Source organism: Azotosporobacter soli (assembly GCF_030542965.1).
Taxonomy (GTDB): domain Bacteria; phylum Bacillota; class Negativicutes; order SG130; family SG130; genus Azotosporobacter; species Azotosporobacter soli.
Map to the genome: position 1 here is coordinate 287,800 of NZ_JAUAOA010000002.1, position 115,343 is coordinate 403,142.

The following is a 115,343-nucleotide window of genomic DNA, read 5'->3' on the forward strand; positions in this document are numbered from 1 at the left end:
TTCCAAGTACGCCTTGTTTACGTCAGTAATTTCCAATTCGCCTCTTACCGAAGGTTTCAATTCTTTTGCAATATTAACAACACTATTATCATAAAAATACAACCCCGTTACCGCATAGTTCGATTTGGGCTGCACTGGTTTTTCTTCCAGTGACACGACTTGTCCAAGTTTATCAAACTCCACGACACCATACCGTTCCGGATCTTTCACCCAATATCCGAACACTGTTGCACCTTCTTTTCTTGCTGCCGCCCTGCGAATTGCTTCCACCAAGTTGTGCCCGTAAAAAATGTTGTCACCAAGTACCAGTGCACAACCATCGTTGCCGATAAACTCCCGGCCAATCACAAAAGCCTGCGCCAAGCCATCCGGACTCGGTTGCACCGCATAGGAAAACTGCACGCCCCATTGGCTGCCATCCCCAAGCAAATGCTGAAATAATGGCATATCATGCAGGGTGGTAATAATCAGAATATCACGAATTCCGGCCAGCAACAGCGTCGACAAAGGATAATAAATCATCGGTTTGTCATAGATCGGCATCAGTTGCTTGCTTATAGCCTTTGTCAGTGGATGCAGGCGGGTGCCGGAACCGCCAGCAAGAATGATTCCTTTTTTTATCATCCGATTCAACCTCTCATTCATTTTAAAATGCTGGGTCGACTTTTAATTCACTTTTCACTTCAAATACCCATTAAGACAATATTATTTGAGATTCTCCTTCGGAAAGAACACTGCTACTTAGATTCCACGGCCTGACAAGCAATACCCCCATTAAGAACAAAAAAATGCGTTGATACAAAACATATCGTGAAAAAATCCTACTATAAGCATACAAGATATTACTAATACAACGCCCATTTTCTTTTCTGCAAAAATGATCTCCCTGCACTTCGTTATTCCAAGCCGCACGAAACATTAACCGCATTAAGTATAAAAGCAATTAAGCAACACTTGTTGCATTCCTTGCGTCTCGATTTTTTGGCGTACTTGGCGCATAACCGCATAGACCACGCCGCCCAGTACACCGGCCACAATGATTGCGGTAAGCGCATCAATATACACCAGCATCAGCCAAATGACAACCACTGTTGATATCTCAACAATTAGTAAAAACAAACTAACCAATACACATAAGTAACTGATGTTGAAATATTGCGTAGCAATTCAGCACTGTTTTTTTCAACATGATACAAATATGGTTTTGATAAATATAGTCGCAACATCTCACAGGCAAACTTCTCCTGCAACTTCAATGAAAAGGTCACCTGACGACGTGTGGCCCAAACCATGTACCAATTTTCAAACGTAAACAACCAAATAAACAGCAATAATAAAGCTCGCATGCGATGTTATTTCTACCACCATCATCCGCGGTTGTATTACGGTTTCCCACATAGCAGCATCACTCATCAACGGAAAACTTGCGCTAATACCAACAGCCTCCAAAGCCGCTGCCAGCAACCTTAAATTCATTTAAATAATACACTGTACTTTCTCTTCGCTAGTAAACATTCGAAAAAACTTTTTGATCGCCTGCCTATGCCCTCACTCTATTAAATCTTTATTTCATTCTTTGTACACACACGTTCTAGAGTTCGATGTTGCAATAAACTCTCGCAACTTTTTCTCATCAATATATCGTCCAATAACATGGTCTTGCGATAACGCTACTGATAATTTGGCATAACACGTTTCGCTACCATGAATTCCATCAATGGTTTCTTTATCGTTTGACCCATAGGCCGTTATATCGCTAAAATCATAAAAAGAAATATTTTCTTCTGCGCACATCTCTAAAAGGGCAGTTTGGAATGATTTGTAAAACCCATCGTGTTTAGGAGATGTTTTTATCTCAGAATAAATTTTATTTGATAACGGCGGTATCACAACAACAACATCTATATTGCTCTGTTTCATTTCAGAAATCAGCCTTTTAAGCTGATTCAACCGCTCACTGTTAACCTGCTCCGACGCTGCAAAAATTGATTCACACTCTTTAATTTGCTTCAGCGTATCTGCAAAGTCTTCGTCTATATTTTTCCGATTCCGAATAACTCCACCATATTGATAACTTCCATCTTCACGAAACCCATCTCCATGAACGGCAGCAGACAAACCAATTGCCACTCGACCTTCATACGGATCACTTATTCTATGATAGTTCGAAAGTCTAAATAAATCTACGCCGCCACGAGTAATTGTACCATTCAACAGACTTTTTGCCAGTGATCCATATAAATAAAATCGATTGCTAATAAAATTACTAACTACGTCACCTTTTATCAGTTCGCGGCGAATTCCTAAGCTATCATTATATGTATAATTATCATTCAGCCACCAAAAATCAATACCCAAGATTACCCTTTCCGGTTGATTGTCTTTCATTGAAAACAAAAACTCTCGCCCCATATCTAAATTAGACATGCAACCACCCGCATTATAAAACTTTGCTTCATCTGTGAAAAACTCTTTGCGAAATTGCATTACTCTTGAGGAACCTACCGCCATGGTTTTAGGTTTCTGTTTACGAGCCATCTCCCATTTATATAATGCATTTTGCCCAATCAGAACGCGTCCATATAGCCCATTCTTACTTAATTGTTCTTCTATCGAATGCTTGATATCAAGGTCTTCATTTAAATTCCATAATAGAACTTCCGCTCCCGCAACTAAAAACATCATCAGTCCAATATAAAAAGCGCCAAACCATAAAACCCATTTTTTCCATATCATAATTTACTCCTAAAATTGAAAGTATAAGAATTCTGAAACTGTATTCATCTTTAGCAGGCACATTATTAAAGTAATCACCATCAATGTCGCTAACCTCAGTCTTGGCTGTTGTTTTTGAACGATCGTTTGTACACTAGGTGCTTTTAACACAACCCAAATAAGTACGGCAATCACACTTAGTTGAACTAATAAATTATCTACTTGCAACGGCTTAAAAGATATCCCGCTCCCGATTTTTACAGCATACTCATTGGGCAAATATAAACCATTTCCGCCAAACATTGCATTGATATATATCATCCCAACAGTTGCATCTGCAGCTCGAAAAAAAACCCAAGCAATAGTAACTGCAATAAAAGTTATACCCCAAGACACCACCCCTGGAATTTCCATATTTGTTTTTCGCCATATATGATTAGTTACTAAATATACCCCATGCAAAGCCCCCCATATAATAAAGTTCCAGCCTGCTCCGTGCCAAAATCCTCCTAAAAGCATTGTCAAAAAGAGGTTTCGTATTTTCACAAATTCACCTCTACGATTCCCCCCTATTGGGATATAAAGGTAGTTCTTGAGAAATTCTGATAACGTAATATGCCATCTTCGCCAAAAATCAATAATCGAGCGCGCCTTATATGGTGAACTAAAATTTATAGGTAAATAAATATTTAACATAAGACCAAGTCCAATTGCCATCTCCGAATATCCCGAAAAGTCAAAGTATATTTGCATCGTATATGCCAGCGCACCCAACCATGCATCAATAATAGTCAAACTTTCCACATTATCAAATGCCATTTTCACCCATGGCGACAGCGAATCTGCAATATACACTTTTTTAAAAAGACCCACCACAAAAAAAATAATCCCCTTCGCCATATTTTCGTACGAAAATCTCGTTTCACCAATTTTGTTAAGTTGTGGGATTATGTCTTTATGATACAAAATTGGACCTGCAATTAAGTGTGGAAAAAATGTAACAAATAGCATGTACGTTTTTAGACTATATCCTTTTGTTTCACCTCTAAATGCATCAACTAAAAATGCAATTTGTGTAAATGTAAAAAAAGATATTCCAAGCGGCAATACAACTTCTGGTACCGGCATCGAGGTTTCACATAAACTATTAAAAGAAATCAAGAAAAATTTAATGTATTTATAATATCCTAATAATAAAAGATCAATTGAGATACCCACTAGCAACACATTTTTATTTTTCGTACGCGATAAGATTTCTCCTATTTTATAATTAAACAGGATTGATAGTAATAGTAAAATCAAGTATTTCGTGTCCCAATATGCATAAAAAGCTAATGATACAATGATCAAAAATATAACCGGTTTATTGCAACTAGTATTCGATTTACTTAAACACCAAAACACACTTAAAACAACAGGTAAAAAAACAAATATAAATAAATATGAATTGAATAACATATTTCCTCCGACTGGTCAATTATTTATTAGAACCAATTGTAAAATGAAGTTGAATACCTAGAAAAAATCAATAGTGAAACTATCAACAAAACCATGCACCTAAAAAAGAACAAGATTGAAACTAGGCAACCTTACTTTGAATTAGCGCACGTTTTTTTAAGAGTCGGCCTATTTTTTTCAAACGGAATTTCATAGTTAAACGAACGCAAAACCGATTAAAATCTTTTCCCCGTAACAATAATATTTAACGACAACAGTATGAGTGCTATCCAAAGCGTACTGCGTGAAATACTGTTCCATGCCACCTTAAGTATCCAATGTTCCAACTACACATATCGTTGCTGCAATTGTAATTGCAATCTGCAAAATAACCTTACTCCAACGCATCACTTTTCCTCCAAATACAATCTAGCTAACGGATTGATTAAGTTTAACTGTCAGCTGTCAGCTGTCAGCTGTCAATTGATCATGTAATAATGCATACTGTTCTGCAATCTGTGCCATGGTAAATAGCGATTCGATTCGCCATCTCGCTGCTTTCCCCATTTCAGCTTTGAGTAAAGGATCCATTTCATACACTTTCTTCATCATTTCACTCAGCGCATTTGAATTTTCACGTTCAACAATATAGCCGGCTTGACCAATGATATTTGCAGCATCTCCGACACTAGTAGATATACAAATACATTCACAAGCCATCGCTTCACCAATAACCATTGGAAAAGCTTCACTCTTTGAGGCCACAACAAGACTATCAATCATTGAATATAGGTTTCTCATTTCGCTTGCCTCGATTTTCCCCAGTAAAAGAACCTTCTCTACTAAATCATTTTCTCTAATAAGCTCCATTAATTCTTTATTATTCATATCTATGTCTTTTCCCGCCATTACACAGCAAAAGTCCACTTTACTCTTTTTCAACTGCATTGCAGCTTGGATAAAATTTTTATGCCCTTTGATCGGATCATATCGACCGATTAACGCAAAAACCATCGTTTTATTGTCAATTGAATATCTTTGTCTCAATTTTTGTCGGCCATCTTGATCCAAATAAAATTTTTCTGTATCAAAACCGTTTGGTATGTATCGAAAATTCACTCTATAACCTATTTTTTGGTGTGTCGAAATCGCAGCCTCTGCACAAATAACTATTTGATCCGGAATATACGGAGATAAAAGAGCACAGAGTTTTACCATCCATTTCGTTGTCCATCGTGCTTTTTTATCCAAAAACATATTGTGTATTCCCCATAAAATGGGTGCCTTGCCATATATTTTCCCTGCCAATCCACCAAAGAAATCAGCATGATACAACCAAGTCTGTATCAACTGCGGTTTAAAAGCATTCATGATTCGAAGCAATTGGATTACACACCAAATTCCCGCAAATGGATTTCGTTCTACTCCTAGGTAGGTCACTTGAATCCCCTGTTTCTCCAGCAAATCTCCAACTGGCCCTCTCCCAGTCAGCGAAATTACATGACAACTAAACTTTTTCTGATAACCCTCTTCTTGCAGCAGATTGTTTAGCATCATTTCCGCTCCGCCAATTTGAAGACTTGAAATAATATGAAGAATTCTTTTTTTTCCCATCCTTCGACCTGCCTCTATCCTTTTTTATACATTGCTTAACCATACAATAGGACGGCTAAACAACAGCTACCGCAATTACTTCGTTTTATACAAAAATACTCCTAACCGATTGTAATATAAAGTTGAACACTTGAAAAAAGCCTATCATGACTTTTTCTCACTTGGGTAGAGTGGCGTTCTCACACCACCATCACCAAAGAGGGTTCATCCTTTGTACACATGGTGATAGAACAAGTCCGAAAGCATGGTTGGTCGTTTTTTATTAATTTATACTAACGCCAACAAGATATCCATGGATCACACTTAATTTGGCCCATCGATATCCAAACTCCTCAAAAGGTATGGAAATATTTTTGCTGGATATTACACGTTTAGATGGGTTTGCTTACGAACACATGAATTCCCCTTTTTTGCTATATCAGTGAGTCCAATCGCGGTTGTACTCTTAGTTAATAAGCAAATTGCAGCATCATTTCAGCGTCGCCACGGAAAGGCCTGTTATCACATAAACAATTAATTCTATACTTTCTTACAATTCACTGTTCCCTTTGTAACATACACTTCACTGCATTGTATATTTTCCCCATCACTACAATTGGTTTCCCGATTAAGTGGTAGCGAATTTTCTTGCTTTTATACAGCCAATATATTTTATTGGTATTTACGACAGTCACGGCTGAAGCTGAAGTCATTGATTTTTTTGCCACACAATAAATAACTGATTTATACTTCTTAGTGCTTAAAATCTTAAATCCAGCCACTTCCAACAACACTTCCAACGACTCCTTGCAAGGATATGAAGAGTGAGCAATACCTGGCATTTCATTGTTTCGGCTGTCTAAAAAATTGGCTATAGCAATGCAAATGACCCCCTCATCATTTAGCTTAGCCTGCAGTTTTTTCAATATGCTCTTTATATCAGTAAAAAAGTATATTGAATATATCAGGAATATTGCATCAAAACTTTTATCGAGTTCTATATCTTCCACTTGTCCAATAGCACTCTCAATGCCAAGCATTTGATGATAGGATTTTGTCGATGCATCCGTTTCAATGCCAAATACATTGTGTCCATTATTCTTTAACATATGTAACAGGTTCCCATAGCCGCACCCGATGTCTAGGATTGCTTTTTTGTTTGCCACAAACGGATAAAAATACTCCATAATCTGGCCTGCACTTTTATCCAGCTTTTGCATATGTCTCTGCATATCAAAGTCATTTTTTTGATATTCATCACGCGCAATATCCCACGCTTGCTTTATAACCGCTTGAGGTGTAATTGGAGATGGAAACAACGTTCCACATGTTTTACAAAGCAACCATTGCTGTACTTTTGCATGATTCCACAGCGCCTGCTGCTGCTTTTCAATCTTATTTTCCCAAACAATCCAATTTTCGTCCATTTCACATGTAATGCATTTAGCCAAACTATTCACTCTTCCCTCTCATATTTTACCAATATGATCTATCAACGACTCCATAAAAACCTTCACATTCTTTTTCGACAGTGTTACATTACTATATACGCTATCATCACCTGGGGCATAAAGAATAAAAGGATTTGTGCAACTGTATATTTTTGCAATTGATTCTACTCGCTTTTCAAACGGTATTTTCTGATTCAATTTATCTTCTATTGTATTCTTCAATTCAGTAAAATTCAGTGAAGTCTTGCCATCTAAAAACTCCGAGAAAAATGTATCACCGAAAAGAATTGCCTCTCGCCCCAATAAAAATGCTTCAAACGCAGCTGTTCCAGTTACAGATATAGTAAGCGCAGCCTTACTAATAATCTCCCTTGAGTTTGTCTTATAATATGCAACCCGCACCCCAGCGCGCTTTCGTATTTTATTAATTAAACTATTGCCTCGTATCAATATACAACTTGGGTGTTCCTTAACAATTAAAGTGTATTCACTTGGCATACTCATCCTTATCGCATCAATAACCCTCAATTGATCTACATAATACGGAGCTGGCGTATTTATAGAAGATTCCGGTGTGTATTGCAGTGGATAATATATGAATTTTGTGGGAAACTCTTCGATTGTTTTATAATCATATATACTTTTATTATATTGTGTCCTACTAGCCCATATAAGATTTCTTATTAAAGGTAAATTGTTTAAAATCCGGTATCTAACTCCATCAATTGACTGATAAGAACGTTCTACATAAAGTTGCTGAAAGTATCGTGCCATTCGCTTATATAATGGGGTCTTAAAAACCGATGCCTTTTTTCCGCTGCAATTTTGCAAACTCTCTGGATAAATACTCGGTGGTTGATGCTGCTTTTCAAATTGTTCTAGAAATAATTTTGCTCTTTCAAGCTGGCGTTGCTCCGCTACAGCATAGTGTGGTAATGGTTCGGTAACCTCATGAGAAAAATAAGATTCACCAATATTTCTAGCATTACACGGAAATATGCTTACCACTCCCATTTCTTTAGCCAAAGAATTCAAAATCATTCCTTCATGCGATTCCACATGTGGAAAAATCAAATAGTCAGGTCGACTCTGTTGCAAGAATTTTTTATAAACTAAATATGTGCTAATCGCATTTTTTTCTTGTTCAATACTTGATTTCCCTTTTATAGTTTTCTTATCACTTTCAATATCACGATAAATATTTCCAGAATACGTAACCAATACCTCTTTATCTAATAGTAGGTCATATGTTTTCTTAAATTCATCATGTAAGTAATATACATTTTCATCACCAAGTAAGTTTTTAAATTGTTTCAAATAATTAGAAGTCGGGAATATAATTGCCCACTCAATTTCGGGATACACTTGTTTGGCATATTTTATCAATTCATAAAAAAATATCGGGAATGATCCAAAGCCATGAATTGCAATTTTCATTTCACTCTACCCTCTTTAATTACAGTTTTGAAAAATATTCAAAGTTCAGTTCCGCTTTTTCTTTCAATTTAGTCGTTATTTGAGGATCAATTTTCATTTTTTCATAGTTTTTTATCGCAGTCATTAAAAAATCAACCGATAGATTTCCAATATTACACTGAGGCATATCATATATCTCACATAAATCAGATAATTTATTATCATGAACCAAACCTACAAACGGTATTTCAAACAACGCTGCCATGACTAAACTATGAAAGCGCATACCAATAATCATATCTAATTCCGCATAAGTAGAATTTATCGCTTCTGCTTTTTCTATAATTGGTATTACAACACCCGTTTTCTTAGACACTGCTTTGTTAATGCAATTCATCACATCAAAATCGCTTACTTTATAACTATTTCCCTCACAATTCATAATATGAAACGGTAACAATCGTACTTCCCATTCTTCATTTTTTTCTTGCCACAAACGTTCCAAAAAATCTGTCATTATCGATTTGATATGCTCATTTAATGGACCGTCTCCTTTATCTACTATTGTGATCCCTATTATTTTTCGCCTTCTTGTCGTTACCGCTTTTTTGCAATTTATATCTAATGAATAAGCTAGGTCAGCAGTAGTCTTAATTTTGTCTATCGCTCCGCCGTTTGCCCGACTTGCAATAAGCGCTGCCGCTTTATCACGAACACAGAAACTATCACTTAATCGAATAATAGCTTGCAACATTAAATAGCTACTTCTGTATTGAAGTGCCGAAACCCCTAATCCCAGTACAATAATTTTCTTTCCCATCATTTTAGCAATTAGACAAAACAGCACCAATAACAGCAGCGACATTTGTGATGGTTTATCATGAACCAAAGTTCCACCACCAATTACCAATGCATCTGCTTGATGGCACAGTCTAGCATATTGGGATAGATATTCAAAACCTCGCAAAACTTTTCCTTTGGATGCATCACTAATTATTCGGTCTATCTTTGAATATACCACATTGTATTTCACATCAAAAGCTGGCCCTTCATCCAAGCTTCGTACAATAAAGCTTGCCTCCGGAACACATTTCTTTATTCCAAGTATTAACGCTTGCAAAAGCAAATCATCACCAAAATTGTGAAATCCATAATATCCGTATAAAAAAAATCTTCTGTACGAATTTTGTTTCCTCAAGGTTACCGCTCCTTATTTTTGCCTACTTTTCATTATGGATATCTGTCACTTTTTTCAAAACGGTAGCGCTATGATACTTCTTTAAAAATATTATTTTTCTGCAGAAATACTCAAATACTCAATCTGCTGAGTCATTCCCCTATAACTTCTAGTATCTACCTCAATCGAAACATTGACAAAGCCTTCATTGTCCAACATTTCTTTCGCTTTAATCGGCGTCAAAAAGCATGTTCTTCCCGCATTATTAAGAGGAACCTCCTTATTAATCGCATTGTCTATGGTATATGCATCAATGTATGTTCCCCCACCATTTAAAAAAGTAACGCTGCGTGCCCCTAAATGATATTGAAACAACCTCCCCCCTTTTTTCAGACAACGATATATCTCACTATACGCCTTACTATGTTCCATAATATTTAGATGTTGCATTGACACAACATCAATAATCAAATCAAAAAACTGATCCGGAAACTCTATTGCAGTCATATCCCCTCTAAAAAGTTGAGCGGCTACTCCCCAATCTGCCATTACTTTATGACAATATTTCAAGCCGGTAGGTGCAATATCAATCCCATATGAATCAAATCCTTCTTTAGAGAGCATCCATAAATTTGCCCCACTGCCACAGCCGATTTCCAAAACCTTTAATTTATTTCGCTGCTCATGCGACATTGAAAAATAATTACTACCAATAAAACGCATTAACGCTTCGTTAGGGTAACGTCTTTGCGACGCAATCCCACCTTGTTGATAAAATTCTTCAAAAATTGTACTCATCAACATTCAGCTCCCACTCTTGTTATTACTCGCATTAGTCTCCACACAAACCCGTAAATAGCTGGTCAAATTTACAGCTATTGTTTCTTATATCATACAGTTTTCGTACCTCGCTCCGATTAACGCTAATTTCTTTACCGCTATTAACGATTACCCGTTCAATCATTTTAGCAATCCCCTCTACATCAAAAGGATCTATCACGGTACCACCTAAGTCTCTAATTAACTTTTCAGATGTCCCTTGCGGCGTAATGCCAAAAAGGTCAACCCCGGCTCCGACATAATCAATCAATTTACTCGGCAGAAAAACACTTTTTTCCGCTGGGGCATCAATCACTAACAGAACATCTGCCTCTTGCATTTTTTGCAATGATTCCTGATACCCTACTGCCTTTTTCACTTCTACCAATCCTTTCGGCAATGCCTGGTAGGCTGGCGAAATCAGCATTCGGCGCGGAATACCGCCAATCAGTTCAACTCGAATGTTTTCTAGAATGGCAGCATTTCGGCGTTGCAGAATCGCCAGCGCTTTAAATAGCGGTTCCGGCGTTCTGTGTCCATAAAAATTTCCTACATGTCGAAATAAGATTGCTTTTTCGGAGTTATTATATTTTTGCGACTCATATAGGTTTGTATCATAAGAATGCGCCAAAACAACTGCTTTATCGGCATTTATATGCAGGTATTTCTGCATAACCAGTTGTTTCGTTTCCAATGACGTAAAAATCACTTTTTCAGCCTTATTAATAACTTCCTCCTCCATTCGACGATTAAATTTTCGACATAGAAAATCATTACGTCGAAACGGATTATCCACCCACGGATCACTAAAATGCGCAACCCACGGAACATCCGGGAAGAGCTCCTTGAACTTCAAACCTATTAAGTGGTCAGACATCGGATTTCCGAACGTAACGATTGCATCTACCCTCGCATCGCTGCTTTCTATATATTTTTGAACTGCATGCATCGCTTTAGGAATCCACCACTTATATGGATCCGGCCTTTCTGAATAGGGAGTAAAAATTTTGGTCGCAATATTATGAATAATACCAGGCAGTCTGTATTTATAGGGCACAGTGATATGTAGCCCCATCTTCTCATGAAAATCTGCGTACAAACCGCCATCTTCTTTTTCCCTGTCATCATGCCCTGATACAGCAATAATCCTATGCTTGGAATGATATAAAAGACGACCGATTTGGATTGACTGCGCACTTAAGACCGGCGGCAAAAAATAAGATATAGCCAATATCGTAAATTGTCTCACGCTTTCACCTCTCTTGAGTATACTCACTATATTATTTCAGCCCGTCCATTATCAAACTGTATTTTAAATGTACAATTTTCCAATGTACTTAGACGATGCGCGATGGCAATGATTGTAATTTGCCCTTTTAATTTCAAAATAGTATTCGTTATATTTTTTTCTGTTTCAGTGTCGAGCGCCGCTGTTGCTTCATCTAAAATCAAAACTTGGGGATTATGGTACAACGCTCGTGCGATCCCGATTCGCTGACGCTGTCCACCTGACAATTTCACACCTCGTTCACCTACTTGGGTATCCATTTTTTGTGGTAATTCTTCAATATACTCATATAACTCTGCCATATGCAGTACTTTTATTAATCGTTTCTCATCAATCTCGTTTGTATTTATTCCCATTGCCACATTATCTCTTATCGTTCCATCAATCAGATAAATCGTCTGTGGTACATACGCTAAATTAGCTTGCCAACCATCAATATTTTTGAAAACATCTTGACCATCGACCATTATTTCGCCGCATGTCGGCTCTAACAAGCCCAATAAAATATCCACAAAGGTAGTTTTTCCGGCCCCAGATGCACCAACAATTCCTACAAAGCTGCCTTTAGGAATACTAAAAGAGATATTATCCAGTACGGTCTTTTCCTGTTCCGGATAAATAAAACTTAAGTTGGAAATTTTAATTTGAGATGTAAATTCCATTTTGCAGCCCACATCCTTACGGTCTTGCAACTGCAATTCATTTCCAGCATTTTTAATTAACATTAAATCATCATATAGTGAATCAAACGTCGGCATTAAATATTTCAACAACGCCGATAAATTAACAATTCGGTTTACACAAGGCATCAAGCGAAAACCAGCCAGAGCCAAGACTCCTAATAACGGTACGATCACACTTGGTTCATACCCTAACAATAATTTAATTATAATAATTGCTAAAAGTCCTACCGTTACAATTCCTTCAATTAAGAATCGCGGGAGTTGGCTGGTAATGATAAAAAAACGATTTGCTTCGCAACATTTTTCATAGGCCTCGCTAAACTGTTCAAAAAAATATCGTTCTTTCTTAAGTACCTTTGTTTCTTTTATTGAGCCTAACCCTTGCTCCAACCACTTCGTCATTTCAGCCGAATATTCGACTTGATTTTTTCCTTGTTGATCCAATTTTATCCGGACTGCTCTCATTATAGCATAGACAAACGCTCCCATTATCCCCGCAACAACAGTCGCTGTAAACGGATCAATATAGATCAGCATTATCCAAATAACCACAGCGGTTACAATTTCAATTGTTAGTGCAAATAAGCTTACCAAAATATTAGAAAACACATAAGTCACCGATGTTGTTACATTTCTTAATAGTTCCGAAGTGTTTTTATTCACATGATATAGGTATGGTTTTGCTAAATATAATGCCATAAGCAATCGTGCAAATTTTTTTTGATTATTGAGTGAAAAAGTCACTTGCAATCGAGTAATCCAAATCATATACCAATTCTTAAAAATAAATAAAAGAATCAACAGTAGCGCACAAAATATAATAAAATCCGTGTGTGAATTTACACCCACCAAATTGATATATCTTTTAAGCCATACAGCCTGATCCCAAAATAAGGAATCACTCATCATTGATATAAGTGGAAAAATCGCACTAATCCCAACTGCCTCCAACACCGCTGCTATCAACATAAAACCTACCATAAGCCCGCAATATCGCTGTTCTTTCGGCGTGAATATTGAAAAAAATTTAATTAATGCATACATTTAGCAACCTGCCTATTTTATTATTTACTAACTCAAGCTGTCGATTTCAACCATTCGCTATTCTTTATAAGCACCCCCTGGTACCGCGAACACCATTTGCGGTCAGGCAGCTTCATTTGAACGGTCTCTCTTTCACACCTAAGTTTGATAACAAGAAAATGAGGTATCTACGGAAAAATATCTGAGATGTTTTCCCAAGATACCTCTTATTAATATGGTCGTACCACAATCAATAATTATTCCTGGTAGCTTTTAACATCCACAATATTTATTGCGCTAAGACTATGATTTCACTAGCCGAAAAACTTTTATTGAACGCTTTGCTGATATACTCAAGAATTGCCTTTTTATTTAACTCACTAAAGACAATCAGCAATTCGCTATTTTTAATGTGTTGTTCGAGTTGCATTGGCATAACTGTTTTTCGCGCTTCTATGAAGTCACATTTGCACGGATCTGCATCAACGATTTCAATGCCTTCCTTCGGTAGTAGTCGGCCATTTACAAAGCGCATTAAATTGTCATTTGCGCACCATAGCGTAACTTTGCCGCCCCGCTTACATATCGCACTCATTTGCTCAAAAGCCTCTGTCATCTTTAGTTCAAAAAGTTCCACTTTCTCACTTGCTTTCTTAATGCAATTCCTGTTACTTTCCACAATATTTTGAGCACGATTGCTACTGCTTTTATTTTCAGTTTTCATATATACAGCCGTAAATCCAAATCCTCTACTGCATGGCCATTCACCTTCCACTGTCGCAAACCCAATATTTTCACAAAATAGATTTAATGTTTCTCGACTAAAGTGATTAACATGTTCAGATAAGCTTAATGACGCAGGATATTGCTCATAGAGCATCAAATCCGGTACTTCTACGATCAAAATCCCCTCTTTTTTCAACACTTCATAACATTGCAATAAAAACGCACGCGGATCCGGGATATGCTCTAATACAAAATAATGTGCTGCCACATCAATTTTTCCTTTAGGAAGATCAAATATTGATTTATAATCTGAGTCTACCGCTGAATTAACTTCGACCGTTATGATGCTATCAAAATACTCTCTTATACTTTCATGAAACTGAGTGTGTGCATTGCAACCAATCTCTACAAAGCTGCTTTCTTTAGACAGCTTTTTTCTTGTTTTATCCAACACTTTCTCAAGCGCTTTCTTTCTTGTTTCGGGCTCAAAATCCATTGTCGATCCACCGAAATGTACATATGAATCTTTATAATATTCATCAAGCGTAGCTGCCGTCGCTACTGGTGAGACAAAAACAAATCCGCATTTTGTACACATTACATTGTTGGCCGGCAAACACCATATTCCCGATTTCGTGCGTTGCTTATTATATTTATTTACCCACAAACTTTCTAATACATCATTTCCACAGCATTCACAAACTCTATTTTCCGTATCAATTTTCATCAGTTTAGCCATTACAAACCTCCTGCATCTTTCGAATTCCGTCCCCATCTAAATCACAGCGCATTGCGTCATCAGCCGCAGAAAAAAATGTGTTGCAAATCCCTCTTTAAAATAGCCGATGCTGCACTCTTTTTCGGTTGGTACGTTGACATCTCCCGGATATGATCTCATTCCTATTCGATACCAACGCAATCCCAGTTCTTGCATATATTTTATTGCACTCATTTGCACCAAATGTCCCAATGGTTTATCAAATAAATTTCTATCATATACTCCTATGGCGTACATTCCTTCATCTTTTGAAATATGAAACAATCCGCCCCCCACCAGTACACCCTGGCTATCTACTAACGTTACCAAAAAAGCGTCTCCGCTATTAATAGCCGCCCTTTGCTTTTCCCATGATTCAATTGATCGAGTTACTCGACCAGCTACTCTGTAATGCAACTGTCTGAATTCATCAAACTCCACACCAGAAATAGTAGCACTGATTTTCACATCCCAAAGTCGTTCGCCTTGCGTAATCAACGCTTTATAGCTTTTTCTCAGATTCGTCTTAATCTCACTTATATTTTTTGATAAGTCAACATATAATTCATGTGCAATTTGAACATTGGCCCCCCGTTCCATTATTTTACGGTGCCAATTATTCAGGCTTTGGTTAATCACAATTGCATTTCCAGACCATTTCGGCTGTTGAATAAACTTGCAAACTTTGCTTAAAACTTGCAAACACTTTTCCTGCATTTTTTTTACTTTTTTTTCAGATAATGACTGTATGAACAGTGGCTCGATAACAGCCCCCTCGTTTGAACCAATCGACCAATGTCCGTCTCTTTTTTGCAACATTAACGGCCAAATTCCTACCGCTACATTCGATTCAAAAATAATAATGGGAAACTCTTTTACCGATTCAACAAAGTTACGCATATATTCCGCTTGATAGATACTATACGCGCGAGTATAACCAACTGGTACAAATTCCAGTCGGTTAAGAACATTCATCCATTCTTCTGAAGCTTCACTAGCCATTTTAACTGCCATTTCCGCATCTGCAAAGCACGCTATTATCTCTTCGCATACTTGGGCTTCATTCACCGCATTTATATTGTCCGACATTCTACTGTACTCCCTGTCATCTTAGAATCGCCCCCACTTACCGCACTGCTGTTCTCAATCCAACAGATCCCATGAGACCGGCGTTCCTCGCTTTATATCTTTTTTCACACGCTTACCAAGCAAAACCTCATAATATTTAGGTCCAAGCCCATAACCTGGACGTATGCTTTTTAGATTGTCTGCTGTAAATTTTTCACCAGCACGCATATCTTGTACTATATATAGCGATCGACGACCTTTTAAGCATTCTTTTTCTTTATCGATCGGACCATAGCTTATTTGTCCCACTCCTTGCCAGCCTCGCATAGTTTCATCCACCAGCAACTGCATCTCTTGTGGTTCCAGTGAGAATGAAGCATCTACGCCGCCCTCTGATCTCAAAAGAGTAAAATGCTTTTCTATGACCGTTGCACCCAAAGCCACACCCGCTACAGCAACCCCGATTCCTAAGGTGTGATCCGACAATCCAACCTGGCACTTAAACAGTTCCTTCATATGCGGAATAGTTGCAACATTTGCATCCGTAGGACTGGCAGGATAGCTACTGGTACACTTCAGCAATACAATATGCTCACAACCAGCCCCTCTTAGCGTAGTTACTATTTCATCCAACTCCGCAATACTAGCCATTCCTGTTGATACAATTACCGGTTTTCCCGTCTGTCCCACTTTTTTCAGCAGTGGCACGTCAATATTTTCAAACGAAGCAATTTTGTAACACGGAACATTTAATGACTCTAAAAAGTCGACTGCACTAGCATCAAACGGCGTACTAAATCCAATGATTCCACGTTCACGGCAACGATCAAAAATCGCCTTATGCCATTCCCATGGCGTATATGCTTGCAGATAAAGTTCATACATAGATGTACCCGCCCAAATATTGTCGGGACTATCAATATAAAATTCACCTTCCCGAGAATCAATTGTCATTGTATCTGCCGTATATGTTTGAATCTTTAAAGCTTGAACCCCCGCTCGCGCCGCTTCATCTACAATAGCAAGTGCTCGTTCCAGCGATTGATTATGGTTACCCGACATTTCCGCAATAATAAACGGTTTGTAATCAGAACCGATGCTACAACCGTCAATTTCAATTTTTCTCATTGCATGTCCCCCACTTATACGAAATACTACCATCCCCATTAGACATACCATAGATTTGTGTTCGCTTGTTAATATCGTTTACAATGATCGCACCTTTTTTCCCAATAAATCCACCACTGCAATATTCTATTCCATTTACAATTTTATTTCCATATTCTTCTTCAAATAACTTTTTGTAATTTATTTTTTTCATAATTTCACTATAAATTTCTATTTTAAAGTCAATCCGCACCAACTTAACATCTTCTCTAAGTGCCGAAATTTGCGGATCAATTCGCCCTGGCACAGTGACCAATATCCATTTCAACTTTTTAAAGTCGGCAATCTGTTCCAATGTTAAATAATTTTCACCAATAACAAGTATATCTGCCGCTTCCCTTTCTTCGACAATTTTTATCCCGAGACTCTCGATATGCAGTTGTTCTTTTACTTCATTGCAAACATCAATGTAAACCGAACAATCTTCTTGTTTCCTTCTGAATTCGTCCAAATAGTTGTATATACTTGAGGCAAAAACTAGCGCATCACTGTACTTAATCAATTTATCTCTATCACAAATATTTTCTTCAAATTCCAATCCGTTGTCCACCAAAAATCCATCCACATTTTCTGCAAGAACATCATAGATCTTTCTAACAACACTTATATCTTCCGCAATCTCCGCACTACCAAAATATGTGTTATTCAGCGAGTGAATGACCGGCGATATTGAGCTTTCATTTCGATTGTAAGGCTTACTCATATTGAAATAAATCAATGCATTATATTTATTCTTATACTCTATAAATTTAGCTTTAAGGATTTTCAGTTGTTCATCAATATTTGCGCCTTGCTGGATATCAACGCCAAAGTTAAATTCTCGCGGCGAAAATTTTCGAGTTTTCTTCGCTAACTCCTCCAGCCGTTGTTCATCCACATTCACCTTATCAATTTTGGCATACTCCATTATAAGTTGATTAGGGTTAATCATATACTTATAGGCCATTTTCATTATTAAATCATAGTATCCCGAGTGAAATTGCGCATATCCCATTACACAGTCCACAGATGTTTCAACTTTATTTGCCATAAATGATTTAACAAAACCATCGCTAAAAAGAAGTAATTCCTCAATGTCAATTTCGTGTTTGTAACCCAAACGCTCTAAAATCAACAACATTTTTTCCGTGACCGCATTTCCAGAGCTACGCCCTAAGCCGCAAATAGTTGTATCAATAAAGTCCGCGCCGCATTCTATCGCTTTTAGGGTATTGGCAACCGCCAACGATAAATTATCATGCCCATGAAAACCGATCCTTACCTCTGGCGCACTCTCCTTTGCCGCACAAATATATTCTTCAATATCAGCCGGCAACATGCCCCCTGCAGAGTCAACCAAATAAAAGGCATCCGCACCATTTTGGCAAAAATACTTTGCCAATGCTGCAAATTTCGCAGATGAAACCGTGTATGACTTCATCAAATTTACTGCCGTAAATAAATTTAGGCTCTTGGCATATTCCACATATTCCAATGCCGCTTCAGCATTCGCGGCCTCAACGCCAATTCGGATAAACTCCAATCCTTCTGCAGCAAGAGCCTTTATGTCTTCCATCCTTCCAATCCCAGGAATAAAAAACATTCCAATCTTTGCGTTGCCCTTTACTTCTACTGCCGCTCTTACATACTCGTAATCTTCAGAAGCTGGTCTTACTTTCTTTTTAGATTTTGCATTTATGCCAATTCCTGGTCCTATTTCAATATAGTTAAAGCCCAGACGATCGAGTTCTCTCACAAAATTGGCGGTATCTTGAGCAGTAAATTGGTCCTGCACCATATAACTTCCATCCCGTAGGGTACACTCTAAAATTTCAACTTTTTTCATGCCGCCCCCGCCTTTTCGTAATATTCCGCAATAATCTGAACAGTCTTTTGAATGTATTGATCCGTAGCTACATCATCAACCCACAAATTGATTACCCGTTTGGCAAAATCAACTGCATGTTCGTAGTTATTCTGATGGTAGATCCGACTGACAGGAATATGCAAATTAGAACAGTGTATATCATTTTTGCGGAGCAATTCACTAATCGCTTCTGCATCTACTGCATTTTTCGCCATAAAGGTATAGCGATAAACCGACGTCCCCTTACTAATAATCGGCAAGCTCAATTTTCCGCAACACTTCATATTTTTAAAGGCAGTTTGATATGCCAATGCGCGCTCATATCTGCGATCAATTTCATTATTCAAAATGAATTTTTCCGTTTTCTCCCTCACACTAGCCCAATCTACAGTTATTTGCTTTAAATATAACCCTCGGTATTTTTCCTGAAACTTTTCATATTTCTGATATGCCAACGGATTCAACAGCCCTTGCTTACGCACAGCGTAAAATTCATCCCGGTAATTTTTCGCCAATTCTTCATCAGGTGCAAATCGCTCCAATTGGCCTATCCGCCATTCAAGCATTTCTAGATTAAACTCCATTGAGTTTAATACCAAACATCCGCCCGCACCTGCATCAATCTGCTTAGAATGACCAAAACTGAATACTGCGGCATCACCGACTCGTCCTATTTTTCGCCCTGCAATTTCGCCGCCAAAGGCTTGGGCAGCATCCTCAATTAAATATATGCCGCTCTCCTGCGTCAATTGGCGGAGTTTCAAAACGTCTTCCGATGCATTTCCAAATATATAAATATACACCACTGCTGCAATATCCTTCTGCGTTTCCAAGCATAAAACGGTTTCAGAAAAATCCATCAAATAATCTTTTTCATTTATGTCAATAAAAACCGGCTCACAACCTGCCATGATAGCAGCAAATACCGGCGATGGACACGTCATAGCCGTAAAAATTATTTTATTTTTCCCGGTTTTCTTTTTAATTTCACAAAAAACAGCATATAAGCCTAAAAATGCCCGGTCTATTAAAAGAAATCGCTCACTTTGAAAAAAGTTTTGCAAAATTGTTTTCATATGCTAAATCACCAATTCTCTTAAAAATAGGCCGTTTTCCAGCCAGTTGAATTCGCTGTACCAACTCTGAAAGATTCTTCGCAAAGGTATCTATGGAATAACCTATCAACGAATGACTTCCCTCGTTTAATATTTCATAGGGATGCGTAATTGTAACTAAATATTGATTGTTTGCGATATAGTTATCCATTTCTTGAAATAATATATCGGTATGAAATGCCATGTTGAAGTATCTCTGTATTGGTTTTTCATCATACGACGCTTTCATTTGCACCGTAGTCATTGGAACTTCCAATAAGTCAAAATGTATATTGTCCGTCACTTGATAATCCGTCTTAGACGGATTATACATTTGATTTGTCGTACGGCTCCAGTCAAATGTTTTTGCCTCATCAAAACGTCGCCTACCGGGAAGAGCCGAAGAATCAAGCTTTACACCCAATTGTGTCATTTTTCCCATCAACAAATTATTCATTACACACTCGCCGACACGAACCACGTTCGCATCTATATTTTCGAGCATGCGTACATTTTCATAGTCTTCTTCAAATCTTTCTACCAGTTTATTTTCATCAATAATTTGTCCCCACTCCGCCCCCATTCTCTCATAAGTATGAATGTGCCAATTTATTTCACCGCCGGTTCTTTTGATATCGTCAATAACATCCTCATGTTTTTCCGCAACATATGCGTAGCGACCGTATAATTGTTGTATCTGATAATCCGCACGCAAAAACACAGAGAACGGCGTTCCCTGCAGTTTTTCCATAATTCTCGGCATCCCTTCTTGCATGCCTTTAAAAATTGGTTTGCTTTTATTATAATAATCGTCTGCTCCGATGGAAAAATCTTGGTCGACATCAAATGTTAGAAACAAATAAAAGTCCCTCATTATACACCCTTTCTGCTCAGCAGCTCTCCAATACCACTTTGCCCTGACCCGCTATGTGATCCGCCTGTGCTTGAAGGCATGACAATTCATCACCCCAACAAATCATATATGCTATTCTATCTTTTCCCGTTTTAGGAACATCAATGCACTCGCCTGGCTTTTTTAGATAAAAAAACATATGCGAAAGAAATACTCCCTCATATTTGCTTGGCAAAGATTTTATTATTCCTTTTCTATCTGAATAGAGAAACCGTAATATCACCGGAGCATAATGGTTCGGTTGACTAAGTTGAATTTGCTCTCCCATTGCACTTCGCACATACTTTTCTACTATGTCTTCTCCACTCGTCAATTTTACAATATCAGTGAATACTTTGAACCCCCCACCCCGCAGCGAAAAGTCAATCAGGTATAACGTTTTGTCTTCTTTCAGCATGTACTCCATATGAACAGGACCATATGTAATTCCTAAGGAATTAATAATTTTTTTCGTAACACGGGACACCGTCTCATTAACTTCCTCATCCAGCCACACGGGCGGAAAAACCAACTCATACGAAACACTGTTCTCAGCCTTGGTTTTTTCCTCTGAAACGGCAAGTATGTAAATATTGTCCTGATACACAAAGCAGTCTACCGTCATCTCTTTTCCATCAATATGTTCCTGGATTAAAAACTCTTCCTCAGTTCCTAATAGCTTCACATTTTCTTCAATATATGTCTGCACCTGATTCGGCTGCAATTTTGCAACTAGTCTGCTACCCGAACCTTTGCTCGGCTTAACAACTACTTTCGGCCACTCATTTTCACATCGTAAAAACTCCGACGGCAGCACAGTCTTCGGAACACGCACTCCTGCTTGTTCCAGCTTATAATAGTACATCTTCTTGTCATGCGATAAAACTGCAACATCATAGCCGTTTCCCACCAATTTTAATTGCTGGGAAACATATGCGACCGTTTCAACCGCCACCTCCGCAGCAAAAGAAACGATGCCTTCTATTTTATAGTTTTGTGCAATTTCCAAATGCCGATAAATGTCCTTCACATCAATTACCATAAACTCATCGGCAATATTTTTACCGGGTGCATTTTGATCGCCATCCGTGGCTATAACATAGTATCCTAACTCTTTTGCCTTCATTATGCCTGGCAATTGAAACTCTCCAGCTCCGACAACCAATAGTTTTTTCATTATGATCTCCTATTAAAGATAATATCTGTGATGCGTTTTTTCCCGCCCCCATCAACAAACGCACGATACGTCTTGCCTGTCTTTTCTCGAAAAGTCACATTACCAAAATTGTTCAACAAAAAAGATAGTTCTTCTAGCAAATAAAGCTTTATTTCCGCCTTAATACTGTCAATAAATCTATTTTCGTATATATTTTGACCTACCGCAATAATCGGCATTCCGATAAAAATCCCCTCTAGCAATGTTGTGCCACCACCACAAATCAAAATGTCTGTTTGGGCGAGTCGTTCTGCGATCAATGGATCAAATTGTATAAACTCAATCTGTTTATACTTGGAATACTTTTCAATAACACTTTGTGAATTTTCATTCAACGCGCCTAATAGTACCGTAACCTTCGCTATCTTTTGGCAAAGTTGTGCAACTACCAACTCTGTATTCGCACTAGGATCTTCTCCGCCAAAAGTAACCAAAACGCGCGGCACGCCTTCATCAGTTATGATTGAATTTCGCACCGCACAGTTAAGTATGCTCTCTTTTATGATCGCATACTTAACGCCTTCATATACTCGACCGCTAAATTGATTTCGCGCGTCTCGATTTTGATCGCATAAATTAATAATTTCATCAACTTCTTGATTTTCATAGTTAAAGAAGTCTAGTGCAATTAAGCGGCTTCCGCATTGCCGTAACTTTTTAAGTATTACGACATCACATATCGGCGAATCGTATATGATAACGTCGTACTTAGACTCAATTTCCACGATATATTCCGTTGCGCTGTTAAACGGATGAAGTAGTTTGTTAATCAGACCTACGTGATTCCCCGAAATAACCGCTTTACTATTTTCAACATTTTCATTAATGTATTTACACAGCTCATAGCAACGCAAAATATTCCCACTGCCATAGCCATGATACCCTCCCGCAAATAGGAGAATATTCATTTTACTTTTTCACTCCTGTTATGATATAAAAATCCAATTTTTCCGCAAACAAATCGTCTTCAACCCGTCCAACCTGAACCTCTGAAAAATATGTACTGAAATGTTCTTTAATATCTTGCGGTGAATCAAAATAGAAAAACACTTCCCCTTTTCTAAAATCATCATCACGGCCAATTTTCCACAAGTTTTTATCCAATCTTTCAGCGTCTTTTTTAATACACATTTCCGGTCCCGTCGTTGATATAAAGAATCTTCCACCCGGTTTAATAACACGTGAATACTCTCGTATTGCATCATCCATTTTTTTTGCATTGTTTTCATAGTGAATCACATTCCACGATACCAAATAGTCGAAATAGTCCGTCTCAAATGGCAACTCTCGATTAGTTCCGACCTGCAATTTAAAGTCTCCCAAATTTGCAAGTCGCTGCATAACAACTTGACAAATTTCATCTGTAACTTCAATGCCAAACACATCCAAACCCAAACTTTTCAAAAATACAAGATTATTACCATTGCCAAATCCGATATCTAACACTTTTTTTCCATCAAATTCTTTATCCATTTTCTCAACATAGTGTCCCCGAAACAAACGCACCAATGTTTCACTCGGCCAAGCACACCCTTGTCCAGTAGCAAAATACTGCTTATATACATCGGTCCACGCTTTAAATGCCTTTTCCATATTATAGCCTCCTATTTCGACTTTGGATTTCTCTTAAATACCGGATTCATTTTTCCGCCCAAAAGTATTCCCTCAGTAGAATCCTGCTTGATTGCTTGAACAATATCCGACAGCGCTTTGTCCGAAGCTTCCAGCAATTGTTTGATATTACTTTGCGAGTGCGACAAACTCAGATTGAAGATTCCCAACGATAAAATTCCTTCCTGCAACAACCGTTGTTGATAAATGGATGCAATATCTAAATAGTCTAATGAGCCCGCTCCCTCAAAATTCAAATATGCATGTGCAGGAATTCCGTCCACTTGAACAACCGTTTCTAATTGATGTTTTTTCACCAATTCACTGAGTCCTTTAAGAACCAGCTCTCCTAAACAATTGATGTGCTCATATGTATCCGACTGCTTTAAAATGTTTATTGTTGCAATAGCACCCGCAAGTGACAACGTTTCACCGCCAAAAGTCGTTGAAACAAACACTCCTTCTTCAATCAATCGCATTATTTCTTGTTTTCCCGCCAATGCCGACAGAGGCATCCCATTGGCCATTCCTTTGCCAAAAGCAGCCAAATCAGGCGTTACACCATAAATTTCAGCCGCTCCTCCCAATGCATAGCGAAATCCCGAAACAACTTCATCATATATTAAAATGGCACTATTATTATGCACGATTTTTTTTAGTTCTTTTAAGAAACCATCCTTCGGCCCCTTTCCTTGTATTGGCTCTAAAATAACTGCGGCAATTTTGTCCGGATATTCCTTAAACAGTCGCTGCACGGATTCAATATCGTTGTAGCCAAATGACTTCGTGAGTTTTTTTACCGCCTCAGGAACGCCTCTATTATTTTCAGTTGATCCAATATACCAATCATGCATACCATGATAACCACAAACAAGAACCATTTCTTTTCCTGTATACGCTCTTGCCAATCTTATTGCCGCCGTTGTGGCATCTGATCCATTCTTGACAAATCTGATCATTTCCGCATAAGGAATAATTTCACTCACCATCTCTGCCAATTCAACTTCTAATGGCGTCGATAGTGAAAATGAAATCCCCTTGCTTAACTGTTCAATAATAGCGTTATTCACTTTTTCGTTATTGTAGCCAATAACAATTGGTCCTAATGCGCAAATATAATCCACATATTGATTTCCATCAATATCCCATACCAGACAACCATCGCCTCGCTCTAAAAACACCGGTGCATTTCCCTCACATAAATAACGATAGCTTTTACTGTACGTCTGCGCACCTAGTGGTGTGATTTTTTTTGCACGTTCTAATAATTGCAGACTCTTAGCAAAAACCTTCTTCATTGCCCCCACCCCTTTATCGCATGATTTCTTTTTCTAATGACTTTTTCAAACCTTCATTTCTTTCGTGCATTGTATTAATCATTTTCAACTGAGGCTCTTCTTCAAGAAGCGCTAAGATATCATTCATTTCAAACACAGGATTTTGCGGATATAACCGCTCATAAATTTTACAAACCAACTCATAGTCGCGCACTTCATCAACAGTCCATCTCAAGTAAGATAAATCCTGTTCATTTCTATAACTACCTGTTTTAAACTCTTGTAAATTTTGGTTTATATATAGCGTTACGTGCTCACGTTGCGATGGACGTTTTGCTTCGCGCCACGCTCTCTCGAGACTGTTATAGGTTATTACCTCAACATCCAACCCATCCGGATACGTAGGCTCTGTCGCATTGCTCGTATAATCATAGTTATTATCAATATGATATTTGATGACTTTATCGATTAATCCCGGTTCTAATAATGGACAATCTCCTGTAATACGTACAATGTGCTCCGGTTTAAATCGCAAACTCACCTGCCAAAATCGATCCAACACATCATCCAGACTTCCGCGAAAACATTCTATTCCATGTTCATCACATAGACTTTGAATAGGATCATCCGATGCTTCCACACTTGTGGCCACAACTAAAGTTCCTATACAGCTAGCTCGTTTCACTCTTTCAATTTGGCGAATTAACATCGGAACCCCAAGTATCGGCTTAAGTACCTTTCCCGTTAAGCGACTCGACGACACCCGGGCCTGCAGTATTGTAAGAACCAACCCATTCACCCTCTTTTCCACAAACTAGGAAATATAATGTTTTTACTTATACCGCTAAAATGATTACTAAGTTCTTTCCTACAGTCTGAAAAGTCTAGTCGTTCTTTGCACATTTCAATATTACTGCCTAACTGTTGTAAATTATCTACACCAAACACCAGATAATCAATGTTTTCATTTTTATAGGCAAACAAAAATGCGGCTTGACTCCGTGTAAATCCGTATTTTTTAATAACCGTGTCAAATTCTCTTAAATATACCTTCGCATCTTCTAAGTGTTGCGGAATAAATTTCTCTTCCATTAATAAAAACCCTTGTAAAAACGCACTACGAGCAAAAATGGTCACTCCATTTTCTTTCGCTCTTTTAAAAAACAAATCTTGATCCGCACGTTGATCAAGGATACTATACGGGAGCTGAATATAATCCATTATACCGCTCTCCACAACGTCCATGGCATGCTTCATTTCGTATACCGATACACCTATGTTTTTTACAAGGCCTCTTTTTTTCCCTTGTAGGAGTCCTTCTACTATCCCTGCATTATAAAAATCCTCTGGAGTATGGAGCAGATAGCCATCTAAAACAGAAAGGTGCATTCGTTCCAATGCCCCAATCATTTCTTCCGTCACTTTTTTCGCCGGATCTGCACACTTCTCTGTAATCAAGTTCGGCTTAAGTTTCGTAATAACTTTAACATCATGTTTACTGATGCCATACTGCCCCAGCAACATTTCCGCATCACCATAGGCGCATGCAGTATCAATGCATGTAATTCCACTAGCAAGTGCGTGATCAATCATTGCAAACACCTTTTCAACCGATGGTTTGCCTTGCTGATTGTTAATACCATAGTCCATTCCAAACTGAACCGTTCCCAAACATAACTTTGTCATGTCAATTCAGCACCTTCTTTAACACGCTTATAATATAATCCTGTTCAATCTCCGTTAAGCCGAAAAAAACCGGTATGCTGATAGCTTGTTCATAATAGCGTTCCGCAACAGGATAGTCCCCTTGCGCAAATCCCATGTTTTCATAATATGGTTGCGTATGTACCGGTATATAGTGCACATTCACGCCAATATTTTGTTCCCGCAATTCTTCAAATATTTTTCGGCGATTTTTGCTACATTGGGTTCCGTCAATTTGTATCACATACAAATGCCACGCCGAAGAAGCACTTTTCTCCTGATACGGCAATATCAATGGTAATTCTTTCAATTTCTGGGTGTAGCGCTTGGCAAGATAGTCGCGTTTCATCACAAATTCATCAATCCGCTTTAACTGGCTCGCGCCGAGCGCAGCTTGAAGATCCGTCATGCGATAATTGTAACCAAGTTCTATCTGCTGATAATACCACGGGCCGTGTGTCTCCCCTGCCATATATGCCGAATTTCTCGTTATACCATGGCTACGTAAACGAATTAACCGTTCATACAGTTCCTTGTCATTGGTTAAAACCATGCCGCCTTCAGCCGTCGTTACTATTTTCACCGGATGAAAACTGAACACCGTCATATCCGCATAGGCGCAATTTCCGATCGCCTTGCCTTGATATTTTCCGCCAATTGCATGTGAAGCGTCTTCTATCACTTTAAAACCATACTGCATCGCTAATGCATGAATTCGTTCCATATCACATGACTGCCCGGAAAAATGCACCGGTATGACCACTTTAGGCAACCTTCCCGCCTCATCGGCCTGATGCAGTTTTTCTTCCAATTTGGCCACGCTAATATTATACGTTTTCTCATCAATGTCGACAAAATCGACTTGGGCACCGCAATATAAAGCGCAATTAGCCGATGCGACAAATGTATTGGGACTAGTCCACAACCAATCACCTTCCCCCAGCCCCTCCGCCATGCATGCAATATGCAGCGCCGACGTAGCGCTGTTTACCGCTACCGCATAGTCGGCGCCACAGTAGTCCGCTACCATTCGCTCAAAATGCTCCACTGCCGGCCCTTGCGTCAGCCAGTCTGACTGCAGCACCTCAAGTACGGCCTGAACATCTTCACTAGAAATATCTTGTCGCCCATAGGGAATATTACGCATGTCAAATCAGCTCCCGCAATTCTTCTATGCTCAAAAACACCGGATTTGTGCCAGAATTATATTCATAGCCTTGTTCAACAAGCATTCCTCCTTCGCCCAGTTTATTCACGCTGTAATCAGGTTGAGCAAAAAAGGTAATCGTCGGTTTAATTACATAATGATCATGAAATTGGAGCGTCAAATGTGAATCATCCGCCGGACACATAATCTCATGGAGTTTTTCGCCTGGACGAATTCCGATAATTTTAATTGCAGCCTGCGGTGCGATCGCTTTCGCCAAATCAGTAATCCGACTCGACGGAATCTTCGGCACGAAGATTTCCCCCCCATGCATACGTTGAAACGATTTCATCACAAATTCAACGCCCTGCGGCAACGTGATCCAAAACCGCGTCATTTTTTCATCAGTCACCGGAAGTTCTGTTGCCCCCTCGGCCAGTAGTTTTTTAAAGAAGGGCACGACCGAACCTCGCGATCCTACAACATTGCCGTAACGAACCACAGCAAATTTTGTTCGAATCCCGCCTACAACATTGTTTGCTGCCACAAACAACTTGTCTGACACTAATTTTGTCGCACCGTATAAGTTAATCGGATTCGCTGCTTTGTCCGTTGACAAGGCAACCACTTTTTCAACTTCATTTTCAATCGCGGCATTGATCACATTCTGCGCCCCGTTAACATTCGTCTTGATGCATTCCATCGGATTGTATTCGGCAGCCGGCACCTGCTTGAGAGCTGCCGCGTGCACAACAAAATCAACGCCGCGCATCGCTTGACGTAAACGAGCTCCATCACGTACATCTCCAATAAAATAGCGCATACAGTCTTGATTGTACACTTGCTGCATTTCAAATTGTTTCAATTCGTCACGCGAATAGACAATCAATCTCTTCGGGGTATACTTTTCCAATACTGCCTTAATGAACTGTTTTCCAAACGAACCGGTTCCTCCGGTAATCAAAACATTCTTATCATTTAACGTAAACATTGTATATCTCCTGCCATTTCAAAATCTTTTCTTTGCTGAGCTACACACCTAAGATTACTCTTTATGGTAAATCTCCAAATATTCCTGCTCACACTTTAAACGTTCTTGCCAATCCTTTTCATCGATTTGCAAGCAAAGGCAACGTATTTTCCGCATCCCAAAATGTCCTTCTGCCTTTTTCACCAATTCTTGCAAATAGGCCTGATCAACATTCCCCACTAATACCAAATCAATGATGCCGCCGTCAATTCCGCGCGCGTAATCTCCCGTAATAAAAGCAGTCTTCACGTCTCCAAGCCGCTCAATAATTTCGGCCAACAGCGTATCGACGCCCATCATCTTTTTTACAATCGCATGCAATTCGGGAAAGATCGGATGTTTTCGATTGGCTCTATACGATTTCGTCCTACCTTCCGACACACACTCAATCAGTTTAGCTTTTGCCAAATGATTGAGTTCCACACGAATCCCATTAGTTGAATCTCCCATTTCTGAAGCCAGTTCTCGCAAATATGCTTCCCTCTCCGGATTCATAAAAAAACGCAATAGCATTTGTATCCGTGTTTTTGACGTAATAATAGAATCCAGCATTTTTTTCTCCTAGTTATCATATAGTCGTCTTGTAAAGGAATAAAACATTGAGTAATTTCTATACTCAATGTTTTATTCGTCTTTTATACAAAACTTCCTTCTTTTTGTCAGTTTATAGGCGTTTCACAATATTTTTGTATATAGTCAACACGATTTTAGCCATTTGTGCACTTGTAAATTCAGCTTCAAATTTTCTCCGTCCATTCCCCCCCATTTTTTCGATCAAGTTGGGGTCAGCTACAAATCGCTTCATGCAATCTACCAATGCTTGTTGATTTTGTCGTTCTACTAAAAAACCATTGAATCCATTTTCTACTGTTTCCGGTATCCCTCCAACATTTGATGCAATCACCGGCATCCCTGCACGAAGCGCTTCCAATATGCTGATTGGCAGCCCTTCCCATTTGCTAATTAGCAAGAATACATCCTGTTCCGCCAAAATTCGTTCCACATCACCACGTGCCCCCAAAAACGTTACATACTTATTCAGTTCCAAGTCTGTCGCATTTTTTTTTGCAGCCTCCAATTTTTCTCCATCACCAACAAAGGTCATTGAAAATCTTATTTGCTCATTTTTTAGCTGTGCCACCGCCCGCAGTACCGTTTCTTGATCTTTCGGTTCCATGAACCGAGCAACCATGATAAATCGAATCGGACCGTTCAACTCTCTATGCTTCAAAATTGGAAGACTTCCAATTCCGTTATGTACCAGCAAAAGCCTATCTGCCTGTTTCGGCATCACTGTCAATGCAAGATTTCTATCATATTCCGAAACGCAAAGAATTTTTTCCGACCAACTCGTGGCCACACGTTCAATGGCCTTATACATCTTCCGTTTCCATTCTGTTACGCCTTCGGTAAATGCCCAACCATGCGCTGTAAACAACACTGGTACACCGCACCATTTTGCAGCGATACGTCCTACAATTCCTGCTTTGCTAGAATGGCAATGCACTATATCCGGCTTGATTCGATTAATAATTTTTGCTATTCCAGCAGTTGCTCTCACATCATCTAACAAAGAAATTTCCCTAACTAAACTTTCAATGCAATATACCGATATATTTCTCTTGATCAGTTCATCATAGAGCCAGCCAGTCTCACCGACCACGACATGTGGTTCAATATACTCTGCAAGTTCATCTATTAACTGCAACAAATGAACTTGTGCACCGCCAATAATAGACATTGTAATTACATAAAGTATTCTAATTACTGGTGGTTCATTTACTATTTTTTCTTCTAGCATACTATCTATTTTCATGCATCCTCCTGTACTTATCGCCGCTCACCGCTTCCCTCTGCAACATGGAACATAGTCATTCCAATAATTCGTAAATCAAACAAAAAAGATTTATTCGTCAAATATTCTGCATCTAAACGCACTTTATCTTCTAAAGAAATATCATCTCGTCCATTCACCTGCGCCCAACCAGTCAAGCCCGGTGTAAGCTCTGAAAGGCCTCTTTTATTACGTTCCCATCGTAAGTCATGCTGATTGTACAGTGCCGGTCGTGGCCCGACAATCGACATGTCACCTTTCAAAATATTGATTAGTTGCGGTAATTCGTCAATGCTAAACTTTCTCAAATAATATCCCACACCGGTTATGTATTGCGCGCTATTCGTCAACTGATCCGTGGCAACTTCCGGTGTTCCCAGCGCCATTGTCCGGAATTTATACATCAAAAATTCTTTGTCACCTTTCCCAATTCGTCGTTGTGTAAAAAAAACGGGCCCCTTAGAGTCCACCTTCACCAAAATAGCAACAAATAGCAAGAGAGGCCAACAAAGAATCATAAAAATTCCTGCCATAAAAAAATCAAAACTACGTTTTAACAAGATACTCCTCCTACTGAATCCCATGTTTTTTGCGTGCGTCACAATACGTCGAAAGCATTTCCATTAATGCCTCAATAGCATCTGCTCGATCCGTTACTGATTCCAACTTCCTCATTCCCCGTTCTAATTCTGCTAGTTCCAACGGATTTAAATTGGCAATATAAATTTTTTCATGCTTTGATGCTGCGGTGCCCTCTTCCGCATTCAGCAACTCTTCAAATAGTTTTTCACCTGGCCGCAAGCCTGTAAATTCAATCGCAATATCATTGTATGGCTCTAATCCTGAGAGTTCAATCAAATCGCATGCCATATCCTTAATATTAACAGGATCACCCATATCCAGTACGAAGACCTCTCCCCCCTGTGCCATTGCACCTGCTTGGAGAACCAACTGGCTGGCTTCAGGAATCGTCATAAAATATCTCTTCATATCCGGATGCGTAATCGTTATAGGTCCCCCTTGTGCAATCTGTTTCTTGAATAGAGGAATAACGCTACCGCGACTCCCGAGCACATTGCCAAAACGAACGGCAACAAATTTTGTCCCGCCCCCGTTCAGTTGTCGAATAATCAGTTCTGCTACTCGCTTTGTAGCTCCCATTACGCTGGTCGGATTCACTGCTTTATCCGTGGAGATCATTACAAAAATCTCACATTGAAAACGCTTTGCCGCTTCTGCTACATTTTTTGTACCAAACACATTATTCTTGATTGCTTCAACCGGTTGAGCCTCCATTAACGGGACATGCTTATGCGCTGCAGCATGAAAAACCACTTGAGGATGCCATTTTTCAAAAATGTGTTCCATAAGCGCCGCATCCCGAATATCTCCAATCAGCGGGACAACCTCGATTTGCGAAATTTTATTCCGCAATTCATATTCAATCTCATAAATACTGTTTTCACCACGCCCAAGTAAAATCAATGTCTGCGGCATCATTTCGATGATTTGCCGACACAATTCCGATCCGATCGAACCACCAGCCCCAGTAACCAAAACTCGTTTTCCTCTCAGATAGGCAGTAATTTGTTCTAAATCCAAATGCACCGGATCCCGTCGAAGTAAATCTTCCAGATCAACATTGCGCAATTCCTGCATACTAACTTTTCCATCATGTAATCCATATGATTCCGGCAATATTTTCACGCTACATTTTGTATTTTTGCATTCGCGTATAATTTCTCTCAACATAATTCCATTAATCGATGGCATAGCAACAATAATTTCATGAATGCCGTTATCTTCCACCACCTCACGTAAACAGCTTCGATTACCTATCACCCTGATTCCAAACATCGTTCGATTCCGTTTCGCCTCGGCATCATCAATAAACCCAACCAATCTCTTTTCACCATAGTGCTGATGTTGAATTTCTCTTGCCAGCATTGCTCCAGCATCGCCTGCACCATAAATCAATACATTCTTTACATTCTGCTGTTCCTGCCGTTTGCGGAAATAATGCGCCATTCTCACACAAAAACGAGTCCCACCAACAAAGGTAAGCAACAACAATGCATTAATAAAATGAAAACTGTAAGGCAAACGAATTTGAGCTATGTACAAATATGTAATATTCAGTACCACACTAATTAATACCGCATTAAGGATGGCCACCACTTCATTGACACTAGCATATCGCCACATTCGTCTGTATAGTCCAGAAAAATAAAACGCTGTTAAACCTATTAATATAAAAATTGGCAAAACCGTATATAGCGTCGAGAAAAACGGATCCTGATAATTACCTTCCATCCTAATTAGCAACGCAGTATATGGCGCCAATATTAGTATCAAAAAATCGGTTGCCAACAATCCGGTTATCTTAAGAGCCTGTTCCATGACAATCCTTCTTTCATTGATCCATTCTTTATTTCAAATCACTTTTCGTACTCACGTTCTCCAGTTCTATATAAAAACGGTCCAACCACCGCTCCCACGTATATTCCTGTACCACTTCATCCGCCACTGGTTGATACGCGCTTTGTAAAAATTCTTTCAATCGCTCTTCTTTGTCTAATCCGAGAATAAAAATATTTTCTGGCTGATAGAATGCATAGCTACGAATTTCCGAATTGTCGGTAATCAGCTTTTTCTTAAAAAATAGAGATTCTAGCGATCTTAGCGTTAAACCATTTTGCCCCGTATCTTCTAATTCAATAATCACTTTTGTTTGCCAAATCATTTTCACCACTTCAGCATAAGATACTCCTTGTTCCGTTAGAATTTCGAGTTCTTCCAACGAGCATTCCTTATACGATTGCTGACGGGCCTTCTTTAAAACTATCTTAGTTCGATATTGATATCCCTCCAACATTTTTTTTAACTCAATGACCTTTTTCAGTCGATTTTTATCCACGCCAATAAAAAATGCGTCATAAAATTCCGCTTGCGGATCCGGCCCTTTTTCATACGCAGCAAGAATCTCCTCATTCGCAAACATATCATCATAGCAAAAGCGACTGTGTTTCATTCCGTGTTCCTCACAATCATTTTTGTCAAACGACCATAACTCGCACGGTAAATGACGGAAGTTACGCGGATGATTTCGACCGTTCGGTGAAAACTTGTTCACATAATAAATCACAATTCGTATCTGAGGATTTTTTCTATGTATATATTTAATAATATCTGGTCCTCGCAAACCATCAAACAAGATCACCGTATCATAGTTTTCAATCTCTTTTTTCCAATCTTCATACCAAATTTCTTCACCACAAATCGGCAAATGTTCATGCAATCTCTGTAAACATCTGGCAATAGCTGACATAGGTTTATAAATTTCGGCCACATTTACAAATGCATTTCGTTTTCGCGAACCGTTTAAAACCAGAATTTTATGTTTCTGATACGCATGCTCCATAATTTATTCGAATCCTATCAAGACAGTACAACCAATGCTGCACTGTTTCGATATCCTCCTTTTTCAGAGTTTCGCATTCCTACCTTTATTCTACAACAATTCTTGCCTTCTTTTTTGCAGACATTCACAACATGCCTGATATACTTCATCAACTGAAATTTCCGCCATACATCGCGGCTCCTTGCAATTCGACCCGGCGTATCCATCACACGGACTGCACGACACTCCTGCCATAATCACACTGCAGTTACGCCGCGGAGCCCAACGTTTCGGATCAGTATGTCCGTATAGAGCGACGCAGGGCGTATCGTATGCAGCCGCCATGTGAATCGGCAGACTGCAAGAATTAACCAGCAGCTTGGCTTTTTTTACAATATATGCCGCCTGACGTAAATTTGTCCTCCCACTTAAATTAACCACGCCAGGCATATTCCATGTTATATTCTGCTCGCCAAAACTACCAAATACAACTGTCAAAATCCCCTGTTCTTCGTACAAACGCACGAATAATTCTCGCCACTTTTCTCTCGGCCAATCTTTTAAAAACAAAGCGGTGAGCGGCGAACAAGCCACATATGCGACACCTTGCTTTATTCCGCCTTCCTCTAACATTTTTTCCACCGCTATTTTTTCCATTTCTGTTGCCTCAGCAAAATAAAGCTGTTCCAACGCGGTTGTTTTCATATCAATTCCTAATGTTTTTTTCAGCAGTTCCGCCGATGCATACGGTTCGTAGATATGATCCAGATGCTTTTCCCATGTCGTGGCATGCGTAAGCCACAGTTTTCGTTTATGCGCAATCCCTACACGTAGTGGAACCCGTGCCAAAAAAGCCAGTAAAGTCGGACGATATTGTAAATCAAAAAAAATCGCCGCATCATGCCCCCGCATTTTTTTTATGACGCTCCAACTACTATCTTTTTTTTTGTCATACACAAATACTTCGTCAATAAAAGGAAGTCCTTGCACTGCGTCGACTGCATTTTTAAAGACCATTAATGTAATCCAACAATTCATTTGGCGCTTCATTTCCGCTAATATCGGCGTAAGCAAAATCACATCTCCAATGCCAGCCTGTTTGCTGACAAAAATTCGTTTCAGCATTTTCATGCTTCATCCCCCATTTCTTGTAGAAGCACAGCCGCTTTTTTTCGAATATCATGTTCTTTTGTCACACGAGCATATCCTTTTTCCACGTTGGCGGCAATCTTTTCTGGATGTTTCAAGTAATAATCGATTTTTTCAACCAGTTCTTCCGCATTTTGATAGGTCTCAACTTCTTCGCCACGCCGAATTACGTTTTCAAGCGTCAATTTATCGTCTACAAGTTGAAAACTTTTGGTTCCTATAATTTCAAATATACGAGAATTCGGACCATTATGCTCTTCAATATGGATGTTAATGCAAATGCGTGAACGTCTGTAAATTTTCGCCACTTCATATGCAGAAATATTATGATTTTGTACAAATTCTCCTAGCGGAGCATAGCGACGTTGAAATCGCTTTCTCTTCCAAAAATATCGTTCATCCCAGTAGCATCCATAGACCAGAAACTTTAGCCTCTCTATCTTTGCATATTCTGCCACCTTCTGCAAAATTGTATTCCGCTTATTAGTTGAAGCCCCAATAAAACAAATATCAATGTCTTTTTCCGTAGGCTGTTCTTTGTAAATACGAGGATCAAAGCCGCCTGATAAATATTTTGCAAAAACATTACATTTTTCCTGCAAGTACGGAATATCGGCAGGTTCAAATGAATATACGCTATGATATAGCTTCAACTTTTCTTCATTCTCCGGCATCCTACGGATGCTGTCTATTAACCATAGTGTTAAATGAATTCCACGTTTTCTAGCATCCTCAATCACACGATACTCAATCCATGAACCATTCATTACAACCATGCGGTCTATATCGCCTCTACAAATCAGGTTCCTCAGTCGCTCATTCCAAGCCGCGTTATGATTTTCTTTTTCAGCAGTAAACCCCCACTTTAATTTTTTCTTTGCAATGTAACCACACGTTTGCTCATAACCAAGATAAGGTAGGCATTCAACTTGATGCCCATGCTCACGAATTGCCCAAGCCACGCTCTCAGTATAGTCAAAAAAATCCGGACCTGTTAACAGCACCTTCATGGTATCACCCTCGCTTGCTGTACATTTTCTCTACTTCACCCAACCATAGCTCATCATTCCCTGGTACTCTTCGTATTTTTAGAACCTTTTACTCACAATATTTCTGATCTTCTTTTTCGTTCCCTAGCACGTAACCAGCTCCAACCGTAAACCAAAGGGTTTCCACAACCGTTCTTGTATCTTTAAAATCTCCCATTATTCCAATAAAAAGAAAGTTTGCCATCGAAAAGAACATTATTGCAGCACCAGCCCGCTGTTCATTGTTTTTTGCGCTTCGCCATCTTACACTTGCTACTACCAGTACCGACAACATAAGGGCCATATACGTACTAAAACCAATCGCTCCCGTCTCTGCTAGTAACTGCATATAGTTACTGTGCGCATTAGGTACCCTTTCTGTTTCCGCAGGATTAATATACTTTTCCTTATAGTTCGTAAACCAATTTCCTTGTCCCAAACCAAACAATGGATAATCTTTAAACATATGCCACGAACTCTGCCATGCCAATACTCTATTCGCATTTGGCCCAATATTAACATCAAAAATTGACACTAATCGATCTTTGACCACTGGAAAAGACGCCATAAAAACAGCCATAAAAACAGCCATTCCTAAAACAATCGAAAAAAATGCTTTTGTCCTTTTATGAAATCGAATCGCACTATAAAAAAATAAAAATAAAACCAACGTTAACCATACGCCTCGACTAAAACTCATAAGGCATGCAATTAACGATAGAAATAAGGTCACTCCAATTAAGGCACGTTCCGTTTTTCTTTTATTATTCCAAAGCTCGCTCCACATTATTACACATATTGGAATTACCATTAAAAGAAAAATTTGCATGAACCATCCTTCCCAATAGAAAAAACCAGATGGACGATACCCGAAGTTATTCGCAAGTATAAACTTAGTTGAAAATTGATATATATAGGTTACATCCGCAATTAACATTGCCGCCAGAAAAACCTTTAGCAAAGAATATATTCGCCCTTTGTTTTGTATCATCGTAACCATAATAACAAATGGACTCATTTCAAAAATACGTTGCCAAGTTAAGTTTAACCCTTCTTTTATATTCGGATTTACTAAAACTGAAATTATTAAGGCAACACTGTAAACAGCCATTATTTTTATAATACCATTATTCTGTAACTTGTGTCTCATTGCAATCATAATCAAGAGCATCAAACAAGCCAATCGCAATGCATTATCAGCAAAAGCAGTTGATGTGACCGGGACAAGTGCATATAACAGCATCGCCGCATAACTAATTGTGTATAACCATTTTTCGTTCATTCTCTCTCTCTCTCTTCTTTAACTAAATTGAGAAATTAAACATTATTGCTAAAAAAACATTTCTCTAGGCAATTTCAGCTAATACTTCTCTATTTTCGCTCAGAAAGCTTTTGTTGTTTCGCCATATATAAAGGGCCATACAAAATCCCCAAAGTCTGGCAAAGTCGCAGCAATCGCGTCACACTTTTCGTCGGTTGCAGCGTCAGTAAGGCTAACAATAAAGAGAGTATTCCCGGAATCGGCTTCAGCAATCGCCGCCAAAACACAGTGGAGCCTTTGCGCACATATTCGGTAATTCCTTCAAAAAAATAACGCCGGATAAAGTACGCATACGACAACCGTTCCTTGGGAATGGAATGGTCCACGGCTGCATTCGGTGAATAGGCCGCCCGGTACCCCTTGGCATAAATCTGAAAAATAAAATCGCTGTCTTCCCCACCAAGCAATGATCCTTGACGTCGTCCCAGTTCGGTACGAAAATGGATGCCCTCCAACGCGCTTCGCCGGAACATCGAATTACCGGTTCCCATCGTTTCATTCAACGGAATCAGGCCAAACTTCTTATAGCGATCTTCATCCGGCACCACATTGATGTCATCGCGCAAGTAGCGAGGCAGCGGCACTTCATAGACCGGATAGACCGGCCCTGTCACCGCCGCCACATCCGGCGACAGCGCAAAGCCCTGCAGCATGCCTTGCACCCATTCCGCAATCACCGTCTCATCGTCATCAACAAAGCCAACATACGTTCCCGTTGCGGCCTGCAAGCCGCAATTGCGCGCATGCGCAACGCCCGGTCGCAGTTCTTTTAAATAACGCACCGGAAACTCACTCGCCACCTTTTCCGTCTCATCGGTTGAATTATTATCGACCACGATGATCTCAACCGGCGAATAGCGAAGTTGTTTCAGACTTTCCAGCGTCCGCTTCAGATGATCGCAGCGATTATAGGTGCAAACGATAATTGAAACAAGTTCTTTTTCTTCCATACGGCTCCTTTTCCTTCACCTTCGTATTACCGCAGTCTCGCCAGCACCCGCTCAACTACCGACTCTACCGCAATTTGATCGACGCAGTACTGCATCGGGCAATCCTCCGGCGTCGTCACCGCCGGACACTCTGGTAATCGAATCGTCAGGACATCGCCTGAGTCACTGCAGGGACGCCAACGATTAGCCGAAACGCAGCGGAACAGCCCGATGACCGGCGTCGGCTGCGTTGCCGCAATGTGCATCGCACCGGTATCAATCGTGATGAACAGATCGACGGCTTCAATCAGCGCAGCCAGTTCTTTCAGATTGGTCTGGCCACACAGGTTCTTTAGCGGCCGCTTCGCTTTATCTGCAATCTGTTCGGCATACGCCGCATCGGCCGGTGCGCCGACGATCACATAGTCCGCATCGATCATCGCATCGAGCTGTGCCAGCAGTTCACCCCAGTTTTCCTGCGGCCAGTCTTTCAGATAGTAGGTCCCTTTTACACATAGTGCAATCCGGAATGCCCCCTCGCGCCGCGCCGGCAATAACGCTTGGGCTCGTTCCCGGTGCGCTTCACTAAGTTTTCCTATCGAAGGCCTCGCCGAACCTTCGCAGTGAAAGTAGCCGCGAATCACACTTTGAAACAACTCCGCCTGATGCGTTTTTAGAAAATCGTCCGGAACCTTCACCACATCCGTATATAGATGGCGAATAGAGCTCGGCTTGTTGTCGAACAATCGGTCTGCGCCGACGCGAACCGGAATGCCGGCCAGCCAAGCCAAGAGCGCCGGACGCAGTTTTCGATCCAGCAAAATCGCCATGTCAAAGCGACGCTTACGGATTTCTTTCACGAATTGCCACAATTTCTTTAATGAGCGCTCTTTGGGACGATTGGGCAGTACCAACACTTCCTTTAACAGCGGGTGATCTTCCAGAATCGGCGCCACCGAATCTTTCACCAGCATTGTAATGCCAGCCGTCGGATACTGCTCTTTCAACAATGCGACGGCAGCCGTTGCCAACACGACATCGCCCAGGTTAACGGTACAGGAAATTAAGATGTTGGCGTTTTCTCGCATATGAACCCTCTTTCCTGCAAAAATTCGTACAAATCGCTTCCTTCAAAGAGCAGTCCTTTGATGCCTGCGGCTTGCGCCGCCTCGACATCGGACACCTTGTCACCGACCAGCAGTGACGCCTGCAGTTCTACAGGCCATTCGCCCAGTGCACGCCGAATCATTCCTGGCAGCGGTTTACGGCATTCGCAGTCTAGCCGGTATACATCCAGTTTTGCCTTTGGATGATGCGGACAATAATAGAATGCGTCGATGTGGGCGCCGATTTTCTGCAGCTCTTCATTCATAAATTCATGCAAGCTCTGTACATCGCACTCCGTATAGTAGCCTCGCGCAACGCCGCTTTGGTTCGTCACAACGAAAACACGATAATCATGTTCGTTAAAGTAGCGAATCGCTTCACGGGCCCCGGCAATCCAAACCAGTTCATCCGGTTGATACAAATAACCTTTATCAACATTCAACACGCCATCCCGGTCAAAAAACACCGCCGGTTTTCTTGTCGCCAATTCATCCACCCCGTTTTCTCAAGCCCGTTTCTGCAAGCATCGCATCTAGGCTACTGTTATAGAAGACCTCCCTGTTGTTTTAAACAATCGATGTATTCTGCAGCTGCCGTTTCCAGCGACGTGAAGCCGTCACGATATCCCGCCCGCAACAAATTTCCCGCATCGGCTTGCGTATAGCTTTGGTATTTCCCTTTCAAATCATCCGGAAAAGGGATGTATTCAATCGTGCCTTTATCGCAGGCCTTCGCTACCGCATGAACCACATCATTGAACGAGCGCGCATGTCCGGTACCGCAGTTGAAGATTCCGCTTGTCGACAGATTCTCGAGAAAAAACAGATTCACATTCACAACATCTTTCACATAAATGAAATCACGCCGCTGCTCGCCTGGCCCATAGCCTCCGTACTCGCCGAACAAGCGGGCGATGCCGGATTCGCTGATCTGATTGTAAAAATGAAACAGCGTCGATGCCATGCGCCCTTTGTGCACTTCGTTCGGACCGAATACGTTGAAATAGCGCAGACCGACGATCTGGCTCGTGGCCTGCGGCAATACGCGCCGCACATAACGGTCAAACTGCAGCTTGGAAAACGCATACACATTCAACGCCTTCTCGCATTCTTCCGTTTCGCAAAATCCGTTTTCTCCATTGCCGTAGACCGAAGCCGATGAAGCATAAATGAACGGTATCTTACGATCAATCGCAAAATGCAGCAGCGTCTTGCTGTATTCATAGTTGTTTCTCATCATGTAATTGCCGTCCGATTCGGTCGTCGCCGAACAGGCGCCATTATGGAAAATTCCTTCGATTCGCTCATGGCCGTATTCGCCGCTCTCCAGTCGCGTTAAAAAATCATCCTTGTGCAAAAAATCCCGGTAGCGCAAAGAGTTCAGATTTTTGAATTTCATGCTGGAACCGAGATTGTCCACGATCAAGATGTCGTCCTGTCCCCGCTCATTCAACCCTTTTACCAAATTGCTGCCGATAAACCCGGCGCCTCCCGTTACAATAAACATTGTGCAGCCTCCTGTCCATCTTTTTATACTTAAAAAACTGTTTTAAACAGTCTCACTCGGCGTTCGTTCCAGTGTATCCAGCAGTTCCTGCAAGCTTATCGCATAAGTGCCGACTTTCCCTACGACAACGCCAGCCGCAAGGTTGGCCAGATATGCAGCGTCCGAGGTGTTGGCTCCTGCTCCGATCGCCGCCGCCAATACCGCAATAACGGTATCACCCGCACCTGAAACATCAAATACTTCCTGCGCATATGTCGGAATATGCACCGCTTTGCGCGACCCGATCAAGCTAAGACCTTTTTCCGAGCGTGTGACCAGAACATTGCTGATTTTGTATTTTCTGCGAATCCGCTGCGACGCATTGCGAATTTCTTCATCCTCATTCGCGACGCCTCCGCCAAGCGCTTCATTCAGTTCTTTCAGGTTCGGCGTAATGTATGATGCCTGTTCGTATTTACGCCAATCCGTTCCTTTCGGATCAACGACGACCGGCACATTATGCCGATTGCAATGCGCAATGATCCGTTGACAGATATCCGGTGTGCAGACGCCTTTCGCATAGTCTGACAGAATCACGCACTGCACCGTTTTCGGAACCAACTGTTCTACCTGGCGCACAATCGCCGCCGCAACCGCACCGCTGGCAGCAGTCGTTTCCTCGAAATCAAGTCGCATCATTTGCTGGTGACCGCCGATGATTCGAAGCTTCGTCGTCGTGGGGCCGTCAATTTCCACAAGTCCAGCCGCGTCAATGCCGCGTTCATCCAATAGGCCCTGCAGGTACTGGCGATGATGATCGCTCCCAACAACGCCACACAGATAGGTCGCACAGCCGAGACGAGCCAAGTTGTGTGCTACATTGGCCGCGCCGCCGAGCGTTCCCTTTTCGCGAATTACCCTTGTGACCGGTACCGGCGCTTCCGGTGAAATGCGCTTCACTTCACCAAAATAGTATTTATCCAACATCACATCGCCGACAACGAGGATGCCGGTTTCGTTCAACTTCGTTTCCGCAAAGGCTTGCAATTTTCGATTTCGCTTCTGCACGATTTCACTCCTCATCACAAAGCTGGCACAGCAAATGTCCGACTAGAATATGGCCCTCTTGTACCCTTGCCGTTGTAGCCGCTTCGACAACCAGACAAACATCCGCCGCCCCATTCAGCTTACCGCCCGTTCCGCCGCTAAAGCCAACCGTTATCATTCCCTGTTTCTTCGCTTCAGCCATGGCAGCCAGTACGTTCGGACTATTACCGGAAGTACTGATGCCGACAAGCACATCCCCTGGCCTGCCAAGGGCCTCGACCTGGCGGGAGAATACACGATCAAAACCATAATCATTTCCTACCGCCGTAAGAATAGACGTATCTGTCGTTAGTGCAATCCCCGGCAACCCCTTCCGTTCTTTGACAAAACGTCCGACCAGCTCCGCCGCCAGATGCTGGCAGTCCGCTGCGCTGCCGCCATTACCGCAAAACAAGATCTTATTGCCGTTTTTTAGGGCAACGCGCCAAACTTGAGCAATCTGAAGAATCAGATCGCTTTGTCTGCGCAACCGGTCAATGGTTTGCTGATGTTCATCAAACGCTGCGTCTAACAAATTTTTCATAATAACGCCTTTACCTTTCTTATCATTTACATCCTGCCAATTATCGCTTTCCCAAATCGGATCGCCGGCAGTTCAATCATATAGTAACTCAGCGATGCCACAAGCAAAGAGACGACGATTACCAGCAAGGCAATCCCGTTCATCGCTATCGTTTCGTGAAAAGCATGCAATAAACAAATTAGAATCGGCATATGAACCAAATACAATGAATAGGATATTTTTCCCAAAAACTCAACCGGTCTCATATGCAATATCCGCTTCGCCGTATTCGATGAAAGCGCGACAATGATAAAAATGATGATGCCTACCGCGGCAATGTACTCTCTTGCTCCAATGGCCCGAGCCGATTCAAACGCTCCATATGCACTCCACCGGATCGTATAGAGAAAAGTCGCTACAGCAAAAAGCATGATCTTCACGCTTCTCCTTTGTGTGCAAAACCTATTCACAATCTCAGCCTGATTTTTTGCCAAGGCCGCTCCGATCAAAAACATCGCTGCATAATGAAAGGTCGCACTGCCATGCGCAATCAACCCACAGTGCAGGGAGGAAAGAAAGACACAAAGCAACGCTACAATTTTCCAGTTATAACGCAGGACAAATACAGCCAAAAGCGGGAAGAGAATGGAAATCCTCATTTCATCCACCAAAGACCAGATGACCGGATTCAGTGCGTTCGTATCAAAACTCCCAACTAAACTAGAATGACTCGCTATCGTTTTCCAGGAATAAGGCCTTGACCACAATTCATTGAACCAATAGCTCAATTCCGGAATCTTTTCACTATCCGAAAGGGATCGAAGAAGATACGCGAACAGCAATGTCGCCAGATACGGCAGATAAATTCGGCAGATCCGTTTTATCAAATACTTTTTATAGGGCAGCTGACGCTCATTGCGATACGGCAGATACAATACGAAGCCACTCAAAATAAAAAAGAACAGTACCGCCTCCTGTCCTACCCAAAACAGATGCAGCGGCGAATATTTCAGCCAATTAAGGATCGTAAGATATCCCTGATCGTATGTATTCTGATAAAAAGCCGGATAGACTATCAATACATGCGACAGCATCACCGAAAATGCCGCAATCCCTCTTAACGAATCCAATTCTATGTAACGATTCATTCAACCCATCCTTTTACTTGCCTCAATCAGTGTCTCTGCTATGATGTGCGTTCATTTTTAAAAAGCATTCCTTCTAATGGCCTATTGGAGATATAAGCTCTTCCGCTTTGCGAAACATTTTGTCGTTCGGTTCAATATACATCCCTTTTCCATACGTTCGCGGTTGCTCTAACTGTTCCAACGTATATGTAAGCATCAATTCAACGCTGATTCCACGCATGCATTCGTGATCGGTCGGACATTGGTGCAGGCCGCACGGATGGCAGTGCATATCGCTTTTGATGTTGACGCTGGTGTCGTTGTAGGGATAGAAACCCGGTACCGGCGACGGACCGAACATCGTGACGATGCGTACCTTCATCGCGACCGCCACATGCATCGGGCCGGAATCATTCGTGACCAGCACATTGCATTTTTTCAGCAGCGCCGCCAGTTCCATCAGTGACATCTTCCCGGTCAGCGTCTTGCACTGCGGATGCTCGCGCCGTTTCATCTGCGCCTGCACCTCTTCGACCATTTCCACATCCATCGGACCGCCGAAAAACACGACACCATAGCCCAGTTCCAACAGACGATCCGCCAACTCGGCATAATACTCGCCGCGCCAACGCTTCGTCGGCCAGCTGGCTCCGACATTCAAACCAACAATCTTTCTTGCGCCGCCATCTTGAAATGCCGTACGCCACAATCGATCCGCCCTTTCTTCTGATTCGGAATCAATCACCATCTCCAGCCCCTGATCACGGCATTCTTCCATCCCCAGGTGTTCACGCAGCACGTCGTAATGCGAATCGACTTGATGTTTGATCGCCTTACGATTCTTCATCATCCGGTCGAAGAAAAAGTGCGGCCCCCAGGTCGAATAACCGACAATTTTCTTGGCACCGCTGAACGCCGCAGCAAACGATGCCCGTTCATTCTGGTGCAAATTGATTGCAATATCGAATCGTTTCGCACGCAATTCGCATACCGCCCGCCAATAATTGCCAAGCTTGTTCTGCTCGCCTTTCTTATCCCAGGCGATCAGTTCGTCGATGCAAGGGTTCAGCCGTACCAAATCCGCCAGCTTCGCATCGGCCAGCAGTGCGATATATGCTTCAGGGTAATTGTTACGCAATGCGCGCAGCACCGGCGTCACCAAAAGCAGATCTCCGATATGCATCAGATTGATGACTAAAATCTTCAACCTTCATTCACTTCCTTACGCTCGAGTCAAAACGTATAAACCACAAAGACACAAAGAACTCAAAGGGCAGATATTTATCTGCCTGAAACAATCGACAGAAACGTTTTATGTTTTGCAACTGATGATGATCAGGCGCAACTTGAAATTTTTATTTCTTTACGCCCTTTGTGTCCTTGCGGTTCAAAATCGTCCCCTATCTTATTTTGCCAAGTCGACCAATGTCTGTGCCAATTTGCGCGGTGAGAAATCATCGTTGGCACGTTGCAGTTCGCTACGGTACTGTTCAAACCGTGAATCAAAAGTGTTTACGAAAGTTTCCAGAGCCGTTTGGAACGCCTGCAGGTCTTTGCCGTCAAACGCGATGCCGACGCCGTATTCGGCCAGCACTTCCGGATTCACATTGTCCGCAATGATCATCGGGCGGTAAAACCCGATCCCGTTCGACAGCATCGCCGAGGTATGATAGCGGTATCGCTCGGCTGGATACGGCATGACCAACGCATCCACCGAATCGATCCCTGCCTGCCACTCCGGTCCGATCAAAGCCTTGTGCAGAAATTCAATCCGCGCATCCGCACCGTATTTTTCAATGATCCGCTGAAAATCGGCGGCATCCTCATCGGACTTCGTCGCCCCTTGAATCAACAGCTTCACCTTCCGTTCAAAACGGCACGCACCGAATACGTCCAGAAACGTATCCAGATTCTTTTCTTTGCGGTACTGGCCAAAAAAACCCAGCGTCAGCGTTTCTGGACATTGCTGCAGGCCGCGTCCCGGAATATCGCGCGGCACATAAGCCGGCGGATTGCAGAAATGAACATTAGGCAGATTCGTCGAGAGAGCCTGCCTAGCAAAAGTCTGTACAAGGATTTTCACATTTTTTTCACTACGCACCGCTTCGCCTTGCTCGAACAACCGTCCGGCTTCTGTCGGCGTCAGTCCGTGAATGATAAAGAAAGTCGGCACCGGCGATTTCAGCAGTTTACTGCGGCGCAAGCCGCGCAAATAGCGATAGGTGGCCGATGGGAAAATCAGCGCATCAAACGCGCCTTCCTTCGCTTTGGCAAATAACGTTTCATACCAGCCATGCCGTCGCCGCTCCCGGATGCAAGCACGCCACCACTTCCTGATTCCTCTGATTCCGTCATATGAAACGCCGCTCCCTGGCATTTCATGAATCGGCACACGATAGTCCCATTGAAAGCGATGGCCTTCCGGCACGTAAAACTCCACTTCATGCCCTAATGCCTTCAATTCTTCAACGAGAATACGGTCATAGTCGATTTCATGTCCTCCCGGCGTGACGACCGTCTCAACGATTGCAAATTTCATTCGAATGTTCCCCTTCCGCTTGATGATAATACAGTTTCACGTATTTCATCATCGTATAAAAAAAATGCAGCGCAGCCAGGATAAATCCCATTTTTCCATCACGCCAGCCGCTCTTCAGCAAATAGAACTTGATGAAACCGACCCAAGGACGAATCATGATATCACTCCAGGCAGCCCGTTTTCCCTTTTCGTACATCTGATCGGCCATCATTGTCGTATATTGATTAAACTTGAAAAAATAGCGCTCCCAGCTGGTGTAAGTATGATGCCACATATAATTTTTCAGCTGTCGAATCGGCAAATTAACAAGGGCCTGCTCATGTACGAGTCCTTGCCAACTGATTGCCGTACGTGGATACAAGCGTAAAGAATAGTCAGGACTATGCCCGCCATATTGCACCGGTTGCCCAAATACAATATTACGCCGCAAAATCTCATAAGCGTACGGTTCTCCTTGTTCAACAACCTTTCGGATTTCATTCGCCGCTTCCGGCGTGATCCGTTCATCCGCATCCAAAAACAAGACCCATTCCGCTTTCGTTTTCTGCAGCGCAAAATTGCGCTGTCCGGCAAAACCGTCCGTCATCGGATGAACATAACAGTTCGCCCCCAGTTCTTGCGCCAATTCGATTGTCCGATCACTGCTGCCCGAATCAATCACTACCAGTTCATCAGCAAACAAAACGCTGCTCAAACATTCTTTCATGTTTTTCTCTTCATTCAGAGTCAGCACTAAAACCGCCAAACGATTTGCCATCATGTACCAGCCTTTCTATTACAAGCCCAACATTTCCATTGCATTCTTAATCACTTCTGCCTGACTAATGTTTGCCATACACTTTTTTTCCAAGCAATCTCCTTTACCCCAACAAGGCTCGCAGTCCGGATGATAAATCACCCGATCCCGCACGCCGCGAGGTCCCCAGATCGCCGGATCTGTCGGACCATATAACGCCAAGGTCGGAATACCGACACCCTGTCCTATATGCAACGGCCCCGTATCAACGCTCACCAATAAATCGCTTTGCTGCAGCAACGCCGCTACCTGCGGCAAAGTCAACTCACCGGCCAGCACTTCGCCTTGCCCCTCGGCCATTTCTCTAATCTGGTCCAATGCAGCTTTTTCCCGTTGGCCGCCGATCAAAAAAATGCGCGCTCGACCGGCCAGTGCCTTGATTAGCGCCGCATACCCTTCCTTACTCCAACTTTTTCGTTCATAACTGCCGACCGGACAAATCACCAGCCATTTCTCTCCCGAACGCTTCACAAAACGGCTCTGCAACTCTTGGTACGCCTCCGGCGGCGGCTGTAAGGTCAAACTGACATCGTGAGCCGAAATAGCCAACGGTTTCAACACATCCAGATAATTTTCCGCTTCATGACGTTTGGCGCTACGCACCGGTTTACTGGCATGCGTCAAAAACCATTCACCATGCTGTGCAGCATAGCCAAGGCGGCAGGGCGCGCCGCTCGCCCTGGCAATCAGCGCGCCGCGCAAGGCAAAATTGGTCGCAACCGCCAAATCATAGCGTTCGGCTCGCAATTGTCGGACTAATTGCCGCAACGCACCCCAAGAACGGTGACGGCCTTTTTTATCATATTCGATAACGCAATCCACATACGGATTCATCACCGCAACTTCTGCTGCAACCGGCACCACCAACATATCAATTCGGCTATTGGGATATTTTGCTCTCAAAGCGCGCGCAACCGGCGTCGATAGAATAACATCGCCAATAAACGCCAGATTGATAATCAGTATCCGTTCCACTTTACTCTTCATTGCGTGCTCCTTTAGCTCTACCATCCTTTTAACGACAAATCCTCTCCACCGCAGTCAGAACCGCTTCCGATTTTAGCGCCGCCAGACAATCCCAACCTTTCGGACAACTGCGCTGCCAACATCCGGCGCAATCATGCGGCGTAATCACGACCGCATGTCCTTGCCCATACGGGCCGTTGCGAGCCTCATCCGTCGGCCCCATCAATGCAACGGTCGGTGTTTTGAGCGCCGCGGCCAAATGCATCGGCCCCGTATCACCGCCGATCACGACAGCGGCTTGTTCGAGAATTGCCGCCAGCTGTTTTAAACTGGTTCGTCCTGTTAAGTCAATTGGCGGAATCTTCATCTGCTCCGCTACGATTGCCGCCAATTGACCGTCGCCACTTCCGCCGACCACAACCGGAATGATTCCTTTCCCATATAGAACATCGCCAACTGCGGCAAAATGTTCTTGCGGCCAAATTTTGTTTGGCCAGTTCGCACCAAGAATAAACACCGCATAGCGCTGTTTCATGTCAAAGCCCTGATGACGCGCCAGGTTATATGCCGTTTTACGTTCTTCATCGCTGACGAAAATTCCATAGTCCGCCGAACCCGTTTGCACATCGCAACCAAGATAGCGCACAACGTCCAGGTAACGTTCCGTCACATGACCGCCAAGCGCATGCTGCCCGACAATGCGCTGCGCCAGCCAGTCACTTCCCTCACGGCTGTTTTCATAGACATAGCGTTTTGCAGCTCCGCTCCCCCAGGCAATCAGTGCACTTTTCATCAGCCCTTGCAAATCGAGCGCCACGTCAAAATGACGACGGCGCAAGTCGCGCAAGAATCTCGGCGCATAGCAGATCAATCCGCCCAAACTCTTACACTTTGCTTTATCAAATACGATTGCTTCATCGATATACGGATGGTCAGCAACCAAATCATATGCCATTTTTTCCACAACCCAACTGATTTTACACGACGGCATGCTCTTCTTTAATGCCGCTGCCGCCGGCAATGCATGTACCACATCACCAATCGCGCTCAACTTTACAATCAAAATATTCATCGTCGAAACCTTTTTCGCCGCCATGTCGAATTTGCGTTTATGCACCGCCCCTTCGATAGCAATCGATCATCCTTTCCACCATATGTTCAAGCGTAAACCGTTGCAAAACCGTTTCGCGCGCCCGCTCCCCAAATTGTTGCGCCAACGCCGGTTCGTCAATTAAACCCTTCAGCGCTGCTGCAACCTCACTGCCAGAGGGCGAATCGATCAACAGACCATTTACTCCGCTTTCAATCAATTCTTTTTGTGCGCCCGTTTTGGTACTGATAACCGGTTTGCCGCAAACCATCGCCTCGCACAACACCAAGCCAAACGCCTCCTGCCATACACAGGGCAGAACGAAAGCGTCCAATGCGCTTATAAAAGAAGCAATCTCTTCTTGAAACCCCGCAAATTCGACGCACGCCTGCAAATCCCACTTGCAAATCAGCTCTTCCAATCGCAGCTTATAATCTGCTTTTGCATTACCGGCCAGCACCAGCTTGACTTGCTTATAACCATCCCGCCGCAGAATTCCGACCGCCTCGACCAGATGCTCCAGTCCCTTTTCCGGCGAAATGCGTCCGGCATAACCGATAAGGAAAGGCTCTTGCAAAAATGGAATTTTTGCTTGCAACTGTAGAAATGGCCGCGTATCGATTCCATTATAAACAACAACTGCTTTGTCCGGCGCAATAAGCGGGCAAGCCGCCAGAAATTCTTGCCGCACCATATTTGAAACACAAATGACCGCCGCCAAATTTCGATAATACCAGCGATGCAGGAAGTCTGTCTTAACCTGCGAAACTGTATGTCTTGAATTAAACACTTTGCCGCGCCCGGCCCACTTTGTCGCCAGCAGAGCCAACCATGCATCACGGCCGGTATGCACATGAATGCAATCAATTTCACGTTCGCAAATCCAAGCTGCTAATTGCGCTATCGATCGAAAGTCAACCAGATTCCGTAGCCGCAGAACCTGCGTCTCCGCAACCTCACGATACCGCCGCACATGAAAGGCATTGTTCCGCGTTACAATCATTACGCGATGACCGCAATCCTGCAAACCGCGCGCCAACTCCTTCACATGCTGCTCTCGACCGCCCCACTCGGCAGACGAAATAATTTGCATTATCGACAGTAACCGGCTCATACCTGATTCTCCTTAATTTTTGCGATGACCTTGCTTGACGAACGTCCAGGTACTTCAGGAATCAAAACCGTCTCTCCTCCATAGGCTGCAACAATATCCGCTTCCGGCAGCGATTTTACATTATAGTCGCCGCCTTTTACATACACATTTGGTCGCACTTCACGTACTAATTCTTCTGCAGTCTGCTCAGAAAAAATAACAACATAGTCAATTGCAGATAAGGCCGCTAGTACTTCTGCACGATCTTCTTCACTATTGATTGGTCGACTTGGCCCTTTGAGGCGCTGTACCGACGCATCACTGTTCAGCCCGAGCACCAAACAATCTCCGAGTTCGCGTGCCGCTTGCAGATAACGCACGTGCCCGGCATGCAGGATGTCAAAGCAGCCATTGGTAAACACAACCCGCGCACCTTCCGCCTGCCATTTTTCGCGTAACTTAGGAATATCTTGTCGTTCTATCAATTTCATATTGTACACTCACTTTGCTATTCAGTGGGGCTTTCTTTATTTCGTTTCATGCTTTTCTTCAATTGCTTTTTTCAATTCTGCCGGGTTAGTCGTCGCCGTGCCAAGCTTGCGCACGACAATACCCGCGGCATAATTAGCAAGGACAGCCGCCTCCAACATGGAAGCACCTGCAGCAAACGCCAGCGCCATTGTCGCGACGACGGTATCTCCAGCGCCGCTCACATCGAACACCTCGCTGCGGTTCGTCACCGGGATATGGTGGACCGCGCCGTCCTTCAAGAACAAGCTCATCCCCTCCGGCCCACGCGTGATCAAGACCGCTTCCCCTTGCAGTTTCGCCAGCAAATCTTTACCAGCTCGTTCCACTGCTGCCTCATCATCCAGATGATAGCCGACTGCAGCCGCCGTCTCTGCCGTATTTTGCTTCACCAGCGTTGCCCCTTTAAAAGACAGAATATCATAACGTGAATCGACGATGCAGGGAATGCCGTTCTCACGGCACAGTTTCAGCGCAACCTGCCTGGCCTGAACACCGACCGTATGGCTGCCGTAATCGCTGATGACTACAGCCCCTGCCGTCTCAATGTTTTTAAGTAACTGGCCAATCAATGCCTCTTCAAGTGGCGCTGCCAAGGGTTCTTTCTTCTCACGATCAATTCGAACCACCTGCTGACGAACTGTCGCCTCACCGCCAGCCGTAATCCGCGTCTTACTAATCGTTGGCCGTGTCGCATCAGTTACAACGCCCGAACAATTCACCCTCTTGCTTTCCAATACACGGATCAACTCCTCGCCGATCCGATCGTCACCGACGACGCCGACAGCCATCGCATCGCCGCCGAGCGTCGCCACATTGTGCACCGTATTAGCAGCACCGCCTGGCACCATGATTTCGCGCTCCTGTTCCAAAACGAAGACCGGCGCCTCTCGCGAGATCCTTGCAATCTGTCCGTCCAGATAGACATCTGCCACCAAATCGCCGTATACAATGATCTTCTTTTCTTTAAACTGTTTGATCCATTCCTTTAATTTCATCGACCTCTGCCCTTTCCCTACCAACGTGCAAGCGATAAGTTCCAATTGAACGAATTACTATTGCTATGATCTTTATATTTCACATAGTTTAACGTCAACGTCCAGCAATGCAAATTTCTAACCCAGGTAAAAGTATCGGCATGCGTGCGTTTATATTGTAAATCATAACTCTTACTGTAGGAAATCGTATTCATACGATCAAGGGTATACGTAATGCCATTGACCCATTCGCGTCCGACGTCATTCTTATCATAGTCGAAGAGATTTTTCGTGTTCTGCGTGTAATTGTAGCCCGTCCACACCGTCAACTTCGGCGATACGGTTTTGTAAAACGAAGTGTTGAACGTCATCGTGTTGACTCGCGATCCATTATAACTTTCACGCACAATCTCATAACCGGTCCCAATATACCAAGTCAACGAATCGCTTAATTTGATCGGGTCGCGCGTAAAGTATAGTGCATAATCCTGATGCCAGCTGGTCTTCGCATTATCGCGCCACTTGCCGTATATCGCGGTGAATTTATACGACCAGACCGTTTGCCCAATCCGTTGTTGATACCAGTCGAAACGAAACTCCGGTTCTTTCTTTACCCAATTGCTGCTGTCATCGCGAAAATGGCCTTCCTGAATACGAAAGCGGTATTTATCTTCGCGGTCGATCAATGAGTATTGCGGCCGATATCCCTGTTTCGTGTAGTAAGCCTGGTTCGTCGCCAACGCCCAATTATTTGTCAGCGGATATTCATAATACTGCTGTACCGAAAGTCCATCCGATGTGCTGTAGTTGATCTGCGGCATTTCATTGCCTTCTTCTTTGCGCAACGAACGTTGGTAGACACCCACCGAATAAATCACGGTGTTTTTTATCCAAACCTTGGCGTTATAAGCAATTAACTTATCACCCGGCCATATTTCAACCTTGGTCGCACTGATATGATAATCGGGCACCTTCGCCGGGCAGCGCGTCATCGTCGCCTCATGCGAAATCAGCTTATCAGGAAAAAATTGCATGTTTTTTCCTGCGACGCGTTCATTGCCGACCATACCTTTCGCATCAGCCATCGTGCCCAGTTTGGTTGCATAATTGTAATGTACCGTGTGTCCTACCATCTTTGTTGCCATTTCCGGTTGGATCATCGTCGCTTCACCATCGATCCAAACTTCGGTCGCCTTCGTATTGCCGCGCAATTCTTTCGTAAGCATCGTGTCCGGCGTCTGGGTCACGACGACATTTCCCGTCGCATGGACTTCACCCGATGCATCGTCGAAGAAAAGTTCATCTCCTTCAATGGTCAGCGGCGCTTTTTTCGTTTGCTTCGTCTTGAGCGGCGCTTTCTTCTTTGCTTTGTTTTCTTTGCTCTTGTCTTTCGCGCTCTCTTTAGATGCAACAGGCTGTTTATCGTCTTTCTCCGCTTCTTGCGCTATAGCCGTATTTGTCGCCTCAGCAGCATCAATCGTATCTTCGACGTCAATGCGAGAAACCGTCACTTCCCTATTTTCGCTTGTTTCAGCAGCCAATGCCGCCCCCTGCTCTACGCCCGTTACGACAGTCAATGCCAGTAGACCTGCCAGTATTTTAGTTTTCACACTTTGCTCCCCTTTACGATCGATTTATTCACCTGCAACCGTTTGTTGCCGTTTCTTTTAAAAGTAGTCACTCTTAGCTCAGCTTATGATTAACCATCAAATTATACCATATTCCTTAGCGTAAAACTATATAAACGAAGCCCCGGCCTACGCCGGGGCTTCGTTTATTTCACCTGGATACCGTACGCTTCACTGTCGGTTTTCGTCTGAACGAAAAATTCCGTACCGGCCGGCAATTTAATTTCTTTGCCGTGTACAAAAATTCCGCCGACGATTCCAACCGGACCTAAGATTGCCATCCCGGCAATCGATGCGCCCGCAGCGGTCGCCATCGACTTATTCTGCTCCTTCGCCTTTTCGCCGAGAACAGTGGCAATTTCTTTACCGTCCATCGTCTTTAGCGAATCAAAACTCAGTTGCAGCTGCGCATCACGGCCAAAATTTTGCGCACCTTCCGCTTTCAGTACCTTGCCGCTGCCTTCCGCGCCTTTACCAATCACCAAAATGCCGTTAACCAGTACATCGTCAGCCGCTTGAAAAGCCACTGTATCGCCGGCTTTCGCCGTCTTACTGTCAAGTGCACTCGTCAGCTTGATCTTGACCAGAGTATCTTTCGTTATCGTCGCATTCGTCGCGCCGATCTGGCCGTCGGTATAGGCCAGTTTCAAGAGTTTATCGAGCCGCCCTTCAAAAGAACCCGTCCCGATTTGTCCGGTGATCGACTGTTCCACCTGTTCCAGGCGATTTTTCGCCGGACCGCTTGTCACGGTATGCGCCAAAGCCCATTCAACCGCATTCAGCTTCAAGAGGAACGACGGGGCATCAATTGAACTGTCTTTCACATAATTGTAGAGGCGCTCCACCTTCACCGTCAGTGCATTCTTACTGTTGACGCCGTATACATCCGTTTCCAGTCTGGTAACACGATCCACCAACGAACCGGTCTGATCCTGCCCATAGAAAAATTTTTCCGTCACACCAACCTTCTCGAGCAGAGTCAATTCCTGCGTCGCTTGCGCAGCCGCCAGCGACAGGTTTGCACAAAAAAACACTACCGCAAGCAGCGTCGCAACCCATTTTTGCAATTTCAATGTAAGATCCTCCTTTAAACAAAAAGATATAGTATAATTCGCCTGTCAAGGATGTGATTCCTGCTTTGTCAGAATTTCTTCAGAAACGAAATTGAACCACAGGGGCGCTACACACCACAGATTCGCTGCGCGAATGACGGCCATGACAAAACCGCTACACCGCAGCTTGGTGTCTGTGGTCGCATGAGCGACCTGTGGTTCACTACTTGAAGCTTGCTCTTAAATTCTCACATCAATGATTGCCGATACCCCGACACCATTTACGCGGGAAAAATTGACCGGATTCTTGCTGTCAATCGGCACCAGCGCCTTGACCCTAAACGTACTGCCGCTAAAGTCGCCTTCGATCTGTACAACCGCCTGCGTCCGGTCGACCAAGTCCTGGCTGCCCATCACCTGCGCAGCGCCGACATAACCGCCGTTGCCGAAGCTTAAGACCGGCACGACTTTCGTCGCATAGTCTGTGCCTGCACCCTTGTTAAACGTCAGCGTATTGACGAACTTATTCAGCGGACCGGAAAATTTGTCGATCAGAATGCCGATGCCGCCCACCTTCAGTACATCGCCGAGACCAAAGGCCTGCGAGACCGGCAAGGCCACCATAAAACCGAACGAAAAGATCAATACCGCTGCCAACCACTGTTTACGCATCTCGATCACCTCCTCATGTATTTCTTTCGACAGACGCGTTGCTGTTCCTTCTCTAACACAACTTCTTCATGCAATCCCGATAATCTGGTCGCCATCTTGATATGAAAACAAGATACAGAGACAAAAAAAAGACCGCTGATTTCTCAGCGGTCTTTTCCCAACCATTCTTAGAAGAAGAATTCAACTTGCGAACGGAAGAATTTAGCACGTTGGCCTTCGCCAATAGCAGCGCCATTTACACCCATGTTGTTATGAGCGTTAGCTTTTGCATCATAGAACACAGTGTGGAACTTGATGTTTTTAGCCGGTACATAATCGAAGCCCAAGCCCCATTGTTGCATACCAGCAAAGCCACCGTCGAAAGTATAGTCAGCAGTCGTAGTGTATTGACCCATATCGATGTAATGAGCGAACACATCCCACGAACCAACTTTATTGATGTCAGCTTTCAGGTATTGAACGCCAGCCATCCAAGCACGATTGTCTTTGTTTACAGCATTAGCAATGTTGTTGCTGGAATGAGCGTATTTCAATTGTGCGGTCCAATCAGAACCCATTTTGAAATCAAAGCCCAAGTCCCAAATTTTCAGATCAGAGTTAGCAACAGTGTTTACACTGTCTTTCCAAACTTGGTACGAAGCAACAGCGCTGGTTGCTTTGCTGAAGTCGTAGTTAAACTGAGCGTAATGAGCCTTAGCATTTGCGTAACCAGTATTGCCATTGTTATTGTTGAAGTTGCTATTTGCTTGAACAACAGCCAAAGTAGTTTTCAGCTTGTTGCCAAATTGGATTGCCGCGCCGGTTGCATTATCATCAAAAGTGATACCGGTGCTGATGGTGTTGCCGAATTTACCAGCGGTCAATTGAACGCCAGCAATCGGGCCGCTTACATAAGCGCGGGTGATGTCATAGTGACCGTCATTAGTACCGGAAACGTTGCTGGATCCAGCATATCCTTGGTCATTGTAATTGTTTTTGTAAGCTTCCCAACGCATGGTAGCAGTCCAGTCATCGTTGATTTTTGCGTTGGCATCGATTTGCAACAAGTTAGCAAAGTTGTGACCGCTAGCAGCTTTCACATCATTGTTAGTATTGTTGTAACGAGCGCGGTACTCACCAGTGAAGTTCACACGGTCAGCAGCAGCTTTCTTTTCCAGAGCAGCTACGCGAACGCCCATGTTGTTCAGCTCAGTGCTGAATTCTACGGACAGTTTGTCGATAGCGGCTTTTTGCTCAGCATTGGCTTTGTCGGAACGAGCCATTGCTTTTGCAACGATTTGAGCCATTTCGTAACGAGTCATGGTTTTGTCGCCTTTGAAGGTGCCGTCGCCATAGCCGTCAACGATGCCAGCTTGAGCCAGCTTAGCTACTGCGTCATACGCCCAATGTTTTGCAGGGACGTCAACGAAAGGGTTGGCCGCAAATGCGGTACCAGCGATGCCCAGTACGAATACCAGGGCCAGAGTCAGAATAATACTTTTTTTCATGTTTTTCTCTCCTTAGGTGTTTTTATTTTTTTGATGGGCACCTAAGCAGGGAACGAGTAAAAGAAGTGTCCACGTTTCCTTCTCCTGCGATATTCCCTTGTCAAAGGCCATTGCCCATATCCATAAGCCTACTTCGGAACTGACTGCCGGAACCTAAGGTTACACCTCCTTTCTTCCCGTGCCAGGCCCTTCGGCCACAGATCAATTTAGTGCGGAAAATACATAACATATTTTCTCACGCTATATAGTATTCTCTATTGCCTCTAAATCTCCTTTTTTATTTTTAAGTTTTTGTAAAAAAAATTGACCACGTATTCCAAAACCTTTCTCCGCCCTTTATTTACAAGGAACTCTTTTTACGTTTTTTTACCTTATTTTTTAAAAGAGAGCCATTTTTTCGCATTGGCTCTCTTTTTTTAAAAAGAGAGACGTCGCCGAAAATCGGCAACGCCTTTCCTTTTTTTCTTTAGAAATAGAATGCCACTTGCGTACGGAAGAACTTATCATGTCCGCCGTTCGGCAAATTCGTATTGCTGTCCGTGCGACCGGCTGCCTTCGCATCATAATATACGCCGCGCCATTTGATATTCTTCGCCAGAACATAGTTGATCATCAAAGAGTAGCCTTTTTCGCCAGGCGACAACCAATAGGAGTTCTCGCCGCAAGTCGTCGTCAACTGATAGTTTTCATACATCAGCGTCACATCGTACGAGCCCGGTTTGTTCAGATCGGACTGTTTGTACTGCACGCCAACGTTCCAAGCTTTGTTATCGGCGCCATTGCCAGTAGCAACAAGATTGCTCGCCGGGTTCGCATTCCATTGTGAGCTGTTCATGTCCGCATTGGTCTGCAGGTAGTTGCCGAACAAACGCCAATCGGCATTCAATTTTGAAGAAATGCCAAAATCCCAAACGTTCATCGTGTCTTTCGAACGAAAAGTGCCCGATGCCGTGTTGTCATTCGTATGCTTCCATTGTTGGAACGAAGCCAACACATGCGTCGCTTTGCTCAGATCATAATCGAACTGTACCATGCTCACTTTACCGTATTGAGAGATAAAGCTGTCGCCGTTCAAGTTTCCGTTTTGATCCTTGGAGTTCGCTCCGGTCCAAGAATCGCCCTGCGCCATCATCAATTTCACCTTCAGCGCATTGCCGAACTCCAATTTACCGCCGGTCAACGCATCATCATACATGATACCGGTGCCCAATGTATCCGGGAATTTACCGGCGGTCAGTTTCACACCTGGCGCGACCGTGCCACTAACGAAAGCTCTCGTGATATCGTATTGACCATTGGCTCCATACGACCCCATTGCGCCATAAGCCGTATTTGCCGTTCCCTGACGGCCTTTGTCGTTGCGGAAGTCCCGATAGGCCTCCCACTGCATTCCTGCATTCCAGTCATCGTTGATTTTCGCATCCGCGTTGATCTGCAGCAATCCTTGCATTTTTTGCTTAATTTTGACGCCCGTCGTCGCATCATGCTGATAACGGATATACGTCATCCCTGTAAAATTGACTCGGTCCGCTGCCGCTTTTTGCTCCAGCGCGGCTACGCGAATTCCCAGGTTATTCAGTTCTGTGCTGAATTCTACGGATAATTTATCAATCATTGCTTTTTGCTCGGCGTTGGCCTTGTCGGAGCGGGCCATCGCTTTGGCGACGATTTGCGCCATTTCGTAACGGGTCATCGTTTTGTCGCCTTTGAACGTCCCGTCGCCGTAGCCGTCGACGATGCCGGCTTGCGCCAACTTGGCTACCGCGTCATAGGCCCAGTGTTTCGCCGGAACGTCGACGAATGGATTGGCGGCGAAGGCAGTACCGGCAATGCCGAGTACGAACACCAGCGCCAGAGTCAGAAGTAGGCTTTTTCTCATGTGGTTCTCTCCTTGCACTTTTTATTTGTGTTTCCACAGCTGGTTAGATTCTTCTATTCTTCCCAAAAACCTCCCGGTTTTACTGGGCTAAATCAAGTTTTACGTTCTGCACAAAAGAAGCATTTCTCTTTTTGTTAGTTTTGTTCAAACATTTAGACTTTTTGCACAAACACGTTTCCTTTTCGTTGTGCTTTCCCCTCTTTTAAGCAAGGTAGTCATTTTCAAACAAGATAAAAAAGCGCCTCGCATAGTTGCGAGGCGCTTTTTTATCTTGTTTAGAAGAACATTTCAACTTGGGTACGGAAGAATTTATGATGTTGACCTTCTGTCAAGCTTTGACCGTTTTTAGCATATTGCTTTGCATCATAGTAGTAAGCAGTCCATTTCGTGTTCTTCATCGGTACATACCGGAAACCGAAGACAGGTGCTTTTTCCCCATTGCTGAGTTGATAAGCATTGCTGTTGGAGATGGTATAATTTTGGAAATCTTGGTAGTCAACAAAGATCTCGTAAGAGCCAACTTTGTTAACATCTGCAGCGCCATAACGAACGCCAACTACATATGCGCGGCTGTCATCAATGTTGCCTTTCAGATATGCACCATAGACGGTCCAATCTGCGCTAAGTTTGCTGGTAAGACCAACATCCCAAGCTTTCAAATCAGAAACGTTGTCAATTTTCGACTTGATATTCATGTAAGACGCAACACCTTTAGTCGCTTTACTGAAATCATAGTTCAATTGACCTAAATAAATTTTACCATAACGAGCCATGCTTGCCGGATCCGCTGTAGTTGCTACTGTTTCAGTCGAACCAAACCAGGAATCATTTTGATACGCACCCAATTTGACTTTCAATTGGTTGCCAAATTCAACTTTAGCGCCTGTCAATGCATCATCATGCATGATGCCAGTACCGACAGTCTCGCCAAATTTACCCGCAGTCAGTTTCACACCAGGTGCGATCGGGCCGCTAACCCAAGCACGCGTGAGATCGTATTGCCCTTGATAAGCAGCAGACGAAGTCGCACTGTGGGAACCAACAGCGCTAGATCTGGTACCGTTTACTAAACCTGCATCATTGCGGAAGTTTTTGTACCCTTCCCAACGTATGCCTGCAGTCCAATCATCGTTGATTTGTGCATTCGCATTGATTTGCAGCAATGCTTGCATCGGATGACCACCTTTGGTGGGATTATCCGGACGTTGGTCATCTTGGAACCGAGTACGGAACATGCCGGTGAAGTTCACACGGTCAGCAGCGGCTTTCTTTTCCAGAGCCGCTACGCGGATGCCGAGGTTGTTCAGCTCAGCGCTGAATTCTACGGACAGTTTGTCGATGGCGGCCTTTTGTTCCGCATTGGCTTTGTCGCTGCGAGCCATCGCTTTAGCAACGATTTGCGCCATTTCATAACGGGTCATGGTCTTGTCGCCTTTGAAGGTGCCGTCGCCGTAGCCGTCAACAATGCCGGCTTGCGCCAGCTTGGCTACCGCGTCATACGCCCAGTGTTTCGCCGGAACATCGACGAAAGGATTCGCTGCGAAGGCCGTGCCGGCAATGCCGAGTACGAAGACCAGCGCTAAAGTAAGAATAATGCTTTTTTTCATTCTGTTCTCTCCTTAGGTGTTTTTATTTTTTTCGGGCTGCCTAAGAAGGTCGCTGAAAAGTTTCCATGTTTCCTTTTCGCTTCTCTTACTACAGCATACCCATATCCATAAGCCTACTTCGAAGACAAACTTCCGGTACCTAAGGTACACCCCCTCTCTTTCCGTGCCGTCTTCTTCAGCTACAGACCAACGTTAAATTTTTCTTACAATTGCAACGATTTTTATTATTCGCCTTATTTCGTCAAATTCCTGCATTTTTTTCATTCGAAGTTTTGTTCGCCAGCGATCCGTTTTCGTGATGACAACGCAGCATCGCTTGCATAACGAATTTACTATAACGCAGCTTTCTTTGATTTTTCTTTAGTAGGGCCAATAATAAAACACCGCGGCGTATAGTGTATACTATATTCACTCACGGTGTTCTATATTCTTTCTTTATTTGTGAAAAACCTTTTTTTCATAACTAGTTTTACGTATTTTTAACATACTCGCCTTTTTCTTTGCTTAAAAACCGTTCGCCCAAAATCACCGCCACATAATCGTCGACCGGTTTCGGCGGCACGAGCAGGCCCTGCGGCAGCAGGCTGCGCCAACCTTGCGGCGGGTGTGCCTGCCAGTAGCGCTGCCTGGCCTGTTCCGTGGAAAAGTCTTCATTGATCAGTTCAACCCGATATCCAGCCTCTTCGGCAAGAGTGCGAATTGAGCCGCTGGCGGTACGATGGCCGATGACGGCCAAATCGACACTATAGCGCAGACGGCACTGCCGCAGCCAGTCGCCAAGCGCCGTACGCGCCACGACCTCCTGTTGCAAAACGCTTCCCGCCATTGTCAGGAGAGCAACGCCACACTTTTCCCGTCCCGGATCGATCGCGAGCAGCAACTCCTCGCCCACCTAGTTCACCCTCTCCACCTTCAACTTCAAACGCAGCGGCCCCGCCGTGTGGACGTCGCCTTCCGCGGTCGCGCTGATGCGCAGGGTGGCGCTGCCGCCGTTCGCCGCCTGCTTCATTTGCGCAACGGTATCATAGAACATCATCCCGTCCATCACGCCAACCGTGCCGCGCAGCGGTTCGGGCAGCACGCCCTGTTTGACCGCGTCGACATTGAGCTGGCGCAAAAAGAACATCAAGGCTTCGGAATAGTCCCGTTCCTGGCTGACATGGATCAGCTGACTGTATACGGTGCTGCCGCCGCGGTAGATGAGAAGGTTTGGATGCAGATCGAATCCGGCGACCACCGGTTCGCCGTAGACGATATTGCCAGCCGCCACAATCCTGACGACATACGAAGCGGGTGTTTCACGCATCGACTTGCTGACCCTGTCGAATTCTCCCTGCGAAACCCAGAGCACTTCCGTATCCGGTTTGCTGATCTCGAACTTCTGCTGCAGATCCCGGTTCGTATTAAACAGCATCTGGCGCAGATTCTGTTCCGCCTCGTCCTGACCGGTCGCACTGTCGATCACCGCACTGGCCAGAAGTTCTCCTGAGCGGAAAACGATCATCCCTTCGCGTACGTTCTTCATTCCCTGGCGCAGTTTTTCCGTCAGGTTTTGCAGCTGCGTCACGTCGCCCTGCAGTTTATCTCTTGTCTGCGTAAGCGACTCGACTTTGCCGTCCAGTTCCGCTTTCTCCGCACGCAGCGCGGCCATATCCGCCTGCGCTTTCTCATAACTAATCTTCGCGGCCTGATACTCGGCCTGCACCGCAGCCAGTTCTTTTTCGATGCGATTTCGCTGTTCCTGTACCGTCTGTAGTTCACCGCTGACTGCCTTCAGCTTATCGCTGGTCTCCTGCACTTTGGCGGTCATCAAGGCATATTCTTCGCTTTTGGCCTTGAGTTCGGCATGGCTTTTTTCCAGCTCTTTGTTTTTTAACGCCACATCCTGACTAAGACCGGCCAGTTCCGTTTTCAGTTTTTCCATCCCGAACAATGCCGTCCTGACATCCTGCGAGACAATCGTCAGCGCGCCCATCGTCGCGGCAACGATCAGAAAACCGCTGACAATCGTGATCAGCGTCGAGGTATGGCGCGGTCGCAGGCCGAGTACCGTAAGCTTACGCTTGCCAATTCGCGTCCCCAAGCGATCTCCGATATATGCGATAGCGCCGCCGGTCAAAGCCAGTACAGCAATCAATACGATTCCTTCCATCCAATCCGTCCTTCCTTGCCGCAAAAATATTTTTTCAAACACCAAGATCACAAAGAAACAGCAACCGTTAGATCCCCTCTGTCGTCCTAGGAGGCTGAAACCGTCCGCATAAACTCTTTAGTCCTTCTTTTTGAACTTCGCGTCTTTGTGGTTTAAAAATCACTCCCATATAAAAAACGCAAAGGATACAGAATAGATTCTGCACGACCTTTGCGTTTTCCTGTTGCCTTCTCGATATTCTTATTTTAGCGTGCCGCCTTACGCACCAACCAGGCACCGATCGAAACACCGATGATATTCGGCAGCCAGGCCGCCAGCGGCGCGGGAACCGCGCCCCCCTGACCGAGCGCGGTCGTCACCGTCATGATCGTGTAGTAGGCAAAAATAATGACGACGCTGAGGCCAAGACCGATCGAAGAGCTCGAACGGTTCGGCTGCAGACCGAGCGGCGTACCGATCAGCGCGAAAACGAACGACGCCATCGGAATGGCCAGCCGTTGGTGCAGCTCGACCTCCTGCGTATCTGCCTTGACGTATTCGCTCTTCAGCACCTGGATGTGCTGTTTCAATTCGCGAATCGTCATCTCTTCCGGTTTCTTCTGCTCGCGCGAAATCGCAGCCGGCGTTTTATCGACCGGCATATTTTGCTTGTCAAACACTAACGTCCGGTTAATCGTGCCGAGCGAATCCATGTCATGAATCACGCCGTTGTACATCGTCCAATGATTATCCTGCCAGATGGCGCGCTCTGCGCTTTCGACGCGAACCAGACGGTCCCTGTCAAATTCCTGCATCGACACCGCATACATCGTACTGGTCTCTTCCTCATATTTTTTCGCATAGGTTAAACGCTGAATCTCACCGCCACGCACATCTTTGATCACAATGTGTTCCTGCGATTTTGGCGTTGTATTGTGTTCAATCTGGTTGCGCACAATATCATTATAGGCCGCATTCGACTGCGGCACGACGTTTTCACTGAAAAAGACCGAAAAGACGCTGACCGCGAACGCCACCGCGAAGACCGGCGCAGCCAAACGAAAAAAACTGATGCCGCCGGAGCGCATCGCGGTAATTTCGTTCGAACCAGAAAGACGGCCGAATGCTAACAGTGAAGCTAAGAGCATCGACATCGGAAACGTCAGGACGATGATGCTCGGCAGGCTGTAGACGAATAATTTGATGACCGCGCCGAGTTCCGCTCCGTATTTGGTCACATACTGTGCAATACGAAACAAAGTACTAGTACCGATAAAAACGCTGGAAAAGGCGCAAATTCCGAAGAGGAACGGGCCTAATAATTCTTTGACAATATATTTGTCCAATATGCGCATCGCTGTTCTCCTACAAGCTAAAGTTTTCCCCTAGATAAAATTTCTTGGCAATCTCGCTGCTGGCGATCGTTTCGGCGTCGCCTTCGATGAGGATCTTTCCTTCGTTCAAGATATAGGCCCGATCAACAATGCTCAAGGTCTCGCGCACATTGTGGTCGGTAATCAATACGCCGATGCCGCGCTGTTTCAAGTAGGCAATGATCGCCTGAATGTCAGCCACCGCAATCGGATCGACGCCGGCAAACGGTTCGTCAAGCAAAATGAAATAGGGGTCTGTGGCTAGAGAACGTGCGATCTCAAGACGTCTACGCTCGCCGCCCGACAGTTGCGAGCCCAGGCGTTTTCTCACATGCGCGATGTGAAATTCGTCGAGCAGACTCTCTACTTTAGTGCGCCGTGCGGCCAACGGCATGTCGGTCGTTTCAAGGATCGCCATCAGGTTATCCTCGACGGAAAGTTTGCGAAAGACCGAAGGTTCCTGCGGCAAGTAGCCGATGCCAAAGCGCGAACGCTTGTACATTGGCATTTGCGTGACGTCTTCATCATTGATGATGATGCGCCCCTGGTTCGGCTGCTCCAAGCCGACGATCATGTAAAAGCTGGTCGTCTTGCCCGCGCCATTCGGCCCAAGCAAGCCGACGATCTCGCCGCGGTTAACCCGCAGGCTGACGCCGTCGACCACATTGCGCCCTTTATATGTCTTTACCAGTTCAAGGGTTTCTATATACATACCTGTATTCCTCATTTAATTCAGTATTTTGGCTCGTGGCTCGTGGCTCGTGGCTCGTGGCTCGTGGCTCGTGGCTCGTGGCTCGTGGCTCGTGGCTCGTGGCTCGTGGCTCGTGGCTCGTGGCTCGTGGCTCGTGGCTCGTGGCTCGTGGCTCGTGGCTCGTCAGGCATTATACCATGAGCCGTTTGCCATGTACTATGAGCTATTTCCCGCCCCTACTCGTCCTTCGGTATCACGACGAGCTTGCTGCGACCTTGCGCATCCATCGCCTTGTCATCCATGTAGATCGTCAGGCTGTTGCCGGTCAGCGTGTTGCCGTCCTGTATCGCTCTGGCATTGCCGGTCAATACGGCGCGGCCTTCGCCTTTTTTACCGTAATAGACCGCATGGTCGGAAACGGCATCGAGTTTGCGCGTCTCGCTGACGACATGGACGTTGCCGTCAATGACGACACGTTCTTCTTGTGTAAACGCTTCCAACCGATTGCCGGTAATCACGCCGTCAGCGGTGTCCATTCGCGCCCAGCCTTCGACCAGCGCATAGCCTTTGTCAGCATAGTAATCAATTTTTGGTCCGGCAAGCCGGTTTTCACCTTTCGTCAAAATCGGCTGCCCTGCCGCAATCAGGTGATTATTATCATAGCCGCGTACTTCTTCCGCAATTAACGTGGCATCTTCTTTGACAACTTTAACGCCGCCATGAATGTACGTTTCCTGCGTTTTGACGTTATATTCGGCCTGCGCGCCGGTCATCATCGATTTTCCTTGCACCAGCTTGACATTGCCAGTCGCGATCATGACGCCGCGCACCGAGTCGTATTCAATCGTATCGGCAACCAAGTCAATCGGCTCATTGCCCGCTGCCGCTGCGCCGCCCGATAAGCCAATCAGCAAACAAACCGCAAGTAGCGCGCTTTTCCACTGTCTTCTCATTTTGCTCCCCCTTTTACCACGTGGGCATTGCCCTGGACTTTTATTTTTTCCAGTTTTCCGTCCGTATCCAAACGATCGCCAGTCACGACTGTGTCTTCACGCGTCAGTTTAACTTGTCCTGTTGCCGTAAAGAGCCCGTCCTTCGCTTGCCAGTTGGCTTCCTGCGCGGTGAATGTCGCACCGTCGCTGGTTACCGCGTGCACGGATCCTTTTAGCGCGATATCTTTGCTGTTATGATCCATGTTTCCCTCTGGCGCGGTAAGCACGATCTGCGTGCCATTCTCCTGAAAAAAGGTCGCTTTGACGTTTTTCACGCGCAAATTGCTGCTGTCGACATCGATCTCAATCGTCTCCGCCGTGACCTGCCAGATTTTTCGTCCGTCTTTCTCTTCGGAGATCGTATTGCCTTCGTAAGTCAGAAAGGTCGGCGCCTTAGACGGCAACGCTTCTTTTTCCGCAGCCGGCGCTTCCGGCCTGAGAAAATAATAGATGCCCCAGGCCAAAAGTAAGACGATCGCGCAGCCAATCAGCCAGTTAGCTTTTTTCATTCTTTTCCTCCTGTGTCGACGCAGGCCGCGTCGCCCAGCGTTTTTGAAACCACAACCATTCGTCGGGAAATTCGCGGATCACTTGTTCTGTCAGCGTGGTCATCTCCTGCGTAAGGCGCAGCAAATCCGCTTCTTCTCCGTCCTGCTCCACGAAATATAACGGCGGCTGCACCAACACGCGGTGTCCTCCGCCTGGCTTGCGCACGATGAAGACCGACACGACCGGCGCTTTGAAACGTCTGGCGAATACCGCCGGACCGCTCGGCGTCGAAGCCGGACAGGCAAAAAACTCCACGAACTGTCCGTCCACTCCGGCATCCTGGTCGGCGACCAGACCGAGAATCTTCTTCTGCTTCAGCGCTCGCATCGCCCCCAGCATCTCGTTGGTGCCTTTTGCAAAAATCTCAATACCGCTCCACTGGCGGTTTTCATTCAAAAAACGTGTCACCTGATCGTTTTCCTGCCGCCGGATGACGCTGGTCATCGGAAAACCGATGATCGACATCACAGCGCCAAGCCATTCCCAGTTTCCCATATGCCCGGTCAGAAAAACGACGCCGTGCCCCTCGGCCAATGCCTCGTCCAAATAATGACGGTTCTCAATCGTGATATGTTTCGCAATGAATTCCGGCGTCAACGCCGGGATATAAAGAACCTCCATGACGGTCTGTCCCAGTTTGGCGCACAGAGAAGCAATGATCGCCTGCGCCGCCTGCGGCGACAAATCCATCCGTTCTTGAATCTGACGCAAAGCGCGCTCGCGCTGTTTTTTCGCGATGCGATAGTATAATTTTCCGACTTGTGCCCCTATCGCCAAGACCCATGTATAAGGCAAGAGACAAACCAGTCTGCTTGCCATTTTCAAAAAATGATATTGCCATTGCCCCACAAATCGGGCCTCCTTACCATGTTTTCCCCTGCGTTGCCGCTATTTATCGCCTAACCTTCCCGTCCGCATTACTGACCGGCTTCGCTTTGGCTTTGCTGATAGTCGTTGACGATGTTCTCCCATTTGTTCTGCGCTTTCAAGATCAGTTCGACGACTTCTCTGACGGCGCCATGCCCACCAGCCTTGACCGTGACATAGTGCGCGACATCCTTGACTTCGAGCGCGGCATTCGAGACTGCGCAGGCAAGTCCGGCCCGGTGAACCGCGGGCAAGTCATTTAAGTCATCGCCGATATAGGCGATTTCCGCCAAGGGAATTTTGCATTCCTGCGCGATTTCCTCAAGCGCCGCCGCCTTATCGCTGCAGCCCTGACGAACGATTGAGATTGACAATTCCGCGGCCCGTTTCGCGACAATCTCACTTTGCCGTCCGGTAATGATCGCGGTCTTCAAGCCGGCTTTGCCAGCGGCCGCTAAGCCCAGTCCGTCCTGGCTGTTAAACGCCTTGAAGACTTCGCCGCTTGCGCCGATAAAAATCCGACCGTCCGTCAAAACGCCGTCCACATCCATGACCAGCATCCGTATCCGTCTAACCCGTTCGCGTCTATCCATTTTACACCACTCCTTGTCTAAGTAAATCCGTCAAGTGCAAGAGGCCGATCGCCTTGCCGTCCTGGTCCACCACCGGCAGCACCGTGATCGGGCGCGGCTGGTTCTTTTCCATGATATGAAGCGCCTGCGCCGCCAGTTTTTCCTGACTGATCGTCTTCGGCGTCTTCGTCATCAGCGTTGTGACGTTTTCATCGAGGAAACCGTGTCCTTTTTCCAAACCGCGCCGTATATCGCCGTCGGTGATCAGGCCCAACAAACGTCCCGTTTCGTCAACGACCGAGGTCGCGCCGAGTCCTTTGCCGGTTATGACGAACAGCGCTTCCTTCACCGTCTTGTCCTGCGTAATCAATGGATTGCTCTCACCGCCATGCATCACGTTTTCCACGGTGAGCAGCAGTTTGCGTCCGAGTGCACCGCCAGGATGAAATAGGGCAAAATCCTGCGACGTGAATTTTCGCTCCGAAAGCAGCACTACCGCGAGCGCGTCTCCCATCGCAAGCGTCGCGGTCGTGCTGCTGGTCGGAGCCAGTCCGAGCGGACAGGCTTCTTTTTCGATCGCCACTTCCAGTACGATGTCGGCATTGCGCCCCATCGTCGAGTCCAGCCTGCCGCAGATCACGATGATCTTTGCACCGATCCGGCGCAAAGCCGGGAAAATACTGACGACTTCCTGCGTCTCGCCGCTGTAGGAGATTGCCAGTACGACATCTTCGCTGGTCACCATGCCCAAATCGCCGTGAATCCCTTCCGCCGGATGGAGAAAAAAGGACGGCGTTCCGGTACTGGCCAGGGTTGCGGCAATCTTCTTGCCGATATGGCCGGACTTTCCCATCCCGGTGACGACGACGCGCCCGTTGCAGGCAAGCATCATCTTGACCGCCTCACTGAACTGCCCGTTCAGCGTGGGGATCAGGTCCAAGATCGCCTTCGCTTCCATTTCCAATACGTTCCTCGCCTGTTCCAGTATCATTAGGAAAAACCTCCTTCTCAATTGTGTGTCAGGTTTCAACACGAAGGCGCGAAAAATTGAAAGACACGAAGAAATTTAGATTTTAAAATTCCTTCCGCTCTTTCTTTTTTCTTCCTTTCTTCGTGTTAAAACATCCCCATCCCTATTTATGCTTGCGCGCAACGGCGTCGATAGCCTGGACATCTTTAAGCAGTTCTTCCAGTTGCTCGATATAGAGCATGTTCGGACCGTCAGACAAGGCCTCCGGCGGATTGTCGTGCACTTCGGTAAAGAGCACATCGATGCCCGTAGCGACCGCAGCCCTCGTTAGATAGGGAACGAATTCGCGCTGACCGCTCGAGGTGGTTCCTGCGCCGCCGGGTAGCTGCACGCAATGCGTCGCGTCAAAAACCACCGGATAACCCAAACCACGCATGATAGCCAGCGAGCGCATGTCGGTGACCAGGTTGTTATAGCCAAAGCTCGCACCGCGTTCGGTCAGGAGAATGTTTTCATTGCCCGCTTCGCGGATCTTGTCCACGACATTTTTCATATCCCACGGTGCCAGGAACTGACCCTTTTTCACATTGACGACCTTGCCTGTCAGCGCTGCCTGATGGACCAAATCGGTTTGACGGCAGAGAAAAGCCGGAATTTGCAAAATATCAAGCACTTCTTTTGCCGCGTCAATCTGCGTCACTTCATGAATGTCGCTGACGATCGGCACCTGAAGTTCCTGCTTAATCGCCGCCAAAATACGCAGCCCTTCTTCCAGGCCCGGTCCGCGAAAAGATTGGTACGAGGATCGGTTCGCTTTATCAAAGGAGGCTTTGAATATATAAGGCACGCCCAATTTAGCGGCGATCGCCTTGATTTCCCGGCCAATGCGCAGTGTGCGTTCCATGCCTTCAATCACGCAAGGTCCGGCGATCAGCGCAATCGGATTCTTGCCGCCGACGGTAATCGGTCCAATATTTACAGTATTCATTGCGACACTTCCTTTTTCCTGTAATTTACTAAGTCAAAGCGGATTCAACACGAAGAATCGAAAAACGAAAGAGGAAAAGATTTTATTCGTATAAAAAAGAACTTCTTCCTTTCTTTATTTTCTCTTCCCTTCTTCGTGTTGAAAATCCCGTCATGCTATCGATTATCCTGCAGCAATGCATTTACCGCCGCCAGGTCTTCCGGCGTATCGACGCCGATGAATTTTGCCTCGGTCGTCAGCACTTTGATGCGGTAGCCGTTCTCGAGCGCGCGCAATTGTTCGAGCGATTCGGTCTGTTCGAGCGGCGTCGGCGGCAGTGCAGCATAGCGCAGTAGAAATTCGCGCCGGTACGCATAGACGCCGACGTGTTTATAAACAGGTTGCCCTGTCTTGTTCCGCGGGTACGGCAGTACCGAGCGGGAAAAGTACAGAGCGTAGTCATTCTGATCGGTAACGACTTTTACCGCATTCGGATTATCATATTCGTCTTCCGCCATCCGAGTCTTCATCGTTGCCATATTCAATTGCGGTTCCTTATGAAACGCGTCAGCCAACGCGTCAATAATCTCCGGCGCCAATAAAGGTTCATCGCCCTGAACATTAATCACGATATCAATGTCGCTGCGTCCTGCCAGCACTTCGGCCAAGCGGTCCGTACCGGTCGGATGATCGGGCGCAGTCATCACGACTCGTCCGCCAAACTTTTTTACCGCCGCTTCCACCAACGGATGATCGGTCGCGACCAGCACTTCATCCGGCGTATCTGCCAAAGAAGCTCGCTCGTAGACGTGTTGAATCATCGGTTTGCCGGCGATGTCCGCCAGCGGTTTTCCCGGCAAGCGCGTCGATGCGTAGCGCGCCGGAATCACGCAAAGAATTTTCATCTTCAGCCTCTTTTCTTATCTTCAGCCATCCGGCCAATCATCGTCATGAATTCTGCATAGCCTTCCATGAAGCGAACCTCAATGCCAAGCACGTAAACCGGCAGCGGACGCTGCGAGTGGATGAATTCCGCCGGAATCTTAACCGCATCCTTTTCCGTTGTAATTAATGCGGTGGCGCCTTTGTCCACAGCCTGCTCCATAATATACTGCATTTCCGCCATCGTATAGACATGATGATCCGGGTAACGGATCGCACAGACTTCCTTCGCTCCGATATCGGTGATCGTCTGTTCAAAGGAAGACGGATTGCCGATGCCGGAAAAAGCCATCACCGTCTTATCTTTAATCGCAGCCAGGTCGACCGGGTTATTGCGGAAATCACCATACCAATCGGCCACTTCGACGAAGCACTTCGGTTTATGTACGCTTTCGACCACCAGCGCCGCCGGATTGTATTGTGTCGCAATTTCTCTAATATGGCCGCGCGCATCGTCGCTTGACTGATCGACCTTCGTCAGTAAAAACACCTGCGCGCGGTCCAGATTCTCGAGCGGTTCGCGCAACGTGCCGCGCGGCAAAATATAATTGTTGCCGAATACATTTAACGCGTCAATCAGCACAATGTCCAGATCGCGTTCCAGTTGCCAGTGCTGATACGCATCATCGAGAATGATGACGTCCGCATTAAAACGCGCCACCGCGTATTCACCGGTCTCGGTGCGGTTACGACCGATAATCACCGGTACGCCCGGCAAACTTTTGGCCAGTAGATACGCTTCGTCGCCCGCTTCGCTGACTGACATGTAGATCTTGCGCCCGTCCGAAACGACGCCGACATTGCCTTTCCAACCCGCACGATAACCGCGATTCAAAATGACGACGCGATAGCCGAGGTCACGAATAATCGAAGCCAAACGCTGCGCCGTCGGCGTCTTGCCGGTTCCGCCCACCGTGATATTTCCCAGACTGATCACCTTGCAGGCGAGGCGATGCCGTTTAAAAAAACCAATCCGATATAAGCACAGCGCCAGGCTTACGCTCCAGGCGTACAATACGGACATGCCATGCAAAATTCCCAGCAGCATTTTCGCTCCCGGGCCTGTCTGTTCACCATGTACCAATTGATATAGATAATTTTTTATCGCTTCCATCTGGCGCATCAAGGTTCCGCCTTTGTTTGTAGATTTAGGAATTTTTGCCTTCCTTGGCTTCCATTATTTCTTGCAGGTGCTCGACGCTTTTACTCGCCGCGCCGCGGTTTTCGCCGATGATCTTCAGCGTTTCCGCCGCCATCGTTTCGCGCAGCGCCGAATCCTTCAAAAGTTCGAGCATTCGCTGCGCCAGCTCGCCGCCGTCATAGACGGTGACGCAGGCCTTGCGTCCGGAAAAGAGCGCATAACTGTCTTTAAAATTAAACATGTGCGGTCCGACAAGAATCGGTTTGCCATGCGCCGCCGGTTCCAGGATATTATGCCCGCCGTGCGAAACCAGACTGCCGCCGACATAAACGATTTCACCGAGACTGTATACTTTACCCAACTCTCCGATCGTATCGAGCACGACGACGTCGACAACCCGGTCTTTCGTCAATACGGTTCGTTTATCCGCGCTAAAACCCATTTCACGCGCCATTTGCACCACTTCACCAGCGCGCATGATATCGCGCGGCGCTAAAATGATTCCGGCATGCGGGAATTCTTTTTTCACCTGATAGAAAGCCTTCAGTAGCAGTTCTTCTTCGCCTTTATGGGTGCTGCCCGCCACCACGACCGGTCCGACCGTATCGAGACCCAACTCCTGTTCCAATGCCAGTTTTTCTTCCGGCAACGCTTCGGTATACGTTTGATCAAATTTTGTATTGCCCGTCACGAATACTTTACGCGGATCGGCGCCCAGGCGGATGATATATTGCGCATCAATCGTCGACTGCATGCAAAACCGGTCTACCGTATCGAGCATCTGCTGCAGCAAACCGCCCAAATAGCGATAGCGTCCGACGCTTCGATCGCTGATTCGGCCATTGACCATCAGCACCGGGATGTTTTGTTGCCGCACACTGTAAAGAAAGTTCGGCCACAATTCCGTCTCGACCAATAAAAAGGCAGCCGGCAAAATCGCTTTCACCACCCGACGGCTCAGCCACGGCAGATCCAGCGGAAAGAAAACAATACTGTCCGCCGGAACGATTCGCTTGGCCATCGCATAGCCGCTGGCCGTGACGACGGAAACAAGAATCGGGCGCGCCGGAAACTGACGGCGTATTTCCTTGACGATCGGACTGGCTGCGACGATTTCGCCCACCGATGCCGCATGCAGCCAAATGCATTGTTTACCGGCAACCGGCGTCAAATCCTCCTCCGGCAAAAAACCAAAACTTTGCTTCAAACGCCGCCCAAAGCCTGTTTCCCGAAACAACCGGAATAACAAGACCGGGATGGATACGAGCAACAACATGCTGACCAGCAGATTATATAAAATATGCATTCTGTACCTTACCCCGTTATTGTCTTATTTTTCTTCGCTCTGCGCTTTAAACTGCACCTGATGCAGATTCGTATAGAGTCCCCCGGCTGCCAACAGTTCCTCGTGCGTTCCTTTTTCCACCAGTCGCCCTTTTTCCATGACGACGATTTGATCGGCCCGCTGCACCGTAGACAAGCGATGCGCGATGACAAAAGACGTTCGGCCGATCATTAGTTTATCGAGCGCCTCCTGTACGAGTTTTTCACTTTCCGTATCGAGCGCCGAGGTCGCTTCATCCAAAATCAGAATGCGCGGATTTTTCAAGATAGCCCGCGCGATCGAAATGCGCTGCCGCTGTCCGCCCGACAACTTAGAGCCGCGTTCGCCAATCTGCGTCTGATAGCCGTCCGTCATTTCACTGATAAACTCATGCGCATTTGCCGCCTTGGCGGCTGCAATGACTTCCGCTTCCTGCGCATCGAGACGCCCGTATAAGATATTTTCATAGACGGTGCCGTTGAAGAGCACCGTCTCTTGCGGTACAATGCCAATCTGTTCGCGCAGGGAGGCTACCGTCACGGTACGGATATCAACCCCGTCAATCTTAACACAGCCACCCGTAGGATCGTAAAAACGCGGGATCAGATTGACCAGCGTCGTCTTGCCTGCGCCGCTTGGTCCGACAATCGCAACCATTTGCCCTGCCTGTGCCGCCAGATTCAAGTTACAAATCGCCGCTTCGCCGGTCTGATACGCGAAAGTCAAATCATGAAAGGCTACTTCGCCAATGGCGTCCGGCAGTACGGCTGCATCCGGCGCGTCTTCAATCTCCGGCTGCGTATCAAGGATGGAAAAAACACGGTCAGCCGCCGCCAACGCGCGTTGAATGTTGCCGTATACTCGGCTCAAACGCTTGATCGGGTTCGAAAGATTCACGACATAGGTTAAAAACGCAATCATCTCACCGGTCGTCAGACGATTCTCGATCACTTCTTTGCCGCCGTACCAAATAATAATCGTCACGCCGATCGCAGCGAGAAATTCGATGACCGGCGTTAGCGTCGCCATGATCTGCGAATTTTTCATGTTGGCACGGAAATTATGGTAATTTTCCGTGTTAAAACGGCTGATCGCAAAGTCTTCCCGTGCAAACGATTTGATGACCCGGATCGCCGAAATACTTTCCTGCAAAACCGAGGTAATATCGGCAGCCCGCTCCTGCACCTTGCGGCTCGAGTTGCGCAGTTTGCCGCCAAACACCTTGATCGCCTGCGCGATCAGCGGCAGTGTAATCAGCGTCAATAGCGACAGCTTCCAATCCAAATAAAACATAAAGACCAACGACCCGATTAAGATCGAACCCTCGGTAACCAACTCGATCATGTTGTCGACAATGCCGCCCTGTACCGCAGCCACATCGTTCGTCACGTAGCTCATCAATTCTCCAGTCTGGCGTTGTTCATAAAAAGACAACGACAAACTTTGCAAGTGACGATATAACTTTTCCCGTAGATCAATAATCACTTTTTGACCAATGTAGGACATCAGATAGGTCTGTCCGTAAAAGAAAATGCCGCGAAAGAAAAAGACTACGATAATGCCGATCGCAATCGTATTTAACGTACTCATATCCTTACTGACCAAAACCTTGTCAATAACATCCTTCAAAATCCAGGGAACATAGAGATTCGCTCCGGCGGCCATGATGATGCAAACGATGGCAACGGCCAAACGCAAATAATACGGTCTAATATATGCCAATAAACGCAGATAGGTTGCCATATCGATCCTCCATCAGCGGCCTTCGGCCACTGCTACTATTTCCTCCGCCACGCGCCTGACGGCGCCCGGTTCGCCCAGCCTACGCCTGACGTCGGCCATATCCTGCGCCAAGCGTTGCCGGTTTTCCGGTTCCAGCATGGCGCCTATTTCCTGCGCAATAACGGGTCCGCAAACCTGTTCCTGCAATAATTCCGGGATCACTTTGCGCCCGGCCACAATATTAGGCAGACTAATATGGGGAATTCGCACCAGGCGTTTCCCCAACCAATACGTGATGGCCGCCATCTTATAGATCACAACACACGGCAAACCAAGCAGCGCCGCTTCCAATGTAACCGTTCCCGAAGCCGCAACCGCAGCATCGGCCATCTTCATTAAATCATAAGTACGCCCGTCTGTCAAAGTCACGGCAAGACGATGTTCTTGCAATTGTCGTTCAATCATGGCGCGCGGAATCGTCGTCGCCACCGGCAAAAAGAAGCGGCAATTCCCGCGTCGCCGCTGCAGCTCTTCGGCGGCTTGCAACATCGACGGCAAAAGCTTTTCAATTTCCTGCTTGCGGCTGCCGGGCAATAATAAAATAGCCTCTTCCTGATCGCCAACGCCATATGCGGCGCGCAACTCTGCACGACTCTGCTCCGCTTTTACAATATCAAGCAGCGGATGACCGACAAAGGTCACCTTCGCACCCGCCTTGCGATAAGCCTCCGCTTCAAAAGGAAAAATCGCCGCAACGCGCGACGCCACTTCCGCAACTTCTTTCGCTCGACCGGCGCCCCAGGCCCACACCGATGGGCTGATGTAGAAAACAACCGGAATGCCAAGCTTTTTGGCAATCTTCGCCAAGCGCACGTTAAAACCGGGATAATCGATGACGACCAATACATCCGGTCGCCGTTTCTGCATCGCCTGTTTCAAAAGATCGCGCACGCGAAACAGTTTCGGCAGATTACGCAGCACTTCTACCAGGCCCATAACGCCAAGCTCCGCGATGTCATATAAAATTTCAACGCCAGCCTGCGCCATCGCGCTTCCGCCCATGCCGAACAATTCGGCTGTCGGCTGCAGTTCTTTCAGCGCGGCCGCTACGCTGGCGCCATGCAAGTCACCTGACGCTTCACCGACCGAGATCATTATTTTCATCGATTTCACCTCTTTTTGTTGGCTGTTAGCAGAACGGCTATTGGCTCGTGACTCGGAGCCCGAAGCTCAAAGCCGCCCCGCCCGTCCTGCCATGAGCCGTTCTCCCTCTAGAAGAAACAGAAGGCAGGTTTGCAACCTGCCGTCTTGTTATTGCTCATTCATCGCAACAATCGTTATATCATTTTCCGCCGCCAGCCTCAGTACTGTAGACCGGTCTACCAACAGGGTATGTCCGGCCTCCATTGCCAAGCTCTTAGCGCCCGCTTCGATCATCGCCTTTAGCGTCGCCGGACCGATTGCCGGTATGTCGAACCGATTGTCCTGCTGAGGCTTCGCCACCTTGACGACCGTCACCTCACCGCGGCCCAGACTACCGCCGCGCCGGATACAGGCATCGGTTCCTTCAATCGCTTCCACCGCTAAGACTGCCGCGTCCTTGACGACAACAGTCTGTCCGATGTCGAGTCCGCCAATCGCCTTGGCCATACGAAAACCATAAGTCATATCGGCCCGTTCTACTTTGCTCGGCTGACGCTCGGTCAATACGCCCGCTTCGGGCATCAACGGCTTAAGCAGCGCCGTTTGGTCAAGAACGCCAATCCCTTCCATCGCCAGTCGTTTCACAAAGCCCAACATGATCGTATCGTCATTATGATCGGGCAGCAGGGCAAGCAATGCCTGCATCTCCTGATCCAGCGCCACGCCGCCGGAAAACATCAATTCCTTCGTGACTTTACCCAGCATCGTCACTTGCGTGACCTGGTTCAGCTTCAGATAATCAATAATCTGGCGCAGCTGTCCGACGCCGATTGCCGCAAACGCATGCGCCGCTTGCGCCAGTTCCGCATCCACGCCCGGCACGACGCCGACCGCAACGACCTTCGCTCCCATCCCCTGCGCCGCCTTGGTAAATTCAACCGGCAGTCGACCGACTCCGGCCAATAATCCTATGTTTAGCATTCAGCAGTCTCCTTATTCTTCACCGTCTCTGCGGCCGCGACAAATCCCCCGCTCCGCGTTGCGTAAAAAACGTAAAAAATGTTCCACTTCCTCGCAAGAATCCAGTTCCTGTTCCATCATCGCGATCGCTTCCTGCAGTCTGAGGCCGGAACGGTACAAAATCCGGTAGGCTTTCTTCATGCTGCGACGCGCCGCCTCATTCATGCCGGAGCGCGACATGCCAACGTTATTCAGTCCAGCGACTCTTGCCGGACGACCATCAACAATGATAAACGGCGGCACATCTTGAACCACTTTGGACGCTCCGCCAATCATCGCGTTGCGACCAATTTTAACGAACTGATGCACGCCGGCCAAACCGCCGATAACCGCGCGGTCTTCCAATACAACATGCCCCGCCAGCGTCGCCGCGTTGGACATGATGACATGGTTGCCGACAACGCAATTGTGCGCCACATGCGTATAGGCCATCATCAGGCAGTGAGAACCGATGCGGGTCTCTTCGCCTTCGCCGGTCGCCCGGTTCACGGTGGCGCACTCTCTAATCTTGGTATGATCGCCGATAAAAACATAGCTCTTTTCGCCGGCGAATTTCAAATCCTGCGGATCCGCGCCAATCGTGGCACCCGGATAGATCACACAATTTTTGCCGATACTGGTCCAGCCTTCGATCACGACATGTGCGCTGATCTTTGTTTCATCACCAATCACGACATTTTCACCAATCACTGCGTACGGTCCGATTTCAACATCTTTCCCCAAACGGGCGCCCGGATGAATTACTGCCGTCTCATGTATCTTACGCAGAGTTACCACAACCTTTTCCGGTTTCATCTGCTCTTCATCTCCTCATACTACATATCTATTCACATCTACCTATTATAGTCCGACTATATAGTCTAACTCTGACAAGATAAATTGCGTCAAAAATTCGCTTCTCATCACAATAACTCTGCTTTTCTTAATTTTAAAGCAACAATCCGCCTATTTACTCTTTTTTTGTCGCCAAAGCGAACAAAAACTCACCTTGGGCAGCCAATTGATCTTCTACGAAGGCCTGCGCAAACACTTTTCCGATTGCGCCTTTCAGTTTGGTCACTTCCGCTACCATGCGCACCTGGTCGCCAGGCACGACAGGACGACGAAACTTCGCATTATCAATGCCGGCAAACAAAGCCAGTTTGCCGCGATTTTCATCCGGATACAGCATCGCGACGCCGCCAACCTGCGCCATCGCTTCGAGCAGCAGTACGCCCGGCATGACCGGGTGTCCGGGAAAATGCCCTTGGAAAAATTGTTCATTCGCAGTGACGTTCTTTATGCCAACCGCCCGCTTGAGCGGTTCCAGTTCAACAATTCGATCCACCAGCAAAAAAGGATAGCGGTGGGGGAGTATTTCTTGAATTTCTGTTACTGACAACATTGGCCTCACTCCTGTCTTTCGTTTATTCTTCTTCCTGTTCAATGTCCAGCAATTGCTTAGCCAACGCCGTGTTTAACGCGTGGCTCGACTTGACCGCGATGACATGGCCGCGCACAATACCGGCCAGAGCCAGATCTCCGATGACGTCGAGCACCTTGTGGCGCACCAATTCATCGGTAAAGCGCGGTTCATTCACCGAACCGTTTTGATCGTACACGACGGCATTTTCCAGACTGCCGCCCAACGCCAGTCCCTGCGCCTGCAGCGCTTCGATCTCATGCAAAAAACCAATCGTCCTTGCCTGCGCAATCTCCGCGACAAAGCTTTCCGGCGTAATGATGCAGTCAAAATATTGCACACCCAAAAACGGATGCGGATTCACCGAAGTGAAACTAATGCGCAGCCCGTCATAGGGGAGTATCGCGATAAACTTATCCGCATCGCGCACGATATATTCTTTGGCCACACGGCGCACCAAGCGGCGTTTCTTTTGTTCCCTGCTTCCTGCTCGCTCCAGCAGCTGCCAGAAAACAATGGCACTGCCGTCGGCAACCGGCGGTTCCGGCGACGAAATATCGACACGGCAATTATCGATGCCGAATACGCGCAGCGCGGCCAACAAATGTTCTACGGTAAAAACCTTAGCGGTTCCGTCTTCCAGTGTCGTTGCCCGCATCGTATCAGTCACTTGTGCAGCGCCCGCCGCAACGCAGGGCGCGTTCGACAAATCCGTGCGGCAAAATACGATCCCCGTATCTTCCGGCGCGGGATGCAGTTCAATGGTCACCGGCTGCCCCGAATGCAAGCCAATGCCTGTATAAGAAATGTGATTCGCTATTGTTTGCTGCATGGGAATCCTCCTGCGGTAGTAACCTTTATCATTCTATACAATTCCCTGCCGCCGCGCAATCTTTTTTACTGCATTATTTCGTGCTTCCAGCGATTATGCAGCCAGAACCAGTCCTGCGGGTACGCTCGGATATGCGTTTCGATGATTTGCGTCAATTCTTGCGTCACACGCTGAATGTCCGTTTCACGTTCTTCCGACCACTGCGGCATCAGCGGCGGATGAATGATGACATGATGGCATCCGTTTCCCTTGTCGACGATGAACGCCGGTACGATCGGCGTCTTTTTCATTCTTGCTAACGCGGCCGCACCGGGCGGTGCGGGTACGACGCGGCCAAAAAACGTTACAGGGTTTTCTATCCTACCGGAATCCTGATCCATCAAGAGGCCTATGATTTTGCCTTCGCCCAACAAACGGACCATGTCCCGCACGCCCGTCTTATACGTGACATGCATGCCAGCGCGCGTGCGATATTCGTTAATGAAGCGATCCATATCGCCGTTCGTTTGTTTTTGCACCACGGCCACGAGCGGAAAGCCGTGCAACGCCAGCGCCGCACCGAGCAATTCCCAGTTACCGCTGTGCGCCGTCGCCAGCACGCAGCCTTGTCCCGCCTGCAGCGCCGCCTGCAAATGTTCTTCGCCTTCGAAGGTCAGTCGTTCATCGACAACCTCGCGTTTCAAACCCGGCAATTCGAGCATTTCTAAAAACATCGGGCCGAAACGAATCGTACTTTCTTCATACACCTTCTCTGCCGCCCGTTCATCCAGATTTAGGCTCCGTCCAATGTTTTCCAGCGCCATTCGTTTTCGCCAACCAGGTATCAGGCGCAGGCAAAGGCGGCCGATCAGCCGTCCCATTCCCATTCGTATTCCAAGCGGCCATGCATTCGTAAACGCACTGATTCCTTTCACAAGCCAATATAACACAGCCATCCCCCCATCCTACCAATTCAAAGTAACGCCGCCGTACCAGCGGTCATGCCCATAAGCAATTTGACTTTGCCAGCCATTTTGCCAGGCGGCTCGCAGACCGTACTGAAGGCCATGACCGTCAAAATCCGCAACCGCGCGGAGCGTCGGCTGAGAGTTTGACGTCTTGCCTTTACTAAAGTGCGGCGGGTTAAGCACTTTTTCGATGCCGCCAAAGACGCCGTCAAAACGGCCGCTGCCCACGCCAAGGTGCAGGCGATAACCGCCTGGGAGAAATTTGCTGGCAACGCCATAGAGCGATCCGCCGCTTTCGGCGCCGATCGCCAGCCCCGGCGTCAAGACGGTTTCCGGCTGCAACGATAATTTCACACTGCTTTCTTCCTGCGTTGCCTGTCCCTGCGCAAAACGCCAGCCATGCGCCATTTCCCAGCCGCCGGGCAAGCCGACTGCCACGCTCTGTCTGCGCCAGCCATCACCCTGCCAAATGCCCAGATCGCCTTTCCCACTTGCCAGGACATCGGCCGAAGGCGATTCCAAGAGGCCGGTATCACCGTGCAGCGTCGGAGCGGTTTCGCCGCTCGCCGACCAAAAGCAGCAAGCGATCATTGCGCCGCATAGAATTGCTTTATACTTCATCGTTGCTCCTTTATAAAACACTATTTTCGTTGGTCTTGCTAAAATTTAAGCGGAGTTCGTTAAAAAAATTTCAGCTGTCAAACCAAGCCTCTTCTCCCGCGCAGCTGACGCTTTTTTAGCAGACTCTTTTTATTAAAGTAAGGCCAACCGTAGGTTGGCCTTACTTGTTATTCATTTTCTTTCTTCCAACGCCGCTAATCTGGCTTCCAAATCTTTTAGCTTGCGCAGCGTATCCGGCAACCGCTTCACGGCCGCTTCCGAACGCAGCCATTCTTTATGGGGCCTGGCTGGAAAACCGGCACAAAACGAACCAGACGGAATATCGCTGATCGGCGCCGAACGGGCGGCAAACACGCAATTGTCTCCGATTGTCAGATGACCGGCGCTGCCCGCCTGCCCGGCAAAGGTCACATGATTGCCGATCTTAGCGCTGCCCGCGATTCCGGTCTGCGCCACAAGGAAACAATCTTCGCCAATGACTACATTGTGGGCCAAATGCACCAGGTTGTCAATCTTCGAACCGCGTCCGACGACTGTACTGCCGGTAGTGGCTCTGTCAAGCGTCGTATTCGCGCCGATTTCAACATCGTCCGCCAAAACTACATTGCCAACCTGCGGCACTTTTTCATGCTTGCCGCCGACCGTGACAAAACCAAAGCCGTCACTGCCGATCACCGCACCGCTGTGAATCACGACCCGATCGCCAATTCGGCATTGATGGAGAACCGTCACGTTAGGATGCAAAAGGCAGTCCGTTCCGACAACCACGTCACGGCCCAGATAGCAGCCGGGATAAATCACCGTATTGCTGCCGACGCACGCGCCGGCATCGATAACGGCATGCGCCATCACGGCGACATTTTCGCCGAGCAGAGCGGTCGGGTCAACCACGGCCGTTGCATGGATTCCTCTCTCAACTATGACTGGCGGCGTAAAAACCTTCAGCAGAGCCGTAAACGCCAGACGCGGGTTGGCGACGCGAATGGCAGGCTTGGCAAAGTCGCTGACGTCGGAGGCTACGAGCACTGCTAATGCGTCCGACTGCGCCGCCTTATCCAGATGCGGTGCAACGGCGAACGTGATGTCGCCTGCACCGGCATCGGCAATATTCGTCGCGCCGCTTATGACAAGATCGCCGTAATCACCGAGCAGCTCGCCGTCTACCAATTGAGCGATCTCGCGTAATGTCTTTTCCACCTTGGTTCCCCCTGGTTATTGCAGTTTTTTCAATACTTCGTCGGTTACGTCGACGCCGCCGGTAGCAACGCCGCCTTTATGCAGGATCACACCCAGTTTCTTATCTTTCGCCACTTCTTCCATCGCCTTGTTCAAGCTGGTGTCAAATTGGCCTTTTACATCCTGCTGCAGTTTGACAAATTCTCCATATGCCTGTTCCTGACGTTTTTGAAATTCTTCCGGGCTCAAGCTGGCTTTCTCTTTATTCAACCCTTCTTCCAGCGCTGTCCCCTTCGTTTTCAATTGTTCCTGCAAATCCTTGACCTTAGGGCTGTCCGTCATGACCTTGTTCATGTCAACGACGCCGACCGTCGCCGCGCCGCTGCAACCGCCCAATAATCCCATTACCAATACCATCAATACTACCAAACCGATCCGTTTCATTTGAATGCCTCCCTTATTGTTTTGCCATTTCGGCTATTATGCTGTCCGTCATATCAAGCGCGCTAACATTAACGCCAATAAAACTCTGATTAAACACGACAGTAATGTTCTGCTTCTCTGCCGCCTTTGCCGTCGCCGTCTCAATCTCTCGCCGCATCCGGTTTTCAAGATCGCTCAGTTCTTTCTCTAGTGCGCTCAATTCTTGCAGCGCAGGGCTACTTGTTTCTTTAGAAGCGGCCTCGGGCAGCGTCTGGGGCTGGCTCGTATTCATCCTATCGTTCTGCCGGTATGATGCGTCGATTTCCTGCCTCGCCTGTCGTTCCAGCGTCGCCAATTCAGCGACCATCTTATTTTGCAGCGTCTGTTCACGTGCCTTTAATTTAACGGCGCGCTCCTGTTTCAGCGCATTTACGGCCTGCTCATTCGCCGCCGCTTCTTCGGCGCTAAGCGCAAGCGTATTTGCCCGCAGCGTCAGATTAAAGAAACGTGCTTCCATCTCTTTATCCAGCTCCGCCTGATATGCTTTGGCTTCGCTTTCACCCTGCACGGAAAGGTGGCGTCTTCTGTCTTCGATTTTGCGCTGCCAGTCCGCTGCCAAGAGCGCTGCTTTGGCTTCGCCGCTGCCATCAGGCAAAGACGTTGCACGCGGCGGAGCCTCGGCCAGAGCAGGAGGCAGGTCGCCAAGCGCTTGCGCCATCCAGCGTCGGCCCTCCAGCACTTGTTTTTTCTTCGCATAGCTTTCATAAAGAGGATGTGCCTGCATCAACGCCGCTAAATCGGCAACCCCGATCGCAGGCGGCGATGGTTTTTCCTGCTTTCCACCACAGCCGGCCAAAAGAAGAAGCGATAGCATTAGCAATAATAAGCAATGAAAAATTCGTCTTATCGCGATGTTCCTCTCCTCCTTTAGCAACGGCAGTCTAGAAAAGAGACCGGGCTGGTCTTTCACCGCCCGGCCCTACATCTGCTTCTTCTGTGCAGGCTTTTTATTTACCTGTGATCTTTTTCAGCACTTCTTCGGTGATATCTTGGCCGCCGTAAATGACATTGCTTTTATCAACAACCACAGTCAGGCCCTTCGCATCGGAAACGGCTTTGATCGCGCCATCGATCTTGTCATATACCGGCGCTACGAGTTCCTGGTGTTTTGCTTGCAACCGCTGTTGAATCTGTTGATAGTATTCTTGTTTTTCTTTGTCGTTCATCGCAGCGCTTTTTGCTTCAAAATCTTTTTTCGCTTGCTCAACTTCGGCTTTCATTGCTTCGTCTGCTTTAGCCATATCCGGATGCTGCTGCACCAGCATTTGGTAGTTGACTACGCCAACGCTGGAATTACTACCGGCTGCTGCTGCATAACCTGTTCCGCTTTGCGAGAGGGCCAAGCCGACAATGCCTAAAACAAAAAACATCGCTACCGCTAACGACACCATTTTAACTTGCTTCTTATCAATTTTCATCATGTTGAAAACTCCTTCTTTCCCTAACCAAATTTCTTTTTCCATTATAGCAGGCGTGTTTTGGCAATTCAAGGCTTTTATAAGACGCCAATCAGCCTGAGCCAATTTTCCTGCTTCGTGAACACATATTCTACACTCAAAAATTCATGCAGCCGGTAGCGCAATCCCATTTCATAATCGCTGTTCTTAGGGTAGCGCTCTAAACGCAGTTGCCAACTATCGCTCAGATTTTGCCGCAGCCACCATTTCCCCTGCCTGTCGGAAAGCAGATATTGAAAACCAATATCCGTTTCCCGGCCAAAGTGATGGCTGACGCCGCCGCTGAATTTCCAAGTGAACGTAGTCGGATAAAAATCAACTTCGCCAAACAATTCCTCTTGTTTGTTCATCATTCGTCCGGCATGAAGACGCGCCGATGTGTTGTTCTCTTTGCGTCCCATATCGAGGTAGCCTTCAGCATTAATCTTGTAGCCGTCCGTTTTTGCCGTCAAATAAACATCGACCAGACTGCCTGGCTGAAGTTCGATCTGATACTGCAGATTATAACGCTTTGTCAGCGGCGCCTGCTCCGCTTTTTTCAACAGTCGCTGGACAAAATAATCGCGGTGCCGCGCAACCCAGCCCACCGGCAAGTTGCGCCAACTCGTAATTTCCTGCGCCAGTACCGGTTTCAAATCGAGCAGCAGCAAATTCGGCAGATTGGGCGAACGGATACTGATGCGGCTATCCTGCACCAATTGACCATTGGGAACCAACGTTATTTTGACGACGCTATGCGTTCCTGACGCAAGTTCTACTCCCAGCGTATATTCCGGCAATTGCAGCGCCGCACGATCCCTCAGCTCCGTCTTCGCAACTCCGATCGCCCAGTCTTCGCTGTCGACAGGCAGACCGACAAACAGATTACGCATGCCTTCCGTCAGTCCCGCCAAATCTTTCTCCAGCAAAGGTTGCAGTTCTTGCGGCAGGTTGCCGTAATCGAATTGCACATCAACTTGTTCGACGAGATCGCCCCACGGTGTGACCTGCATTCTGACCTGCATCTGACGTCCAGGTACAAGCTCAACCCGCTCGACTTCATAACCGAAGAGGACGCGCGTAAAGACTTCCTGCAAGACACGTTCATACTGTCCTTGCCGTTGCCTGATTTCTTCAACATTCTTGCCACTCAGCATTTGTCGCGTCACGGTAGCCAAGCTGTTTTCCAGCCGCGCTTGCAGCGCCGTCGCCAACGGATTGGCAGATGTCACCGCCACTTGAATATTCTCAACTCTCTCAATGCTTTGTCCCTGCACCGTTGGACAGCCAAACATTAGCAAGAGCAAGAGCACCATCAGCCGTTTAGTCACGCTGCCGCCTCCATCTGCGGCCAGTCAAAAGCCAGGCCGTGGCCTGGCTTTTCAACCGTTCGCCTAAAATTGTCCGCCAAAGCCAAATGTCGCCCGACCGCCCTTGCTGCCCCAGCCATAGTCAAGCTTGATCGGCCCCAGCATCGTATTCATCCGGATACCGCAGCCGATTGCGGTCTTCAGATCCGTCAACTGATAGCCTTCACCAGTCCATGCATTGCCGGCCTCGGCAAAGACGACGCCATGAATTTTCTTCATCAGCGGCATCCGGTATTCGATTGTCGCGGCAAACATCTTGTTGCCTTTGAATTCATCATCCTTATAGGCGCGCAGACTCTCGCCGCCAAGCGCAAAGCGCTGGCTGTCCGGCATCGATCCGGTCGCGTAGCCGAGCATGCCGCGTACCGCAATGATGTGGTCGCTGCCGACATCATAATATTTGCGGCCTTCTAAGCTGAACTTATTGAAATTAAAGTTGCCGCCCAAACCCTTGCCGGCGATCTCGACATTCGTCGTCAACATCGAACCGGTCGTCGCATTGAACACGTTGTCACGCGTATCAAAGACGCGGCTCAAAATCACGCTGCGCGTGGTGCCGAAGTTATCCTTCAAATATTGCTGATGCGCCGCCGTGCCATCGAGATAATTCTCACCCGACACATACTTGTTGTAGATGTCCTTGCGGCTTTTCAGCGTCACATAATAGCGGGTGTATTCGTTGACCGGACGTCCCAGCGTGATGTCCCAGCCCTTACGCTGCCGATCATAGGTGGAGCGGAAGTCGCCATTGTCGTTGTAATCGTCATAACGGTTCGTCATGTCATAAATACTGAAACTGAGTGATGTTTCCTTCTTGTCCATCCACGGATGCGTGTAACTGAATTCGTAATTGGCGCCGCTATTTGAATAACCGCCGATTTCCTTGTGGATCTTGACGCTGTCGCCGGTACCGCGGAAATTCTTGTCACCAAGCTCAATGATGCCGACCATGCCGTCAGAACTGCTGTAACCGGCGCCGATCGTGAACGTGCCTGTCTTTTGTTCGACGACCGTCGTCTCCATAACAACCGCATTCGGCTCGCGTCCCGGAATCAGCTTCATATTCACATCTTCAAAGAAGCCGAGATTGTAGATTTTCTCCATGCTACGCTTGGCTTCTTTTGAATTGAACGGTTTGCCGACTTTATTCTTTATCTCGCGGGTAATGACGTGCTTCTTCGTTTTCTCATTGCCCTTAACCGTCAATTCTTCCAGCAGTCCTTCATTGATCGTGACGGTCAAGGTACCGTCTTTCGCCATATTGACGTCGCTGATCTTCGCCATGATATAGCCAGCGCTGCGATACACCTCTTCGATCGCCTTCGCATTTCCCGCCCACGTCTTCGAATTCAGCACCGCTCCGACCGGAACGGTGACTTGGCTTTCCAAGCGCGACGTCGTCACGACCGTGTTTCCTTTGATGACGACTTGTTTCAAAACAGGGTTTTCCATTACCCGGTAGACAACCTGGATTCCTTCCGGCACCTCTTTAAAATCGGCGGTCACGTCAAAAAAGTAACCCAAGTCATAAATCGACTGCATATCCTGCTTGACGCGATCGGCAGTCAGTGCTTCGCCGACCTTCAATCGTATCGCATGCATGATCGTGTCGCTCGATACCGACATATTGCCTTCGACCGTCACGGACGTCATCTTTTTCCCGGTGATATTGATTGGTGCCGCCTGCACCGTGCTCTCCGTCGTAGGGGTCGCTACCGCTTCCGCCGCTCCCTGTTCCGGCGTCGCCGCATAACCGACCTGTCCTATCGTGCCCAGCGCCACCGCCATCCCCATTGCCAAATAAGCGGGCCGCCACCGATATTGTTTCCTCTTTTTCATGCATGTCCTCCTCGTCCTAATCCATCTATTCTTTCGTGTTCTTTGTCTGACTGCGCAGCGACTTTCCAGCCGAGCGAACTAATTTTTGCATTTCATCGGCAGAAACGACGTCTCTCGTCTCCATTGCCTCCGCCGGCGCTTCCGGCTTCACGCTCACGGCCGGCAGCGGCTGTACTGCGCTGACGACCGCTTTCGACTCTGCCTGCACCACCGTCGTCAAGACAGGGTCCGGCAGCGGCACAGCCGTCGCGCTCTCTGCTTGAGCAGCCGCCGGAGCGGGCAAGACGGCATGCGTTTCTTTGCCGTGTTCCGCGAAGGACCACCAGCCATAGCCGCCAATAATCAACAGCGTAATCAGCGCCGCAACGCGTCCGCCCCAGCCGGGCAACGCTCTTCCTGCCCTCCGGCCACTGACACGCTTCAGTTCCGCCTCCGCCAGCATCAGGTGCATTTTCGCTCTGACACCGTTTTTTTGATCCCATTCATCTTCTGCCCGGTGCAGCCAACGCTGGGCCGCCTGCAGGCCTTGTTTGAAATCCGCCATATCTTCACCCCGATGTTATTACATTCAGTCATGGCAGTTCTTTTTTCGCAGCGGATGGTCAACGATTATTCGCTACAAACGCTTTATTCCTCTCAAATCCTTTAAAATTCAAGCTTACTTTACTTCTTTCACCAATGTTGCATCAGACGCGACAGCATGCCGCGTACTCTGCGCACGCCCTGCTTTTGCAGGCGGTAGACATGCGACAGGCTGACTTCGAGCAAATCCGCCATTTCCTGCGGCATGCGATCTTCGAGATAGACGCCGCTCAGCACCGCCTGCTCTTTGGCCGGTAGGCGTGCCACCGCTTCTTGCAGTTGAAGCGCGAGAAAATTCGCTTCCGCCTGTACCGCAATCGCAGGCTCCGCATCAACCAGACGATCCAACAGATTATAGCCCTGCATTTGCAGTTCATCCGCCGAAATGACTTGCTCCTGATCTTCATCCTTAAGGAAATCGATCATGCGACCGCGGATGCGATGAATCGCATACAGGCTGAAGGCAACACCGCGCAGATGGTTATAGCCGTCGACCGCTTCCAGTAAGCCAAGCGTCCCCTCCTGCACCGTATCAAACCAGACTTCTTCCGCCAAGTTCCATTTGCTGAGCGCCTTAAAAACCAGCGGCTGATAACGTTCAACGATCTCTGCGCGCGCAGCCTGGTCACCCTCTTCCTTATAACGGTGCCAAAGAAGGCGTTCTTCTTCAAATTCAAGCAGCTTGATGCTATTCAATTCTTTCAGATACTGACTTCGCTTCATATTCTTCTCCCGCCTCAAAACTTGAACCTGGCTTCAAAACCAAGCCACTTGCGCTTTTGATCATCCGTTGCCGCGATGACGCTGATCCGTCGCGTCAGGTCATAGCGCAGCGCCGCTTCATATGCCGAATAGCCGATCGCCATATTATAACTCACGAACAGTCGGTCATTGATGTATTTACCCAGTTGCAAATTGTATACTTCGCGATTATCGGTCGTTGTACCTTCTTTTTCAAAATAAGTCTTGCGCAAAATTTCACCTTTTGCGCCCTGGTTGATGCGAAATTGATCAAGGCCGAATGCATTTCGGACATTTCCTTCCAGCTGGCCAAGAAATTTGGCCTGCAGTCCCGCGTTCAACAAACCTGAAACTTCATCGAAGCCGCTTCGATCACGTACGTCACCCGTGCGGCCTCCCGCATTCAGCACCGCCATAATTTGCGCCTGGCTTAGCGCCGGTTCCGACGTCAGCTTGAAATCAAGTGCGCTGACCGGCCCATTCACCGTAAGATCGACCGCCAGTTGCGGCAATTTCGCCTGCGCCGCTAAGCGAATCGTCGGTTCGAACGCGAACGGACGGTTGAAGTCGACCGACCCTTCAAAAATTTTGAAAGTGGTGCTCAGATAATTGATCGTGCCGTTCATCACGCGCACCCGCCCGCTCGAAGAAGGCTCTTTCAGCGTTCCGCCAAAATGAAGTCTCCCGCGCGCCAGGATGTCATAGAAGAGTGGATGGTATGCCCTGACCCGGTTGCCGACCGCGATATTCAGGTCGAGGCCCAGGTCAAGATTACTGGCGCCGAATTCCGGTACGCCCGGAACGGTGATCGTGTCCTGCTCAAAGATCAAATCCCCCGCCAAAAGCGGTATGCCGTTTTGTCCGGGGCGCAGCGTCAATTCGCCGCGCACGGGTCCGGTGAAGTACGCATGACGAATCAGCGGCGCATTTAGCTTTAATGCCAGGTCATAATCGCGCCAATGCCAGTCCTGCCAGCGCAGACTTCCATCCAACGCGATTGTTCCCGTTCCCAGTTTCGCACTAAGTTGATTCACCTTGACCACATCGTCAGCGACAGTAACGTTCATTATAATATTTTCCAGCGGATCCTTAAAACCGGCAAATTTAAGTTTTCCACCGTTTACGCTTATGGCACCATTCATCTTTGGCGCATGCAACGTTCCTGTGATCGCAATTTCTCCCTGCGTCGCACCATCACCCCATTCCACTACCTTGGGCACAAGCAGCGGCAGAATACTAAGATTAGCATTGTCGAGTCGGCAACGCAAATCCATTTCAGATCCATTATCAGTGCCGCTACGGCCTTTCGGCGTCAATGCCGCCAACGGGATATTGCCGTAGGCGCTGGCCCGGTAAATTCCTTTGCGCAGCAAAACCTGATTCACTTGGATATTGCCTTTTTCCAAAATCAACAATCCATACAGCGAATCAAAAGTGGCTTCTTTGACGCCGCCGTCATTAATTTCAACCGACATCGCTGCCTGTGGTTCTTGCGTCGTACCATTAACCTGCGCCGCAAATTGCAGCTTTCCTTTCAAATCCCAATCGCTTCCCAATAGCGCCGTTATGATCCCTGCATCAATTCCTTGCCCGCCAATTTCAAGATTCAAAGGGCCATCAATCGCAGCGGTTCCTTGCGCTACAAGCGTCCCATTTCCTTGATGTGCTGTTAATTGGTTGATTTTCAAGACATTGTTTTCTAACGCCAGATTCAAGTCCACGCTCTCCAACGGATAATTTCGAATGCTGCCGTTTGTTAACTGACCGTCCACCCAGACATCCGGTTGTTTGGCATGACCTGCGACACGAATCTCACCGGAAAGCTTACCTCGCAAATCGCGGTTCGACAATTGAAAAATCGGCATAATTCGTTCCAGTGTCAAATTTTTCAACTGTAAGCTGCCAAAAACGCTCTGATCTTTAAAATCGATTCCTCCGGTAAATACGCCCTGGCCTTCGCCCTGTTGAAACGAAGCATCTGTAATATCCAGTTCATCATCAACAAATTTCATCTTGCCGCGTATATTCTGGATTGTTTCTTTGTCCAGCTGCAATCGCTCGGTTTGAAATTCTCCAGCAAATATTGGTTGCGCTGCAGTCCCTGTCAGCGTTCCACTGCAGGTTCCAATGCCGCTCACCGGATACGGATATTGAAACGGCAGACGGGCAAAATCAAGATTATCCGCCGCTACCGCCAGATTAAGCTCTGCGCCGCGCGTCGTCTGACCGCTGACCCGGATCCGGGTGTTCAACGAGTCGATTTCGACGCCTTTCAGTTGCAGCTCCTGACCGCTAATTGAATAATCCCCTTCCGCACGTGCCACCAGGCGACCGCGAAAACTACCGTCACTCAGCTTGACGTGGCCACTGCCGTCGGGTCTCGCACGACTGCCGTGCAAAACGATCTCATTATCAATATTGCCGGTGATTTCTTCGCCCGGCAATAAAAACTTCACCACATTTTCCGCTCTTGCCTGTCGGCTGACAACGCGTAAATTCAACGGCCCATCGGCCGCGTAGCTGATTCGTCCGTCAACTCGGTGTTCCGCTGTCTTGTCACGTAGCAGCCAGTTATCAAGAGTCACGCCCTGCGCATCAAGGCGCAGTCCGCCCGTCGCCAATTGATACGGCTGCTTAAGCGCCGTACCGTCGTGCAGTGCGGCCGTTCCCGTCAACTGCCATTCCGGCAGACGACCGCTCAAGCGGCCGCTGAACGTCCCGTTGCCGCTGATTTCCGGGGTAAATCGCTCAAGCGGCAACTGGTTTCCCGCTAGCGCCATATCGATATTCTGCCGAGAAATCCGTCCCTGCCCGGTCACGCTGCCTTCGCCGATCTGCAGCGCCAACGCGTCCACTTCAACGTCATCACTATTGCCCTGAAACGAAGACTGCAGCGCGTCGATTCGGATCCCCTGCAGAGAGATATCCTTCGCCCGCAAGGAAAGCGCATAACGCTGCGTCTTGCTGTCGAGCGTACCGCTCAGCGACGCCGCGCCGCCGAGCATCTCCGCCTCCGCCTGCGAAAGCGTCAGTTTTCCCTCCGCAAAGACGGCGCTGATCTTTACCTTCTCCGCCTGATACTGCTGCCAGTTCAATTGCGCCGCGCGAAGTTCGCCGCTGACCACCGGCTGATCGTATGCGCCTGCGATCGTTAGGTCGGCATCGACAAGCCCCGTAACCGGGCAAGCCGCCCAGAAACGGCTTATATCCGCCTGCTTTAGCGTAAGCGTACCGTTCAAGCGCGGTGCGCCTGTCGACCAGTCCGCCTGTCCATTCAGCTTTACCGCCTGTTCCATGACCTTGCCCGCCGCCACGGCATAAAGGCTGTGTTCGCTGAAGATGACGCGTCCGGCAACTTCTGAAACAGACCACTCGCCAAACGTCGCCGCCCCTTCTTTGACAGCCGTTTCACCGGCAAATGTCCAGTGACCTTTGTTCCCGTTGAGTGTCAGCACCAAATCTTCAACCTGTCCGTTAACGCTCGCTACGTCATACTGACGCGGATAGAAAGGAGCATACTCTGCCAGATCAAGCCGCTTCGCCGTGAGCGTCATACCGCTTCGCCCCGAAGAGTGATAACGCCCGCTAAGCCTCACATCTTGCCCGGATACTTTGCCGTTAAAATCAAGCTGCAGCGCCGGGAGGTCCGCGCAATCTGCCGTACCGTTCAACTCGTCAAGCATCCAAATCCGGCCCTGACTCTGCACTTCGATCTCCGCCAGATTTATTTGCACGACGCCGGAAAAACTTGATTTTTCCGCACGCTCTTTCTGCAACAACTTATCAATATTCCACGTGCCGTCCTGTTTCTGGCGCAGCCAAAGGCTCGGTTTTTCAAGCACGACGCTGCTCACCATCGCCAACGCAGGTTTTCCCTGCAAGATGCGCAGCGGATTTACACTCACCTTCAACTGGGGAACCGTCAGCAATTTTGCGTCGCCGTCCAAAACAGTTACGTCATTGGCGGCAAGGCTATTAAAGGAGGTTGCTTCCATCCTCCCGATCGTCACCGACATGCCGAGTTCCTCACTCAGACGGGCCGGCAGTTGTTCTTTTAATTCGGCAATCAACGCTTTTCCCGATAAAAGCGCTGCGCCGATTATGAGCAAACTGAAGCTCAGCAGCAACCATTTCCATCTGTTTTTCATCGGTTTCCTCCTGAAGGGTATCAGGTATCATATTCTACGCGAAGGAACCCTTTCCTGCCATAGAGCTCGAATGTTCATAAAGCCGTAAGAATTGCAGGATAAAAGAAAAAGCCGCGGATTTCTCCGCAGCTTTTCACCGATTGCTTAGTTTACCGCAATGCCCATCGCTTTTTCCAATTTGGCACGGCTCGTGTTGTAATCATAAAGCGCCTGGTAGTAGTTCGTCTTCGCCTGCGTCAGTGCAACCTGTGCATCAATGACGTCGATATTCGTTCCGACGCCGGCCATATAGCGGACTTGCGCGATCTTAAAGTCTTCTTCCGCTTTAGTAACCGCTACTTTACTGGTATCGATCCGCTTTTCCGCTTCGCGCAGACCGAGAAAGTTCTGACGCACTTCAAGCTGTACCGAATCTTTTGTCTGTTGCTCCAGCTGCAACGTCTTGTCAAACGCCTGCTGCGCTTTGCCGATATTCGCATTCGTGACGCCGGAATCAAAGGCGTTCCAATTCAACGTTGCCCCGACAGACCAATTGCTATTTCCACTGCCCGGAAAATCCTTGTTATTCCAATCCTGCGTGCCAAAGACGGCGATTGTCGGCAGATGTCCGCCCTCCGCTGCCCTTTTGTTTTCCTTCGCGGCCTCTACGCCAAAAGCGGCCTGGATCACTTCCGGACGGTTCTTCAGAGAATAGTCGATGCAGGTATCGAGCGTCTTCTCATAAGGAAGATACTGCAATTCCTCTTTGACCGACAGTTCCGTGCCAAGCGGCAACCCAATCACGTTGTTCAGCGTGGAAATCGACAGGTCATAGGTGTTCTGCGCTTTGATCAGACTTTGCTGCGCATTGGCCAATTCCACTTCCGAGCGCAGCACATCAGACTTGGCAACCGTTCCAACTCCGTACTGCGCCTGAACATTCTTTAGATGAGCGGTCAGCTGATCGACCGATTCCTGCGCGACTTGCAACAGATTGCGCGCCTGCAAAATTCCGTAGTAGCCGTTTGTCGCATCCAGTTTGATCTGCTGCATCGCCTTGGCCACGCCAAAATCCGCCGAACTATAGTTGGCCCGTGCAGCGCCGACTAAACCCTCTTTTTGTCCAAACGTATAGACGTTCCAACCGAGTGAAAGCTTATTGTCAAATTTATTGGTCACATTGCCGCTCGTCGTAAGACTGTTGCCATGCGCCGCCGTATGCGTATAGCCGACCGAAGGCAGGAGCGCCCCTTCCGCGATCTTAATGCCGTATTGCGCCGACGCTTTGTCCTGAACAGCTATCTTAACCGTCGGATTATTCTGCAGCGCGAGTCGCACGCTGTCTTCGAGCGTCAATTCCGTAGGCGCCGCCTGAACCAGACTGGTCTGCCCAGCCAATAGAATGCCGACCAGCAACATATTCCAGCCACGCCGCCATTTTCGTTGTATTGTCATCAATAAACCTCCTTGACTAAATAGTCATTTTACTTTTCCCATTATATTCATCTCATGAATCTCTGTCAAATAACGACGCTAAAAATTTTGCCGTACGCCGATGAAATCAGCGCGTTTGTCCGACTTATTAGCGGCATCGCGTTCGCCGACCAGGTAGGTGTTTTCTCCGATTTTGTACTGCGCGCGCAATTTCAGCCGGATGTCATTCGGATCATAGGCATCGACCGACAGGCGCATCGGCCCGAGTTTCGCATCTACGCCGACGCCAAGCTGGCTGTCGATAATGCCGGCCCGTGCCGCCATCTTGTCATTTTCCTTGCCCAATTGAAAATTTCCTTTTGTCCCCTGGCCAATATTGCTGGCGCCAAGCACCGCGAAATTTTCAGCCGACGTGTTGATCTTTACGTCGAGGTCGGCGCTGTATTTACCGCTTTCTTGATTATACAACACTTCGACGCCAGGTTGCACTTTAATATTTTCCACCTTGGTCAGCAGTTTGTTCGCTTTTTCGCTTGCCTGTCTGGCGTTGCGTAACGTCTCCTTGATATTTTTCGCCGTTTCCGGATCGGTCACGATCCCTTCAAGCGATTCGGCCATCTTTTCCACCCGCACACTGGTACGCTGCAGATTGTGAATCGTCTCACGCAAATCTTTGGCCGTCTGTCCGTTGTTGTCGACGTCGGAGACCATTCGATCGACTTTGGCCGCGACGCTGTTCAAGCCTTCGGACATCGCCCGCAGGTTGCGTACGATAAGCGTGACGTCGCCTTCATTATTCTGCGCCATCCGGGCCAGACTGGCGCTCATCGCATTTAGATTGGCTGTCAAGTCGCGCGCGTTGAACGCCGTTTCCTTGAGCGCCTGCTTGAATGCTTCATCGCCAACGATGTCATTCAATGAACGGATCAACTCCCTGGCATCCTTGAGTACCTTATCGGCCGAGGAGACCAGTTCTTCAATCCCCTGATGATCCTGTCCCACGACCACGCTGCCGGGAGTCAGATAGCCGACCACCTGCGGCGGCGGCAGGATATTGATGAATTTTTCGCCGAGCAGACCGTCCGCACCGATCGTGAACTTAGCGCCCGCCGGAATCTTGATGCCGTGCTGGATGCCCATCGTCACCATTACGCCGTCGGCTTGCACTTCGACCCGTTTGATCAGGCCGACGTCGACACCGGCATAACGAACCGCATTGCCTTCTTTCAGACCGCTGACCTGCGTAAAGCGGACCTGCAGCGGGTAGCCTTTTTCACCCCAGGAAAAGCCGCCTAAATGTATGATCATATAAGCCAGCAGAACAACTCCCAGCAATGTCACTGTTCCCACCTTGGCTTCCGTTGTCCATTTCATCGTCCGGCCCTCCTGCGTATATAGACTTCCGGTGATTTCAACCCCTGAATGAATTGCTGCACCAGAGGATTTTCCGAGTTTTTGATTTCTTCGACGCTGCCGACCTGCAAAATCTGTCCATCGTGGATCATCGCAATCCGGTCGGCAATCGCGAACGCACTGCTCATATGGTGCGTCACAACCACCGAAGTCACGCCAAACAAGCGTTTCGTGCCGATGATCAAGCGGTCGATCGTCCCCGACATGATCGGATCCAGCCCCGCCGTCGGTTCGTCATAGAGCAGAATGTCTGGTCGATTTGCTACCGCCCTGGCCAGGCTGACTCTTTTTTTCATGCCGCCGGACAACTCATTCGGCATCGCGTCTTGTTTGCCGTCGAGACCGACCATACGCAAATTGCGCGCTACGATCCGGCTGATCTCGGCTTCATTCATCTGCGTATGTTCACGCAGGCCAAACGCCACATTTTCGCCTACGCTCATTGAATCGAAGAGCGCCGAATATTGAAATACCATCCCCATCTTCAAGCGCAGAAGGTTCATCTGATCTTCCGACAACGCGGTGATTTCCTTTTCCTGCAGCCAGATCGCGCCGGAGGTCGGACGCATCAGACCGATAATCAGGCGCAGCAGCGTACTTTTTCCGGAGCCGCTCGGTCCGATAATAACCATCGTTTCGCCCTGCTCGATCTTCAGATTAATATCGCTCAAAATGCGTCGCCTTTCAAAATCCATATTCACATGTTCCAAACGAATCAAACGTATAGCACCTCCTTCTGCAACCTGCACTTAGCGATACAACAACAAGGACAGAAAATAATTGCTGATAAAAATCAAAATCATCGACGTCACGACAGCGCCGGTCGTCGCATTGCCGACGCCTTCCGCGCCCTCTTTGGCGTCGAGTCCTTTATAACAGCCAATAATGGCAACGATGCCGCCGAAGAACATCGACTTGATCAAACCGCCGGTAATATCGTTGACCACCGCAAAGACCTGGATCGAATGCAAATAGGTGAACGGACTGATATCGGCATAATAGACCGCGACCAGATAACCGCCGCTGACGCCGATGACATTGGCAAAAACGACCAGGATCGGCGCCATGAATACACAGGCTAAAAAACGCGGCACCACTAAATATTGCACAGGATTGACCGCCATCACGCGCAGTGCGTCGATTTGTTCGGTGACCTTCATCGAACCAAGCTCCGCCGCAATCGCTGCGCCGACTCTACCGGCCAGCACGACGCCGCTTAAGACAGGCGCCAGTTCGCGCGCCATCGAAATCGCGGTCATACCGCCGACCGATGACTGCGCACCGTATTTGATGAATTCATGCGCGGTCTGCACCGTCATAACCATGCCAGTAAAGAGAATCGTCAATAAAATGATCGGCAGGGAGTCGACGCCCAAATGCGCCATCTGATTCAACACATGCCGTAGTTTGGGGCGCTGCGGCACATGATACAGCGTATCGAGAAACAGCAGCATCACGCGTCCGCCGGTTTCCAGGCGCTGCAGCACCGACTGCCCGATTTTTTCGACGATAAGCATGCCACTCCTCCTTTTGCATCGAATGCTTGAAAAAGCTCTGCTTCTTATTCCGTCTTCGCAGCAGAGATAATATTATAAAGATATTCCCTATAAAAGTTCGCTTCCCTTCTCAGTACGCAATTTTTCCTCACTTTACCCCGGCAAATCTTTTTTCTTTTGCCGCGAAAAGCAACGCTTAAAACGCTCCTTGTGCTTTTCCCACATAAAAAAGCAGTTGCTTTTATCGCAACTGCTTTTCAAATTATCCTTTCACGTTCAGCGTGACCTGCGAATCGCCGTCAATGATGTACTCTGTGGACGTATGCGACTTTGCCTTCGGCGCTGTCTTCTTCAGCTTGTCCTTGCTGCTTGCCGCGGCATTGGCGTTGCCTTTGTCGGCTTCCGGATTATTGTTCTTCGCGCCGCTCTGCAGCGCGGCGCTGTCTTCGCCGATCATCGCCGCATTCGGTTTAGGACCGCTTGGCCCCTGCCCCTCCATCGGCTCCATTTCCATGATCTCAACCACCACGTCGTTGTTGTGATCGCGCTCGGCGAAGCTTTTTACTTCGTCGCCCAACGTCTTGTTCTTATTGCGCTTATAACCGAGCATCTGCAGCTCTTCTTCCAACCCCGTCTTTTTCAGCAATTGCTGGAGCGGTATGATGCCGCCGCCGCGCACCTCCAGCATCAGCGGTCCTTCGGCTTGCGTCTTGGGCACGTCAAACGTGACCTGCTGCACAAACGCTTCACCGCGGAACGGCTTCAACTTGACCTCCAGATCGACCTTTTGCCCCGGTTTGACGTTCGTCTGCTTCGCTTTCGCCTCGACGATCGTCGCCGTCCGCCGTTCTTCTTCCACCTTGACGCTGACGTCGATATTCATGATATTGACTTTTTGATATTGATTGGCAGCCAGCATGTTGACCGCTTCGAAAAATTCGCCGACTGCACTTTCACTAATGCTGGCCGGGCTATAAAACATATTTTCCCGTTTCAATTCACCGCCCGGCAGATCCGCGCTGCTGATCCGGAAAGACACCTTAGCCGTCCCCGGCCCGGTGCGATCCATCGCCTTGTCGATGACGTTGAACGTCGTCGCGGTAGCCAGGATTGGTCCAATTTCTTCATCGCGTACGACCTGAACCGCCGCATCCTGGCTGCGGCCCGTGCCCAGATCGCTCACCTGGATGCGCAGCGGCACGATGTTCGGATAGCGACCTTGCTGCCCTGCAACGGCGGCGCCGCGGTCCTGGTTAATAATGCCAAGAGTTTCGCCAGTTGCCCCTACTTTAAAGGAACTTTCCAGGCTTTTCACCGTCGTGAACATATAGGCATTAGTCATAAAATAACCGATGTTTCCTTTTTTGAGAAAGGGATGGCCAAACGCCACCACCTTGTCGCCTTCAACATAGGTGACCGTGCCCAACGCGCCAACGCTTGCATCCCCGCGCACCAGCTGTACGCCGATCGCGCTGCCCGGTTCCAGCGGCGCAAAGCTGACGCCCTCCGGAGCCTCGCCCGTCGCATACGGCACCAGATTGTACGGCTGCAATTTCTGCTTTAACATCTCCAGCGCCGGTTTGCCAAAACCGGATACCATCAGCGGCGTCGCAAGCGGCTGTATGCCTGACGCCACCTGGCTGTTTCTCCCATCCGGCAGTTCCCACAAATTGACCATATCGCCAATCGGCGTCACCATGCCAACCCGGTGATCGGTCAGTGACCAGCCGTAAGCAATCGCGCCGACCAGGCGTCCGTCAATATAGACCGGACTGCCGCTCATGCCCTGCGCGATGCCGTCGGTACGCTCAATGACGTTGCCCGACGTGCGCACTAAGATCAAATCGCCTACCGGTCCTTTGTTTTTTAGTACGCCCAACACTTCAACGCCAAATTCTTCAATCTTCGTCCCCTCGACTACGGTTCGTCCGATGCCGGTCATACCGATTTTGATATCCTCCACCGGCATGAACGAAGCCGCTGCCTGCGCTTCGTTTGCCAAACACATCAGGCAAAGCAGCAAAAGCGGCAAACAGATTTTCTTGCACAGGTTGTGCATCCTCATCATACGATTCAAGCTCATCTTCCTTTCCTTTACGGGTTTATTTTAACGTTAAAAGAAGACACAGAGCGAGGCGCTTAGCCGTTGACCTTTGCCTCATCCCTGTGTCTTATCCTATTCTTTCAATCACTACTGGACTTCCAATTTCACAACGACTTGCCCGGCCGCTACATGTCCGCCCGGGCTGACCAGGACTTGCCGGACGGTGCCGTTCGCACTGGCTCTTGCCGCCGGTACCGCACCGCTGATCGTCTGTACCTTGACCAGTACATCGCCTTCGTGTACCGTCTGTCCGACAACCGCCAGCTGATCGGCCAGTACGGTTCCCGCCAACGCACTGCGCTGGTCGGCCATGCCGCCTGCCATTACGATGCCCGCTAAAGCAGTCGCACCAAGCAGCGCCAACAGGACTGCCGCTAGGATCTTCGTTCGCATTTTCTTCATAGTAGCTGACGCCTCCTTTTTCTATTTTAACGATTTATTTCTGACTTTATGGCTTACCTTGATTATACATCATTTTTAGCGGTACGACTACTAATGCATCACCGACGCGACGTTCCCGGCCATCCGACGGTTTATTCACGATACGTCCGTTCATCACCATTTCCGATGAGCCGCCGCCGTCAAAATTCATCGCATCCTGCGCACCGATTTCCTGCATGAAAAGCGCCAGTTCTAAAAGCGTCATGCCTACGCTGTGCGTTTGGCGTCCGTCGACCACAACCAGTAAGACGTGTCCGTCCTTCGTTACGCCAAGCGCCGTACGCGGCGCGCGTCCGCCCGCAACGTCCGCGCCAAAGTTCTCCGCCTTCGTCGTCAGATAGACGCCGCCGTCTTTTACCAGCATCGGGCCGGCGCCGGCAATATAGGCCGCCTTATCCCATGGCGCTCCCATCGATTGGTTGATTTTGACCGTATCACCAACCTTCAAACCCGCCAATGCTTTCTCCGCATTGCCATGACTTGACAGGACGATGCTGTCGCCGCCGAGCGTCGAGTTCCCCTTACTGATCGCGGTCACTTTATTGCCGGTAATCCGGTATTCCGTCCCATACGGATTGGTTTTCGTGCTGCCGGCATAATATTTATTATAGACGATCAGCGTATCTTCATTGCGTTCGCAATTGACGCCGCTGATCGCAATGCTTCGACTATCCGGCAACGTGACCGTGCCGTTATACTCAACCTGATCGATAAGCACTTTACCGTCCGGCATGATCGCCGCCGCCGTACGCACCGTGTCCGGTACGCTGACGATTGTTCCGTCAATCTTTAACAGTCCATAGATCTCGCCTTCCGGCGAAAAATAGGATGCATTGACGCCGCCGACCGAGCGGCTCTTATCCGTCATATCGGAAAGCGTTGCTACCCCCATATTCTGACCGTTGCCCAGCGCCGGTTTGATGCCGTAGCCCTTCAGCGGATCGATTTCCAGGATATGTGCCGCAATGGGGCCCGCATCACCGCTGCGCTGCAGCAATCGGTACTTCACTCCCAGTGCAGGTTCTGCCTCGGCAGGCGTTTCTTCGTTTACAGGCGCTTGCGTTTCGCGCTTGATGTCGAGAATCAGACGGTTCGGATTGCTGAGCGTGAAGACCTGGTACGTCGCGGTCGCCTTCAAGTTGATCAGTACTTTCAACGCATTATTCGCGCCCGGACGGAATTGAATGCTGTCCAGCAGCGTGTCATTATATTTAAGCTGCGCCGCACCAACTTTGCTCAATGTATTGGAAAAATCCAGCTGAATTTGCGCCGGACTCTCCTGAAACGCCGCATCATATTCTGGCAGTGTATTGACGTCGAATACCAAACGGATCCGCTCCGCACTCTGACTATAGCGCACCTTTTGAATCGTTGAAACAGTCGCCGCAAATGCTGTCGCAACCTGACTCACGATTAAAAACATCAAAACACCCAGCAGCAGGTACCGTTTTTTCATTTTGCTCCTCCTTTGCAGGCGTTGCAGCGAGTGGCCTTTTTAATGCGCTTGCCCTCCGCTTTGCCGCCCATAGCCAAAAGGCACAAAGAGAGCCGACGCATTAAAAGCGGGCATTCTGCTTCGTGCCTTCTTATCCTTTTTATTTGCTTGTTTTCTTCGCGTTTGCCGCCTGCGCAAACGGGTCAGCCGCCGGTTGCGAAAGTTGGCGGTACATCATGTCCGCCAGACCGATTCCGCCTGCCTTAGACATGTTCCGTGTCGTCTCGACGTCCATCATCGACTGGAACAGTTCTTGATTTCGCGTATTGATCATGTCCTCTTTCGGCACCGTCTTACGCATTTCCGTCAACATCAGGTTGATAAAGACCGACTCCAATTCCTGGCAGGTCTGGCGCAGCTTTACGTCATCTTTATCGGTCTTCAGCTTCTCGCCGGCCGCCGCCAGTTCCTTGGCAAAATTGCCTTTGGCCTGCTGTTCGGCAACCATCTGTACCGAAGCCGCATCCATACCGGACATTCGTCTGATTTCCATCTCTTATTCCTCCCGGACTATATGATCTGCAGGTCGGCATGCAGCGCACCGGCTGCTTTCATCGCCTGCAAAATGGCAATGATATCGCGCGGCGTCGCGCCGATGGCATTGAGTGCATTTACAACATCGCCCACGTTGGAAGTTGACGGCAGCACCAGCACGTTGGCCTTCGGTTCATCCACCGTCACATTGGTATTGCTGGTGACCGCCGTATTGCCGTTCGAAAACGGATTCGGCTGCGACACGGTCGTATCCTTGGCGATTTTTACGCTTAGGCCGCCCTGCGCCACCGCAACCTGATCGATCGAAACGTTCGATCCCATGACCACGGTGCCCGTCCGTTCGTTAATCACGACCTTCGCCGCTGCATCGGTCGTGATATAGATATCTTCCATTGCCGCGATGAATCCGACTGCATTGCCGCCATATTCACCCGGCACATACATTTCGACCGTACCAGGGTCTTTTGCATTCGCAATGCCGCCGAAGCGACGGTTAACCGCATCGGCAATCCGGCTCGCAGTAGTAAAATCAGGCTGATTGAGCGCCAGACGCACCATGCCGTTGTCCGCCATCTGCATCGGTACTTCCCGTTCGACCATCGCGCCGTTCGGCGTCGTTCCGACCGTTAGAAAATTCTTCTGCTGGCTGCTGCCGCCGCCGCCGGCGGCGAAGCCGCCAATCGAAACAGGACCCTGCGCCACCGCATACGTCTGACCATTCGCTCCGCGCAGCGGCGTCTGAATCAGCACGCCGCCCTGCAGGCTTTTCGCGTCGCCCATCGAAGCGACGTTAATATCAATCGTGTCACCCGGTTTTAAAAACGGCGGCAACTGCGCCGTGACCATGACCGCCGCGACGTTTTTCGATTGTAACTGCGCCGCGCTGATCGTCACGCCAAACGTCTTCATCATGCTGGCGGTGGATTGCAGCGTCTGCAGGATCTTATTCGAGTCGCCCGTTCCGGTCAGACCGACAACCAGGCCATAACCGACCAGTTGATTGGCGCGCACGCCCTGCACCTTGGCGACGTCCTTAATCCGGCTGTTCGCTCCGGCCTGAACGACGGCACTGAGCGCAAATAAAGCGAGCAACACCAGGCTCAGTAAACGTATCTGTCTGTTCATAGTCCCTCCTACATTTAAAAGAAGAAATTAAGCAGCTGCGTGATGATGCCCTGCTTCTGCTTCGCCGCAATCGGGCCTTTACCGTCAATATGAATCTGCGCATTCGCCACATTATACGAATATACGGTATTATCACCGGAGATATCTTCGGTGCGCACGATTCCGTTAACGGTGATCTTTTGTTCCTCGCCGCCCTGCGCCACCGTCTGGCTGCCGGCAATCACCAGATTGCCGTTCGGCTTCACTTCGACGACCTGCGCAGTCATCCTGGCCGTCACGGTGTTGCTGTTGCTGACCGTCCCGTTGGTTGCCACGCTATCAGCGTTTTTCGCGCTGGCCGAAGAATCCAGTTTGAAGAAACGGAACAATTGGCTGAACAAGCCGGTGCTGGCGCTCATATTAGCCGATGCACTCTTTGAATTGCTGGTCTTGCCGGTCCGCGTCGCGGTACTGGTTTCGCTGATCAAAATGGTCAGGATATCGCCTACTGTCCGCGCTTTTCGGTCGCTATACATATTCGCCGCCGGCGATTGTTCGTTCCACAGTGATTCTGCCGCGACCGGCGCCGCTATGCCCAGCAGCCAAACGACTGCCATTATAGCTGCCAAGTTTTTGTATCGATGGGTCGTTTTCATCTAATCACCTTCCCCTGCTTGCCGTTGGCTGCTGCCCGGCGTGATCACCTGAACGGTATTGGCGTCAATGACCCGGCCGGTAACGAGTTTCTTCGAATTCATATTCATTACCCGGATCAGTTGGCCTACCCGGCCATCCTGCGCCGCCTGTCCTGCCGTCACAATTTCCATTCCGGCCACGCGGGCAACGATGTTGACCGGACTGCCGCGCCGCACGAGCAGCGGTTTTTCCAGCAGATTCGTCGTCATCACCGTGCCCGGGTTGATAATCCGTTTGGCGGCCAAGCCCTCAAACTTGCTGCTGTCCAGATAGTAGCCGTTCATCCGTCCGACATCGGTCCGCTCCAAGCGAAGATCCTCGGGACGAATCACCTGCCCGGCCATGATCACGCGATTCGCGACAACGATCGGCCGGAACAGGCGTATTTCCATTTTGACATACGTTTTAATTACCGTCGGCTGTCCATTGATCCAGACGACAGCGCGCACGGCATTGACGCCATTATAATGCAGCGGTGCCGACAGCTCAATACGGATCTCGACATCGCCGGGCGGCGCCAGCAAATCGCCGACTTCGCCCACCACAGCGACTTCAATTTCATCTCCTGCAGCGGCGCTGCTGATTTGGCTCTTCACCGCCGCAACGGCTCGCTCTTGAATCAAGCTACCGCGCACGGTCTGTGCGACGGAGACAAGCGTAATCGAATCCGGAATCTGCCATGCGGCATTTTCAAAATCGACGCCGCTGGCCGCTAACCGAGTCGCCAAATACTCGCGCGACCAAACCTGACTGCTTCCCAGCGGCGGCGCAGGAGCCAATTGTATCTCGCGCCAGTATCTGGTCCGCTGATTGTCGACACCTTGGATATCGGCCAGATTTCCCAATAAGACAAAGGGGCCGTCTATCTTTGCCTGTCCGGCGACCGTAATGGTTACGCCGGCCGCACAAACCGCCCCTGTCATGATCATCCAGTATGCAATTGCCAACAAGATGCTGCGCTTCAACATGCTGTCTTCAACCCAATCTTACCGTTTCAGCTGCGCGGCGATCTCCAGCATCGAATCGGCCGTCGTTACCGCTTTGGAATTCATCTCATAGGCCCGTTGTGCGACGATCATGTTAACCATTTCATCGACAACCTGGACATTCGACATTTCCAAATACTTCTGTTCAATACCGCCCGCGCCGTCTACGGTCGGATTCGTGACAACCGCGTCGCCGGAGGCTGCGGTCGGCACCAAAAGGCTGCTGCCGAGCGCGGATAAACCGGCCGGATTGACAAAGCGAGCCAATTGCAGCTGCCCTAAATCCTGCGGCGTGCTCTGACCCGGAATCGTCGCCGAGATGCGTCCGTCTTTCGAAACCATGACGGCTGTCGCCGTGCTCGGAATCGTGATCGCCGGTTCGATCGGATAGCCTTCGCTCGTCACAATACGTCCTTGCGAATCGCGCTGAAACGCGCCGTTTCTTGTATACGCCAGCGTGCCGTCCGGCATCGTGATTTGGAAGAAACCGTCGCCGGCAATCGTCATATCGAGTTCATTGCCAGTCGCCTGGAACGAACCTTGCGTATACATCTTCGTCGTGGCGACGAGTTTTGCGCCATGTCCCATCTGAACGCCAGCCGGCAGCTGACTGTCCGGACCGGTCGTCGAACCGGCCGCCCGAATCGTTTGGTACATCAAATCTTCAAATTCCGCACGGCTTTTCTTGAAACCGGTCGTATTCACGTTAGCCAGGTTATTCGAAATTACGTCGACATTGGCTTGTTGGGCCACCATGCCCGAACCTGCTGTCCACAGAGCTCGCATCATAATTTAGTTACCTCCCCACTTCATCTCGGCGGCTGCAATCAGCAACCATCCGCAGGGCTTCCGCATGCGGTCCAGCCCCTCTTTCAGATTTATCGTCAAAAACACGTTCGATATTAAGCGCTTGGTTAAAAAAACTAGCCTAACTTGCCCACATCGTTAACCGCGCGGCCCATCAGCGTATCATGCGTCTGCACGGCCTTGCTGTTGATCTCATACGAACGGAATGCCGCGATCAGGTTGATCATTTCCGTTACCGCGTTCGTATTCGCCATTTCCAACGCACTTTGCTCCACCATCGTCGTCGACGCTTGCGGACGCGCGTTCGGCGCAGCCTTGAACATGGAATCGCCTTCTTTTAGCAGCTGTTTTTCATCGGCAAACTCAACGATGCGCAATTGACCGATTTCAACCGCTTCGATCTGCCCGGGCTGTTGCAATTGCACCCGTCCATCGCTGCTGATATTGACCTTCTCCGTGTCGCCAAGCTGAATCGGACCGCCTTGCCCCAGCACGCGGTAGCCTTCGGAGGTCACCAATTCGCCTTGTGCACTGCGCTGAAAAGAGCCGTTTCGCGTATAGCGTTCACCGGCCGGCGTCTGGATGACAAAAAAGCCCTTGCCCTTTATCGCCACATCCAGCGGATTGCCGGTCACCTTGAACGCACCCTGATCCTGGATTGTGGCTATCTCGTCAACCATCGTACCGACGCCCATGCCGCCGATCGGCGTCACCGGGCCGTCATTGATTCGTTCCATCAATAAACTGGCAAAATCCTTGTTGATTGTAACGTCCCGCTTATAGCCCGTTGTGTTGACATTGGCCAAATTGTTCGAAATCACATCGGTTCGCGCCGTTTCCGCCAGCATCCCCGAAGCCGAAGTATAAATTCCGCGAATCATCGTCTCACTCCTTTCTTCTACCCTTGCATGATGCCGCCTTTTTTCAGCGTCGTCAAACTATCTTCCAAATTTTCCAGCGCATCGAGCGCTTTTCCGGTGCCGAGCGCTACGCACGACAGGGGATCATCCGCCAGATACGTCGGGATTCCGGTTTCTTCGCGGATCAGTCGATCCAAACCATGCAGCAGCGAGCCGCCGCCGGTCATCACGATGCCGCGATCCATAATATCCGCCGACAATTCGGGCGGCGTATTCTCGAGTACCGACTTCACGCGCTGTACGATCAACGATACCGGTTCGCTGAGTGCTTCCCAGGTCTCGGCCGAAGAGATCTTGACCGTCTTCGGTAAACCAGACAGCAGGTCGCGCCCGCGAATCTCCATCGTCTCCATCTTGCCGGATGGAAACGCCGTCGCGATGTTGACCTTGATTTCTTCTGCGGTTCGCTCGCCGATCATGATGTTGTATTCTTTTTTCACGTAACGAACCAACGCTTCATCAAATTTATCACCGCCAATGCGCAGGGATTCACTGCAAACAATGCCGCCGAGACTGAGCACCGCAACATCGGTCGTGCCGCCGCCGATATCGACAACCATCGAACCGCATGGTTCAGAAATCACGAGTCCCGCGCCCAGCGCAGCCGCGAGCGGTTCTTCGATCAGATACGTCTTGCGCGCTCCTGCCTGCAGCGCCGCTTCGAGAACGGCTCTTTTTTCCACGGTGGTCACGCCGGACGGAATGCAAACCATGATGCGCGGTTTAAAGAGCATGCTCTTGCCGGCGACTTTATTTATGAAATGGCGCAGCATCCGTTCGGTGCTGTCATAATCGGCGATGACGCCTTCGCGCAACGGCCGGATCGCAACGATGTTGCCCGGCGTACGCCCTAGCATCCGTCGCGCTTCTTCGCCGATTGCCAAGACTTTGTTGGTATCCCTGTCGATTGCGACAACCGACGGTTCCCTTAGCACGATCCCTTTTCCTTTTATATATACCAGCACATTCGCTGTTCCCAAATCAACCCCGATATCCATCGCCATTCCAAACATGTTTGCTTTATGCCCCTTTCCCTATTAAAAAACGCTACACATATTACTTGCACTCTTTCTACACTATAAAGCAAAATCCTGCCCGTTGCACGCTTAAAAAACTTATCTAGCATAAAACTACGAAAAACCGCTGCAGCAATCCTTTAGGATAACGGCGAGGTTTTAAAACGAAGAGGGGAAGAAAAGCAAAGATCGGCAGGATTTCATTTGCTTGCGTTCCCTCTTCCCCTCTTTCTTTTCCGCTTCGCAGCTTCGTGCTGAAAATCTTTTGTCTCCGCACAGACGCTCGTATCGCTTCGTCTTTTGTCTTCCATTGATCACAATCTAAGCATTAGAAAAGCCACGAAGGTCGATACGACCTTCGTGGCTTAGGCTTACATTAACCTTACTTCGAACCGACGCGACGGATGTCGGCGCCGACGCCGCGCAATTTGTCGACCAGCCCGTCATAACCGCGATCGATATGATGGATATAGCTGATCTCCGTCTCGCCGTCAGCAACCAACCCGGCCAGCACCAACGCCGCGCCCGCACGCAGGTCGGTCGCTTTTACTTCACAGCCGGTCAGCTCCGTTGCGCCTTCCACGACGGCGCTGCGCCCGTCGATCTTGATGTTCGCGCCCATGCGCTTGAATTCGTCGACATGCATGAAGCGGTTCTCAAACACGGTCTCCGTCACCACGCTGGTGCCCTGCGACACGGTAAGCAGCGCCATTAACTGCGCCTGCATATCGGTCGGAAAGCCGGGGTACGGCAACGTTTTAATGTCGAACGCTTTCAAACTTTTCCGCCCGGGACTTTGCACGCGTATGCCGCTGATTTCTTCCTGAACCTCCACGCCTGCTTCTTTCAGTTTAGCAATGACCGGCTTCAAATGCTCCGGCAAGGCATTTTCCAACCAGACATCGCCGCCGGTCATCGCGGCCGCGACCATGTACGTCCCAGCTTCGATGCGATCCGGAATCACCGTGTATTCCGCGCCCTTCAGTTCCTCGACGCCTTCGATCCGGATAACGTTCGTACCGGCGCCGCGAATGTTCGCGCCCATCACGTTGAGATAATTGGCCAAATCAATGATCTCCGGTTCATGCGCCGGATTTTCAAGAATCGTCTTACCCTTCGCCAAAGCCGCCGCCATCATGATGTTTTCCGTTGCGCCAACGCTCGGAAAATCGAGATAGATTCGTGAGCCTACCAAACCGTTCGGTGCACTGGCATCGATATAGCCGTGTCCGATATCGATCGTCGCTCCCAACGCTTCAAAGCCTTTCAGGTGAAGATCAATCGGTCGGCTGCCGATTGCACAGCCGCCCGGCAATGAAATACGCGCCTTGCCGTAGCGAGCCAAGAGCGGCCCCATGATCAGGAAAGAAGCGCGCATCTTGCGCACCAATTCGTACGGCGCTTCACAGGTAGTGATATTGCTGCTGTCTACGTATAAGGTCTGGGCCGCCTTATTGTATTTGACCGGCACGCCCAGCATTTTCAAAACTTCGCTAAACGTTCTGACGTCTTCGAGATCCGGAATTTCTTCCAGCGTGCTCGGCGTCGTACCGAGCAGCGCCGCTGCGATTACCGGCAGCACCGCATTCTTCGCACCGCTGATCTTTATGCTCCCCTTGAGCGGATTTCCGCCACGGACAATGAGTTTTTCCATCGTATTCCTGTTCCTCCTGCACTTCCAACTATATAAACCGTCACCGGCTACTTTCCCTCATATAGTTTACCATCGACACTCCTGTCAAGCAAGTCCAACATTCCCGATAAATTACAGCGCCTTCAATCCTAGCATTTTCAAGGCCTAATCCCTGTTTTAAACTTTAGGAAAAACTACTCTCACAGAAAAATATCAGTTTCTTGTCACTTATTTATCAGGCGGCAGATTTAATTGCCATATATTTACTTTCATTGTATGATATAAATAGATACTTAACACGGCGGCGGTTTGTTCCTCTGCTGAATCACATAACAAAACCGCCATGATCAGTTTGGACTACGCGAGTGACGTTTCGCTCCCATCGGCTTGCGCCGATGTTCCAGACAGCCTGGCGGTTTTTCCATTTACCGCGTTAGCGATTAGGGGGGATGATCAATGAAAACAGCTGCCGTTTCCCGCACAACGGACGGCGTTGTTCAGGCAATCCAGGGAACGATCATCGACATTTCTTTTTCCGGCCAATTACCGCCGGTTCATACGATATTGCGCACCGGCAATAACGCTTCCGTTTATATTGAAGTCCTTCTGCATCTCGAACCGCATCTGCTGCGCGGCATCGCGCTCACGCCGACGCGCGGCCTCAGCCGCGGCATGAAAGTTTCAAATACGGACTCTCCGCTACTGGCGCCAGTCGGAAAAAATATTTTATCCCGGATGTTCAACATTTTCGGCCAAGCCATCGACGGACTTGGCCCAATCAACGACGTAAGCTGGCGTTCAATTCATCAGCCTGCGCCATCGCTCTTACGACGCTCCGCCAAGTCGGAAATATTTGAAACCGGCATCAAGGTCATCGACGTCCTCGCACCGCTCGAGCGCGGCGGCAAGGCGGGGCTGTTCGGCGGCGCCGGGGTCGGCAAGACGGTTCTGCTGACGGAGATGATTCACAACATGCGCGGCAAGCACCACGGCGTCAGCATTTTTTGCGGCATCGGCGAACGCTGCCGCGAAGGCGAGGAACTCTACCGCGATATGCGCGATGCCGGCGTACTGCCGAACACCGTACTCGTCTTCGGCCAAATGGATGAACCGCCGGGTTGCCGCTTTCGGGTCGGCAATGCCGCACTGACGATGGCGGAATATTTTCGCGATGATGAACGGCGCGACGTCCTGCTCTTGATCGACAATATTTTCCGCTTCATCCAGGCCGGCTCCGAAGTTTCCGGCCTGCTCGGCCAAATCCCGTCCCGTCTCGGCTACCAGCCGACGCTGAGCACCGAACTGTACCGTTTCCAGGAACGGATCGCTTCCACCGATGCGGGCGCGATCACCTCACTGCAGGCGGTCTATGTTCCCGCCGACGACTTCACCGATCCGGCCGTGGTTCACACGTTTTCCCATCTTTCCGCCTCGATTGTCTTGTCGCGCAAGAAGGCCAGCGAAGGACTCTTCCCCGCGATCGATCCGCTCGAATCCTATTCCAAAATGCTGTCCGCCGACATCGTCGGCAAACGTCATTATCTGCTCGCTCAGGAAATCCGCAAAACGCTGGCTGAATATGAAGAGCTGAAAGACATCATCGCGATGCTCGGCATCGAAGAGATCTCGAAGGAGAATCAGCGCACCGTGCGCCGCGCACGCAAACTCGAACGTTTTCTGACGCAGCCGTTCGTCACAACCGAACAGTTTTCCGGCATTCCAGGCAAATTGGTCAGCACGCAGGAAGCGCTCGACGGCTGCGAGAAGATTTTGCAGGATGCTTTTGACGATTTGCCGGAAAGCGCTTTTTATATGGTCGGTTCCATCGGCGAGGTCGAAGCGAAACGAAAGGAGCAGGCGGATGGAAAACGAAGCGATGCGCCTTAAAATTACCCTGCCGCATCAAATCTTACTTCAGCAGGAAGATGTCTTACGCATCGTCATCGAAACAACCCAAGGTTCGCTGGGCTTGTTGCCGCGCCGTTTGGACTGCGTCCTCACGTTACAGCCAGGCATCATGATTTATGAAACCGCAGCAGACGGCGAACGATATTTAGCCCTTGATACCGGAGTTCTGGTCAAATGCGGTTCCCAAGTATCCATAGCCGTTCGTCGCGCGGTCAGCGGCGTTGCATTTGAGGAACTTGAACAGGCGGTGCGACGCGATTTTTTAAACGTCGATGAACATGAGCAGAGCGTCAGAAGCGCACTGCAACGTTTGGAAAGCGGCTTCATCCGCCGTTTCATGGAGTTGAAGAGACATGAGTAAAAAAAATGACGGCAACGATAAAACCTTGCCCGGCATCATTCAACGCCAAGCCGCACGTAAGGCAAAGTCCAGGCAGGACAAACGCCGCCATCTTTGGTTCGGCTTTTCCGTCTTCGGCGTCATCGGTTGGTCTGTCGCCCTCCCCTGCCTGCTCGGCGCCGCGCTCGGCCTGTGGCTCGATGACCACTACCCGCGCCAACAGCCGTGGACCTTGGCTTTGCTCTTGGCCGGTCTCTGTCTGGGCTGCGTGAACGCCTGGAACATCCTCGAAAAGCAACGCGGCAAAATCAAGCAAAACGGAGATGATAAGCATGACTGAAGCGCTTTCTTTATTGCTTGCTTTTCTTATCGGACTATTGGCCGGCGTTTTTTTCTTCGGCGGCTTATGGTGGACCGTAAAGCGTTCGCTTACCGTGCGTCAGCCGCACCTCTTTCTGTTTCAAAGCTTCGTCCTGCGCAGCAGCGTTGTTTTACTGGCGCTGTACCTCTGTACCGCCACGGAATTTCCGCGAATCATCAGCTACATGTTCGGTTTTTTACTCACCCGGCATCTAGTGCTGCGCCGCTTGCGCATCACTCCTGCCGGACAGCCGGAAAGGAGGCTGCTATGAATCTTACGCCGGATCAGATTATCTTTTGGCAATACGGTTTTCTCAACTTGAATCTTACGATTGTGATGACCTGGCTGATCGGCGCCATCCTGACGCTCAGCTCCTGGCTGATCACCCGTCATGTTTCCCGCCAGCTTCAAGTTGCACCCTGGCAGAATCTGGCCGAAACCATCATCCTCTTCGTACGCAAACAAATCTGCGAAGTCGGCCTGCCAACACCGGATCGTTATTTAAGTCTGCTGGTCACGCTCTTTCTCTTCATTGCCTTGTCCGCATTGCTGACGATCATCCCCGGTTATGAAGCGCCGACCGGTTCACTCTCCACCACGACCGGGCTCGCCATTTTGATCTTTATTGCCGTTCCGGCTTACGGCATCCACGAACGCGGCCTTGGCAGCTATTTGAAACATTATGTTGAACCTACGCCGGTCATGCTGCCGTTTAACATCCTCACCGAGTTATCACGCACGCTGGCTTTGGCGGTGCGGCTATTCGGCAATATGCTAAGCGATACGATGATCCTGGCCATCGTGCTGATCATCGCACCGCTCTTCTTTCCGATCATCGTACAGCTGCTCGGCTTATTGACCGGTTTTGTTCAGGCCTATATCTTTACGATTTTGGCCATGGTCTATATTGCGGCCGCCGTAAGCGGCAAGGAAGGCTAATGACAAGGAGGGGGAAACTATGGATAGTATCGCAATGGTTGCCGTCGCCTCTATTCTTTCCGCCGGCATCACGATGGGCATCGGCAGTCTCGGCCCGGCGATCGGACAGGGCAAGGCGATCGCCAGCGCGCTCGCCTCAATTGCGCAGCAGCCCGACGAAGCGGGAACCGTAACTCGTACGCTCTTCATCGGTCTGGCGATGATCGAATCGCTGGCCATTTACTGTTTCGTCATCTCGATGATTTTGCTCTTCGCCAATCCGTTTTGGCAGTATGTCATAACAAAAATGGGGGGATGATGCATGCTGATCGATTGGTTTACCGTCATCGCCCAAATGATCAATTTTCTAATATTAATCTGGCTGCTCAAACATTTTCTCTATCAGCCCATTCTTAACGCAATGGCGGCGCGAGAAAAAAATATCGCCGACAATATTGCGGCGGCATCCGATGCGAAAAGTCAGGCCGATGCGAAGAAAATAGAACTGGAAGAAGAACTCCAAGCATTGCAGGTAAAAAAGGAAGAACTTTTCGCAGCGGCCAAAGCCCAGGCAGAAAAAGAGTATCAGACGCTGCTCAAAGACGCCCGTCAGCAAGTTCAGGATCGCCAATCCGAATGGCATCGTACGCTGACGATGGAACGCGAAGCTTTCTTGACGGATTTGCAAAAGCAAATCCGCGAAGAACTTTTTGCCATTGCCAGCCTGCTTTTGCACGACCTTGCAGACGCTGCGCTGGAAGAACGCATGGCCGCCAGTTTTCAGCGGAATTTTTCCGCTATGGAGAAAGAGGAAAAAGGACGTTTTCTTGCCGCGTTGCCGCAACTTTCACAGCCGGTCCTGCTGCGCAGCGCATTCGAGCTGCCTGCCGATCTGCAAAACCGCTTATTGCAAAGTTTGCGTCAGGATATCCCTGCAGCCTATCCGATTCGCTTTGAAGTCGAACCTTCGCTTCTCGGTGGCATCGAACTCGTGATCGGCGGCGAGAAAATTGCCTGGAGTCTGGCAAACCATCTTGCCCTTTTGCAACAACGTATGGAACAAATCATGGAGAGGACGAAGAGAGATGGAACGGGAGAATGAAACGTTAACCAACCTCACAACCAACAGCCTCTTCGCGCTGCGCGAGGCACGCCTCGACTTTCAGGCCCCGCTCCTGCCGCAACAGATCGGCATCGTCAACGAACTGACCAACGGCATCGCCTGGGTTGACGGCTTGCCCGACGTGGAACTCGAAGAAATGGTCAGTTTTATCGACGGTTCGCTTGGCATCGTTTTCAACATTGACGAGCGGCAGATCGGCGTTGTTCTGTTGACCAGCAGTTCGGCCATCAAAGCCGGCACCGAAGTACGACGCACCGGGCGAGTCGCCGACGTTCCGGTTGGCGAAGGCTTGCTCGGCCGGGTCATCAACCCGCTCGGCATCCCGCTTGACAGTAAAGGTCCGCTTCATTTCAGCCAGCGTCTGCCTCTGGAACGGGAAGCACCGCAGATTATCGACCGTGATCCGGTCAAAGTTCCATTACAAACCGGCATCAAGGTTATTGACGCATTGATTCCGATCGGACGCGGCCAGCGTCAGCTGATCCTCGGCGACCGTCAAACCGGAAAAACTGCAATCGCCATTGATACGATCCTTAATCAACGGGAGAGCGGCGTTATTTGCATTTATTGCGCCATTGGCCAGCGAGGCGCTTCTTTGGCCAAATTAATCGGCGAATTGTCGACGCACGGTGCGTCCCCCTACACAATTCTTGTCATTGCCGAGGGCGGCGATGAACCCGGTTTACGTTACATTGCGCCTTATGCTGCAACTTCAATCGGTGAATATTTCATGGCCAAGGGTCGCGATGTCTTGATCATCTATGACGATTTAACGAATCATGCCCAAACCTATCGCGAAATATCTTTACTATTACGTCGTCCCCCAGGCCGTGAAGCTTTTCCCGGCGATATTTTCTACATTCACTCCCGTCTGCTGGAACGTTCAACCCGGTTGCGCACCGCCAAAGGAGGCGGCTCCTTGACGGCGTTGCCAATCCTTCAGACCGAAGCGCAAAATATTTCCGCCTATATTCCGACCAATCTCATTTCAATTACCGATGGTCAAGTCTATCTTTCGCCCAGTCTGTTTCAAAAAGGCATCCTGCCGGCAATCGACGTCGGCAAATCCGTTTCCCGAATCGGCGGCAAGGCGCAGCTTGGCGCCTATCGCGCCGTAGCCGGCGCTCTAAAATTAGCATATTCTCAATTCGAAGAATTGGAAATGTTCTCTCGCTTCGGCACAAAACTCGACGAACAAACACGTAAGACGCTGGCGCACGGGCAACGAATACGCGAATGTTTAAAGCAACCGCAATATCAGCCGCGTTCTGTCGAGGAACAGTTGCTGCTGCTGCTCGCGCTTACCTCTGGCCAACTGGATGAACTGCCTCTCAATGACATTTTCTCACGCGAACAATACATTCTCACGCTTGCACCAACATTACCACAAGAAATCTGTGCCGCGATTCAGTCCGGAACTCCGTTGAGCGATGCGCAACGCGACAGCATCCTGGAACTTTTGGCAAAAAGACTCTCCACTCAGGAGGGATAGTATGACGCAGACACTGGCAAGCATGAAACGGAAAATAAAAAGCGCCAGCGAACTTTACGCCGTAGTCGAAACAATGAAGACGATGGCGGCTGTCAATGTCGGCATCTACGAACGGGTCTATCATTCGCTGGCCGATTATCACCAGACAATCGAGGCCGGGATCAGCGCGATCTTGCGCCAATCGCCGCCTCACATTTCGCTTCGCCAACCAGCTTCCAATGCTGCGACAGCGATCATTGTTTTCGGTTCCGATCAGGGTATGGTCGGACAATACAACGACCGCCTGGCCAGCGCACTGCTCGAACGCTTCCCGCTGGCCAAGCAGCCTCCGGTCATTTGGTCGATCGGCGAACGCATCGCCGGCAAATTGCAAGATGACCTGCCAGTTACCAAGACCTATCGTGTGCCGGACAGCGCGGCCGGCATTGCAAGCCTGATCGGCAATCTGCTGTTAACGCTCGTTGCCCAACGCTTCTCGCGTCTTTTGCTTCTGCACAATAAACCACAAGGCAGCATTGGCTATGAACCGGTCTGTCAGCAATTGCTGCCGCTTGACACGCATTGGTTGTTCGATCTGGCAAAGCGCCCCTGGCCCAGCCAGGCGCTGCCGGAAGTAAACCAGACGCCGGATGCGGCCTTCTCGCTCTTTTATCAGGAATATATCTTCATTACACTTTGCCGCGCCTCGGCCGAAGCTTTGGTCAGTGAAAACATCAGCCGCCTTGCTGCGATGCAGCGCGCCGAAAAAAACATCGAAGAAC

The 115,343-nt window shown here is 47.9% G+C and carries 108 protein-coding genes (2 of these 108 only partly in view); 9 read left to right on the forward strand and 99 right to left on the reverse strand.

All coding sequences use genetic code 11. The annotated features are described in order from the left end of the window. The 99 genes from rfbA to murA all read right to left on the reverse strand — a co-directional run. Positions 1 to 624, reverse strand: the 5' portion of a protein-coding gene (gene rfbA / locus QTL79_RS03320; RefSeq protein ID WP_346353516.1) for a glucose-1-phosphate thymidylyltransferase RfbA. The gene continues 291 nt to the left of window position 1, outside the view; the window shows 624 of its 915 coding nt (coding positions 1-624); its start codon is at positions 622 to 624; its stop codon lies off the left edge, out of view. A 303-nt stretch (positions 625 to 927) separates the two neighbouring features. Continuing rightward, positions 928 to 1,089 carry a hypothetical protein gene (locus tag QTL79_RS03325; protein ID WP_346353517.1) on the reverse strand — a complete coding sequence of 54 codons (162 nt, stop codon included), beginning with the start codon at positions 1,087 to 1,089 and terminating at the stop codon, positions 928 to 930. Positions 1,090 to 1,569: 480 nt separating this feature from the next. Continuing rightward, positions 1,570 to 2,736, reverse strand: coding sequence for an SGNH/GDSL hydrolase family protein (locus QTL79_RS03330; RefSeq protein WP_346353518.1), 1,167 nt, complete (start codon positions 2,734 to 2,736; stop codon positions 1,570 to 1,572). A 9-nt stretch (positions 2,737 to 2,745) separates the two neighbouring features. Further along, positions 2,746 to 4,017 (reverse strand): MBOAT family O-acyltransferase, encoded by a 1,272-nt coding sequence (locus tag QTL79_RS03335; protein WP_346353519.1) that lies wholly within the window; start codon positions 4,015 to 4,017, stop codon positions 2,746 to 2,748. A 600-nt stretch (positions 4,018 to 4,617) separates the two neighbouring features. Next, the gene (locus tag QTL79_RS03340; RefSeq protein ID WP_346353520.1) at positions 4,618 to 5,766 is read right to left on the reverse strand and encodes a glycosyltransferase; all 1,149 of its coding nucleotides are present in this window, start codon (positions 5,764 to 5,766) and stop codon (positions 4,618 to 4,620) included. Positions 5,767 to 6,302: 536 nt separating this feature from the next. After that, positions 6,303 to 7,205: a class I SAM-dependent methyltransferase gene (locus QTL79_RS03345; RefSeq protein ID WP_346353521.1), complete on the reverse strand. Its 903-nt coding sequence runs from the start codon at positions 7,203 to 7,205 to the stop codon at positions 6,303 to 6,305. Between the two features lie 9 nt (positions 7,206 to 7,214). Then, the gene (locus QTL79_RS03350; RefSeq protein ID WP_346353522.1) at positions 7,215 to 8,633 is read right to left on the reverse strand and encodes a capsular polysaccharide export protein, LipB/KpsS family; all 1,419 of its coding nucleotides are present in this window, start codon (positions 8,631 to 8,633) and stop codon (positions 7,215 to 7,217) included. Between the two features lie 19 nt (positions 8,634 to 8,652). Continuing rightward, complete coding sequence (locus QTL79_RS03355; RefSeq protein WP_346353523.1) at positions 8,653 to 9,810, reverse strand: polysaccharide pyruvyl transferase family protein; 1,158 nt, start codon at positions 9,808 to 9,810, stop codon at positions 8,653 to 8,655. Positions 9,811 to 9,900: 90 nt separating this feature from the next. Then, positions 9,901 to 10,587, reverse strand: a complete 687-nt coding sequence (locus tag QTL79_RS03360; protein ID WP_346353524.1) for a class I SAM-dependent methyltransferase — start codon at positions 10,585 to 10,587, stop codon at positions 9,901 to 9,903. 34 nt (positions 10,588 to 10,621) lie between these two features. Beyond that, on the reverse strand, positions 10,622 to 11,857 hold the full coding sequence (locus QTL79_RS03365; protein ID WP_346353525.1) for a glycosyltransferase family protein: 1,236 nt from the start codon (positions 11,855 to 11,857) through the stop codon (positions 10,622 to 10,624). Positions 11,858 to 11,883: 26 nt separating this feature from the next. Continuing rightward, positions 11,884 to 13,623, reverse strand: a complete 1,740-nt coding sequence (locus QTL79_RS03370) for an ABC transporter ATP-binding protein (protein WP_346353526.1) — start codon at positions 13,621 to 13,623, stop codon at positions 11,884 to 11,886. A 268-nt stretch (positions 13,624 to 13,891) separates the two neighbouring features. Continuing rightward, positions 13,892 to 15,067 carry a class I SAM-dependent methyltransferase gene (locus tag QTL79_RS03375; protein ID WP_346353527.1) on the reverse strand — a complete coding sequence of 392 codons (1,176 nt, stop codon included), beginning with the start codon at positions 15,065 to 15,067 and terminating at the stop codon, positions 13,892 to 13,894. Positions 15,068 to 15,103: 36 nt separating this feature from the next. Further along, entirely contained in the window at positions 15,104 to 16,174 is a 1,071-nt protein-coding gene (locus QTL79_RS03380) for a FemAB family protein (protein WP_346353528.1), read from the reverse strand. A gap of 54 nt (positions 16,175 to 16,228) precedes the next feature. Next, positions 16,229 to 17,281, reverse strand: a complete 1,053-nt coding sequence (gene pseI, locus QTL79_RS03385) for a pseudaminic acid synthase (RefSeq protein ID WP_346353529.1) — start codon at positions 17,279 to 17,281, stop codon at positions 16,229 to 16,231. Then, complete coding sequence (locus tag QTL79_RS03390) at positions 17,268 to 19,145, reverse strand: beta/alpha barrel domain-containing protein (RefSeq protein ID WP_346353530.1); 1,878 nt, start codon at positions 19,143 to 19,145, stop codon at positions 17,268 to 17,270. The genes pseI and QTL79_RS03390 overlap by 14 nt, the downstream gene beginning before the upstream one ends. Next, positions 19,142 to 20,242 carry a DegT/DnrJ/EryC1/StrS family aminotransferase gene (locus QTL79_RS03395; protein WP_346353531.1) on the reverse strand — a complete coding sequence of 367 codons (1,101 nt, stop codon included), beginning with the start codon at positions 20,240 to 20,242 and terminating at the stop codon, positions 19,142 to 19,144. The genes QTL79_RS03390 and QTL79_RS03395 overlap by 4 nt, the downstream gene beginning before the upstream one ends. Then, positions 20,208 to 21,119: a polysaccharide deacetylase family protein gene (locus QTL79_RS03400; protein ID WP_346353532.1), complete on the reverse strand. Its 912-nt coding sequence runs from the start codon at positions 21,117 to 21,119 to the stop codon at positions 20,208 to 20,210. The genes QTL79_RS03395 and QTL79_RS03400 overlap by 35 nt, the downstream gene beginning before the upstream one ends. A gap of 31 nt (positions 21,120 to 21,150) precedes the next feature. Further along, positions 21,151 to 22,329 carry an ATP-grasp domain-containing protein gene (locus tag QTL79_RS03405; RefSeq protein ID WP_346353533.1) on the reverse strand — a complete coding sequence of 393 codons (1,179 nt, stop codon included), beginning with the start codon at positions 22,327 to 22,329 and terminating at the stop codon, positions 21,151 to 21,153. Beyond that, positions 22,329 to 23,276, reverse strand: coding sequence for a glycosyltransferase (locus QTL79_RS03410; protein WP_346353534.1), 948 nt, complete (start codon positions 23,274 to 23,276; stop codon positions 22,329 to 22,331). Before QTL79_RS03410 ends, QTL79_RS03405 begins: the two co-directional genes overlap by 1 nt. A gap of 1 nt (position 23,277) precedes the next feature. Then, positions 23,278 to 23,961 (reverse strand): class I SAM-dependent methyltransferase, encoded by a 684-nt coding sequence (locus QTL79_RS03415; protein ID WP_346353535.1) that lies wholly within the window; start codon positions 23,959 to 23,961, stop codon positions 23,278 to 23,280. Positions 23,962 to 23,972: 11 nt separating this feature from the next. Further along, entirely contained in the window at positions 23,973 to 25,277 is a 1,305-nt protein-coding gene (locus QTL79_RS03420; protein ID WP_346353536.1) for an aminotransferase class III-fold pyridoxal phosphate-dependent enzyme, read from the reverse strand. A 13-nt stretch (positions 25,278 to 25,290) separates the two neighbouring features. Beyond that, positions 25,291 to 26,067 carry a cytidylyltransferase domain-containing protein gene (locus QTL79_RS03425; RefSeq protein WP_346353537.1) on the reverse strand — a complete coding sequence of 259 codons (777 nt, stop codon included), beginning with the start codon at positions 26,065 to 26,067 and terminating at the stop codon, positions 25,291 to 25,293. Then, positions 26,052 to 26,942: an aldo/keto reductase gene (locus tag QTL79_RS03430; protein ID WP_346353538.1), complete on the reverse strand. Its 891-nt coding sequence runs from the start codon at positions 26,940 to 26,942 to the stop codon at positions 26,052 to 26,054. Before QTL79_RS03430 ends, QTL79_RS03425 begins: the two co-directional genes overlap by 16 nt. Position 26,943: 1 nt before the next feature. Beyond that, on the reverse strand, positions 26,944 to 28,107 hold the full coding sequence (gene pseC, locus QTL79_RS03435) for a UDP-4-amino-4,6-dideoxy-N-acetyl-beta-L-altrosamine transaminase (RefSeq protein ID WP_346353539.1): 1,164 nt from the start codon (positions 28,105 to 28,107) through the stop codon (positions 26,944 to 26,946). A 1-nt stretch (position 28,108) separates the two neighbouring features. Beyond that, the gene (gene pseB, locus QTL79_RS03440) at positions 28,109 to 29,098 is read right to left on the reverse strand and encodes a UDP-N-acetylglucosamine 4,6-dehydratase (inverting) (RefSeq protein ID WP_346353540.1); all 990 of its coding nucleotides are present in this window, start codon (positions 29,096 to 29,098) and stop codon (positions 28,109 to 28,111) included. Positions 29,099 to 29,152: 54 nt separating this feature from the next. Further along, positions 29,153 to 29,689, reverse strand: coding sequence for a hypothetical protein (locus tag QTL79_RS03445; RefSeq protein WP_346353541.1), 537 nt, complete (start codon positions 29,687 to 29,689; stop codon positions 29,153 to 29,155). Positions 29,690 to 29,801: 112 nt separating this feature from the next. Continuing rightward, on the reverse strand, positions 29,802 to 30,953 hold the full coding sequence (locus QTL79_RS03450; protein ID WP_346353542.1) for a glycosyltransferase family 4 protein: 1,152 nt from the start codon (positions 30,951 to 30,953) through the stop codon (positions 29,802 to 29,804). 14 nt (positions 30,954 to 30,967) lie between these two features. Then, positions 30,968 to 31,531: a sugar transferase gene (locus tag QTL79_RS03455; RefSeq protein ID WP_346353543.1), complete on the reverse strand. Its 564-nt coding sequence runs from the start codon at positions 31,529 to 31,531 to the stop codon at positions 30,968 to 30,970. Between the two features lie 10 nt (positions 31,532 to 31,541). Further along, positions 31,542 to 33,371, reverse strand: coding sequence for a polysaccharide biosynthesis protein (locus QTL79_RS03460; protein ID WP_346353544.1), 1,830 nt, complete (start codon positions 33,369 to 33,371; stop codon positions 31,542 to 31,544). Between the two features lie 28 nt (positions 33,372 to 33,399). After that, positions 33,400 to 34,392 carry a WaaS/CpsH family glycosyltransferase gene (locus QTL79_RS03465; RefSeq protein WP_346353545.1) on the reverse strand — a complete coding sequence of 331 codons (993 nt, stop codon included), beginning with the start codon at positions 34,390 to 34,392 and terminating at the stop codon, positions 33,400 to 33,402. A gap of 90 nt (positions 34,393 to 34,482) precedes the next feature. Continuing rightward, positions 34,483 to 35,502 carry a glycosyltransferase family 9 protein gene (locus QTL79_RS03470; protein ID WP_346353546.1) on the reverse strand — a complete coding sequence of 340 codons (1,020 nt, stop codon included), beginning with the start codon at positions 35,500 to 35,502 and terminating at the stop codon, positions 34,483 to 34,485. Next, positions 35,499 to 36,530 carry a CgeB family protein gene (locus QTL79_RS03475; protein ID WP_346353547.1) on the reverse strand — a complete coding sequence of 344 codons (1,032 nt, stop codon included), beginning with the start codon at positions 36,528 to 36,530 and terminating at the stop codon, positions 35,499 to 35,501. The genes QTL79_RS03470 and QTL79_RS03475 overlap by 4 nt, the downstream gene beginning before the upstream one ends. An 88-nt stretch (positions 36,531 to 36,618) precedes the next feature. Next, a complete protein-coding gene (locus QTL79_RS03480; RefSeq protein ID WP_346353548.1) occupies positions 36,619 to 37,830 on the reverse strand; it encodes an O-antigen ligase family protein in 1,212 nt (403 codons plus the stop codon). Positions 37,831 to 37,919: 89 nt separating this feature from the next. Continuing rightward, positions 37,920 to 38,819 (reverse strand): glycosyltransferase family A protein, encoded by a 900-nt coding sequence (locus QTL79_RS03485; RefSeq protein WP_346353549.1) that lies wholly within the window; start codon positions 38,817 to 38,819, stop codon positions 37,920 to 37,922. A gap of 26 nt (positions 38,820 to 38,845) precedes the next feature. Beyond that, positions 38,846 to 39,886 (reverse strand): glycosyltransferase family 9 protein, encoded by a 1,041-nt coding sequence (locus QTL79_RS03490; RefSeq protein ID WP_346353550.1) that lies wholly within the window; start codon positions 39,884 to 39,886, stop codon positions 38,846 to 38,848. Next, entirely contained in the window at positions 39,862 to 40,392 is a 531-nt protein-coding gene (locus tag QTL79_RS03495) for a D-glycero-alpha-D-manno-heptose-1,7-bisphosphate 7-phosphatase (RefSeq protein WP_346353551.1), read from the reverse strand. Before QTL79_RS03495 ends, QTL79_RS03490 begins: the two co-directional genes overlap by 25 nt. A 56-nt stretch (positions 40,393 to 40,448) precedes the next feature. Further along, positions 40,449 to 41,411 carry an ADP-glyceromanno-heptose 6-epimerase gene (rfaD, locus tag QTL79_RS03500; protein ID WP_346353552.1) on the reverse strand — a complete coding sequence of 321 codons (963 nt, stop codon included), beginning with the start codon at positions 41,409 to 41,411 and terminating at the stop codon, positions 40,449 to 40,451. A gap of 42 nt (positions 41,412 to 41,453) precedes the next feature. After that, positions 41,454 to 42,458 (reverse strand): D-glycero-beta-D-manno-heptose-7-phosphate kinase, encoded by a 1,005-nt coding sequence (gene rfaE1, locus QTL79_RS03505; protein WP_346353553.1) that lies wholly within the window; start codon positions 42,456 to 42,458, stop codon positions 41,454 to 41,456. A 4-nt stretch (positions 42,459 to 42,462) separates the two neighbouring features. Next, positions 42,463 to 43,020 carry a D-sedoheptulose-7-phosphate isomerase gene (locus tag QTL79_RS03510; RefSeq protein WP_346353554.1) on the reverse strand — a complete coding sequence of 186 codons (558 nt, stop codon included), beginning with the start codon at positions 43,018 to 43,020 and terminating at the stop codon, positions 42,463 to 42,465. A gap of 26 nt (positions 43,021 to 43,046) precedes the next feature. Next, positions 43,047 to 44,147 carry an acyltransferase family protein gene (locus QTL79_RS03515; protein WP_346353555.1) on the reverse strand — a complete coding sequence of 367 codons (1,101 nt, stop codon included), beginning with the start codon at positions 44,145 to 44,147 and terminating at the stop codon, positions 43,047 to 43,049. A 73-nt stretch (positions 44,148 to 44,220) separates the two neighbouring features. Next, on the reverse strand, positions 44,221 to 45,333 hold the full coding sequence (gene waaF / locus QTL79_RS03520; protein ID WP_346353556.1) for a lipopolysaccharide heptosyltransferase II: 1,113 nt from the start codon (positions 45,331 to 45,333) through the stop codon (positions 44,221 to 44,223). 198 nt (positions 45,334 to 45,531) lie between these two features. Then, the gene (locus QTL79_RS03525; RefSeq protein WP_346353557.1) at positions 45,532 to 46,665 is read right to left on the reverse strand and encodes a glycosyltransferase family protein; all 1,134 of its coding nucleotides are present in this window, start codon (positions 46,663 to 46,665) and stop codon (positions 45,532 to 45,534) included. Further along, positions 46,646 to 47,425: a glycosyltransferase family 2 protein gene (locus QTL79_RS03530; protein WP_346353558.1), complete on the reverse strand. Its 780-nt coding sequence runs from the start codon at positions 47,423 to 47,425 to the stop codon at positions 46,646 to 46,648. The genes QTL79_RS03525 and QTL79_RS03530 overlap by 20 nt, the downstream gene beginning before the upstream one ends. 15 nt (positions 47,426 to 47,440) lie before the next feature. After that, positions 47,441 to 48,448, reverse strand: coding sequence for a glycosyltransferase family 9 protein (locus tag QTL79_RS03535; RefSeq protein ID WP_346353559.1), 1,008 nt, complete (start codon positions 48,446 to 48,448; stop codon positions 47,441 to 47,443). 28 nt (positions 48,449 to 48,476) lie between these two features. After that, on the reverse strand, positions 48,477 to 49,544 hold the full coding sequence (locus QTL79_RS03540) for a glycosyltransferase family 9 protein (protein WP_346353560.1): 1,068 nt from the start codon (positions 49,542 to 49,544) through the stop codon (positions 48,477 to 48,479). Then, positions 49,537 to 50,631 carry a glycosyltransferase family 4 protein gene (locus QTL79_RS03545; RefSeq protein ID WP_346353561.1) on the reverse strand — a complete coding sequence of 365 codons (1,095 nt, stop codon included), beginning with the start codon at positions 50,629 to 50,631 and terminating at the stop codon, positions 49,537 to 49,539. Before QTL79_RS03545 ends, QTL79_RS03540 begins: the two co-directional genes overlap by 8 nt. After that, positions 50,628 to 51,101, reverse strand: coding sequence for a D-glycero-beta-D-manno-heptose 1-phosphate adenylyltransferase (gene rfaE2, locus QTL79_RS03550; protein WP_346353562.1), 474 nt, complete (start codon positions 51,099 to 51,101; stop codon positions 50,628 to 50,630). The genes QTL79_RS03545 and rfaE2 overlap by 4 nt, the downstream gene beginning before the upstream one ends. A 36-nt stretch (positions 51,102 to 51,137) precedes the next feature. After that, positions 51,138 to 52,136 (reverse strand): bifunctional heptose 7-phosphate kinase/heptose 1-phosphate adenyltransferase, encoded by a 999-nt coding sequence (locus QTL79_RS03555; RefSeq protein ID WP_346353563.1) that lies wholly within the window; start codon positions 52,134 to 52,136, stop codon positions 51,138 to 51,140. A gap of 17 nt (positions 52,137 to 52,153) precedes the next feature. Further along, positions 52,154 to 53,725, reverse strand: coding sequence for an LPS-assembly protein LptD (locus tag QTL79_RS03560; RefSeq protein WP_346353564.1), 1,572 nt, complete (start codon positions 53,723 to 53,725; stop codon positions 52,154 to 52,156). A gap of 164 nt (positions 53,726 to 53,889) precedes the next feature. After that, positions 53,890 to 54,816, reverse strand: coding sequence for a hypothetical protein (locus QTL79_RS03565; protein WP_346353565.1), 927 nt, complete (start codon positions 54,814 to 54,816; stop codon positions 53,890 to 53,892). A gap of 219 nt (positions 54,817 to 55,035) precedes the next feature. Next, on the reverse strand, positions 55,036 to 55,467 hold the full coding sequence (locus QTL79_RS03570; protein ID WP_346353566.1) for a hypothetical protein: 432 nt from the start codon (positions 55,465 to 55,467) through the stop codon (positions 55,036 to 55,038). A 167-nt stretch (positions 55,468 to 55,634) separates the two neighbouring features. Continuing rightward, on the reverse strand, positions 55,635 to 56,954 hold the full coding sequence (locus QTL79_RS03575; protein WP_346353567.1) for an S-layer homology domain-containing protein: 1,320 nt from the start codon (positions 56,952 to 56,954) through the stop codon (positions 55,635 to 55,637). Positions 56,955 to 57,420: 466 nt separating this feature from the next. Further along, complete coding sequence (locus QTL79_RS03580) at positions 57,421 to 58,833, reverse strand: S-layer homology domain-containing protein (RefSeq protein WP_346353568.1); 1,413 nt, start codon at positions 58,831 to 58,833, stop codon at positions 57,421 to 57,423. 275 nt (positions 58,834 to 59,108) lie between these two features. Further along, positions 59,109 to 60,440, reverse strand: a complete 1,332-nt coding sequence (locus tag QTL79_RS03585) for an S-layer homology domain-containing protein (protein WP_346353569.1) — start codon at positions 60,438 to 60,440, stop codon at positions 59,109 to 59,111. 469 nt (positions 60,441 to 60,909) lie between these two features. Continuing rightward, positions 60,910 to 61,332, reverse strand: coding sequence for a RuvC family protein (locus tag QTL79_RS03590; protein WP_346353570.1), 423 nt, complete (start codon positions 61,330 to 61,332; stop codon positions 60,910 to 60,912). Then, the gene (locus QTL79_RS03595; protein WP_346353571.1) at positions 61,333 to 62,592 is read right to left on the reverse strand and encodes a DUF3084 domain-containing protein; all 1,260 of its coding nucleotides are present in this window, start codon (positions 62,590 to 62,592) and stop codon (positions 61,333 to 61,335) included. It lies immediately after the preceding gene. 245 nt (positions 62,593 to 62,837) lie between these two features. After that, positions 62,838 to 63,926, reverse strand: a complete 1,089-nt coding sequence (locus tag QTL79_RS03600; RefSeq protein WP_346353572.1) for an LptF/LptG family permease — start codon at positions 63,924 to 63,926, stop codon at positions 62,838 to 62,840. Between the two features lie 10 nt (positions 63,927 to 63,936). Beyond that, on the reverse strand, positions 63,937 to 64,656 hold the full coding sequence (gene lptB / locus QTL79_RS03605) for an LPS export ABC transporter ATP-binding protein (protein WP_346353573.1): 720 nt from the start codon (positions 64,654 to 64,656) through the stop codon (positions 63,937 to 63,939). A 215-nt stretch (positions 64,657 to 64,871) separates the two neighbouring features. Continuing rightward, complete coding sequence (locus QTL79_RS03610; protein WP_346353574.1) at positions 64,872 to 65,588, reverse strand: LptA/OstA family protein; 717 nt, start codon at positions 65,586 to 65,588, stop codon at positions 64,872 to 64,874. Further along, positions 65,585 to 66,136 carry an LPS export ABC transporter periplasmic protein LptC gene (gene lptC / locus QTL79_RS03615; protein ID WP_346353575.1) on the reverse strand — a complete coding sequence of 184 codons (552 nt, stop codon included), beginning with the start codon at positions 66,134 to 66,136 and terminating at the stop codon, positions 65,585 to 65,587. Before lptC ends, QTL79_RS03610 begins: the two co-directional genes overlap by 4 nt. Next, positions 66,123 to 67,025, reverse strand: a complete 903-nt coding sequence (locus QTL79_RS03620; protein WP_346353576.1) for a lysophospholipid acyltransferase family protein — start codon at positions 67,023 to 67,025, stop codon at positions 66,123 to 66,125. Before QTL79_RS03620 ends, lptC begins: the two co-directional genes overlap by 14 nt. 68 nt (positions 67,026 to 67,093) lie before the next feature. After that, positions 67,094 to 67,636: a KdsC family phosphatase gene (locus QTL79_RS03625; protein ID WP_346353577.1), complete on the reverse strand. Its 543-nt coding sequence runs from the start codon at positions 67,634 to 67,636 to the stop codon at positions 67,094 to 67,096. 1 nt (position 67,637) lies between these two features. Further along, positions 67,638 to 68,606: a KpsF/GutQ family sugar-phosphate isomerase gene (locus QTL79_RS03630; RefSeq protein ID WP_346353578.1), complete on the reverse strand. Its 969-nt coding sequence runs from the start codon at positions 68,604 to 68,606 to the stop codon at positions 67,638 to 67,640. Between the two features lie 142 nt (positions 68,607 to 68,748). Further along, the gene (gene kdsA / locus QTL79_RS03635; protein ID WP_346353579.1) at positions 68,749 to 69,573 is read right to left on the reverse strand and encodes a 3-deoxy-8-phosphooctulonate synthase; all 825 of its coding nucleotides are present in this window, start codon (positions 69,571 to 69,573) and stop codon (positions 68,749 to 68,751) included. Between the two features lie 155 nt (positions 69,574 to 69,728). After that, positions 69,729 to 70,457, reverse strand: a complete 729-nt coding sequence (kdsB, locus tag QTL79_RS03640) for a 3-deoxy-manno-octulosonate cytidylyltransferase (protein ID WP_346353580.1) — start codon at positions 70,455 to 70,457, stop codon at positions 69,729 to 69,731. Positions 70,458 to 70,459: 2 nt separating this feature from the next. After that, positions 70,460 to 71,617, reverse strand: a complete 1,158-nt coding sequence (gene lpxK / locus QTL79_RS03645; RefSeq protein WP_346353581.1) for a tetraacyldisaccharide 4'-kinase — start codon at positions 71,615 to 71,617, stop codon at positions 70,460 to 70,462. Between the two features lie 25 nt (positions 71,618 to 71,642). Then, the gene (locus QTL79_RS03650; protein ID WP_346353582.1) at positions 71,643 to 72,941 is read right to left on the reverse strand and encodes a 3-deoxy-D-manno-octulosonic acid transferase; all 1,299 of its coding nucleotides are present in this window, start codon (positions 72,939 to 72,941) and stop codon (positions 71,643 to 71,645) included. A gap of 24 nt (positions 72,942 to 72,965) precedes the next feature. Continuing rightward, positions 72,966 to 74,702 carry a lipid A export permease/ATP-binding protein MsbA gene (msbA, locus tag QTL79_RS03655; RefSeq protein WP_346353583.1) on the reverse strand — a complete coding sequence of 579 codons (1,737 nt, stop codon included), beginning with the start codon at positions 74,700 to 74,702 and terminating at the stop codon, positions 72,966 to 72,968. Positions 74,703 to 74,714: 12 nt separating this feature from the next. Next, entirely contained in the window at positions 74,715 to 75,845 is a 1,131-nt protein-coding gene (gene lpxB / locus QTL79_RS03660) for a lipid-A-disaccharide synthase (protein ID WP_346353584.1), read from the reverse strand. A gap of 147 nt (positions 75,846 to 75,992) precedes the next feature. Continuing rightward, a complete protein-coding gene (locus tag QTL79_RS03665) occupies positions 75,993 to 76,805 on the reverse strand; it encodes an LpxI family protein (RefSeq protein WP_346353585.1) in 813 nt (270 codons plus the stop codon). A 12-nt stretch (positions 76,806 to 76,817) separates the two neighbouring features. Then, the gene (gene lpxA / locus QTL79_RS03670; RefSeq protein ID WP_346353586.1) at positions 76,818 to 77,639 is read right to left on the reverse strand and encodes an acyl-ACP--UDP-N-acetylglucosamine O-acyltransferase; all 822 of its coding nucleotides are present in this window, start codon (positions 77,637 to 77,639) and stop codon (positions 76,818 to 76,820) included. A 154-nt stretch (positions 77,640 to 77,793) separates the two neighbouring features. Then, entirely contained in the window at positions 77,794 to 78,228 is a 435-nt protein-coding gene (fabZ, locus tag QTL79_RS03675; RefSeq protein ID WP_346353587.1) for a 3-hydroxyacyl-ACP dehydratase FabZ, read from the reverse strand. 22 nt (positions 78,229 to 78,250) lie between these two features. Next, positions 78,251 to 79,078, reverse strand: coding sequence for a UDP-3-O-acyl-N-acetylglucosamine deacetylase (lpxC, locus tag QTL79_RS03680; RefSeq protein WP_346353588.1), 828 nt, complete (start codon positions 79,076 to 79,078; stop codon positions 78,251 to 78,253). A 65-nt stretch (positions 79,079 to 79,143) separates the two neighbouring features. Then, a complete protein-coding gene (locus QTL79_RS03685) occupies positions 79,144 to 80,013 on the reverse strand; it encodes a lysophospholipid acyltransferase family protein (RefSeq protein ID WP_346353589.1) in 870 nt (289 codons plus the stop codon). Between the two features lie 9 nt (positions 80,014 to 80,022). After that, positions 80,023 to 80,646: a hypothetical protein gene (locus tag QTL79_RS03690; protein WP_346353590.1), complete on the reverse strand. Its 624-nt coding sequence runs from the start codon at positions 80,644 to 80,646 to the stop codon at positions 80,023 to 80,025. A gap of 171 nt (positions 80,647 to 80,817) precedes the next feature. After that, on the reverse strand, positions 80,818 to 81,843 hold the full coding sequence (lpxD, locus tag QTL79_RS03695) for a UDP-3-O-(3-hydroxymyristoyl)glucosamine N-acyltransferase (protein ID WP_346353591.1): 1,026 nt from the start codon (positions 81,841 to 81,843) through the stop codon (positions 80,818 to 80,820). A 15-nt stretch (positions 81,844 to 81,858) separates the two neighbouring features. Continuing rightward, entirely contained in the window at positions 81,859 to 82,266 is a 408-nt protein-coding gene (locus QTL79_RS03700) for an OmpH/Skp family outer membrane protein (RefSeq protein WP_346353592.1), read from the reverse strand. Between the two features lie 13 nt (positions 82,267 to 82,279). Continuing rightward, complete coding sequence (locus QTL79_RS03705; protein WP_346353593.1) at positions 82,280 to 83,119, reverse strand: OmpH family outer membrane protein; 840 nt, start codon at positions 83,117 to 83,119, stop codon at positions 82,280 to 82,282. 133 nt (positions 83,120 to 83,252) lie between these two features. Then, entirely contained in the window at positions 83,253 to 83,726 is a 474-nt protein-coding gene (locus tag QTL79_RS03710) for an OmpH/Skp family outer membrane protein (RefSeq protein WP_346353594.1), read from the reverse strand. Positions 83,727 to 83,800: 74 nt separating this feature from the next. Next, complete coding sequence (locus QTL79_RS03715; protein ID WP_346353595.1) at positions 83,801 to 85,072, reverse strand: hypothetical protein; 1,272 nt, start codon at positions 85,070 to 85,072, stop codon at positions 83,801 to 83,803. Positions 85,073 to 85,135: 63 nt separating this feature from the next. Then, positions 85,136 to 86,950, reverse strand: a complete 1,815-nt coding sequence (locus tag QTL79_RS03720; RefSeq protein WP_346353596.1) for a BamA/OMP85 family outer membrane protein — start codon at positions 86,948 to 86,950, stop codon at positions 85,136 to 85,138. Between the two features lie 25 nt (positions 86,951 to 86,975). Beyond that, complete coding sequence (locus QTL79_RS03725) at positions 86,976 to 87,494, reverse strand: hypothetical protein (RefSeq protein ID WP_346353597.1); 519 nt, start codon at positions 87,492 to 87,494, stop codon at positions 86,976 to 86,978. Positions 87,495 to 87,622: 128 nt separating this feature from the next. Next, positions 87,623 to 88,255 (reverse strand): sigma-70 family RNA polymerase sigma factor, encoded by a 633-nt coding sequence (locus QTL79_RS03730; protein WP_346353598.1) that lies wholly within the window; start codon positions 88,253 to 88,255, stop codon positions 87,623 to 87,625. Positions 88,256 to 88,269: 14 nt separating this feature from the next. Beyond that, on the reverse strand, positions 88,270 to 92,421 hold the full coding sequence (locus QTL79_RS03735) for a translocation/assembly module TamB domain-containing protein (protein WP_346353599.1): 4,152 nt from the start codon (positions 92,419 to 92,421) through the stop codon (positions 88,270 to 88,272). Positions 92,422 to 92,565: 144 nt separating this feature from the next. After that, positions 92,566 to 93,855, reverse strand: coding sequence for a TolC family protein (locus tag QTL79_RS03740; RefSeq protein ID WP_346353600.1), 1,290 nt, complete (start codon positions 93,853 to 93,855; stop codon positions 92,566 to 92,568). A 78-nt stretch (positions 93,856 to 93,933) separates the two neighbouring features. Then, entirely contained in the window at positions 93,934 to 95,208 is a 1,275-nt protein-coding gene (locus tag QTL79_RS03745) for an MlaD family protein (RefSeq protein ID WP_346353601.1), read from the reverse strand. Continuing rightward, positions 95,205 to 95,966 (reverse strand): ABC transporter ATP-binding protein, encoded by a 762-nt coding sequence (locus QTL79_RS03750; protein WP_346353602.1) that lies wholly within the window; start codon positions 95,964 to 95,966, stop codon positions 95,205 to 95,207. The genes QTL79_RS03745 and QTL79_RS03750 overlap by 4 nt, the downstream gene beginning before the upstream one ends. 30 nt (positions 95,967 to 95,996) lie before the next feature. Further along, positions 95,997 to 96,764: an MlaE family ABC transporter permease gene (locus tag QTL79_RS03755; RefSeq protein ID WP_346353603.1), complete on the reverse strand. Its 768-nt coding sequence runs from the start codon at positions 96,762 to 96,764 to the stop codon at positions 95,997 to 95,999. A 241-nt stretch (positions 96,765 to 97,005) separates the two neighbouring features. Then, positions 97,006 to 98,811: a SpoIVB peptidase S55 domain-containing protein gene (locus QTL79_RS03760; protein WP_346353632.1), complete on the reverse strand. Its 1,806-nt coding sequence runs from the start codon at positions 98,809 to 98,811 to the stop codon at positions 97,006 to 97,008. A 123-nt stretch (positions 98,812 to 98,934) separates the two neighbouring features. Beyond that, complete coding sequence (locus QTL79_RS03765; protein WP_346353604.1) at positions 98,935 to 99,249, reverse strand: biotin/lipoyl-containing protein; 315 nt, start codon at positions 99,247 to 99,249, stop codon at positions 98,935 to 98,937. Between the two features lie 46 nt (positions 99,250 to 99,295). Then, the gene (locus tag QTL79_RS03770; RefSeq protein WP_346353605.1) at positions 99,296 to 100,744 is read right to left on the reverse strand and encodes a phosphodiester glycosidase family protein; all 1,449 of its coding nucleotides are present in this window, start codon (positions 100,742 to 100,744) and stop codon (positions 99,296 to 99,298) included. 139 nt (positions 100,745 to 100,883) lie between these two features. After that, the gene (locus QTL79_RS03775) at positions 100,884 to 101,276 is read right to left on the reverse strand and encodes a rod-binding protein (RefSeq protein ID WP_346353606.1); all 393 of its coding nucleotides are present in this window, start codon (positions 101,274 to 101,276) and stop codon (positions 100,884 to 100,886) included. 17 nt (positions 101,277 to 101,293) lie between these two features. After that, positions 101,294 to 102,403, reverse strand: a complete 1,110-nt coding sequence (locus tag QTL79_RS03780; RefSeq protein ID WP_346353607.1) for a flagellar basal body P-ring protein FlgI — start codon at positions 102,401 to 102,403, stop codon at positions 101,294 to 101,296. 14 nt (positions 102,404 to 102,417) lie between these two features. Next, entirely contained in the window at positions 102,418 to 103,038 is a 621-nt protein-coding gene (locus QTL79_RS03785; protein WP_346353608.1) for a flagellar basal body L-ring protein FlgH, read from the reverse strand. Next, positions 103,039 to 104,046 (reverse strand): flagellar basal body P-ring formation chaperone FlgA, encoded by a 1,008-nt coding sequence (gene flgA, locus QTL79_RS03790; protein WP_346353609.1) that lies wholly within the window; start codon positions 104,044 to 104,046, stop codon positions 103,039 to 103,041. It abuts the gene before it with no gap. 18 nt (positions 104,047 to 104,064) lie between these two features. Next, positions 104,065 to 104,853 (reverse strand): flagellar basal-body rod protein FlgG, encoded by a 789-nt coding sequence (gene flgG, locus QTL79_RS03795; RefSeq protein ID WP_346353610.1) that lies wholly within the window; start codon positions 104,851 to 104,853, stop codon positions 104,065 to 104,067. 134 nt (positions 104,854 to 104,987) lie between these two features. Continuing rightward, the gene (flgF, locus tag QTL79_RS03800; RefSeq protein WP_346353611.1) at positions 104,988 to 105,752 is read right to left on the reverse strand and encodes a flagellar basal-body rod protein FlgF; all 765 of its coding nucleotides are present in this window, start codon (positions 105,750 to 105,752) and stop codon (positions 104,988 to 104,990) included. Between the two features lie 17 nt (positions 105,753 to 105,769). Beyond that, on the reverse strand, positions 105,770 to 106,804 hold the full coding sequence (gene mreB / locus QTL79_RS03805; protein ID WP_346353612.1) for a rod shape-determining protein: 1,035 nt from the start codon (positions 106,802 to 106,804) through the stop codon (positions 105,770 to 105,772). A 385-nt stretch (positions 106,805 to 107,189) separates the two neighbouring features. Then, complete coding sequence (murA, locus tag QTL79_RS03810; protein WP_346353613.1) at positions 107,190 to 108,461, reverse strand: UDP-N-acetylglucosamine 1-carboxyvinyltransferase; 1,272 nt, start codon at positions 108,459 to 108,461, stop codon at positions 107,190 to 107,192. Positions 108,462 to 108,896: 435 nt separating this feature from the next. Here murA and atpD point away from each other — a divergent pair, with 435 nt between their 5' ends. The 9 genes in view from atpD to QTL79_RS03855 are tightly spaced (at most 19 nt apart) and all read left to right on the forward strand, a layout consistent with a single transcriptional unit that may run on beyond the window. Beyond that, a complete protein-coding gene (gene atpD, locus QTL79_RS03815) occupies positions 108,897 to 110,327 on the forward strand; it encodes a F0F1 ATP synthase subunit beta (RefSeq protein ID WP_346353614.1) in 1,431 nt (476 codons plus the stop codon). Further along, entirely contained in the window at positions 110,302 to 110,709 is a 408-nt protein-coding gene (locus QTL79_RS03820; RefSeq protein ID WP_346353615.1) for a F0F1 ATP synthase subunit epsilon, read from the forward strand. Before atpD ends, QTL79_RS03820 begins: the two co-directional genes overlap by 26 nt. Next, complete coding sequence (locus tag QTL79_RS03825) at positions 110,702 to 111,028, forward strand: AtpZ/AtpI family protein (protein WP_346353616.1); 327 nt, start codon at positions 110,702 to 110,704, stop codon at positions 111,026 to 111,028. The genes QTL79_RS03820 and QTL79_RS03825 overlap by 8 nt, the downstream gene beginning before the upstream one ends. Beyond that, the gene (locus QTL79_RS03830; RefSeq protein WP_346353617.1) at positions 111,021 to 111,320 is read left to right on the forward strand and encodes an N-ATPase subunit AtpR; all 300 of its coding nucleotides are present in this window, start codon (positions 111,021 to 111,023) and stop codon (positions 111,318 to 111,320) included. The genes QTL79_RS03825 and QTL79_RS03830 overlap by 8 nt, the downstream gene beginning before the upstream one ends. Continuing rightward, a complete protein-coding gene (locus QTL79_RS03835; protein WP_346353618.1) occupies positions 111,317 to 111,988 on the forward strand; it encodes a F0F1 ATP synthase subunit A in 672 nt (223 codons plus the stop codon). Before QTL79_RS03830 ends, QTL79_RS03835 begins: the two co-directional genes overlap by 4 nt. A gap of 19 nt (positions 111,989 to 112,007) precedes the next feature. Next, positions 112,008 to 112,286, forward strand: coding sequence for a F0F1 ATP synthase subunit C (locus tag QTL79_RS03840; protein WP_346353619.1), 279 nt, complete (start codon positions 112,008 to 112,010; stop codon positions 112,284 to 112,286). A 3-nt stretch (positions 112,287 to 112,289) separates the two neighbouring features. Next, positions 112,290 to 113,069, forward strand: a complete 780-nt coding sequence (locus QTL79_RS03845; protein ID WP_346353620.1) for a F0F1 ATP synthase subunit delta — start codon at positions 112,290 to 112,292, stop codon at positions 113,067 to 113,069. Beyond that, on the forward strand, positions 113,053 to 114,582 hold the full coding sequence (locus tag QTL79_RS03850; protein WP_346353621.1) for an alternate F1F0 ATPase, F1 subunit alpha: 1,530 nt from the start codon (positions 113,053 to 113,055) through the stop codon (positions 114,580 to 114,582). The genes QTL79_RS03845 and QTL79_RS03850 overlap by 17 nt, the downstream gene beginning before the upstream one ends. A 1-nt stretch (position 114,583) precedes the next feature. Further along, positions 114,584 to 115,343: the 5' portion of a F0F1 ATP synthase subunit gamma gene (locus QTL79_RS03855; RefSeq protein WP_346353622.1), read on the forward strand. Its footprint extends 113 nt past the window's final position; the window shows 760 of its 873 coding nt (coding positions 1-760); it begins with the start codon at positions 114,584 to 114,586; its stop codon lies beyond the right edge, outside the window.

What these genes read in the sequence shown, in the direction of transcription:
- QTL79_RS03745 (WP_346353601.1), bottom strand. Translation starts at nt 95,208, where the DNA reads ATGAAATGGACAACGGAAGCCAAGGTGGGAACAGTGACATTGCTGGGA.
- QTL79_RS03820 (WP_346353615.1), top strand. Translation starts at nt 110,302, where the DNA reads ATGGAAAACGAAGCGATGCGCCTTAAAATTACCCTGCCGCATCAAATC.
- QTL79_RS03575 (WP_346353567.1), bottom strand. Translation starts at nt 56,954, where the DNA reads ATGAAAAAAAGTATTATTCTGACTCTGGCCCTGGTATTCGTACTGGGC.
- rfaD (WP_346353552.1), bottom strand. Translation starts at nt 41,411, where the DNA reads ATGTTTATTGTAACGGGAGGCGCCGGGTTTATCGGCAGCAATTTGGTA.
- lpxC (WP_346353588.1), bottom strand. Translation starts at nt 79,078, where the DNA reads ATGCAGCAAACAATAGCGAATCACATTTCTTATACAGGCATTGGCTTG.
- QTL79_RS03460 (WP_346353544.1), bottom strand. Translation starts at nt 33,371, where the DNA reads ATGGAACAGGCTCTTAAGATAACCGGATTGTTGGCAACCGATTTTTTG.
- QTL79_RS03725 (WP_346353597.1), bottom strand. Translation starts at nt 87,494, where the DNA reads ATGGCGGATTTCAAACAAGGCCTGCAGGCGGCCCAGCGTTGGCTGCAC.
- QTL79_RS03420 (WP_346353536.1), bottom strand. Translation starts at nt 25,277, where the DNA reads ATGAAGAAGGTTTTTGCTAAGAGTCTGCAATTATTAGAACGTGCAAAA.
- QTL79_RS03340 (WP_346353520.1), bottom strand. Translation starts at nt 5,766, where the DNA reads ATGGGAAAAAAAAGAATTCTTCATATTATTTCAAGTCTTCAAATTGGC.
- QTL79_RS03515 (WP_346353555.1), bottom strand. Translation starts at nt 44,147, where the DNA reads ATGAATCGTTACATAGAATTGGATTCGTTAAGAGGGATTGCGGCATTT.
- QTL79_RS03410 (WP_346353534.1), bottom strand. Translation starts at nt 23,276, where the DNA reads ATGAATATTCTCCTATTTGCGGGAGGGTATCATGGCTATGGCAGTGGG.
- QTL79_RS03780 (WP_346353607.1), bottom strand. Translation starts at nt 102,403, where the DNA reads ATGAACAGACAGATACGTTTACTGAGCCTGGTGTTGCTCGCTTTATTT.
- QTL79_RS03690 (WP_346353590.1), bottom strand. Translation starts at nt 80,646, where the DNA reads ATGAAGTATAAAGCAATTCTATGCGGCGCAATGATCGCTTGCTGCTTT.
- QTL79_RS03775 (WP_346353606.1), bottom strand. Translation starts at nt 101,276, where the DNA reads ATGGAAATCAGACGAATGTCCGGTATGGATGCGGCTTCGGTACAGATG.
- QTL79_RS03710 (WP_346353594.1), bottom strand. Translation starts at nt 83,726, where the DNA reads ATGATGAAAATTGATAAGAAGCAAGTTAAAATGGTGTCGTTAGCGGTA.
- QTL79_RS03595 (WP_346353571.1), bottom strand. Translation starts at nt 62,592, where the DNA reads ATGGAAGGAATCGTATTGATTGCTGTACTGGCTTTGACCGGCGGCGCT.
- QTL79_RS03665 (WP_346353585.1), bottom strand. Translation starts at nt 76,805, where the DNA reads ATGCTAAACATAGGATTATTGGCCGGAGTCGGTCGACTGCCGGTTGAA.
- kdsA (WP_346353579.1), bottom strand. Translation starts at nt 69,573, where the DNA reads ATGAATACTGTAAATATTGGACCGATTACCGTCGGCGGCAAGAATCCG.
- QTL79_RS03850 (WP_346353621.1), top strand. Translation starts at nt 113,053, where the DNA reads ATGGAACGGGAGAATGAAACGTTAACCAACCTCACAACCAACAGCCTC.
- QTL79_RS03730 (WP_346353598.1), bottom strand. Translation starts at nt 88,255, where the DNA reads ATGAAGCGAAGTCAGTATCTGAAAGAATTGAATAGCATCAAGCTGCTT.
- fabZ (WP_346353587.1), bottom strand. Translation starts at nt 78,228, where the DNA reads ATGTTGTCAGTAACAGAAATTCAAGAAATACTCCCCCACCGCTATCCT.
- lpxB (WP_346353584.1), bottom strand. Translation starts at nt 75,845, where the DNA reads ATGAAAATAATGATCTCGGTCGGTGAAGCGTCAGGTGACTTGCATGGC.
- QTL79_RS03490 (WP_346353550.1), bottom strand. Translation starts at nt 39,886, where the DNA reads ATGCGAGAAAACGCCAACATCTTAATTTCCTGTACCGTTAACCTGGGC.
- lptC (WP_346353575.1), bottom strand. Translation starts at nt 66,136, where the DNA reads ATGAAAAAAGCTAACTGGCTGATTGGCTGCGCGATCGTCTTACTTTTG.
- QTL79_RS03535 (WP_346353559.1), bottom strand. Translation starts at nt 48,448, where the DNA reads ATGAAGAGTAAAGTGGAACGGATACTGATTATCAATCTGGCGTTTATT.
- QTL79_RS03760 (WP_346353632.1), bottom strand. Translation starts at nt 98,811, where the DNA reads ATGATGAGGATGCACAACCTGTGCAAGAAAATCTGTTTGCCGCTTTTG.
- QTL79_RS03350 (WP_346353522.1), bottom strand. Translation starts at nt 8,633, where the DNA reads ATGAAAATTGCAATTCATGGCTTTGGATCATTCCCGATATTTTTTTAT.
- QTL79_RS03480 (WP_346353548.1), bottom strand. Translation starts at nt 37,830, where the DNA reads ATGAACGAAAAATGGTTATACACAATTAGTTATGCGGCGATGCTGTTA.
- QTL79_RS03650 (WP_346353582.1), bottom strand. Translation starts at nt 72,941, where the DNA reads ATGCATATTTTATATAATCTGCTGGTCAGCATGTTGTTGCTCGTATCC.
- QTL79_RS03700 (WP_346353592.1), bottom strand. Translation starts at nt 82,266, where the DNA reads ATGAAACGGATCGGTTTGGTAGTATTGATGGTATTGGTAATGGGATTA.
- QTL79_RS03830 (WP_346353617.1), top strand. Translation starts at nt 111,021, where the DNA reads ATGACTGAAGCGCTTTCTTTATTGCTTGCTTTTCTTATCGGACTATTG.
- QTL79_RS03475 (WP_346353547.1), bottom strand. Translation starts at nt 36,530, where the DNA reads ATGAAGGTGCTGTTAACAGGTCCGGATTTTTTTGACTATACTGAGAGC.
- QTL79_RS03835 (WP_346353618.1), top strand. Translation starts at nt 111,317, where the DNA reads ATGAATCTTACGCCGGATCAGATTATCTTTTGGCAATACGGTTTTCTC.
- QTL79_RS03685 (WP_346353589.1), bottom strand. Translation starts at nt 80,013, where the DNA reads ATGGCTGTGTTATATTGGCTTGTGAAAGGAATCAGTGCGTTTACGAAT.
- QTL79_RS03370 (WP_346353526.1), bottom strand. Translation starts at nt 13,623, where the DNA reads ATGTATGCATTAATTAAATTTTTTTCAATATTCACGCCGAAAGAACAG.
- QTL79_RS03755 (WP_346353603.1), bottom strand. Translation starts at nt 96,764, where the DNA reads ATGCTTATCGTCGAAAAAATCGGGCAGTCGGTGCTGCAGCGCCTGGAA.
- QTL79_RS03585 (WP_346353569.1), bottom strand. Translation starts at nt 60,440, where the DNA reads ATGAAAAAAAGCATTATTCTTACTTTAGCGCTGGTCTTCGTACTCGGC.
- QTL79_RS03395 (WP_346353531.1), bottom strand. Translation starts at nt 20,242, where the DNA reads ATGAAAACAATTTTGCAAAACTTTTTTCAAAGTGAGCGATTTCTTTTA.
- murA (WP_346353613.1), bottom strand. Translation starts at nt 108,461, where the DNA reads ATGGAAAAACTCATTGTCCGTGGCGGAAATCCGCTCAAGGGGAGCATA.
- kdsB (WP_346353580.1), bottom strand. Translation starts at nt 70,457, where the DNA reads ATGAAAATTCTTTGCGTGATTCCGGCGCGCTACGCATCGACGCGCTTG.
- QTL79_RS03525 (WP_346353557.1), bottom strand. Translation starts at nt 46,665, where the DNA reads ATGAAATTTGCAATCGTTGAGACGGTCGTCACGCCGGGAGGACATGAA.
- lpxK (WP_346353581.1), bottom strand. Translation starts at nt 71,617, where the DNA reads ATGCGCCAGATGGAAGCGATAAAAAATTATCTATATCAATTGGTACAT.
- QTL79_RS03570 (WP_346353566.1), bottom strand. Translation starts at nt 55,467, where the DNA reads ATGCGTAAACAGTGGTTGGCAGCGGTATTGATCTTTTCGTTCGGTTTT.
- pseC (WP_346353539.1), bottom strand. Translation starts at nt 28,107, where the DNA reads ATGCGTAATATTCCCTATGGGCGACAAGATATTTCTAGTGAAGATGTT.
- QTL79_RS03555 (WP_346353563.1), bottom strand. Translation starts at nt 52,136, where the DNA reads ATGAAATTAAAGGAATGGATCAAACAGTTTAAAGAAAAGAAGATCATT.
- lptB (WP_346353573.1), bottom strand. Translation starts at nt 64,656, where the DNA reads ATGTATATAGAAACCCTTGAACTGGTAAAGACATATAAAGGGCGCAAT.
- QTL79_RS03530 (WP_346353558.1), bottom strand. Translation starts at nt 47,425, where the DNA reads ATGATGGCAAATCGTTTGGCGGTTTTAGTGCTGACTCTGAATGAAGAG.
- QTL79_RS03630 (WP_346353578.1), bottom strand. Translation starts at nt 68,606, where the DNA reads ATGATACTGGAACAGGCGAGGAACGTATTGGAAATGGAAGCGAAGGCG.
- QTL79_RS03740 (WP_346353600.1), bottom strand. Translation starts at nt 93,855, where the DNA reads ATGACAATACAACGAAAATGGCGGCGTGGCTGGAATATGTTGCTGGTC.
- lpxA (WP_346353586.1), bottom strand. Translation starts at nt 77,639, where the DNA reads ATGAAACCGGAAAAGGTTGTGGTAACTCTGCGTAAGATACATGAGACG.
- pseI (WP_346353529.1), bottom strand. Translation starts at nt 17,281, where the DNA reads ATGAGAAAAATTGAAATTGACGGTTGTAGCATCGGTTCTGATTACAAA.
- QTL79_RS03390 (WP_346353530.1), bottom strand. Translation starts at nt 19,145, where the DNA reads ATGAAAAAAGTTGAAATTTTAGAGTGTACCCTACGGGATGGAAGTTAT.
- QTL79_RS03840 (WP_346353619.1), top strand. Translation starts at nt 112,008, where the DNA reads ATGGATAGTATCGCAATGGTTGCCGTCGCCTCTATTCTTTCCGCCGGC.
- QTL79_RS03785 (WP_346353608.1), bottom strand. Translation starts at nt 103,038, where the DNA reads ATGAAAACGACCCATCGATACAAAAACTTGGCAGCTATAATGGCAGTC.
- QTL79_RS03375 (WP_346353527.1), bottom strand. Translation starts at nt 15,067, where the DNA reads ATGGCTAAACTGATGAAAATTGATACGGAAAATAGAGTTTGTGAATGC.
- msbA (WP_346353583.1), bottom strand. Translation starts at nt 74,702, where the DNA reads ATGGCAACCTATCTGCGTTTATTGGCATATATTAGACCGTATTATTTG.
- QTL79_RS03360 (WP_346353524.1), bottom strand. Translation starts at nt 10,587, where the DNA reads ATGAGTACAATTTTTGAAGAATTTTATCAACAAGGTGGGATTGCGTCG.
- QTL79_RS03845 (WP_346353620.1), top strand. Translation starts at nt 112,290, where the DNA reads ATGCTGATCGATTGGTTTACCGTCATCGCCCAAATGATCAATTTTCTA.
- QTL79_RS03825 (WP_346353616.1), top strand. Translation starts at nt 110,702, where the DNA reads ATGAGTAAAAAAAATGACGGCAACGATAAAACCTTGCCCGGCATCATT.
- QTL79_RS03610 (WP_346353574.1), bottom strand. Translation starts at nt 65,588, where the DNA reads ATGAGAAGACAGTGGAAAAGCGCGCTACTTGCGGTTTGTTTGCTGATT.
- QTL79_RS03405 (WP_346353533.1), bottom strand. Translation starts at nt 22,329, where the DNA reads ATGAAAAAACTATTGGTTGTCGGAGCTGGAGAGTTTCAATTGCCAGGC.
- QTL79_RS03330 (WP_346353518.1), bottom strand. Translation starts at nt 2,736, where the DNA reads ATGATATGGAAAAAATGGGTTTTATGGTTTGGCGCTTTTTATATTGGA.
- atpD (WP_346353614.1), top strand. Translation starts at nt 108,897, where the DNA reads ATGAAAACAGCTGCCGTTTCCCGCACAACGGACGGCGTTGTTCAGGCA.
- flgF (WP_346353611.1), bottom strand. Translation starts at nt 105,752, where the DNA reads ATGATTCGCGGAATTTATACTTCGGCTTCGGGGATGCTGGCGGAAACG.
- flgG (WP_346353610.1), bottom strand. Translation starts at nt 104,853, where the DNA reads ATGATGCGAGCTCTGTGGACAGCAGGTTCGGGCATGGTGGCCCAACAA.
- QTL79_RS03545 (WP_346353561.1), bottom strand. Translation starts at nt 50,631, where the DNA reads ATGAGCCGGTTACTGTCGATAATGCAAATTATTTCGTCTGCCGAGTGG.
- rfaE2 (WP_346353562.1), bottom strand. Translation starts at nt 51,101, where the DNA reads ATGAAATTGATAGAACGACAAGATATTCCTAAGTTACGCGAAAAATGG.
- QTL79_RS03735 (WP_346353599.1), bottom strand. Translation starts at nt 92,421, where the DNA reads ATGAAAAACAGATGGAAATGGTTGCTGCTGAGCTTCAGTTTGCTCATA.
- QTL79_RS03600 (WP_346353572.1), bottom strand. Translation starts at nt 63,926, where the DNA reads ATGCGCATATTGGACAAATATATTGTCAAAGAATTATTAGGCCCGTTC.
- QTL79_RS03465 (WP_346353545.1), bottom strand. Translation starts at nt 34,392, where the DNA reads ATGGAGCATGCGTATCAGAAACATAAAATTCTGGTTTTAAACGGTTCG.
- flgA (WP_346353609.1), bottom strand. Translation starts at nt 104,046, where the DNA reads ATGTTGAAGCGCAGCATCTTGTTGGCAATTGCATACTGGATGATCATG.
- mreB (WP_346353612.1), bottom strand. Translation starts at nt 106,804, where the DNA reads ATGTTTGGAATGGCGATGGATATCGGGGTTGATTTGGGAACAGCGAAT.
- QTL79_RS03510 (WP_346353554.1), bottom strand. Translation starts at nt 43,020, where the DNA reads ATGAAAAATTTGTTAGACGCAGCGTTTGATGAACATCAGCAAACCATT.
- QTL79_RS03765 (WP_346353604.1), bottom strand. Translation starts at nt 99,249, where the DNA reads ATGAAGAAAATGCGAACGAAGATCCTAGCGGCAGTCCTGTTGGCGCTG.
- QTL79_RS03705 (WP_346353593.1), bottom strand. Translation starts at nt 83,119, where the DNA reads ATGCTATCGCTTCTTCTTTTGGCCGGCTGTGGTGGAAAGCAGGAAAAA.
- QTL79_RS03580 (WP_346353568.1), bottom strand. Translation starts at nt 58,833, where the DNA reads ATGAGAAAAAGCCTACTTCTGACTCTGGCGCTGGTGTTCGTACTCGGC.
- QTL79_RS03720 (WP_346353596.1), bottom strand. Translation starts at nt 86,950, where the DNA reads ATGAAAAAGAGGAAACAATATCGGTGGCGGCCCGCTTATTTGGCAATG.
- pseB (WP_346353540.1), bottom strand. Translation starts at nt 29,098, where the DNA reads ATGTTTACGTTAAATGATAAGAATGTTTTGATTACCGGAGGAACCGGT.
- QTL79_RS03430 (WP_346353538.1), bottom strand. Translation starts at nt 26,942, where the DNA reads ATGACAAAGTTATGTTTGGGAACGGTTCAGTTTGGAATGGACTATGGT.
- QTL79_RS03470 (WP_346353546.1), bottom strand. Translation starts at nt 35,502, where the DNA reads ATGAAAATGCTGAAACGAATTTTTGTCAGCAAACAGGCTGGCATTGGA.
- QTL79_RS03380 (WP_346353528.1), bottom strand. Translation starts at nt 16,174, where the DNA reads ATGTCGGACAATATAAATGCGGTGAATGAAGCCCAAGTATGCGAAGAG.
- QTL79_RS03450 (WP_346353542.1), bottom strand. Translation starts at nt 30,953, where the DNA reads ATGAAAATAGATAGTATGCTAGAAGAAAAAATAGTAAATGAACCACCA.
- QTL79_RS03770 (WP_346353605.1), bottom strand. Translation starts at nt 100,744, where the DNA reads ATGAAAAAACGGTACCTGCTGCTGGGTGTTTTGATGTTTTTAATCGTG.
- QTL79_RS03415 (WP_346353535.1), bottom strand. Translation starts at nt 23,961, where the DNA reads ATGGAAAAGGCATTTAAAGCGTGGACCGATGTATATAAGCAGTATTTT.
- QTL79_RS03625 (WP_346353577.1), bottom strand. Translation starts at nt 67,636, where the DNA reads ATGGATAGACGCGAACGGGTTAGACGGATACGGATGCTGGTCATGGAT.
- QTL79_RS03445 (WP_346353541.1), bottom strand. Translation starts at nt 29,689, where the DNA reads ATGCTGGATTCTATTATTACGTCAAAAACACGGATACAAATGCTATTG.
- QTL79_RS03485 (WP_346353549.1), bottom strand. Translation starts at nt 38,819, where the DNA reads ATGGAAGAAAAAGAACTTGTTTCAATTATCGTTTGCACCTATAATCGC.